The organism is Paenibacillus radicis (ex Gao et al. 2016), assembly GCF_014641555.1.
Lineage (GTDB): Bacteria > Bacillota > Bacilli > Paenibacillales > Paenibacillaceae > Pristimantibacillus > Pristimantibacillus radicis.
Window position 1 is genome coordinate 59,484 of record NZ_BMHY01000007.1, and the last position, 98,276, is coordinate 157,759.

General features: G+C 50.3%; 98 protein-coding genes and 1 other annotated feature (1 of these 99 only partly in view). Of the genes, 77 read left to right on the forward strand and 21 right to left on the reverse strand.

Annotation, left to right across the window (positions count from 1 at the left end):
* On the reverse strand, window positions 1-138 hold the beginning of the coding sequence (locus tag IEX98_RS18070) for a glycosyl hydrolase family 28-related protein (protein WP_188890601.1). Its footprint begins 2,034 nt before the window's first position; only the first 138 of its 2,172 coding nucleotides appear in the window; its start codon is at window positions 136-138; its stop codon lies beyond the left edge, outside the window.
* Window positions 139-457: 319 nt separating this feature from the next.
* Between IEX98_RS18070 and IEX98_RS18075 the strand changes: the two genes are divergently transcribed.
* Genes IEX98_RS18075 through IEX98_RS18130 form a run of 12 tightly spaced genes read left to right on the forward strand, consistent with a single transcriptional unit; the run spans window position 458 to window position 12,845 of the window.
* Window positions 458-1,387 carry a glycosyltransferase family 2 protein gene (locus tag IEX98_RS18075; RefSeq protein WP_188890602.1) on the forward strand — a complete coding sequence of 310 codons (930 nt, stop codon included), beginning with the start codon at window positions 458-460 and terminating at the stop codon, window positions 1,385-1,387.
* Window positions 1,351-2,466 carry a glycosyltransferase family 4 protein gene (locus IEX98_RS18080; protein ID WP_188890603.1) on the forward strand — a complete coding sequence of 372 codons (1,116 nt, stop codon included), beginning with the start codon at window positions 1,351-1,353 and terminating at the stop codon, window positions 2,464-2,466. The genes IEX98_RS18075 and IEX98_RS18080 overlap by 37 nt, the downstream gene beginning before the upstream one ends.
* Window positions 2,463-3,584: a glycosyltransferase family 4 protein gene (locus IEX98_RS18085; RefSeq protein WP_188890604.1), complete on the forward strand. Its 1,122-nt coding sequence runs from the start codon at window positions 2,463-2,465 to the stop codon at window positions 3,582-3,584. Before IEX98_RS18080 ends, IEX98_RS18085 begins: the two co-directional genes overlap by 4 nt.
* Before the next feature lie 53 nt (window positions 3,585-3,637).
* Window positions 3,638-4,816: a glycosyltransferase family 4 protein gene (locus IEX98_RS18090; protein WP_188890605.1), complete on the forward strand. Its 1,179-nt coding sequence runs from the start codon at window positions 3,638-3,640 to the stop codon at window positions 4,814-4,816.
* A 25-nt stretch (window positions 4,817-4,841) separates the two neighbouring features.
* On the forward strand, window positions 4,842-5,708 hold the full coding sequence (locus IEX98_RS18095) for a glycosyltransferase family 2 protein (protein ID WP_188890606.1): 867 nt from the start codon (window positions 4,842-4,844) through the stop codon (window positions 5,706-5,708).
* 35 nt (window positions 5,709-5,743) lie between these two features.
* Complete coding sequence (locus IEX98_RS18100) at window positions 5,744-6,952, forward strand: glycosyltransferase family 4 protein (RefSeq protein ID WP_188890607.1); 1,209 nt, start codon at window positions 5,744-5,746, stop codon at window positions 6,950-6,952.
* Window positions 6,949-8,067: a glycosyltransferase gene (locus IEX98_RS18105; protein ID WP_188890608.1), complete on the forward strand. Its 1,119-nt coding sequence runs from the start codon at window positions 6,949-6,951 to the stop codon at window positions 8,065-8,067. Before IEX98_RS18100 ends, IEX98_RS18105 begins: the two co-directional genes overlap by 4 nt.
* A gap of 54 nt (window positions 8,068-8,121) precedes the next feature.
* On the forward strand, window positions 8,122-9,069 hold the full coding sequence (locus IEX98_RS18110) for an aldolase (protein WP_188890609.1): 948 nt from the start codon (window positions 8,122-8,124) through the stop codon (window positions 9,067-9,069).
* Complete coding sequence (locus tag IEX98_RS18115) at window positions 9,066-9,368, forward strand: lasso peptide biosynthesis PqqD family chaperone (RefSeq protein WP_188890610.1); 303 nt, start codon at window positions 9,066-9,068, stop codon at window positions 9,366-9,368. The genes IEX98_RS18110 and IEX98_RS18115 overlap by 4 nt, the downstream gene beginning before the upstream one ends.
* Window position 9,369: 1 nt before the next feature.
* A complete protein-coding gene (locus IEX98_RS18120) occupies window positions 9,370-9,840 on the forward strand; it encodes a lasso peptide biosynthesis B2 protein (protein ID WP_188890611.1) in 471 nt (156 codons plus the stop codon).
* Complete coding sequence (locus IEX98_RS18125; protein ID WP_188890612.1) at window positions 9,837-11,021, forward strand: nucleotidyltransferase domain-containing protein; 1,185 nt, start codon at window positions 9,837-9,839, stop codon at window positions 11,019-11,021. The genes IEX98_RS18120 and IEX98_RS18125 overlap by 4 nt, the downstream gene beginning before the upstream one ends.
* Window positions 11,022-11,045: 24 nt before the next feature.
* Entirely contained in the window at window positions 11,046-12,845 is a 1,800-nt protein-coding gene (locus tag IEX98_RS18130; RefSeq protein WP_188890793.1) for an ABC transporter ATP-binding protein, read from the forward strand.
* Between the two features lie 112 nt (window positions 12,846-12,957).
* Here the strand turns inward: IEX98_RS18130 and IEX98_RS18135 are convergent, their stop codons facing one another.
* Entirely contained in the window at window positions 12,958-13,089 is a 132-nt protein-coding gene (locus IEX98_RS18135) for a paeninodin family lasso peptide (RefSeq protein WP_188890613.1), read from the reverse strand.
* A 276-nt stretch (window positions 13,090-13,365) separates the two neighbouring features.
* Between IEX98_RS18135 and IEX98_RS18140 the strand changes: the two genes are divergently transcribed.
* Genes IEX98_RS18140 through IEX98_RS18185 form a run of 10 tightly spaced genes read left to right on the forward strand, consistent with a single transcriptional unit; the run spans window position 13,366 to window position 23,751 of the window.
* Window positions 13,366-14,499 (forward strand): hypothetical protein, encoded by a 1,134-nt coding sequence (locus IEX98_RS18140; protein WP_188890614.1) that lies wholly within the window; start codon window positions 13,366-13,368, stop codon window positions 14,497-14,499.
* Window positions 14,489-15,727 (forward strand): CpaF family protein, encoded by a 1,239-nt coding sequence (locus tag IEX98_RS18145; protein WP_229692263.1) that lies wholly within the window; start codon window positions 14,489-14,491, stop codon window positions 15,725-15,727. Before IEX98_RS18140 ends, IEX98_RS18145 begins: the two co-directional genes overlap by 11 nt.
* The gene (locus IEX98_RS18150; protein WP_188890615.1) at window positions 15,724-16,602 is read left to right on the forward strand and encodes a type II secretion system F family protein; all 879 of its coding nucleotides are present in this window, start codon (window positions 15,724-15,726) and stop codon (window positions 16,600-16,602) included. Before IEX98_RS18145 ends, IEX98_RS18150 begins: the two co-directional genes overlap by 4 nt.
* Window positions 16,603-16,615: 13 nt before the next feature.
* Window positions 16,616-17,479 (forward strand): type II secretion system F family protein, encoded by an 864-nt coding sequence (locus IEX98_RS18155; protein ID WP_188890616.1) that lies wholly within the window; start codon window positions 16,616-16,618, stop codon window positions 17,477-17,479.
* 45 nt (window positions 17,480-17,524) lie between these two features.
* Window positions 17,525-17,719, forward strand: coding sequence for a Flp1 family type IVb pilin (locus IEX98_RS18160; protein WP_308421806.1), 195 nt, complete (start codon window positions 17,525-17,527; stop codon window positions 17,717-17,719).
* The gene (locus IEX98_RS18165; protein ID WP_188890617.1) at window positions 17,691-18,410 is read left to right on the forward strand and encodes a TadE/TadG family type IV pilus assembly protein; all 720 of its coding nucleotides are present in this window, start codon (window positions 17,691-17,693) and stop codon (window positions 18,408-18,410) included. The genes IEX98_RS18160 and IEX98_RS18165 overlap by 29 nt, the downstream gene beginning before the upstream one ends.
* A 24-nt stretch (window positions 18,411-18,434) precedes the next feature.
* Entirely contained in the window at window positions 18,435-20,684 is a 2,250-nt protein-coding gene (locus IEX98_RS18170) for a TadE/TadG family type IV pilus assembly protein (protein ID WP_188890618.1), read from the forward strand.
* A complete protein-coding gene (locus IEX98_RS18175; RefSeq protein ID WP_188890619.1) occupies window positions 20,650-21,615 on the forward strand; it encodes a TadE/TadG family type IV pilus assembly protein in 966 nt (321 codons plus the stop codon). Before IEX98_RS18170 ends, IEX98_RS18175 begins: the two co-directional genes overlap by 35 nt.
* Window positions 21,616-21,618: 3 nt before the next feature.
* On the forward strand, window positions 21,619-22,134 hold the full coding sequence (locus IEX98_RS18180) for an A24 family peptidase (RefSeq protein WP_188890620.1): 516 nt from the start codon (window positions 21,619-21,621) through the stop codon (window positions 22,132-22,134).
* Between the two features lie 12 nt (window positions 22,135-22,146).
* Window positions 22,147-23,751: a DUF6382 domain-containing protein gene (locus IEX98_RS18185; RefSeq protein ID WP_188890621.1), complete on the forward strand. Its 1,605-nt coding sequence runs from the start codon at window positions 22,147-22,149 to the stop codon at window positions 23,749-23,751.
* 112 nt (window positions 23,752-23,863) lie between these two features.
* Here IEX98_RS18185 and IEX98_RS18190 read toward each other — a convergent pair whose 3' ends face one another.
* The 4 genes from IEX98_RS18190 to IEX98_RS18205 all read right to left on the reverse strand — a co-directional run bounded on the left by IEX98_RS18190 (window position 23,864) and on the right by IEX98_RS18205 (window position 27,164).
* Complete coding sequence (locus tag IEX98_RS18190) at window positions 23,864-24,448, reverse strand: hypothetical protein (RefSeq protein ID WP_188890622.1); 585 nt, start codon at window positions 24,446-24,448, stop codon at window positions 23,864-23,866.
* 756 nt (window positions 24,449-25,204) lie between these two features.
* Window positions 25,205-26,107: a TIGR01777 family oxidoreductase gene (locus IEX98_RS18195; protein WP_188890623.1), complete on the reverse strand. Its 903-nt coding sequence runs from the start codon at window positions 26,105-26,107 to the stop codon at window positions 25,205-25,207.
* 21 nt (window positions 26,108-26,128) lie between these two features.
* Window positions 26,129-26,650, reverse strand: a complete 522-nt coding sequence (locus IEX98_RS18200) for a hypothetical protein (RefSeq protein ID WP_188890624.1) — start codon at window positions 26,648-26,650, stop codon at window positions 26,129-26,131.
* Between the two features lie 76 nt (window positions 26,651-26,726).
* Entirely contained in the window at window positions 26,727-27,164 is a 438-nt protein-coding gene (locus IEX98_RS18205; protein WP_188890625.1) for a DUF2621 domain-containing protein, read from the reverse strand.
* 99 nt (window positions 27,165-27,263) lie between these two features.
* Between IEX98_RS18205 and IEX98_RS18210 the strand changes: the two genes are divergently transcribed.
* The 8 genes from IEX98_RS18210 to IEX98_RS18245 all read left to right on the forward strand — a co-directional run bounded on the left by IEX98_RS18210 (window position 27,264) and on the right by IEX98_RS18245 (window position 35,583).
* Entirely contained in the window at window positions 27,264-28,394 is a 1,131-nt protein-coding gene (locus IEX98_RS18210; protein WP_188890626.1) for a deoxyribonuclease IV, read from the forward strand.
* 136 nt (window positions 28,395-28,530) lie between these two features.
* Window positions 28,531-29,418, forward strand: coding sequence for a formyltetrahydrofolate deformylase (purU, locus tag IEX98_RS18215; protein WP_188890627.1), 888 nt, complete (start codon window positions 28,531-28,533; stop codon window positions 29,416-29,418).
* A gap of 162 nt (window positions 29,419-29,580) precedes the next feature.
* Window positions 29,581-31,599, forward strand: a complete 2,019-nt coding sequence (gene tkt, locus IEX98_RS18220) for a transketolase (RefSeq protein WP_188890628.1) — start codon at window positions 29,581-29,583, stop codon at window positions 31,597-31,599.
* A gap of 14 nt (window positions 31,600-31,613) precedes the next feature.
* A complete protein-coding gene (gene ppnP, locus IEX98_RS18225; RefSeq protein WP_042164308.1) occupies window positions 31,614-31,931 on the forward strand; it encodes a pyrimidine/purine nucleoside phosphorylase in 318 nt (105 codons plus the stop codon).
* Window positions 31,932-32,558: 627 nt separating this feature from the next.
* The gene (locus tag IEX98_RS18230) at window positions 32,559-33,119 is read left to right on the forward strand and encodes a class I SAM-dependent methyltransferase (RefSeq protein WP_188890629.1); all 561 of its coding nucleotides are present in this window, start codon (window positions 32,559-32,561) and stop codon (window positions 33,117-33,119) included.
* Between the two features lie 56 nt (window positions 33,120-33,175).
* Entirely contained in the window at window positions 33,176-33,859 is a 684-nt protein-coding gene (locus IEX98_RS18235) for a response regulator transcription factor (RefSeq protein ID WP_188890630.1), read from the forward strand.
* Complete coding sequence (locus IEX98_RS18240; RefSeq protein WP_188890631.1) at window positions 33,852-34,943, forward strand: HAMP domain-containing sensor histidine kinase; 1,092 nt, start codon at window positions 33,852-33,854, stop codon at window positions 34,941-34,943. The genes IEX98_RS18235 and IEX98_RS18240 overlap by 8 nt, the downstream gene beginning before the upstream one ends.
* A 118-nt stretch (window positions 34,944-35,061) precedes the next feature.
* Window positions 35,062-35,583 carry a DUF420 domain-containing protein gene (locus IEX98_RS18245; RefSeq protein WP_188890632.1) on the forward strand — a complete coding sequence of 174 codons (522 nt, stop codon included), beginning with the start codon at window positions 35,062-35,064 and terminating at the stop codon, window positions 35,581-35,583.
* A gap of 103 nt (window positions 35,584-35,686) precedes the next feature.
* On the opposite strand, the gene IEX98_RS18250 is transcribed toward IEX98_RS18245, so the two are convergent.
* Complete coding sequence (locus IEX98_RS18250; RefSeq protein ID WP_188890633.1) at window positions 35,687-36,586, reverse strand: NAD(P)-dependent oxidoreductase; 900 nt, start codon at window positions 36,584-36,586, stop codon at window positions 35,687-35,689.
* A 218-nt stretch (window positions 36,587-36,804) separates the two neighbouring features.
* Between IEX98_RS18250 and IEX98_RS18255 the strand changes: the two genes are divergently transcribed.
* From IEX98_RS18255 to IEX98_RS18290, 8 genes are all read left to right on the forward strand, one after another.
* Window positions 36,805-38,154 (forward strand): glucose-6-phosphate isomerase, encoded by a 1,350-nt coding sequence (locus IEX98_RS18255; protein ID WP_188890634.1) that lies wholly within the window; start codon window positions 36,805-36,807, stop codon window positions 38,152-38,154.
* A 27-nt stretch (window positions 38,155-38,181) separates the two neighbouring features.
* Window positions 38,182-38,814, forward strand: coding sequence for a YigZ family protein (locus IEX98_RS18260; RefSeq protein WP_188890635.1), 633 nt, complete (start codon window positions 38,182-38,184; stop codon window positions 38,812-38,814).
* A gap of 255 nt (window positions 38,815-39,069) precedes the next feature.
* Window positions 39,070-39,876 (forward strand): sulfate ABC transporter permease subunit CysT, encoded by an 807-nt coding sequence (cysT, locus tag IEX98_RS18265; RefSeq protein ID WP_188890796.1) that lies wholly within the window; start codon window positions 39,070-39,072, stop codon window positions 39,874-39,876.
* Window positions 39,877-39,878: 2 nt separating this feature from the next.
* A complete protein-coding gene (locus IEX98_RS18270) occupies window positions 39,879-40,676 on the forward strand; it encodes a sulfate ABC transporter permease subunit (RefSeq protein ID WP_188890797.1) in 798 nt (265 codons plus the stop codon).
* Window positions 40,677-40,678: 2 nt separating this feature from the next.
* Window positions 40,679-41,746: a sulfate/molybdate ABC transporter ATP-binding protein gene (locus IEX98_RS18275; RefSeq protein WP_188890636.1), complete on the forward strand. Its 1,068-nt coding sequence runs from the start codon at window positions 40,679-40,681 to the stop codon at window positions 41,744-41,746.
* Window positions 41,747-41,769: 23 nt separating this feature from the next.
* Window positions 41,770-42,837 carry a sulfate ABC transporter substrate-binding protein gene (locus IEX98_RS18280; protein ID WP_188890637.1) on the forward strand — a complete coding sequence of 356 codons (1,068 nt, stop codon included), beginning with the start codon at window positions 41,770-41,772 and terminating at the stop codon, window positions 42,835-42,837.
* Window positions 42,838-42,950: 113 nt separating this feature from the next.
* The gene (locus IEX98_RS18285; protein WP_188890638.1) at window positions 42,951-43,508 is read left to right on the forward strand and encodes an RNA polymerase sigma factor; all 558 of its coding nucleotides are present in this window, start codon (window positions 42,951-42,953) and stop codon (window positions 43,506-43,508) included.
* A complete protein-coding gene (locus IEX98_RS18290) occupies window positions 43,505-44,239 on the forward strand; it encodes a hypothetical protein (protein WP_188890639.1) in 735 nt (244 codons plus the stop codon). The genes IEX98_RS18285 and IEX98_RS18290 overlap by 4 nt, the downstream gene beginning before the upstream one ends.
* Before the next feature lie 59 nt (window positions 44,240-44,298).
* Here IEX98_RS18290 and IEX98_RS18295 read toward each other — a convergent pair whose 3' ends face one another.
* Window positions 44,299-45,099 carry a Cof-type HAD-IIB family hydrolase gene (locus IEX98_RS18295; protein WP_188890640.1) on the reverse strand — a complete coding sequence of 267 codons (801 nt, stop codon included), beginning with the start codon at window positions 45,097-45,099 and terminating at the stop codon, window positions 44,299-44,301.
* A 202-nt stretch (window positions 45,100-45,301) separates the two neighbouring features.
* Here IEX98_RS18295 and IEX98_RS18300 point away from each other — a divergent pair, with 202 nt between their 5' ends.
* The 6 genes from IEX98_RS18300 (at window position 45,302) to IEX98_RS18325 (ending at window position 49,697) form a co-directional block, all read left to right on the forward strand.
* Window positions 45,302-46,717 carry a S41 family peptidase gene (locus IEX98_RS18300; RefSeq protein WP_188890641.1) on the forward strand — a complete coding sequence of 472 codons (1,416 nt, stop codon included), beginning with the start codon at window positions 45,302-45,304 and terminating at the stop codon, window positions 46,715-46,717.
* A 99-nt stretch (window positions 46,718-46,816) separates the two neighbouring features.
* Window positions 46,817-47,041 carry a DUF1450 domain-containing protein gene (locus IEX98_RS18305; protein WP_188890642.1) on the forward strand — a complete coding sequence of 75 codons (225 nt, stop codon included), beginning with the start codon at window positions 46,817-46,819 and terminating at the stop codon, window positions 47,039-47,041.
* 83 nt (window positions 47,042-47,124) lie between these two features.
* Complete coding sequence (locus IEX98_RS18310) at window positions 47,125-47,628, forward strand: ferritin (RefSeq protein ID WP_188890643.1); 504 nt, start codon at window positions 47,125-47,127, stop codon at window positions 47,626-47,628.
* A 213-nt stretch (window positions 47,629-47,841) separates the two neighbouring features.
* Entirely contained in the window at window positions 47,842-48,243 is a 402-nt protein-coding gene (locus IEX98_RS18315; RefSeq protein WP_188890644.1) for a hypothetical protein, read from the forward strand.
* Between the two features lie 41 nt (window positions 48,244-48,284).
* Window positions 48,285-48,698 (forward strand): MerR family transcriptional regulator, encoded by a 414-nt coding sequence (locus IEX98_RS18320; protein WP_188890645.1) that lies wholly within the window; start codon window positions 48,285-48,287, stop codon window positions 48,696-48,698.
* 66 nt (window positions 48,699-48,764) lie between these two features.
* Complete coding sequence (locus IEX98_RS18325; RefSeq protein ID WP_188890646.1) at window positions 48,765-49,697, forward strand: alpha/beta hydrolase; 933 nt, start codon at window positions 48,765-48,767, stop codon at window positions 49,695-49,697.
* 31 nt (window positions 49,698-49,728) lie between these two features.
* Here IEX98_RS18325 and IEX98_RS18330 read toward each other — a convergent pair whose 3' ends face one another.
* A complete protein-coding gene (locus tag IEX98_RS18330) occupies window positions 49,729-51,810 on the reverse strand; it encodes an ATP-dependent helicase (protein WP_188890647.1) in 2,082 nt (693 codons plus the stop codon).
* Window positions 51,811-51,917: 107 nt separating this feature from the next.
* On the opposite strand from IEX98_RS18330, the gene IEX98_RS18335 reads away from it, so the two are divergent.
* Both IEX98_RS18335 and IEX98_RS18340 read left to right on the forward strand, forming a co-directional pair.
* Complete coding sequence (locus IEX98_RS18335) at window positions 51,918-52,481, forward strand: GNAT family N-acetyltransferase (RefSeq protein WP_188890648.1); 564 nt, start codon at window positions 51,918-51,920, stop codon at window positions 52,479-52,481.
* 22 nt (window positions 52,482-52,503) lie between these two features.
* Entirely contained in the window at window positions 52,504-53,769 is a 1,266-nt protein-coding gene (locus IEX98_RS18340) for an MFS transporter (protein WP_188890649.1), read from the forward strand.
* Here the strand turns inward: IEX98_RS18340 and IEX98_RS18345 are convergent, their stop codons facing one another.
* Window positions 53,770-54,519: a DUF3888 domain-containing protein gene (locus IEX98_RS18345; RefSeq protein ID WP_188890650.1), complete on the reverse strand. Its 750-nt coding sequence runs from the start codon at window positions 54,517-54,519 to the stop codon at window positions 53,770-53,772.
* A gap of 135 nt (window positions 54,520-54,654) precedes the next feature.
* Here IEX98_RS18345 and IEX98_RS18350 point away from each other — a divergent pair, with 135 nt between their 5' ends.
* Both IEX98_RS18350 and IEX98_RS18355 read left to right on the forward strand, forming a co-directional pair.
* On the forward strand, window positions 54,655-55,194 hold the full coding sequence (locus tag IEX98_RS18350; protein ID WP_188890651.1) for a GNAT family N-acetyltransferase: 540 nt from the start codon (window positions 54,655-54,657) through the stop codon (window positions 55,192-55,194).
* 27 nt (window positions 55,195-55,221) lie between these two features.
* On the forward strand, window positions 55,222-55,683 hold the full coding sequence (locus IEX98_RS18355; RefSeq protein ID WP_188890652.1) for an SRPBCC family protein: 462 nt from the start codon (window positions 55,222-55,224) through the stop codon (window positions 55,681-55,683).
* Window positions 55,684-55,693: 10 nt separating this feature from the next.
* On the opposite strand, the gene IEX98_RS29560 is transcribed toward IEX98_RS18355, so the two are convergent.
* Window positions 55,694-56,053 carry a cysteine-rich CWC family protein gene (locus IEX98_RS29560; RefSeq protein WP_374705361.1) on the reverse strand — a complete coding sequence of 120 codons (360 nt, stop codon included), beginning with the start codon at window positions 56,051-56,053 and terminating at the stop codon, window positions 55,694-55,696.
* Here IEX98_RS29560 and fur point away from each other — a divergent pair.
* Window positions 56,022-56,516: a ferric iron uptake transcriptional regulator gene (fur, locus tag IEX98_RS18365; protein WP_188890654.1), complete on the forward strand. Its 495-nt coding sequence runs from the start codon at window positions 56,022-56,024 to the stop codon at window positions 56,514-56,516. The genes IEX98_RS29560 and fur overlap by 32 nt on opposite strands.
* A gap of 57 nt (window positions 56,517-56,573) precedes the next feature.
* Here fur and IEX98_RS18370 read toward each other — a convergent pair whose 3' ends face one another.
* Window positions 56,574-56,906, reverse strand: coding sequence for a DUF1904 family protein (locus IEX98_RS18370; protein WP_188890655.1), 333 nt, complete (start codon window positions 56,904-56,906; stop codon window positions 56,574-56,576).
* A 1,021-nt stretch (window positions 56,907-57,927) separates the two neighbouring features.
* Here IEX98_RS18370 and IEX98_RS18375 point away from each other — a divergent pair.
* From IEX98_RS18375 to IEX98_RS18435, 13 genes are all read left to right on the forward strand, one after another.
* Window positions 57,928-58,803, forward strand: coding sequence for an AraC family transcriptional regulator (locus tag IEX98_RS18375; protein ID WP_188890656.1), 876 nt, complete (start codon window positions 57,928-57,930; stop codon window positions 58,801-58,803).
* 154 nt (window positions 58,804-58,957) lie between these two features.
* Entirely contained in the window at window positions 58,958-59,911 is a 954-nt protein-coding gene (locus tag IEX98_RS18380; RefSeq protein ID WP_188890657.1) for an ABC transporter permease, read from the forward strand.
* Window positions 59,912-59,932: 21 nt separating this feature from the next.
* Entirely contained in the window at window positions 59,933-60,826 is an 894-nt protein-coding gene (locus tag IEX98_RS18385; protein ID WP_188890658.1) for a carbohydrate ABC transporter permease, read from the forward strand.
* Window positions 60,827-60,879: 53 nt separating this feature from the next.
* Complete coding sequence (locus IEX98_RS18390; RefSeq protein WP_188890659.1) at window positions 60,880-62,541, forward strand: extracellular solute-binding protein; 1,662 nt, start codon at window positions 60,880-60,882, stop codon at window positions 62,539-62,541.
* Between the two features lie 128 nt (window positions 62,542-62,669).
* The gene (locus tag IEX98_RS18395; protein WP_188890660.1) at window positions 62,670-63,665 is read left to right on the forward strand and encodes an N-acetylglucosamine kinase; all 996 of its coding nucleotides are present in this window, start codon (window positions 62,670-62,672) and stop codon (window positions 63,663-63,665) included.
* Window positions 63,650-64,954, forward strand: a complete 1,305-nt coding sequence (locus IEX98_RS18400; protein WP_188890661.1) for a 6-phospho-beta-glucosidase — start codon at window positions 63,650-63,652, stop codon at window positions 64,952-64,954. Before IEX98_RS18395 ends, IEX98_RS18400 begins: the two co-directional genes overlap by 16 nt.
* Window positions 64,955-65,265: 311 nt before the next feature.
* On the forward strand, window positions 65,266-66,621 hold the full coding sequence (locus tag IEX98_RS18405) for an LLM class flavin-dependent oxidoreductase (RefSeq protein ID WP_188890662.1): 1,356 nt from the start codon (window positions 65,266-65,268) through the stop codon (window positions 66,619-66,621).
* A 15-nt stretch (window positions 66,622-66,636) separates the two neighbouring features.
* Window positions 66,637-68,286 (forward strand): ABC transporter substrate-binding protein, encoded by a 1,650-nt coding sequence (locus IEX98_RS18410; RefSeq protein WP_188890663.1) that lies wholly within the window; start codon window positions 66,637-66,639, stop codon window positions 68,284-68,286.
* Window positions 68,287-68,301: 15 nt separating this feature from the next.
* The gene (locus tag IEX98_RS18415; protein ID WP_188890664.1) at window positions 68,302-69,228 is read left to right on the forward strand and encodes an ABC transporter permease; all 927 of its coding nucleotides are present in this window, start codon (window positions 68,302-68,304) and stop codon (window positions 69,226-69,228) included.
* Window positions 69,229-69,246: 18 nt separating this feature from the next.
* Window positions 69,247-70,143, forward strand: a complete 897-nt coding sequence (locus IEX98_RS18420; protein ID WP_188890665.1) for an ABC transporter permease — start codon at window positions 69,247-69,249, stop codon at window positions 70,141-70,143.
* Window positions 70,144-70,236: 93 nt separating this feature from the next.
* Window positions 70,237-72,348: an ABC transporter ATP-binding protein gene (locus IEX98_RS29445; protein WP_308421807.1), complete on the forward strand. Its 2,112-nt coding sequence runs from the start codon at window positions 70,237-70,239 to the stop codon at window positions 72,346-72,348.
* A gap of 127 nt (window positions 72,349-72,475) precedes the next feature.
* Window positions 72,476-75,028: a septation ring formation regulator EzrA gene (locus IEX98_RS18430; protein WP_188890667.1), complete on the forward strand. Its 2,553-nt coding sequence runs from the start codon at window positions 72,476-72,478 to the stop codon at window positions 75,026-75,028.
* A gap of 26 nt (window positions 75,029-75,054) precedes the next feature.
* A complete protein-coding gene (locus tag IEX98_RS18435) occupies window positions 75,055-75,402 on the forward strand; it encodes a hypothetical protein (protein ID WP_188890668.1) in 348 nt (115 codons plus the stop codon).
* An 85-nt stretch (window positions 75,403-75,487) separates the two neighbouring features.
* Here IEX98_RS18435 and IEX98_RS18440 read toward each other — a convergent pair whose 3' ends face one another.
* On the reverse strand, window positions 75,488-75,787 hold the full coding sequence (locus IEX98_RS18440; RefSeq protein ID WP_188890669.1) for a DUF6509 family protein: 300 nt from the start codon (window positions 75,785-75,787) through the stop codon (window positions 75,488-75,490).
* Between the two features lie 38 nt (window positions 75,788-75,825).
* A complete protein-coding gene (locus IEX98_RS18445; RefSeq protein WP_188890670.1) occupies window positions 75,826-76,743 on the reverse strand; it encodes an RluA family pseudouridine synthase in 918 nt (305 codons plus the stop codon).
* Between the two features lie 218 nt (window positions 76,744-76,961).
* On the opposite strand from IEX98_RS18445, the gene IEX98_RS18450 reads away from it, so the two are divergent.
* Window positions 76,962-78,521 (forward strand): stalk domain-containing protein, encoded by a 1,560-nt coding sequence (locus IEX98_RS18450; RefSeq protein WP_188890671.1) that lies wholly within the window; start codon window positions 76,962-76,964, stop codon window positions 78,519-78,521.
* Between the two features lie 153 nt (window positions 78,522-78,674).
* On the forward strand, window positions 78,675-80,498 hold the full coding sequence (locus IEX98_RS18455; RefSeq protein ID WP_188890672.1) for a B12-binding domain-containing radical SAM protein: 1,824 nt from the start codon (window positions 78,675-78,677) through the stop codon (window positions 80,496-80,498).
* 1,161 nt (window positions 80,499-81,659) lie between these two features.
* Here IEX98_RS18455 and IEX98_RS18460 read toward each other — a convergent pair.
* The 3 genes from IEX98_RS18460 to IEX98_RS18470 form a co-directional block, all read right to left on the reverse strand.
* Window positions 81,660-82,640, reverse strand: a complete 981-nt coding sequence (locus IEX98_RS18460; RefSeq protein ID WP_188890673.1) for a type I phosphomannose isomerase catalytic subunit — start codon at window positions 82,638-82,640, stop codon at window positions 81,660-81,662.
* A 64-nt stretch (window positions 82,641-82,704) separates the two neighbouring features.
* Window positions 82,705-83,289 carry a class I SAM-dependent methyltransferase gene (locus IEX98_RS18465; protein WP_188890674.1) on the reverse strand — a complete coding sequence of 195 codons (585 nt, stop codon included), beginning with the start codon at window positions 83,287-83,289 and terminating at the stop codon, window positions 82,705-82,707.
* Between the two features lies 1 nt (window position 83,290).
* A complete protein-coding gene (locus tag IEX98_RS18470) occupies window positions 83,291-84,250 on the reverse strand; it encodes a TIGR01212 family radical SAM protein (RefSeq protein WP_188890675.1) in 960 nt (319 codons plus the stop codon).
* 271 nt (window positions 84,251-84,521) lie between these two features.
* Between IEX98_RS18470 and IEX98_RS18475 the strand changes: the two genes are divergently transcribed.
* Together IEX98_RS18475 and trmB are read left to right on the forward strand one after the other, a co-directional pair.
* Entirely contained in the window at window positions 84,522-84,728 is a 207-nt protein-coding gene (locus IEX98_RS18475; protein ID WP_188890676.1) for a hypothetical protein, read from the forward strand.
* Between the two features lie 128 nt (window positions 84,729-84,856).
* Window positions 84,857-85,645, forward strand: coding sequence for a tRNA (guanosine(46)-N7)-methyltransferase TrmB (trmB, locus tag IEX98_RS18480; RefSeq protein WP_188890677.1), 789 nt, complete (start codon window positions 84,857-84,859; stop codon window positions 85,643-85,645).
* Between the two features lie 36 nt (window positions 85,646-85,681).
* Here trmB and IEX98_RS18485 read toward each other — a convergent pair whose 3' ends face one another.
* Window positions 85,682-86,242 carry a phosphatase PAP2 family protein gene (locus tag IEX98_RS18485; protein WP_188890678.1) on the reverse strand — a complete coding sequence of 187 codons (561 nt, stop codon included), beginning with the start codon at window positions 86,240-86,242 and terminating at the stop codon, window positions 85,682-85,684.
* A 163-nt stretch (window positions 86,243-86,405) separates the two neighbouring features.
* Window positions 86,406-86,789 (reverse strand): hypothetical protein, encoded by a 384-nt coding sequence (locus IEX98_RS18490; RefSeq protein WP_188890679.1) that lies wholly within the window; start codon window positions 86,787-86,789, stop codon window positions 86,406-86,408.
* 31 nt (window positions 86,790-86,820) lie between these two features.
* Between IEX98_RS18490 and IEX98_RS18495 the strand changes: the two genes are divergently transcribed.
* The 4 genes from IEX98_RS18495 to rplT all read left to right on the forward strand — a co-directional run bounded on the left by IEX98_RS18495 (window position 86,821) and on the right by rplT (window position 89,462).
* Entirely contained in the window at window positions 86,821-88,059 is a 1,239-nt protein-coding gene (locus tag IEX98_RS18495) for a glycosyltransferase family 2 protein (protein WP_188890680.1), read from the forward strand.
* 67 nt (window positions 88,060-88,126) lie between these two features.
* Window positions 88,127-88,270, forward strand: a sequence feature (ribosomal protein L20 leader region).
* Window positions 88,271-88,331: 61 nt separating this feature from the next.
* Window positions 88,332-88,829, forward strand: coding sequence for a translation initiation factor IF-3 (gene infC, locus IEX98_RS18500; protein ID WP_188890798.1), 498 nt, complete (start codon window positions 88,332-88,334; stop codon window positions 88,827-88,829).
* 20 nt (window positions 88,830-88,849) lie between these two features.
* Window positions 88,850-89,050 carry a 50S ribosomal protein L35 gene (rpmI, locus tag IEX98_RS18505; protein WP_015842912.1) on the forward strand — a complete coding sequence of 67 codons (201 nt, stop codon included), beginning with the start codon at window positions 88,850-88,852 and terminating at the stop codon, window positions 89,048-89,050.
* A 52-nt stretch (window positions 89,051-89,102) separates the two neighbouring features.
* Window positions 89,103-89,462 (forward strand): 50S ribosomal protein L20, encoded by a 360-nt coding sequence (gene rplT, locus IEX98_RS18510; protein ID WP_188890681.1) that lies wholly within the window; start codon window positions 89,103-89,105, stop codon window positions 89,460-89,462.
* A gap of 576 nt (window positions 89,463-90,038) precedes the next feature.
* Here rplT and IEX98_RS18515 read toward each other — a convergent pair.
* Window positions 90,039-90,704, reverse strand: a complete 666-nt coding sequence (locus tag IEX98_RS18515; RefSeq protein WP_188890682.1) for a hypothetical protein — start codon at window positions 90,702-90,704, stop codon at window positions 90,039-90,041.
* A 286-nt stretch (window positions 90,705-90,990) separates the two neighbouring features.
* Between IEX98_RS18515 and IEX98_RS18520 the strand changes: the two genes are divergently transcribed.
* Window positions 90,991-91,452 carry a hypothetical protein gene (locus tag IEX98_RS18520; protein ID WP_188890683.1) on the forward strand — a complete coding sequence of 154 codons (462 nt, stop codon included), beginning with the start codon at window positions 90,991-90,993 and terminating at the stop codon, window positions 91,450-91,452.
* Window positions 91,453-91,461: 9 nt separating this feature from the next.
* Here IEX98_RS18520 and IEX98_RS18525 read toward each other — a convergent pair whose 3' ends face one another.
* On the reverse strand, window positions 91,462-91,938 hold the full coding sequence (locus tag IEX98_RS18525) for a GNAT family N-acetyltransferase (protein WP_188890684.1): 477 nt from the start codon (window positions 91,936-91,938) through the stop codon (window positions 91,462-91,464).
* Window positions 91,939-92,484: 546 nt separating this feature from the next.
* Between IEX98_RS18525 and ilvB the strand changes: the two genes are divergently transcribed.
* The 6 genes from ilvB to IEX98_RS18555 form a co-directional block, all read left to right on the forward strand.
* Window positions 92,485-94,227, forward strand: coding sequence for a biosynthetic-type acetolactate synthase large subunit (gene ilvB / locus IEX98_RS18530; protein ID WP_188890685.1), 1,743 nt, complete (start codon window positions 92,485-92,487; stop codon window positions 94,225-94,227).
* A complete protein-coding gene (ilvN, locus tag IEX98_RS18535; RefSeq protein ID WP_188890686.1) occupies window positions 94,227-94,709 on the forward strand; it encodes an acetolactate synthase small subunit in 483 nt (160 codons plus the stop codon). The genes ilvB and ilvN overlap by 1 nt, the downstream gene beginning before the upstream one ends.
* 140 nt (window positions 94,710-94,849) lie before the next feature.
* Window positions 94,850-95,842 (forward strand): ketol-acid reductoisomerase, encoded by a 993-nt coding sequence (ilvC, locus tag IEX98_RS18540; protein ID WP_042164161.1) that lies wholly within the window; start codon window positions 94,850-94,852, stop codon window positions 95,840-95,842.
* Between the two features lie 262 nt (window positions 95,843-96,104).
* Window positions 96,105-96,506 carry a secondary thiamine-phosphate synthase enzyme YjbQ gene (locus tag IEX98_RS18545; RefSeq protein ID WP_188890687.1) on the forward strand — a complete coding sequence of 134 codons (402 nt, stop codon included), beginning with the start codon at window positions 96,105-96,107 and terminating at the stop codon, window positions 96,504-96,506.
* 140 nt (window positions 96,507-96,646) lie between these two features.
* The gene (gene leuB, locus IEX98_RS18550; protein WP_188890688.1) at window positions 96,647-97,729 is read left to right on the forward strand and encodes a 3-isopropylmalate dehydrogenase; all 1,083 of its coding nucleotides are present in this window, start codon (window positions 96,647-96,649) and stop codon (window positions 97,727-97,729) included.
* A gap of 127 nt (window positions 97,730-97,856) precedes the next feature.
* Window positions 97,857-98,276: peroxiredoxin (locus IEX98_RS18555; protein ID WP_229692251.1), on the forward strand; the 420-nt coding region annotated here is incomplete at its 3' end.

The following is a 98,276-nucleotide window of genomic DNA, read 5'->3' on the forward strand; positions in this document are numbered from 1 at the left end:
GTAAACCCCTTTTGGGATGAAAATGATATCTGAACCTGCGCCCATTGCCGCCACGATTGCTGCCGAGCTGTCTTTGCTTCCGGTCGGATCTGCGCCTTTCTGGACGATATTGTTGCCAAAATCATCAATTCCCGCCATCTGAAAATCACCGCCTCCATTCATTCGTTATGTAACCGCAACCTGGCGCAGAAACAATAGCATATAAGATGAGGTGTGTGGGTGATCTCGTTGGACTACATACTAGGATAGTATATGAGATTCACATGTTGATAGGGACGGCGTTTGCCGTCAATAGAAGGCCCAATTCAATAGACCCTAGTATATATCATTTGTGAAAATTAGGCTGACGCTATTGACATGATACTTTTTGTATCTTAGAGTAAGGGTATAAATGATACGAAATGTAACTATTGATTGAAGATGAGCCGATCAATTATATGCAAGGGAATGATGGTGAATGCGGATAAGTGTAATAATCCCCTCATACAACCGGTTGCAAAGCTTGAAGCTCTGTCTGGAAGGGCTCAGGAGGCAAAGCAGACTAGCGGATGAAATCATTGTAGTTGCTAGGGCAACAGACGCTGAGACTATACATTTTGCAGCGCAGCATAAGGATCCGGCGGTTCGTGCCACTATCGTTGAGGCTGGAGGTGGAATAGCGGCGTTGAACACGGGTCTCGAGCAGGCATCAGGAGACATTATCGTCCTAACGGACGATGATACCGTTGCTTATCCGGATTGGTTAGAGAAAATCGCTCTGCATTATCAAGCTAACGAACGGCTTGGCGGTCTCGGAGGAAAAGACTGGGTTTATCACTCGGGTCAGCTGGAAACGGGCAGAAAAAACCGGGTAGGCCAATTGCTATGGTTTGGCCGAATGATCGGCAACCATCACATCGGATACGGAGAAGCGAGGCAAGCAGATATCTTAAAGGGAGCCAATATGAGTTTTAGGAAAAAGGCGATAGAGGGCCTCCTATTCGATAAAAATTTAAAAGGCAGCGGGGCGCAGGTGCACATGGAGGTCGCTTTTTGTTTGGCAGTCAAAAAAAAGGGCTGGGAAATTATTTATGATCCTAACGTTTGCGTCAATCATTTCCCTGCCGAACGGTTTGATGAAGATAAGCGCAATACGTTTCATGAGGCGGCTTTTTTCAATATAGCCCATAACGAAACCTACGCTATTCTGCGAAGCTTGGGCGCAGTGAAACGATCCGTCTACCTGTTCTGGGCGCTTCTGATCGGCAGCAAGGCATCTCCCGGAATTATTCAATGGATCAGACTCATGCCCATAGATAAATCGGCAGCTTTGAAAAAGCTGTTCATATCACTTAAAGGAAGAGTTGAAGGATGGAGAACATGGAAACTGTATCGAAATTCGAATTGAGACCGCTGCGGATTGCCGTTATCGCACTAGAGTTTATTTCTTCCCGCCATAGAACCGGCGGTGTGAGCCATTATAATCATCGGCTATGCACGAAGCTGGCCGATATGGGCTATGACGTGACCGCAATCACGCTGAATGGCTATCCGGAGGAATTGAATTATAAGGTATCACCTTTATTTGAAGACACGGAAGTGAAAAATCGGTTTGCCCGTTATTACTTAGCGCCGTTCAAAGGCCGAGACGTAGACTTCGGCGCTTACGATCTTGTCATTTCCAGCGGTGATGATTGGGCGATGCGGCGCTCAGGGAAAACCTGGGTCCGCATCATGCACGGCAGTGCCTATCGAGAGGTTCAGCATAACAAAAAATGGCTGAGGAAGTTAAATCTCTCGGTGCTTTATTTACTGGAGCTGCTCTCTTGGAGACAATCAACCGTCACGTTATTCAACTCGCAAGATACACAGACTTTATACCGTTCCCGCCCGCAGGATAAAGTGCTGCATCTGCCAGTCGATCACCAGTTGTTTTATCCCGGAGATAAGGCGGCAGATCCTACTATTTTATTTGTAGGGGCGCTCGACAGCCGGAAGAGGGGCCGTCTGTTAAGAGATTTATTCGTTTCCGTAATTAAGCCGAAGATTCCAAACGCTCAGCTATGGATGGTGTGCTATCCTGACGAGCCGCATGACGGCGTAACCTATTATCAAAGCCTGAGCAACGAGCAATTGGCTGAGCTTTTCCGGCAAGCCCATATTTATTGCATGCCTTCGACTTACGAAGGCTTTGGCCTGCCTTACTTGGAGGCGCTCGCCAGCGGGACTTTGGTTGTCAGTACGCCTAATCCCGGAGCGGTTGAAATTCTAAATGGCGGGGAATATGGCATTCTGGCATCAGATGACCAGCTGGCTTCCGCTTTAATCGAAGGGTTATCGAACCGAGAGGGTTATCAGGAAATGTTGGATAAAGGATTAGAGTGGGCCAAGTCGCATTCCTGGGAGCAGGTGGCCGTTGAATATCTTTCCTACTGCCCCGATTGGAAAGGCGCCTCCACGTTGGAAACGGCAGGTGCAATGTCATGAATATTCTTCTCTCCATTCACCACGAAATGAACAAAAACGCGGGCGCGCCCGGCGTAACCTTTCAACTATACAAGCAATATCAGAGGCTGGGGCATAACGCAGTGATGTTCTCCTTTGATGATCTGCCCTCTTATATCCCGGGAAAGTGGAAGGCCGTTCTGTTTCCATATTACCTTTATCTCAGAATTAAGCAGCTCGCCAAAAAAGGGGAACTGGATGTGGTTGATGCCTCTAGCGGTGATGCATGGGTGTGGTCGCTGCTAAGAAGCAGAAAACGATCACCTGCACTGGTGTCCAGAAGTCATGGTCTCGAGCATACGATGCACGAAAATATGCTGGAGGAGCAGCGCAGAGGAAACCTCAAATTGTCATGGAAGTATCCGCTCTATCACGGAGGTCTTCGGCTTCAGGAAGTCGCGATCTCCTTTCGAAGAGCGGACGGAGCGTTGTTTCTGAACCATCGAGATTTTGAATATGCAGTCAGCCGGCTGAGGGTGCGAAGTCCGCTTGCCCGGGTCGTGAGAAATGGCCTGCCGGATGAATTTCTGCATTTGCCGATTGATTTTAATCTAGGCCCGGAGATTCGGATCGCCCAAATCGGCAGTTATATTCCGAGGAAAGGCATTCACTACACGGCTCAAGCGCTAGACGGGATATTACGGCAATTTCCCCACGTTAAAATATCTTTTATCGGCACAGGATGCTCGCGGGAAACCGTTCTTCAGGATTATGACGAGCAGCTTCACGATCAAATTGATGTCGTCCCAGCATATAGCCACGAAGAGCTTCCTAAGCTGCTTGTGAATCATCATATCAAATTATTTCCGACCCTCTCAGAGGGGTTCCCGCTTTCCCTCTTGGAAGCGATGGCTTGCGGACTGGCCCCAATCTCCTCCTTCACAACAGGCTCCTTCTTAATTGATGGACGAGATGCCTTGATTATTCCTTTCCGGGATGCTGCGGCCATTCAGAAGAAATTGAGCCAGCTTATCGAAGATACCGACTTCCTGCAATCCATAAGGAAAAAAGCTTATGAAACGGCGCAACAGCATGAATGGAACCGTATCGCCGGAGAGGCGATTTCTTTTTATGAGCAATTGAAAGAGAGCAAGCTGTAAGGACATTTCATTTGTGATCACCCTATATCGATCAGAAAGAGAGAGAAGCGACAATGAAGCTGCTATCGACAGGATTGGGCTGGAATGATCTGCAGCCGGGCGGGCTGAACCGGTACTTTGCCGATTATACGGCCGCCATGAAGGATTATGGGCATGCAGAGCTGGGATTTGTCGTGACGGAGAGCGGAGACCAGCTGTTGACGGAGCTGAATATCGTAGAGGCAGCTTCTGCACAAACACCGCTAATCACCCGAATGAGATCGCTGAGACAGAAGACCCGTCAATCGGTAGAAGTGTTTCAGCCAGAGGTGTTTAATCCGCACTTCGCGCCCTATGCGGCAATGGTGTCCAGAGCTGTCTTGCCGCAGCATGTGCCGATCGTCACCCATTTTCACGGACCTTGGGCATTGGAATCGAAGGTGGAAGAGCATCACCGTTCCCCTCTGATGAGAGAGTCTCGTTATTGGCTGAAGAAGCAAGTTGAACTCATGACTTACCGCCGCTCAGACAGCTTTATTGTCCTTAGCGAATATTTCCGGGATATCCTGACCGAACAATACGGAATGGAAGACAAACAGATACATATTATTCCGGGCGCGGTGGAGCATGAGAAATTCAAGCCGCATCCGGACCGGGAAGGACTAAGAAGAAAGCTTGGCGTACAGCCTGAGCAAAAGCTCTTGTTCTGTGCCCGGAGAATCGTTCGCCGAATGGGTATTGACCGATTAATCGAGTCGATGACTGCGATTGTGGAGCAGCATCCCGATGTTCGTCTGTTCATTGCGGGAGACGGGGCGATGCGGGAGGAATACAGCCGGCTCGTGGAAAGACTTCAGCTTTCCGATCACATCAAGCTGCTGGGAAGGGTGTCAAACGAGGTTCTGGTGGAATGGTATCAGGCAGCCGACTTTAGCATCGTGCCTACGATAACGTTGGAGGGATTTGGGCTTGTCACCGTAGAATCGCTGTCCTGCGGCACTCCGGTGCTCGGTACGCCTTTTGGCGGAACAAGAGAGATTCTAAGCAAGCTGTCGACGGACCTATTGTTCGAGGATGGATCGTCGGAGGCGATGAGCAAGACGATAACAGCGGCTTTGGAACAAAGACTGAGCTTGCCTTCCCGTGAACAATGCAGGGAGCATGTCTTGCAGCATTACACATGGGATAGAGTGGCAGATGCCGTTACTCAAGTGTTCGAAGTTGAGCTGGAGAAAAGGAAGCGATTCCGTTAGTTAGCCAATGGGAGGTAGCTAGGCCATGAGTATTCAACTCAGTATTTGCATTTGCACGAGAAATCGTCCCGAGGATTTGGAGAAGGCGCTGCTCTCGATCGAACAGTCCACCATACCCGCATTTGAAGTCATCGTATCTGATGACAGTACCGATCTTCGTACAAAGGATATGGTTGCGTCTAGCTTTCCGCAAACGGTGTTTATCGAAGGTCCGAGAAAGGGACTTGGCCCGAACCGCAATCATGTGCTGCAGCGCGCAACCGGAACGCATCTTTTGTTTATGGATGATGACATGGAGCTGGGGACGGAATGCATCGCGCGGCTAGACAGAAGGCTGGAACAGGTGGAAGCGTCCCGCAGAGATAAGGTGATTCTGACCGGTATCGAATATGGCCGAAGCAACGATAAAGTGTATCCGAAGGATCAATCGTTTCTAGGGTTTCAGACCAAGCTGTACGACCGGTCGGAGGGGCTGAATACGCTAGTAATGGGGAGCGCGATTTTCCCTTGTGAATTGTTTCAAACGGTTCGCTTTGATGAGCAATTGGTGTACGGGTATGACGAGGTCGATTTTTCGACGCGAGCTGTAAATAGCGGCTATGAAATTATATTGTGCGAGCAGGCCTTTATTAAGCATAACAGTTCTCCGGTCAATCGTGATTATTATAAACCGGTCATTGAAGCTTCCAGGTTTTACGTGACTTTCAAACGATATACGTACACCGAGAAGCTTCCCGTTAAAGGCTGGATGTTCTTATCGCTGGCTTGCTGTCACTTGCTGCTGAGCGACTTGAAGCATAAAGGGCTGCCGGGGCTTAAGGATGCGAGAAGAACGATGGGAACCTCTTTGACCTATATTCGGAATTACCGGCAAACCGAAGCCGGGCATTAATTCATTGTGCACAAGGAAGAAAGGACGCGATACCGATGAGAATCGCTCTATATAATCATACGAGCGAAGTGAGCGGCGCAGAAATTAATTTGCTGTTAACCGCAGCTTACATGCCGCAAACTTCATTTGTACTGTATGCGCCGGAAGGCGAGCTGCTGGAGCGGGCTCGAAGCCAGGGGATGGAGACAGTTGCGCTGCCGGGCTATAGTGCGAGACTGTCGATGAATCCGATTCGCTTGGTCAAAGGAGCGGCCGGTATGGCGCTTGCAGGCTGGCGATTTGCCTCTATGGTTAATAAAGCGCGGCCGGACGTGATTCATGCCAACTCGGTACGTGCCGGCATTATGGCGTCGATGTTTCGCTGGTACCACCGGATTCCGCTTGCTTGGCATCTTCACGACATGCCGCCGAAAGGAATCATTGGCGGGCTAATCCGCTTGCTGGCGGCTGGTACGACACAGGCATTAATTGCGATCTCGCAGCCTGTGCTGGAGGGGATGAAGACCAGAGCGCTGGAGAATCGCATCCATCTTGTTCATAATGGCGCGGTACTGAAAGAGCAGGATGAGCTTGCAAGAAGGTACAGCAAGAAGGAGCTCCGAGGCGAGCTTCAGACGCCAATGGAAAGCGGGGTACTTGTCATTGTCGGGCAAATCACGCCGTGGAAGCGGCAGGAGGATGCGATTCAAGCGCTCCATGCTCTGCTTCTGGACAATCGCGATCTCTATTTATGGATCGTGGGAGAACCGAAATTCCGTTCAGAGAATGAGGTTTATTTCGAACGGTTGAAGCTGCTTGTCTCTATTCTGCATATGGAAGACCGTGTACGATTTACCGGTTTTCGCGAGGATATCGACGAGATTTGCAATGCTGCCGATATGCTGCTGCTATGCTCGGAGAATGAGCCCTTTGGGCGGGTCATTATCGAAGCGATGGCGAAGGGGACGCCAGTCGTTGCGACAGACGGCGGCGGCGTATCGGATATTATTGAGCCTGGCATAAGCGGTTTGCTATATCCGGCAACGGATACGAAAGCTCTCGCCGCCAGTATTGGAAGCGTGTTGGACGATCGCAAGCTGCGGACTACGCTAAGCGTTAACGGCCGCAAGCGGATCGAAGCTTTCTTTTCCATTGAAGGGGCAGCCGAAAAGCTGGAGCATGTGTACGAAGACATCGCTCGAACAGGCCAGAGAACAGGTGTAAATGTGAAGCCGGTTGAACGAGCGAGGGGGATTGCCAAATGAATAGTCCCAGAGTAGCCATTGTTCATGATTATTTGAATCAAATGGGCGGAGCGGAGCGGGTAGTGGGTGTGCTGCACAAAATGTTTCCCGAGGCGCCGATCTACACGACGATCGTTGATCAGGATAAGCTGCTTCCGGAGCTGCGATCGGCATCAATCATTACGACATGGATGCAGAGGATTCCGCGGATAACGAGCAGCTTCAAGCTCTATTTCTGGCTTTATCCGCTTGCAGTCCGATCGATAAATGTTAGAAATTACGACATTATCGTCAGCTCCAGCAGCGCCTACGCCAAAGGGGTGCGCAAGTCGAGGGATAGCGTGCACGTCTGCTATTGCCATGCGCCGATGCGATTCGCCTGGGATTTCGACAGTTATATGGATCATACCCGGATGCCGAAGCCTTTGAAGGCGATAGCAAAAGCTTTTACGATGCCGCTGCGTGCATGGGACAAGGCGAATTCCAAGCGGGTGGACAGAGTGATCGCTAATTCCAACGTCGTTAAAGACCGGATTAAGCAGTATTACGGACTAGACGCAGCTGTCGTCTATCCTCCAGTCGATATAAGCCGCTTCTCCATTGCAACCGGGCAGCCGGATGATTACTTTCTTATCGTCTCCCGCCTAGCCTCCTACAAGCGTCTTGATATTGCAGTGGAGGCTTGCACGCGGTTGAATAAGAAATTGCTCGTCATCGGAGATGGGGATGACCGGGAGCGGCTGGAGCAATTAGCAGGGCCAACTGTTTCCTTCCTGGGCCGAATAGACGATAAAGAGGTCGTTTCCCATATGCAGCGATGCAAAGCGCTGTTGTTTCCCGGTCTGGAGGATTTCGGCATTACTCCGCTGGAAGCCAATGCTTGCGGCCGGCCGGTTATTGCATATCGCGGAGGCGGTGCGCTGGATACGATTGTGCCGGAACTTAACGGGATCTACTTCGATACGCAGACGACGGAGTCATTTGCCGAGGCACTGGAAAGCTTCGACAAGCATGTATGGAATGCGGATGCGATACGCGAACATGCGGAAAAATTCAATGAGCGCCTATTTACAGAGAAATTGCTCCATTTTGTAGATTTTACAATAAAAGAGCGAAAAAAAGATACAATTCGTTAATTTTTTATGCTATAATTGCTACAATTAGTATCATTTAAGGGGGCGATTGCTCAGATGATGGATGGTCGTACAGGTATAGATAAGCGGCACTATCTGGCATTTGGACTGCGAATTGCTAGTGATTTTGAACTGCCGGAACTGCTGAGCGTTAATGAACCGGATTTTGAACCGGATTTTATCGTGGAATGGGCGGATTTAACCGCTCTTCGCAATGAACTGGATCCGGATCGTCCCTTTGCGGTTAAGGGGAACGAGATGGTGCTCGGCTTGGATAAAGCGGCGACCTACCGGATAACGGGCGGCAGCCGTATTCAGATGATGCCGGCGGAAGGGGCCGATCCGCGGGATTATCGGATTTATTTGCTGGGCCTCGGTTTCGCGTTTGCATTGTTTCAGAGAGGAGCCATTCCGCTGCATGGCAGTGCCGTCGTTATCGAAGGAAGGGCTTACGCTTTCGTTGGGGAATGCGGTGCTGGCAAATCGACCTTGGCAGCAGCTTTTTTACGTCAGGGCTATAAGCTGCTAAGCGATGATATCGTTCCGGTTACGCTTGGAGCAGGGGAGAACGGCCCGGTCGCGCATCCGGGATTTCCGCAGCAGAAGCTGTGGCAGGAAAGCCTCGATTTTTTTCAAATGAATGCTGCGCATTTTAATCCCATCGGGGATGACTACGAGAAGTATGCCATACCGGTTGCAGATCAGTTTCACCAGGAGTCAATGCCTCTGGCTGCGCTATTCGAATTAGAGGCGGCAGAAGACAGCGAGACTGTCGAATTGAAGCCGCTATCCAAGCTGGAACGCATGCAGTTGCTCTATATGCACACTTATAGCGGTGCGTTGCTGACGAAGCTGGATTTAAGACCCTGGCATTTCCAGATGTCTTCGACTATCGCATCACAGGTAGACTGCTACCGGTTGAAACGTCCGAAACACGGCTTTACAGCAGATTTGCTCGTGAATGAAATTTTAAATGTGGCGATGAAAGGAGAGCTGGTGCAATGACAACACCATCCGGTGTTTTTGCAGGTCAGACCGTAATACGAGCGGAGGGCTTTCTGGTCAGCGATATGGGCGGCGATAAAGTCATGATGAGTGTCTCGACCGGGAAATATTACAATTTAGGCCAGACGGGCGGGCGGATATGGGAGCTTCTGTCAGAGCCTTCTACGTTAGAAGGGCTGGTCGATGAATTGTGCACGGAGTATGAAATCGACCGTGAGGCTTGCGAGCGTCAAGTGACCGCCTTTCTGGCTCAATTGACAGAGCAAGGGCTCATTCAGATCCGGTCTGACGAAGCTTAGCATGGCGGGCAGGGTCAACAAATGGCTGGCGTCCGATCGCCGGACGAAGCTGCTGCTGCTGGAAGCCTACTGGTATTTGGGCTGGGCCCGGATCGTGAAAGCGATGCCGTTCTCGAAAGTAGCTCCCTCCCTTGGCGTAGCGATGGAAGAGACGGCTTACGTCTCCTCCCCCGATCATGAGGAGGCTGCTCGAATGATCTCATGGACGCTGCGCGTTATGAGCAGATATACGCTATGGGAGAGCAAGTGCATGGTAATGGCGATTGCCGGTATGAAAATGCTGGAGAAACGGGGCATTGAAAGTACGCTTTACCTGGGGACAAAAAAGGATGACAGCGGCAAAATGACCGCGCATGCGTGGCTCAGGGCGGGCGCCTTTTATGCAACGGGGGCGGAGATTATGAATGAATATACAGTTGTAGCCATGTTCGCCAACGATGCGACTGTGTTCAAAGGGGAGAGATTGGGATGAGCAGCCCGAATGCGCTCGACAAGCGTTCCTTTTCGAAGGAATTTAATATGCTGCTGTTACTGTTGCAGAGCGACAGAACCGTTACCTTTGAAGAGGCGTGGGAGCAGTCGCAGCAAATAGACTGGAATGAGTTTTTATTCTATGTCGGCTATCATCACGTCAATCCGGTTGTATATCCTCTGCTCAAGCGGCTGAATGACGAGCGGCAATTTGTTCCTCCGGCCATTATGCAGAAGATGAGTCATCGTTTTATGAAAAATACATATGAAATGCTTCATCTGCGCGGAGAAATGGAGCGTGTCGTACAGCTTCTGGAAGGAAAGGGCATACGTTCGCTAATGCTGAAGGGCCCGACGCTGGCCGCTCTTCTTTATGGCGATATATCGGGACGAACGTCCAAGGATCTCGACATTCTTGTATCGAAGGCGGACATGAAGCTTACGGAAAAGCTGCTGATGGAGGAGGGCTACCGTCTCAGCGAGGATACGCCGCTGCTGCTTAATAATACGGAGCGCAAAACCCATCATCTCTCTTATTTTCATTATGAGAAAGGGATTGAAATCGAGCTGCATTGGCGGCTGAATCCCGATACGGTGAAGGAGCCGGATTTCGAGGCATTATGGGCCAGGAGGCAAGTAAGCACTCTGCACCCTTCGGTTCATTCGCTGGGCAATGAGGATTTGTTTCTTTACCTCGTGCTTCATGGAACGAGACATGGCTGGTCCTGCTTGCGCTGGCTGCTCGATATCGATCGTATCGTCGCCAAACCGCTGGAACGGGATACAATACAGCAACTGCTGCAGACCTATCGCGGCCGCGACCTGATCGGCCTTGCGTTCGTGCTTGCTCAAGGTTTGCTTGGGACGAAGCTGCCGGATGCTCTAGCGTCATTGTCTGCCTCTAACAAGGGGGAGAAGCTTGCTCCCTATGTGCTGATCTTTATGCGGGAGAGGGCGATCCTGCATCCCAAACCGGAGAAGCGGGACATTGCGATTTATTACAACCGCTATATGCTGGCTACGATGCCGTTCAGTCAGAAGGGGCTTTACTTGCTAAATAAGATTTATCCAAGCTCCTGGGATGCAGAGGTTCTGCCGCTTCCCAAAGCGCTCCATTTTCTCTATTTTCCGCTCCGCCCGTTTCTGTGGATATGGAGGCAAGTGAAGCGGCAGTCCATTTAAGGAGGCTTTTCCAACGTGAAGGCAATGCGCATCCTATTGAAAAAGCTGTACGCTGTAGCCGGCAGCAAGGTGCTGCTGCATCTGACGCTTATGCTGCTGGTCAGCTGTCTGGAAGGCATCGGCATTTTTTTGATCATTCCACTGCTTAGCATTATTGGTGCTTTCGATATGAATGTCGATGCGGTGCCGTTCGTCGGTTCGGCAATGAAGGCTTTGGAAGAATTGAAGATCCCGTTGAATTTGCCGATCGTGCTGGCGGCTTACATTTTGCTCGTCGGAGGACAGGCGCTGCTGCAGCGAAATCAGACGGTTCTTTCTGAAAAAATATCGCAGAAATATGTGAAAAGCTTGCGGGTCGAGACACATCGCTCCCTCCTGAGGGCGAAATGGGAGTTTTTTCTGAAACGGAGAAAATCCGATTTCAACCAGATGCTGTCTACGGAATTGAACCGGGTAAGCCGGGGCATCGATTTGTTTCTGATGTTAATTTCCTCTGTGGCGTTCACGGTCATTCAGATCGGCTTCGCCATGTGGCTCTCGTTCCAGCTGACGGCCATCATCATCGCAAGCGGCCTCGTGCTCTCGCTTGTATCCCGCAGATTTATTCGCAAGTCGGCACAATACGGGCAAGAGTCCTCCCGGCTGTTTAAAAGCTATTTCGCTGGCTTGAACGACCATTTCGGCGGAATGAAGGATATTAAGAGCAATCAGCTCGAAAGCTCCCATATTTCATGGTTTCAGACACTGGCGGGAAAGATCGAAACCAACTATTTGCGCGCTTATCGGCTGTATGCGAATTCGCAGCTGCTCTACCGGGTTTCCTCTGTGCTGCTGATCGCCGTATTCGTCTATTTCTCCATAACGTTTCTTCATGTGGCTGCGGAACAGCTGCTGCTCATCGTCCTGATCTTCACGAGGCTGTGGCCGAGGTTTATCTCGATTCAGTCCAGCCTGGAACGTCTGGTGTCGGAAATGTCTGCCTTTGAGTCGCTGACTACCTTGCAGCAGGAAAGCGACGAGGCACGGGAAGCCGATGAATCGCTGGATGACGAGGCGATCGCTCCACTTCGGGTGGAGGGAAGCATTGCATGCAGCGGGATCCACTATTGCTATGACGGCTCAGAAGGAGCGGAAGAATCGGAAGTTCACTACGCTCTGAAAAACATTAATATTAGCATTCCTGCCAATCAGATGACGGCGATCGTCGGCAAATCGGGTGCGGGGAAAAGCACACTGGTCGATTTGTTGATGGGGCTGATCAAACCGATTTCCGGTAAAGTGCTGGTTGACGGAAAAGAACTGACAGATGAGCGTTTGTACGGACTCAGGCAGTCTATCGGTTATGTGGCGCAGGATCCCTTTCTGTTTCATGGCAGCTTGCGCGATAATTTGAAGCTGGTTGTCCCGGAGGCAACGGACGAGCAGATGTGGGAGGCCTTGTCTTTCTCGGCGTCCGAGCAATTTGTCCGAAATTTGCCGCAGGGGCTGGATACGATTGTGGGAGACCGCGGAGTGAAGCTTTCCGGCGGAGAGCGGCAGCGCATTGTGCTGGCGAGGGCGATACTGCGTAAACCTTCCATTCTGGTGCTGGATGAGGCAACGAGTGCGCTGGATAATGAGAACGAATTGCGGATCAAAGAGGCGCTTGAGCGGCTTAAAGGGAAGATGACCATTATCGTCATTGCTCACCGGTTGTCGACGATTCGTAATGCTAACCAGGTTATCGTGCTGGAAGACGGGGAAATCGTTCAGCAGGGCGGGTATGCACAGCTCTCTTCTGAACCGCGGGGCGTGTTCCAAAGGCTTTTGGCGAACCAGTCTTAAGAGCAGGGCATTGCAGGCTTGTAGCCTCCAATGCTTTTTTTTTATTTACGAGACAAAAAATAAACCCTGGTTCCTCTCTGAGGAGGAATAGGGTTTACTTTTACGCTTTTTATTACCAAGGCCAAGGCCACCAGCCGCCGCTTTTCGGTGGCCAATGTAAAGTTTGAGTTTCAGCATCACCCTCGTCGAATGTCATTTTCACATCCAACGTTTCCAGTTCAGGAGCTTCCCATTGCTTTTTCATTCCGGTCACCTCCTTTCAATTGGATCTGGCAACTCATATGTATGAGCTACGTTACGTTTCTAAGTATAGCATATGTGATACGATTTGTATCTATTTTTTCTAATTTTTTTCAGATTTTTAGAAGGAAATTGATGGTTGACGAATCGATTGGACCTATGGTAAATTTTAGTCAATCTATAACGGCAAATACGGAAGCACCGTAAAGGGCCGCAGGTAACTGCGCCTTTTACGGTGCTTTTTTGCGTTTGTCCGATGCATTCAGGAGGAGGTTAAGGATTGAAGCTGCAATTGGCAATCGCCGTCAAGGAACAGGAATATGCGAGACGGCTGGCGGATTACATCCGCGACAGCCCGTTCGGAGGGAAGTGGCAGCTAACGGCTTTTACTCATCCGGAAGCTTTTGTTCATTTCTTGAAAGGGGGGTACCCTGTTGATTTTATAGCCGCACAACCTTCGATGCTGAAGACTGCGGAATCCTTTCTTCCCAATGTGCCTACGGCTGTGCTGGTAGGAGGAGATGGCGGAAGCGCTGAATTTCCGGAGCTGCGGCAATTTCAGCCGCTGCCCGAGCTTCTGCACCGGATTGCCGCGCTTTACGCTGATTCCGGCGGCATGTCTAGGCAGAAGGCGGAGGAAGGTGCATCCGTCCTGGCGGTATATTCAGCCTCTGGAGGTGTCGGTAAGACGACTTTATGCTTGCAGTTGATGAATGCAGCGGGGGCAGCAGGCTACCGCGCCTTTTATTTAAACCTGGAGCGCTGGAATGCCATGGAGGCTTGGTTAGGCAAAGAGGCAGGCTCCTCCGAGGGCGAAGGATTGTCGCAGCTGCTTTACTTGCTGAAAGCCCAGCCGGAGAAGGTCAACGGCTGGCTGCTCCAGCATCGCAAGCGGCATTCTGCGCTCAAGGGTGACTACTTGCCGGCCTTCTCCAATGCCGATGACCGCATGACGCTTCAGGCAGCGGATGCCGAGGCAATCGTTAAGGCCGTCGCCGCTTCCGGTCAATACGACCTGATCGTCATTGATATGGATGAAGCGCTTGATGAGCTCCATGTTGCACTCTATGAACGAAGCGATCAGATTGTTTGGCTGCTGACCGATGATCCTTCCGTCAAACGGAAGAGTGAACTGGCATGCCGGTATGGCTCGCAGCGTTGGGGCAGCCGGTTTCAAGCGGTTGAACGGCGCTTTCAATTTGTTGTGAATCGCCGTTCCGGAGGGAGCGGTGAGCGGCTGCCGCAACGAGATTGGAGTGAGGCCAGACCGATCGCTGCAGCTTTGCCGGAATGCGAAGCGGGCAGCATCCAGCCGCAGTCTGTCATAGCTGCCCCTCAGTATAAAGCAGCGGTAGAGCGGTTATTCCGGCAACTGATGAAGGAAGGAGGGGGAGACAGGCTTGCTGACGGATGAGATCGTCCTTGCGCTGAGAGAACAGATTCGTGCTCAAATCGATTTTGGAGGGGCGGTTTCCGACGATAGGCTGATGGAACTGGTAGAGCGCAATGTATTCCGCTGGTGCGAGGAGCACCCGCTCACCGTTTCAGAGAAAGTAAAGCTCGTCCGCCGGCTCTATCATTCCTTCCGTGGACTTGATATTTTGCAGCCGCTGATGGACGACCCGACCGTAACGGAAATTATGATCAACCATCATGCAGAAATCTTTATTGAAAGGAGCGGGCATGTCTCTCTGCTTCCTGCTGCCTTCGAGAGCCGGGAGCGGCTGGAGGATCTTATACAAGCCGTTGTGTCGAGCGTCAACCGTGTCGTCAATGAATCTTCGCCGATTGTTGATGCGAGGCTGAAGGATGGCTCCCGTGTCCACGTCGTGCTGCCGCCGGTAGCGCTGCGCGGACCTTCAATGACGATAAGGAAGTTTCCGGAGCGTCCGTTAACGATGGAGTCGTTCGTTGCCGCCGGCTCTATATCCGCCGAAGCGGCCCGGTTGCTGCAACTGCTGACGCAAGCGCAATATAACCTGTTTATTAGCGGCGGTACGGGGACGGGCAAGACGACATTCTTGAATGCATTATCGCAGTTTATAGCCAAGGATGAGCGCATTGTGACGATAGAGGATTCGGCCGAGCTGCAGATCCGCAGCGTTCCCAATCTTGTATCACTGGAGACGCGGAATGCGAATACCGAGGGCAAAGGAGCGATTACGGTCCGAGAGCTCATTCGCGCTTCACTGCGGATGCGTCCGAACCGGATCATTGTCGGCGAGGTTCGGGGCGGAGAGACGCTTGATATGCTGCAGGCGATGAACACTGGGCATAGCGGATCGATGTCCACTGGCCATGCTAACGGAGCCCGCGATATGATGGCACGTCTGGAGACGATGGCGCTCTCGGCGGCCGATATGCCGGTGCAGGTCATTCGTCAGCAAATCGCATCGGCGCTGGACATTGTCATTCATCTGTCCCGGTTCCGAGACCGCTCCAGGCGTGTGACGGAAATTAGCGAAGTTGTTGGCGTCGAGAAAGGGGAGATCAGCGTCGTTCCGCTCTATGTATTCCATGAGGAAGGCGAGGAGGACGGCAAGGTAATCGGCAGCTTGAAGCGTACCGAGCACATACTGCGGCACCGCGACAAGCTGCGGATGGCGGGCTTGGCGGATCGCTTGGAAGGGGAGGGACAATGAGTCGTACGGTCAGGACAGGAGTACAAGCTGCGAAGCTTCAGAATAGAAAGAAAGGTCAGTCGGCGAGAGTAAGAGCGGGACTTGCGTGGATGGGATATACGGATGCTTCCGGCGCAACTGGCGGGGCAGCTTTATTACAAGATTATAACGAGTACAGACTAACGATCCGTCAATTCATTATCTCTGCTGCAGCAGGCTGGTGCATCGTTTTTGCAGCTATCTATTTGATTTATCATTCCATTGTTGTATCGATTGTGCTTGGTTGTATCGGCTGCTGCGCTCCCAGGCTGTATAAGGCATCTTTGCTTCGGCGGAGGAAGGAGAGGCTGAAGCTTCAATTCAAAGAAGCATTGTATTCGTTGACATCATCGCTTGCAGCGGGAAGGTCTGTTGAGAATGCATTTGTCGCTACGATTGACGATCTGAAGCTTTTATATCCTGACCCTCGCACAGAGCTGTTGCGCGAATTTATGATCGTCAAGCACCGGCTCGACCATTCGGAGCCGCTGGAGCATGCTTTGCGCCAATTCGCGGAGCGGGCGTATATTGACGATATTACGCAATTTGCTGAAGTATTCGCCGTTTGCAAACGGTCTGGCGGCGATCTGGTGGAGGTGATGAAACGAACGTCGCAGACGATTGGAGAGAAGCTTGAGGTGCAGCAGGAAATTGCCGTCATGGTCGCGCAGAAACGGTTTGAGGCTCGGATTATGATGGCTGTTCCCTTTGCGTTTTTAGGTTTTCTTAGCGCGGCAGCTCCGGACTACATGGCGCCGCTCTACGGAGGTGCCGGATATGTACTATTAACGGCCGGCATGGCGGTATTGGGTTTATGCTTCTGGTTCATTCAAAAAATAATGAACATTCGAGTATGAGGAGGGATGAGAAATGGCGGCAGTCCCGCTGATTCTTATGGCGGCATGGCTTGTCCTGCTTGGAAGACCAACCTTAGGAAGGCTCATCCGGCTTGGAAAAAATCGGCGAGCGGCAGGCAACGCTAAAGATTGGCTGCTAATCGATCCCTTTGCTAGCGTGCTTGAGAGAAGCGGCATCTATGAGCAGATCCAACTCCCGCTTAGCAGCTATCACGCAAAGCAAGTTGTGCTTCGAGGTCTAGACTGGCCGTTCGAACAGACGAAGCGGCTGCTGGCAGCCGCTGCTGCATATGGTTATGCAGCCATTGCCGCTTGTTCGCTTCTCGCTTGGCTGGCGGAAGAAATGACTTTAATGGCGATGGGGCTCATTATCGGCGTCGTACTATTTCTCCGCCCGATGCTGGAAGCGGGAAGATTGATCGAGCGGCGCAAACAGGCTGTTATTCTGGAGCTGCCGGAGCTGCTAAGCAAGCTTATGCTGCTCGTCGGAGCAGGCGAACCCGTGATGCAGGCTTTGATTCGCTGTCAAGAAGGCAAAGAAGCCCAAGAACATCCCTTGTACAAGGAATGGGGCAAAGTTGTTCATTCGCTAAGCAATGGGGAATCATTCACCGTTGCTGCCGAGAGGTTTAATCGGAGCTGCTCGGTACAGGAGGTATCTGTTTTCACAACGGTATTGCTGCTCAATTACCGGAAAGGCGGCGAGCATTTCGTGCTCGCGCTGCGAGAGCTTTCTTATTCGCTTTGGGAAAAACGCAAAGCGGTGGCTCGTTCACGAGGTGAAGAAGCTTCCTCCAAGCTGGTGTTTCCGCTGGTTGGCATTTTGCTCGTATTAATGGTTTTCGTTGCGGCGCCAGCCATGTTGATGATGGGTTAGAAGATAGGATTGCTATTAAATGATAAGCAGAGAGGAAGATTTAAGATGAAGATGATGAAAAAAGCAGCGGGGGCCATGCGTTCATTTTGGCGCTCGGAAAGCGGTCTGGGCACGCTTGAAATTATTCTTATTATCGCTGTCGTTATCATTATTGCATTGCTCTTTAAAGACTGGATTATTGATTTAATAGAGAATCTTATGGGGAAAGCCGATGAGCAAGCTGATCAAATCTTCAACTAGATCCGTGTGGCTCCGCCAACTGTGCTGTGAGCGGGGAAGCTTTACGCTGGAATCCGCCATCGTATTTCCTGTATTGCTGGTGATGGTATTAATTTTCATTCTGTTTGCCGTCTATCTTTATCAGCAGACCATGGTCTATTATACGGCGTCGGTTACGGCAGAGAGGACAGCCTACAGCTGGGACAATAGCAACCGAAATACCCGCAGCGGCATAGTAGAGGGTGACGCCTATGACGGGCTGTATTGGAGGGTTGCCGAGGATCAGGCGCTGCAATCATTATTTGGGCTTTCTACAGGAACGGCCCCTGATGAAGTAACGCTGCAACTGCCATCAACGGGAGAACGGGAGAGCATGAAATTGGCGGCCCGGAAGCTGGCGGGAGGCTCTTCTTGGCTCGGGGAAGGAAAACTGGCGCGGTTTCAAGGGTCAATTGCTTACGAGCGAGGATTATTGAAGCGAGAGGTGAAAGTGAGTCTCAAGCAGCCGATCTCGCTTGTTCCCTTGGAAAAGATGCTGGGCCGTACGGAGCCGAGAGCTGTCGCAAATGCCAGCATCGTCGATCCGGTTGAGTTTATCCGAACGGTCGATTTGGTACGTTACTACACAGAAAAGTTTAGCTCAGTTTGGGGAGGAAATGAGAAAGCCGGTGCTGCCAAGACATTGGGCAAATACAGCGGGCAAGCGAATTAATCAGGCGGTAGGGGAGGAGCTGCAGTGCGGTTTACTACAAAGGCTAGAAGCTTATTCTATCGGACGGATGGCGCAGTAACGGTGCTGTCGGCGATGATGATGTCCTCACTGCTGTTATTTTCAGGCGTGCTTATTGATTATGCGAGAATGGCTGCGCTGCATAAGGCAGCCGAGGATGCGGCGAGGGCAGGAACGCGCTCCGTTCTTTCCGCATACGACGGGGAACTGTATGGAAGGTATGGCCTGTTTGGCCGCGGAGGCACCGAAGGCGATTCGATTTATGAACTTGTCGCAACAGCCAATCTGGAACGAAAAGCTAAAGCTTCAGATCCGGCCATGCGTCTCGTTCAACCAGAGCTTGTGTCGGCGCATGCCAATGCTTCCGAATATCTTGGCACTCACCGCATATTTAAGAGGCAGCTCATGGAAGAGATGAAATATAAGGCGCCTGTCGACTTCACACTGGAGCTGGCCGCAAAGTTTGCCCCAATGGCAGGTCCTCTCAAGGAGGCGTCGATCACGGTCGATTTGCTGGAGAGGCTAAGAAAGCTCTATGAGCAGCGTGAAGCACTGCTGCAAAAGGTGCTTGATTGGCAGAGGAAAGCCGCACACAGTATTGAAGAAAGCGACTTGGCAAAGCTGCTTCCCGAGGAAGGCTCGCGATCAATAGGAGCGAACACTTCGCAACAGCTTGCGGCAGAGCATGCTCAGTATGCCGAATGGGTGAGAATCGATGAGGCATTGGCCGAAGCGGGCAAAGCGCGTAAATTCACGAGGGAGATAGAAGATTATGTGAGACGGGCAAGGGAACTGGTCAAGCAGCTTGACCAAATTCGCTTGAAAGCAGGAAGCGAACATGACGCGCTTTCGGCCAAGGGTACAGAACTGCTGGAGCAAGCCAGAACGGTTAACGAGCAAATGAAGCAAGTGGCCGAAGAGGTTGAACGGCGGGCCAAGGATGACGGATACGACCGCGTTGCGGGACAAGACATTCCCGGGGCCGATGCGAGCCATGACTCTACGATGACAGAGAATGAGCTGAAGGACGTACAGGAGTCTGCAGGTGACTTGGTGCTGCCGGAGGATTTTTTCGCCGAATATCGATTAGAGCTGGATGGCCATGCTGCGGCCTATGAAAGGCTGGATGACTTGATCGAAAGCTTTAATGCTTCTTTGTCAGAAGCGATACATTCTCCTGAATTAGACAGCTCCAGCAGCCAGCTGATGACCGGTGTCAACAAGCTTATTGCCGGTTATGGCCGTTACAGCAGTGAGTATATGGGGAGCAGCTCCATCGTGGAGCAGCGCCAGCGAAGGTCGAATGATGATCTGAAGCAAAAGAAAAAGGAGCAGGAGAAGAAAGCGGATTCGCTCTGGCGGCAGGCTCGCGCGATGCTGGAGGGGATGAAGTCGCTGCCGGAGGAGGACGAGAACAAGACACAATTTCAAGAGGTAAAGCGGCGGTACGAAGCTAATCTGCTGTTTAACCAACAGGAAGCTGGAGCAGAAGAGGCTGGAGGTGCAACGGGCGGGAAGGTGGCAAACGATGCGCATGAGCAAGCAGAGTCTTCCGTTTCTTTAATGGGCAGCTTGTTTGGCGGAATGGCCGATACGCTGGAGAAAACGAGAGATTCTGTCTATGCAGGTGAATATGTCCTTTCAAGATTTTCCGCTTTCCAGCCGCAGCACTTGAAGTCAATGATTACGGACGGAGATACGGAGTCGCTAAAACAATCACTCGCTTTGCAAAATCAGGAAGCGGAATACATTTTATACGGTTTTTATCAGCCTGCGGCAAACGTAGCAGCGGCTTACGGTGAGCTTTTTGGAGCGCGGATGGCCATTCGAACGATGGAAGGGCTTGTACAATGCAGATCGGTTGGTCATCCTCTGCTTATTCTCACCTGCTCATTAATTTACGGCTTGGAAAAAACGATGGAGGACTTCGTTGATTTTTCCAATCGAGGAGCAGCGCCCTTATCGAAGTATGCCAAAGTTGATATTTCGTATACCGATTACTTGAGGCTATTCATGCTTATGCATGGCGGAGCGGACCGGCCTTCGAGGCTTGCACGAATGATTGCCGTTATCGAGCAAAATCGCGGAATTACGCTCTCGTATGTGCCAACAGCTGTAACTGGTGAGGTACAGGCAGCGGCAGAGCTTTGGTTTTTGCCGGGTGCGTACAAGATGATTGGCGGTTTTGGATTTCTGCAGGGAAAGGTTGTCGACGGCCGATATGAAACGACGCAGACGGTGGGCTGGTCTTATTAGCTTGAAAGGCAGGGAAGGCGAGCGCGGCAGTATCGTTGTGGAAGCGGCGCTTGTGATGCCCATATTATTAATTATGCTGCTTGTCTTTATCGTGCTTGTCCGGCTAAATGCAACGCAAATGGCGCTTCAGTCTGCAGCATCGCAGACGGTAAGGCAAATGGCGGCTCATATTTATCCTGTAGATTTGGCCTATCAGCAAGTGGAGCATAAGCTGCCGGAGTTTACTCCAGCGAATGCGCCCTTGTCGGACTGGGGGCAAATCGCTGTCAAAGCAGCAGAGTGGCTTCCCGATCCTGCCGGTGCGGCTGCTGCGGCTGTGTTCCAGGGCGATTGGCAGCCTTTAGTTGATATGGCAGCGACCGAATTAGGACGGTCAGCTATAGAGCCAATGCTGCAGCATTATGCAGACGAAGCTGTTATCAATAAGGAGCGCATCAAGCTCTCGCGCCTCGGTTTGCCGGATTTGAAGCATAAGCAGGAGCCTTACTTAACGATCGAAGCTGAGTATGATTTTCCGATGAGCATCCCCTTTACTGGAAAGAAGATACGACTTCGCGAGCAAGCTTCGGAGCGGGTGTGGATAGAAGATGCAGTGCCTGCCTTTGATGGGGGAGATCATGGCGAAGCTGACATTATACCAGTGCAGATCATCTCGATTGAGCCAACACCGCTTCGACCCGGATTGAAGGCTACAGTTGTTGCGCTCACTAAACCCGGGACCAGCGTATCGCTCGAAGTCCAATATAAAAGCGGGAAAAGCACAGCGAAGCATCTCGGGGATGCGACAGCTGACGCTAACGGCTATGTGCAATGGACTTGGCATGTTTCAGGTAATACAACCCCAGGCATATGGGAGCTGACGGCAACCTCGGCCTCGGGTGAGAAAGTATCCAGACATTTCAGCGTAGAAAAGAAACCGAAGGGGGGATAATGCTTGCCCATTCCGATAACAATTCCGTTTGCTGCTGCAGCCGTCCTGCTGGCTGCGGCGCTTTATACCGATGTTCGTTCCATGCTGATACCAAATCGGCTGACATTGTCTTTTTTTGCAGCGGCTATCGTTTACCGTTTGATTGACGGTGGCTGGAACGGATTGCTGCAAGGTGCTTTGGGTGCCGCAGCAGGGTTTGTGCCGTTGCTGCTCTTGTACGCTGCCAAAGGAATCGGGGCCGGCGATGTTAAGCTGTTCGGAGCTTTAGGCGCATGGATCGGAGTGCCGGCTGTGCTCTATGCACTTATGTACGCCATTTTGTACGCTGGCGCTATTGGACTAATCTTTATACTGCTGCAACGGCCTATGGCCAAAAGAATGATCGCCGCCGGGCTATCGTTTTTGCTGCAGGGAGGAAAAATTCGCCGGGGGCAGTGGGCAGCATGGGCTGAAGGCGGGCGCAGCTTCCCGTTTATGCTTGCGGCAGTGCCGGGTGCCATTACGGCATTTTTGAATTAAGGGGGAAAACGAATGGGTGCATTTAAAATCGATTTCTCCATGAACCGGGGACATGAAATGATCATTGAACGGGAGCCTGCTATTCGCCGGGAGGAACTGGATGAGATTGAGGTTCAAATGCTGATGAACAGCAAAATTCCAGGTATGCTGCCAATGAACTGGTCGGATATGGATGGCATGATTACCTTTCGCTACAATTTGGCGGGCCGGAAAATGCTTTCCCACCGCCTGCAAATGCAGCGTTTGTCTATGGAACAATTTTATACGCTTTTGCTTGCGGTTGTTGAAGCGCTTGGAGAATGCAGCCACTATATGCTTCGGCCTGAAGGCTGTATGCTCGGAGATCAATACCTATTCATTGGAGAGCAATTGAATGATATTGGTATTGCCTATTTGCCGATTCAGGAGCCTTCGGCTGCAGACTTGCTTTTGAATGGCGGTTCATCGGGGCATGGGGATCTATTGGCTCTCATCGTTCGTTGGACTTCCTTTGTCGGGCAGCTCGACGGGGAAGGACTGCAGCGCCTGCTCCAACATTTCAACGATAAGCGCTGGCCACTTGCCGAGCTTCGTGCTGAGCTGCTGGAATTGTTAAGCGGGCCGGATCGCCTTGCACAAGCTTCTCCGGTTAAGGAAAAAGTGAATAGAACATCTATAGGAAGCTTACGGGAAAGAAACGAGGATAGCGAGTATACCGATTGGCGTGCAAGGAGCGAAGACGTATGGAATAAACATATTCAACTTGAGATGGAGCCCTCAGGGAGCTTAAATGATGCTGGCGGAGGGGATAGTTCTATAAATGGAAGAGGCTTCCCAGCGGCGTTCAACGAGGAAATAATAGATGATACGGATGAAGCTGCCCATACTAGTTCGATCAAAAAACAATGGGTTTTCTCTGCTGTTGTTCTCGTAGCGGTCGCCTTTGTCTGGCGGTTCTTATACCTGCCTGCTCAATCGAAAAACAGCTTATACATTAGCCTTGGATTATCTTTAATAGGAGCGGCTATTGTTGTGATGATATGGCTTAGAAGCCCAGCTCTATCTATGCTGTCTGAAGACGGCGGGGATGATGATTTTATTCCCGAATCCGGTCCGCTGGCCCATTCCTGGCCCAAGATTGCTGCTTCCGAACCGGCCGTTCCTCGGGATGTGAGAAAACAGCTTCATTCTTCTCCCCCGAGAATAGCGGAGCCACACAACGAAGCCAGGATTGCGGAAACAGCAGTTGATTCTCAGCCAATGAGATCTAAAGCCGACGCGACCGTATTGTTGGATCATCCCCATGTACAGCAGGAAGGAGGGCTCAGACTTTACCGGGAGTGGGAAGGAAAGAGAGAATGGCTCGACTGGAACGGAGAGCGATTTACTGTTGGCAGAACCGGTGAGCAAGTGGATTACGAGGATGGAGCCGCCGGCATTTCCCGGCTACACCTGGAAATTGAGTGCAAGAACGGAGTCTATCAAGTAAAGGATCTTGGTTCGCGCAACGGAAGTCTATTAAACGGCCAGTCGATGATCGCCTATAAGGTCTATCCGCTAGATTCGGGAGACGGTGTTCAGTTGGCAGGGGCAAATGGTCCAAAATATGAACTAGTACCTTTTAACGGAATTGAATAAGATGCTGTATACAGTAGGAAATTAGAGATTATTTCATTAAAAAAGTGGGAAAACATTTCGATTTACAGACTACAATAAGAAGACGCTATGACCTAGCGTCTTCTTATTGTCTTCAGTGAGTATTATTTTTTAAGTAGCTCTCTAATTCATCAGATGGCGTGGCAGAGACCTTGTAGTAGTCTTCAATCCTTTTATTATCACTATCATAGGAGATTTTAATGTACATTGTTTTATATATATGGATTGAAGTTTGGTCAATCTTACTCGGATCAAGTATGAATGCTCTTGCTAGGCTAGCACCTTGGACTTTACCGCTAGGAAGAATATTCAATTTTTCATCATTATGAGTATTGGTTTGAAATACATTACTTGTATTTAATTTTTGTAACATGCTTGGTTCTAAATAAAATGACATAATAACATTATTCATAGGTATTTTAGGTTCTTGTATAAAAGTTTCATACTCAATTCGATCAGCATCTTCATCATTGAGAAGTTTAATACTATTAGTTAGTTTATAGTTTGATGGGTCTACTTTGTTGAAATTATTTTTGTTAATAGCTTCAATGAGATCCTTCTCTTCGGACGTATATGTAACCTCATTTGCTAAAGAATTCGAGTTCGATTTATTGTTTTGACAGCCTAATTGTAAAGTTATCAATAAAAGAATTATTGAATATAGGAAAGTTTTTCTCATGATGCACCTCATCTTAGAAAAGAGACCTGTGAATAAACTCCCAGGTCTCTTTGGAATTTTTAAACCTAGTCCATCCAGTCTTCGTCGGAATATCTCTTGTTTTGTAAGTAGTTAAGATATGCTTGGTTAGTAATAAAAGCATGATCATTGTAATGTGGAGCAGATTCAACTTTTACAGCAGAATAGCCAGTAGCAGGTACGAAGTCTTTAGTTGCTTGACGAGTATTTTTGTTTTTATCCGTATAATAGCCATAATAGTGCTTGTAAGAATTGCGATTTGTACTTTCAAATAACACATTCCATGTATTGTTGTAGTATACCAAACCTTGCTTGGTTGGGAAGTTATATGAAATCATCGTCTTTGCTTTTGCTGTCTTTTGAATGTCAATATCCCCATGACAGTTGTATGTTGTTATTTGAAGTTCACCAAACTCAACAAATCTCCTTTATCGTAAAAATTAAACAACAACAAATTAATGATAATATAATTATGTGGGTTATTAACCGAAAATGTATTTTGTAATTACCGCAATGGAAATTTCATCATATATTTAACAAAAAAATGCAATCAAATAAGTGCTTTGTAATATTTTTTCTTATGGAGAAGTCCGTTGATGATATTTAATTAATTTTTGCAAGGGCCAATGGTACTGATTAAGGCTTGAAGCATAACAGGGGCAATAGGAGGGGAAGAAGGTTAAAAAATGGGATAGACCCGGTTGAAGGGCCTATCCCATTAATAGTTAATAGATGATGCTAGGAACCTGCCAATTCCTTCATCGCGCTGTCGACATCCGGGTAACGGAATTGAAAGCCCAGTTCCAGCGCCTTGCGCGGGATGGCGCGTTGACCGTCTAGCAGCAGCGAGGACATTTCCCCAAGCACAGTCTTCATGAGGAAAGCAGGGACAGGAAACCAATGCGGCTTGTGGAAAGCTTTCCCGAGTGCCCGGCCGAAATCTTCATTGGTTACCGGCTCAGGCGCAGAACCGTTGACAGGCCCTTGTACCCCGCGATTGTCCAGGCAAAAAAGAATAAGCCGGATCATATCCTCCAGGTGAATCCACGAGAGCCACTGCTTTCCGCTTCCGATCGGTCCGCCGCCATATAACTTATAAGGTAGCGCCATAAGCGGGAAGGCCCCGCCTTTTTTGTTCAAGACAACCCCGACGCGGAGCTTGACGAGCCGTTCAACTTCGATGGCATTGGCTGCTTTTTCCCATTGCCTAACGACGCCGGACAAGAAGTCGGTCGTATTCATCGGACTCGACTCATCGAAGGTTTCGCTTAAAGAGCTGCCGTATGCAGAAATGCCGGAGGCGTTGACCACGACCTCCGGCTTCTGTTTAAGTTCTTGAACGATGCGTGCGACGCGGGCGGTTGCATGAAGTCTGGATTCTAGCACGCGTTGTTTGGCGGCTGCTGTCCAACGCTGATTGATCGATTCTCCCGCCAGATTGACTATGGCCTGAACACCCTCCAGCTTGGAGGGCTGCTCAGCTAGTTCGGTCCATGTCGTATAGTACAAACCTTTGGCTGTCTGAGCTCCTGGAGTTTTCGCGGTTCTGGAAATAATCCATACCTCATCCTGCCGTTCAAGCAGCGCTTTTACAAGCGCTGTGCCGACGAATCCCGTTCCCCCTGTAATCGCAACCCGCATCCGCCACTCATCCTTTATCGACTAAAGTTTCTCCAGCTTGTTTAAGTAAAGCAAAGTCACGCCATCGATATTCTTTTCGGTATATTCAATTTTAATTTTATCATCGGGTTTGAGCTTGTTCAATGTGTCGGTAAAGGTATCGGTAATCTGCAGAACGAGTGGGTCTCCGTCCACAGTGACCTCGATGCTAGTCGTATCGATTTGTCCGCCGTATACGCCTTCTTTGGCAAGTGCAGCCGAATTATCGGGGCTATTGCTGCCTTTATCTGTGTTTGCCGGAGTATCCGGGGAACCCGTCTCGGTATCCGTTACGCCATTGCTTCCATTGTTGCTGCCGTTTTCTGCGTTTCCGTCGTTTTCGGAATCGGGCGTTGGCGAAGCATCGCTAGGCTGTTCAGTTGCTTGGTTCTGATTCGACTCATTGTTCTGGTTCGGCTTTTCCGTATTGCCTGATGCGCAAGCTGAGGCTGTCAGCATGATAGCCAGAAGAACGGCGCTTGTTGCAACTACGCCTTTCTTTTTCTTTCTCTTTGTTGTATTCATAACAACCACCTCCTGTCCTTATTAACGAAAAGGAATGCTTTAGGTTACATTTTTTCGTCAATTCTAGACCATAGACCTATTTATTTAAAAGATGACTGTAGGGTGCGTAGTCGATCCCTCTGCGTTCGAGAAAGCTAACCAAGCTGCGGTAGTCGCGTTTTGGCGTAGCGCGTATGTAGCCTTCAATACAATGGTCGCGAGTGACCTCATTGGCGCCGTAATCAATGGCGACTTGGCCGATTTTGGCTGCTATGGAATGTTTGGCAATATCGCGAAAGGCGGTGGGCACAGGAGACACCAGCTCATCGAGAAAATGCTTCGACTCCTCCGTCCACATGCTGCGGCTTCGTTCCACCCAATAATTTTGCCAATCGAGCTTGGATTTGCCATCGCGCTGCGGGAGCACCTTCAGAAATTTACGGAACATGAAAAATCCGCCGATGGCCATGGCTCCAACCATGACAACCGCCCAAAAAATGATGAAAAACATAAACCAATCTGGAGCTGATTTCATCTTATCCCTTCACCTCAGCATGAATTATACCGTATTCCTAGATTTATTTCGACATTCCTTGTAAAATAAGGTTTGATCAACCGAAAGGGGCGTTTATTAATGTTGAAAATCGGTTCCCATGTTTCTTTTTCGGACAAAGGCCTTTTGACTGCAACTGAGGAAGCTGTAACATATGGTTCGAGCACCTTCATGATTTATACCGGGGCACCGCAAAACACCCGGAGAAAACCGATCGAATCTTTATATATTGAAGAAGGCAAATTGGCAATGGACAAGGCCGGCATTGGCGAGATCGTCGTACATGCTCCCTACATTGTCAATCTCGGGTCCTATAAGGATTCTACATTTGATCTAGCCGTTCAATTTCTGCAAGAGGAAATCCGTCGTACCGACGCGATTGGCGTTCGCAATATCGTGCTTCATCCTGGCGCATATACGGACAAGGATGCGGAATACGGCATTGCCCGAATTGCTGAGGGCTTGAATCTTGTATTGGAAGGAACGAAGGAAACAAAGGTCAATATTGCGCTTGAGACGATGGCCGGCAAAGGTACGGAAATCGGCCGCAGCTTCGAGGAGCTGGCACAAATTATTGATAAGGTCGGTTTGAATGATCGCCTTACAGTATGTATGGACACTTGCCATATGCATGATGCAGGCTATGACCTCATTGGCGACTTGGACGGCACGCTGGAGCAGTTCGACCGGATCGTTGGTCTCAATCGCGTCGCGATCGTGCATGTCAACGACAGTAAAAATCCGCGCGGTGCCGGCAAGGACCGTCATGCTCCTGTAGGCGCTGGCTGGCTGGGCTACGACGCGATTCGTTCCATCGTTCATCACGATGGACTGGCTGGCCGTCCATTTATATTGGAAACGCCATGGATCGGCAAGACGGATAAAACGCAGCGTCCGATGTATGAAGCAGAGATTGCTTTGCTTCGCGGCGATGCTGCGGAACGCTTCGGCGAATCGTTCTTCGACCATGTCGAGCGTCTGCATCATTTCTTCGGCAAGCAAGAAGTTGATCATCGCGAGTTCGTACTTGGCACTTGGGATGTATTGAAAAACGACGCGAAAGCGAAAAAAGCCGACCCGCGCGAGCCGATGGAGCGCTTGTACGATCTTGTAGCAGAAAGCGATGCACTGCCTGGCGATCTCTCCGAGGAGCAAATCAACCAGCGCATTACAGCTTGGTTTGCTGGCAAGCAACTGCTGGTTAACGCATAGATTTTACGAGCACGCCTTTGCTTCGCCTGCCCTCATGGAGGCGAAGCAAAGCGCGTTTATTAGGATAAAGCTTATAAATTCACTTATTTAAATAAAGACTAAACAAATTAGATGTCAAGGAAGGAAGTTACTGTACATGTCTTCAAGCCAAGCCCAAGCCTCCGCTCCAAACAGCGGACGCGCCCGTATGCTCATCTCTTGTCCGGATCGGCCGGGTATCGTAGCAGCCGTTTCGCATTTTTTGTATGAGCACGGCGCCAACATCGTTTCATCCGATCAATATACGATGGATCCTGTTGGCGGAATGTTCTTTATCCGATTTGAATTCGATTTAACCGACCTCGACAAAGAGCTTCCTGTGCTCGTCGAGGATTTCGCGCGCGTAGCCGACCGTTTCGAAATGAAATGGCACACGTTCCGCGCCAGCCGCAAGAAGCGTCTTGCGATCTTCGTCTCCAAAGAGGACCACTGTCTGATGGAGCTGCTGTGGCAGTGGAAATCGGGCGATCTCAATGCCGACATCTCCATGGTGATCAGCAACCATCTGGATATGAAGGAAATGGTCGAATCCTTCGGCATTCCTTATCATCATGTTCCAGTTACGGCCGATACGAAAGCGGAAGCCGAGCGCAAACAGATGGAGCTTGTAGCCGACAAGGCGGATCTTATCGTACTTGCCCGCTATATGCAGATCATTTCGCCGAAGTTTATCGAGGTGTTTCCTAACCGCATCATTAATATCCATCATTCGTTCTTGCCAGCTTTCGTCGGCGGCAAGCCATATGCACAAGCTTACAACCGCGGCGTGAAAATTATCGGTGCAACCGCTCACTATGTAACGGAAGAGCTTGACGGCGGACCGATCATTGAGCAGGACGTGCAGCGTGTCACGCACCGCGACGATGTAGAGGAACTGAAGCGCATTGGCCGGACGATTGAACGCGTCGTGTTGGCTCGTGCCGTGAAGTGGCACACCGAAGACCGGATCATCGTACATCAGAACAAAACCGTGGTGTTCAACTAGAATCGTTCGGGTTTAAGCCCTTTCATTCGTGAATTTAGGATGGCAAACGCCAGATCGGAATGGTACAATATTCAAAGCCATTGCGCTACAACTCGCGCTATATAAACAAATAGAGAGAATGCAACATCGCTTTAACCAATGGATCTTTAGGAGGAAATAAGAATGACAGTTACTCAAAAATCGATTGACCAGCTTTCGATTGACACGATCCGTACGCTTGCTATCGACGCAATCGACAAAGCGAATTCCGGACATCCGGGCATGCCAATGGGCGCTGCTCCGATGGGCTACCAGCTTTTTGCTAAAAACATGGTGCACAATCCGTCCAACCCGACTTGGATCAACCGCGACCGTTTCGTATTGTCGGCTGGTCACGGTTCGATGCTGTTGTACAGCTTGCTGCATCTGTCCGGATACGATCTTCCGATCGAAGAACTGAAAAATTTCCGCCAATGGGGCTCCCTGACACCGGGTCACCCGGAAGTTGGACATACAGCTGGCGTTGATGCGACTACGGGTCCGCTTGGACAAGGCGTTGCGATGGCAGTAGGTATGGCTATGGCAGAAGCGCATCTTGGCGCTACTTATAACAAAGAAGGCTTTAACGTAGTCGATCACTATACGTATTCGATCTGCGGCGACGGCGACTTGATGGAAGGTATTTCTCACGAGGCTGCTTCCCTTGCAGGCCACTTGCAGCTGGGCAAACTCGTTGTCCTGTATGATTCCAACGATATTTCCCTTGATGGCGAGCTGAGCTTGTCCTACTCCGAGACGGTACAGAAGCGTTTTGAAGGCTACGGCTGGCAAGTGCTTCGCGTACAAGACGGCAACGATTTGGGCGCATTGTCCAAAGCGGTTGCAGAAGCGCAAGCGGAGACAGGCAAACCGACGCTGATCGAAGTGAAAACAGTCATCGGCTACGGCAGCCCGAACAAGCAAGGCAAAGGCGGACATGGCGGTACGCACGGTTCCCCGCTTGGCGCTGACGAAACGAAGCTGACGAAGCAATTCTACGGCTGGTCGGAAGATCATTCCTTCTATGTACCAGACGAAGTTCGCGCTCATTTTGCCGAAGTGAAGCAAAACGGCGAGAAAGCAAACGCACAATGGGACGAGTTGTTTGCAGCGTACAAACAAGCAAACCCAGAGCTTGCGAAGCAGTTCGAACTGGCGATTTCCGGTGAATTGCCAGAAGGCTGGGATGCTGACCTTCCTGCTTACACAACGGAAGACAAGCCGGTATCGACTCGCGTTGCATCGGGCAATGCGTTGAACGGACTTGTGAAAAACGTTCCTCAGCTCGCTGGCGGCTCCGCTGACCTTGAGAGCTCGACGATGACCCACTTGAAAGGCCTTGCGCAATTCAAACCGGGCAGCTATGAAGGCCGCAACATTTACTTCGGCGTTCGTGAATTCGGCATGGCGGCAGCAATGAACGGTATCAGCCTTCATGGCGGTATGAAAGTGTTCGGCGGTACGTTCTTCGTATTTACCGACTACCTGCGTCCGGCTATTCGTCTGGCTTCCATTATGAAGCAACCAGTTGTATATGTACTGACTCATGACAGTATCGCTGTCGGTGAAGACGGCCCTACACACGAGCCGATCGAGCAACTGGCTTCGATCCGTATTATTCCGGGTCTGACTGTTATCCGTCCTGCTGACGGCAACGAAACATCGGCTGCATGGGCTTATGCGGTTGAGAACAAGGAAAATCCGGTGGCGCTCGTCTTGACGCGTCAAAACCTGCCGATCCTTGAAGGCGCAGTATCGAATGCCCGTGAAGGCATCCGCCGCGGTGCGTACGTCGTATCTGACGCAGCAAACGGCAAACCGCAAGCGCAAATTATCGCTACAGGTTCCGAAGTTCAACTGGCTGTTGCCGCTCAAAAAGCGCTGGCTGAAGAAGGTATCGCGGTTCGCGTAATCAGCATGCCAAGCTGGGATCTGTTTAACAAGCAAGACAAGGCGTACAAAGACTCCGTTCTGCTGCCGGAAGTTAAAGCACGCGTAGCGGTTGAGATGGCTCATCCATTTGGCTGGGAGCGTTATGTAGGCGACCAAGGTGCAATTATCGGTATCGAAGGTTTCGGCGCTTCGGCCCCTGGCGACCGCGTCATCAAGGAATACGGCTTCACCGTTGAAAACGTAGTAGCAAAAGTAAAAGCTGTACTGTAGAGGAGCCAACCGACATGTCGCAATTTGAAAATGTAACGATCGTCAAAGAAGCTAACGTTTACTTTGACGGAAAAGTAACAAGCCGCGCTGTACTGTTCGCGGACGGAACGAAAAAGACGCTGGGCATTATGCTTCCAGGCGACTATGAGTTCGGAACGGACTGCGTCGAAATTATGGAAATTCTCGCAGGCGATTTGAAAGTGCTGCTGCCAGGCGAAACCGAGTGGCTGCACATTCAAGGCAAAGGTGAATTTACCGTGCCGGCGAATACGAAGTTCAAGCTGCAAGTAGCGGCTGTGTCTGACTACTGCTGCTCCTACATCTACGAATAATACCGCTTTGCTGAAAAGCTGCTCCGCCTGTTGGCGGAGCAGCTTTTTTGATGTTTTTAGGTAAAGGGAAGCAACCATGTTTAGCGGTTTCTTGTAATTGTTGAGTTAGCTTCTGGCAGGCAGCTTAAGGCGATACTTTGATTGTAATAGGTTCGATTTTCCGATAGACAGCAGTCTATCAGGAATCAAAATGTAAAAGTGCAGGTTGTAAGCTGTTTTATCGGCGATTTATCGCCTCAAAATGTAAAAGTGCAGGCTGATCGGCCCAAAAAGCACCGATAGGGCAAAAATGAAGCATTTTAAATGTACATTTACATTTTGATAGCGGTTTTGAGGCGCTTTGAGGTGAATCAACATGTATATTTGCATTTTGATCCCCGAAGCAAGAGGGGACTAGCATATTGGCTCAGCCATGAGCAGACGTTGGGTTTAGATAAGAGGTTCGACAGCGGCACTACGGACATTTGGGGTATCAGTCATTTATTAATACTCTCTCTTTCAGTACTCGGAGTCTTCCTAATTCAATACCAGGCATTCTTCATAAAAACTTTAGTTTTTTCTCCACTTCATCTGAAGTTTTCCTCTGTAAGATGAAAACATTCGATGCAAGTGAAGGAGAGTGGCAGGATGAAGACGATGCAAGAGAGGTTTTTGTTTTTGCAAAAATTTTCGCGGCAGCCCCGGATGATTGGCAGCATTACACCCAGCTCGCGTTTTTTGGCAAATACAATACTTGGCTCGATACATTGGGAGCATATAGAAGCGGTAGCGGAGCTGGGCGCAGGTACTGGTGCGATAACGAAACGGCTGAGCCAGTATGCCGGGGAGAAAACGAAGGTGCTGCTGTTTGAACAAGAACCGGAGCTTTTCCACAAGTTAAAAACAAACTACCCCTCTTATGACTGTCATCCGGATGCCCGCTATTTAACCCAAACGCTCCAGCAATCCGGTATCGACGGGCTGGATTGCGTCATATCCGGCTTGCCTTTTTATAACTTTCCGCAATTGATGCGCGACCAGCTTATGAAGCAGATTCATAGCGCGCTAAAGCCGGGAGGCATGTTCGTTGCCTTCCAATATTCGCTGCAAATGCGCAAGCAGTTCAGCAGCAGCTTTGAGGTTGAACGAGTCGCCTTTATGCCGCTCAATATTCCGCCGGCTTTCATTTATATTTGCAGGAAAAGGTAGAGCCCTTAACATCATCTGATGATTTATGGTAATTTGGAGGGAGGAGGGATAATCAAATGGCTCAGCATATTGTCATTGCCGACGACGATTTGGAAATTCGGGATGTGCTTCGTATTTATTTGCAGAACGAAGGCTACCGCGTAACAGAGGCAGAGGACGGCCTGCAAGCGCTGGAGATCGTCTGGGCGGAGCCGGTTGACCTTCTGATACTTGATGTCATGATGCCGCGTATGGACGGCATTAGAGCTTGCATGGCGGTGCGGGAGTCATCGGATATCCCGATTATTATGCTCTCGGCCAAAGGCGAGCCGATTGATAAAATTGCCGGATTGACTACTGGCGCGGATGATTATGTGGCGAAGCCCTTTAATCCGCTGGAATTGGTCGCCAGAGTGAAGGCGCAGCTTAGAAGGAAAAACTCGGGAAGCCGAGCCTTGAATGACAATGTAATCGAAATCGGAGAGCTTGTCATCGACCGCTCGCGGCATACCGTGCGGCTGAGAGGAAGGGAAATCGCTTTTACGCCAATTGAGTTTTCGATACTGGAGCTGATGGCCAGCCACCCGGGCATCGTCTTCAGCGCTGAGAAGCTGTATAAGAGCATCTGGAACGAAGAGAAATTCATTAGTGACAATACCATTATGGTGCATATCCGCAATATCCGCTCCAAGATCGAGGATCACCCGCGCGAGCCGAGATATATCAAGACGGTGTGGGGAGTGGGATATAAAATTGAGTAAAAACTCCCTCTTTGCATGGCGTCGGAGCATTCGGGTCCGTATTATCGGGTGGCTCCTGCTCAGCTTCATATTGGCAAATTTCTTAACGACGGTTATTGAGTACTATGTTCCCTATTTCAAATCCGATACTCCGGTCGCGAATGTGCTGTCGTTTTGGATGTTTATTATTTGTTTTTTGTTCTTTTTCTTTCTGCTGACTCGAAGCGTCATCAGGTATTTGAGACGAATAGCGGACGGCCTGATGTCGATTGCAGGAGGCAGTCTGGGGCACCGCGTTCCGGACGGTCGTAAGGACGAGCTGGGCGATGTATCGCGGAATATTAACTACATGGCAGAGCAGTTAGAACTGACAATGGCGAAGGAACGGGAAGCGGAACGGTCGAAAATGGAGCTGATTACGAACGTATCCCATGACCTCCGCACGCCGTTGACGAGTCTCATCGGCTATTTGAATTTGCTGAAGCAGGATGAAATCCAGCAGGCAGATGAACAGCGCCGGTACATCGACAACGCCTATCATAAATCCGAGCAATTAAAAAGACTGATCGACGAATTGTTCGAGTATACGAGACTGACCGGAGGCAGCGTCGAGCTTTCCTTAGAAACGATCGATTTGCATAAACTGATGGAGCAGATCGTGACGGAAATTGAGCCTCTGGCTCAGGAACAATCGCTAACCGTACGCAGATTGCAGCCTTACCGCGCTTTGCCGGCCGAGATCGATCCCGATTTATTCGTTAGAGCCGTCGATAATCTATTGATGAATGCGCTCAAGTTTGCATCGAAGCCGGGAGAGGTTGCGGTTGGGGTTTGGGACCATGAGGACGGAATTGAGATTAAGATCATGAACGAAGGAGCTCCGCTCCCGGAAGCAGAGGAAGACGGGGAGCAGCTGTTCCATCGTTTCTATAAAGGCGACCATGCCAGAAGAAGTACGGCGGCTAGCCGTATTCCGAACGGTGCGGGCCTGGGGCTGTCCATCTCGCGCAATATTATAGAGCTGCATGGAGGAAAGCTTTTTCTCCAGTACGAGGCGGGCGTTTATACCTTTACAATTCAATTGCCAGGGCGCAGGGACCGTTAGTCACAATTCCGCAAACGAATCGTCATAGATTCGTGACATCGAGCGGCCGAACCGAATTGTTTTGCCCCGCCAAATCAGATAAGGTAAGGGTAATACATTGGTTATAAAGGAGAGTTCGATGAAGGAGCGCAACTATACGCCGTTAATCGCCGTGCTGTCGGTGGTTCTTGTGCTGGTCATTACCGTATTGTTTTTTCTGCCCGCTTATGACGGGGAGCTTCATTTTGATGTGACGCTTCTGCCGCTGCTTAATGCCGTATTCAACAGCTTCACTTTTATTACGCTTCTAGTCGCTTTGATTGCGATTATGAAAAAGAACGTCAAAATGCATAAACGTTTTATTGCGGCAGCCTTTACGTCTACGACGCTGTTTCTTATTTCTTACGTGACGTACCATTACTTGACGGAGTCGACGAAATATGGCGGCGACGGCGTGCTGAAGGGGATTTATTTCTTCGTTCTGATCACGCATATCTTGCTGGCAATTGTCATCGTGCCGCTCGCACTCCTGTCGGTTGCACGTGGTCTGAACATGCAGATCGAGAAGCACCGCAAGATTGCGCGCTGGACGATGCCGATTTGGCTGTATGTCAGCTTTACTGGCGTTGTCGTCTACTTAATGATTTCCCCTTATTATTAAAATCCTGCGATAAACCAGCTTATAGTCAAAAAGAAGAGGCTGTCCCAAAAGTCACCGGTCGTGACTTTAGGACAGCCTCTTTATTTCTGCGCACAGGTCGCGCTTAAGCCTCGCCGCCGCCAAACTTGCGGCCGATCCATTGCTCATAAGCTTTGGCCACAACGCTCATATCGAACTCGCCGAGTCCCATCGCTTCACCGATTTGGAGCTGGCTTTTGGCTGCTTCCAATATCGGAGTTGGCACCTTCAAGCCATCCGACAGGACAGACGACAAGCGCAAGTCCTTCAGCATAAGCGCCAGTGAGAATTGAACATCGTAGTTGCCAGTAAGCAGCTTTTCGCCTTTAAGCTCAGCCGTTCTGCTGGCAGCACCGCCTGATTGAACCAGTTCGAGGAATGCCTTTCCGTCGATGCCGCCGCTAGCCGCGATTGCCATGCCTTCAACCAAGCCGAGCATGTTGATACCGACGATCGTGTTATGTGCGAGCTTGGCTGTGGAGCCGCTGCTGTTTCCGCCCATATGTATAATTTTACGGCCCATCGCAAGCAGCGCGTCTTCCACCAATGCCAGTACTTCTGCATCGCCGCCAACCATAAACGTCAGTGTGCCGCCATCCGCAGCAGGTTTGCTGCCCGTGACAGGAGCATCGAGGAACTTCGCTTGACGCTCTTCAGCGGAAGCGGTCAGCTCAAGCGCCAGCGCAGGGGAGATCGTGCTGCTGTCAATCAGCGTCGTACCCGGCTGCAAAGCGGAGAAAATACCGTTTTGGCCAAAATAAACTTCACGGATCGCATCGTCGTTGCTGATCATCGTAATGACCGTATCGTTTCCGGTTACCGCCTCTGCAGGGGTAGCGGCTTCTTTCGCGCCAAGCGCAAGCAGCTCGCCGGCTTTGCCCGGTGTCCGGTTGTATACCGTTACCTCGAATCCTTTGCGAAGCAAGTTTGCAGCCATTCCATAGCCCATGACGCCCAGGCCGATAAAACCGATTTTTTTGCTCATCTCTGCCATCCTCCAAATGTGTAATGTGCTTTCCGCACCGCGCGCGCTAGGAGTTGCGCGCGGTTCGGAATTAGCCATTCAAATCTTCTATATCCATTATAATATTTCTTCATGCATATTTCATGGTCGATAAACTTGTTTTTGACGGGTAAATCCGATATTCTAAATGCTAAGCCAAGATGCTTGTGAAAAACATTATCAGGGAGGCCTCCTTACTTATGAGTAAAACAGTTAAATTCGATTATAGCAAGGCGCTCACGTTCCTTGGGCAAAACGAAATCGACAACCTGACGGAACAAGTACGCCTCGCTCACGATCAATTACATAATGGAACGGGCACCGGCTCCGACTACCTCGGTTGGATCGACCTGCCGCAAAACTACGATAAAGAAGAATTCGCCCGCATTCAGCAAGCTGCGGCAAAAATCCAATCCGACTCCGAAGTGCTGATCGTAATCGGCATCGGCGGTTCGTACCTCGGCGCACGCGCCGCGATCGAAATGCTGTCCAATTCGTTCTACAACCTGCAGACGAAGGAACAGCGCAAAACGCCTCAAGTGCTTTTTGCCGGCAACAACATCAGCTCCACTTACGTTACGCATTTGCTGCAGCTGATCGAAGGCCGCGAATGGTCGATCAACGTCATTTCCAAATCGGGTACAACGACGGAACCGGCAATTGCATTCCGTATCTTCCGCGAAGCGCTGGAGCGCCAATACGGCAAAGAAGAAGCGCGCAAACGGATCTATGCGACGACCGACCAATCCAAAGGCGCGCTCAAAAAGCTTGCTACAGAAGAAGGCTACGAGTCCTTCATCATTCCGGATGACGTTGGCGGCCGCTACTCCGTACTGACGCCTGTAGGCTTGCTTCCAATTGCGGTAGCGGGTATCGACATCACTGCAATGATGCAAGGCGCTGCAGAAGCGGCGAAAGAATACAGCAATCCAAACCTCGCAGAGAACGAGGCTTACCAATACGCGGCTGCCCGCAACGCGCTGTACCGCAAAGGCAAAACGACGGAGATTCTCGTTAACTACGAACCGAACCTCCATTTCGTATCCGAGTGGTGGAAGCAGCTCTTCGGCGAAAGCGAAGGCAAAGACTACAAAGGCATTTACCCGGCATCCGTCGATTTCTCGACTGATCTGCACTCCATGGGTCAATTTATTCAAGAGGGCAACCGGAACATTTTCGAGACAGTTATCCAAGTGAATGAAGTGGCGGACCATATTTCGATCGGTCATGACCCTGCGGATCTGGACGGATTGAATTTCCTGACAGGCAAAACGATGGATTTCGTCAACAAAAAAGCGTTCGAGGGTACGTTGCTCGCGCATACAGACGGTCAAGTGCCAAACTTCATCGTCAACATTGCTGACTTCTCGCCGTACACATTCGGCTATCTCGTCTACTTCTTCGAAAAAGCCTGCGGCATCAGCGGCTACTTGCTTGGCGTTAATCCATTCGACCAGCCGGGCGTAGAAGCTTACAAACGCAACATGTTTGCTCTGCTTGGCAAACCAGGCTACGAGAAAGAGAAAGCGGAGCTTGAAGCGCGCCTGTAGGCGCCGTTTCAAGCGGGACTGCTGAATATGCTGGAGCGTTATTCGACGATTCGGGGAGAAGGCAATGCCGAGGTCGTCATTAAAAAATCCAGATTTATCGGCCACGCCAAGCCGGTCGAGACGGAGGAGGAAGCGGTCGCCTTTATTGAGGAGATCAAGCGTCTTCACCGGCAGGCGACGCATAACTGCTCCGCTTATCTAATCGGTGAACGCGACCAGCACCAGAAGGCGTCGGATGACGGAGAGCCGAGCGGTACGGCGGGCAAGCCCATTCTTGAGGTTATCAAGAATAAGGGGTTGAAAAATGTCGCCGTCGTCGTTACCCGCTATTTCGGCGGCATCATGCTTGGTGCTGGCGGCTTAGTTCGTGCTTATACGGACGGAGCGGTCGCTGGTATCGAAGCAGCCGACGAGATTGTGAGGGTGCTGCACCGGGAAGTTTTCGTCGACGTTGATTATACGTGGTACGGCAAGCTTGAGAATGAGCTGCACGGACGCGGAACGCGCGTGGGCGGAACGGAGTTTACCGACCGGGTCATCGTCAAATGTTTGCCTGAGGAGCCGGAGGCGGGAGCCTTTATTGCGTGGATGACCGATCTGACACAAGGCCAGGCGGAAATTACGCAAGGCGAGAGCGTCTACTATATTGAAGGTGAATAAGGAATGAAGGAAGCCCCGCAGGAGGTTCGAGCAATCGAATCTCTTGCGGGGCTTTTTGCGATGTCTACGGATGAGCCTATTTCCAGCAATCGGCAACCGCCTGACAGAAAAAATGTTAATTTAGGATTGACTAGACCAGTTATTGTCTGCTAAATTTAGAATACCAAGTGTATTAATAGGAATTGTAATGAATGGTTTTAGGCATCATCCTACGGCACGAGCCGATGGTCTGGAGGTTAAGGCATAGTGAATGTCATGTTTCGCGGCAAGCTGTGGAGCTTCGGGTTTCGCAGCACGGTCATGCTCTATTTTGTCATCCTTATCGTTCTGCCTATTCTAGGAATCTACTCGCAATCATTATCACTCGGATGGCACCCGCTTTGGGAAAGCATATCCGACCCCCTCGCTTGGAAAGCAGTGCTTCTAACGGTGAAGCTGGCGGTTATTGCAACCGTCATCAATGTGCTCATTGGTACGCTGATTAGTTGGGTACTCATCCGCTACCGTTTTCCCGGCAGACATCTATTGAACAGCTTGGTAGACTTGCCCTTCGCGCTTCCGACCGCTGTAACGGGATTAATGATCCTGCTGCTGCTTGGTCCAGGCAGCCTTGTAGGGGGATTTGCCGCAAAGCTGGGCTTCGAAATTGTATTCCATGAGCCGGCCATCGTCATTGCTATGGTATTCGTCACATTTCCCTTCGTTATTCGGGCGGTACAGCCGCTGCTGGAGGAGCTCGACAAGTCGGAGGAGGAAGCGGCCTATACGATGGGGGCTACTCGTGCCCGCACTTTTTTCAGCATTATTTTCCCATCGATGCTCCCTGGCATATTAAGCGGGGGGATGCTGGCGTTTTCCCGCGGACTGGCGGAATTCGGGGCAGTCGTTCTCGTTGCCGGCAACATTCCGGGCAAGACGCTCATCGCATCGGTTTATATTTTTGGAGAGATTGAAAGCGATAATCCGCAAGGGGCGGCCGCAGTATCTGTGCTGCTGCTGACGCTATCGTTTCTCATCTTGTGGACGGTCAACCTGATTCAATCAAGGAGGCCGGGCCAGTGACGATACGCAGGTTATGGATAACCGCCGTTTATTTGATTTTTACCATACTTTTAATAATTCCGCTGATTGAAATCGTTAGAGGGTCTTGGGCAGACGGCTGGGGCGGTTTCACCCAAGCGCTTATGCGTCCCCAATCGCTTCATGCTCTTGGTATGACCGGTATTATCGTGATCGTGGTGACGCTGATTAATACGATGTTTGGCGTCATGCTGGCGCTCTATCTTGTTCGGGCGCAATGGATTGGTCCAAGGATCAAGAGGCTGCTCAACAGTCTCGTTGATCTTCCGTTTGCCGTATCGCCTGTAATCGGCGGCTTGATGATCGTGCTGCTGCTCGGTCCAAGTACCGTCATTGGCGCCTTGTTCGAGGATGCCGGCTTTAAGGTCGTATACGCCTTGCCTGGCATGATTCTCGCAACCTTGTTCGTTACTTTCCCGATCATGGTACGCGAGGTGCTGCCGGTGCTGCAGGAGATCGGTGCACAGCAGGAGGAAGCAGCGTCGACGCTTGGCGCTTATTCCTGGTACACGTTCTGGAAAGTGACTTGGCCGTCTATCCGCTGGGGTGTCATCTACGGTGTCGTATTGACGGTAGCCCGTTCGCTTGGCGAATTCGGCGCTGTACTGGTCGTTTCCGGCAACATCATGAATAAAACGCAAACAGCTACGACGCTCGTCTATCAAGATGTGGAAAATTTCAATGTGGTTGCCGCCAATGGCGTAGCGCTCGTTCTGGCCGTATTCTCGGTAGGCTTGCTGCTGCTCATGGAGTGGGCCAAAAAACGAAAGGAAGTGCATTAGCCATGCATATCGAAGTCCGCAACCTCAACAAAAGCTTCGGTGATTTCAACGCCGTGCAAAATGTCAGCTTTGAAATCGAGAAAGGCCATCTGATCGGCTTGCTCGGCCCAAGCGGCGGCGGCAAAACGTCGATACTGCGAATGCTGGCGGGCCTTGAGTCACCTACGTCCGGCGATATTTTGTTCCATGGCAAGCGCGTCAACGATCTGCCTCCGCAGGAGCGGGGCATCGGGTTTGTGTTTCAGAACTATGCTTTGTTCAAGCATATGACGGTGTTTGACAATATTGCTTTTGGTTTGAAGGTCAAGAAGCAGTCCAAGGAACAGATTCGTCAGCGTGTTACGGAACTGGTCGAGCTGACGGGACTGAAGGGCTTCGAGCATCGCTATGTGCATCAGCTATCCGGCGGACAACGTCAACGCGTTGCCTTTGCCCGCGCACTTGCGCCAGAGCCGCAGCTGCTGCTGCTCGACGAGCCGTTTGCCGCTATTGACGCGAAGATCCGTACCGAGCTGCGTACCTGGCTCAAGGAGATGATCGAACGCGTCGGTATTACGTCGATCTTCGTCACGCATGACCAGGACGAGGCCATTGAAGTCGCGGATGAGATTATGATCATCGGCAAAGGAAAGCTGGAGCAAAAAGGAACGCCGTGGGAAATATACAAAAACCCGCAGACGCCATTCGTCGCCAGCTTCATCGGCGAGTCGACCGTCGTAGAAGACTTGTCCGTGCTCAAAGGCTTTGAATCGGCGGCTGCGGATCATCCGGGCACCAAAGCACTTATTCGTCCCGAATATATCGAAATTGGCAGACCGGGTGAAATTAAGCTCGCTTCAGCTACGCTGGATGCGAACGTGAAGGATGTTCATTTCCGCGGCAGCGAATGGCTCGTTGAACTGCTGGTCGGCAATGTAAAGCTGATTACGTATCGCTCGCTGGAGAAGGAAGTGCTTCGTCCCGGCGATTTCGTAAATGTACTCGTTCACCGCGCTTATTTATTTAATGATAACGATAGCTGGATTGCAGAAAACAGCCTGAAGACCGATCCGATGCCTGTCCACATTTAATCGAAAACTAAAGAGGTACTCTAATGATAAATAATCGAGGAACAAGCAGGCGCATGCTCGCTCTGCTGCTTGCCGGGGCACTGCTGCTGACATTGGCGGCGGGCTGCGGCAGCAGCAAAGAGCAGAATGATGCCGCATCTTCCGCTCCAGACGGTGATTTGACGCTTGTAATCGGTGCCTATTCGGTCGTGAAGGATGCTTTCGAGGAGCTTCTGCCGCAATTCCAGGCGCAATGGCTGCAGCAGACGGGACAGAAAATCGTGTTCCAGCAATCGTACGAAGCATCCGGCACACAAGCCCGGGCAATTGCCGGGGGCTTTGAGGCTGACGTCGCAGTCCTTGCGATGGAAGGTGATATCGATAAAGTTGTGGACGCCGGATTTATAACGTATGACTGGAAAGCTCAACCCCATGCTGGGATGATTACGAGATCGATCGTCGTTCTCGGCACGCGCGCAGGCAATCCGCTTGGCATTACCGGATGGGATGATCTGACCAAGGATGGCGTAAAGGTGCTGTATCCCAACCCGAAAACCTCGGGAGGGGCACAGTGGGATATTAATGCGATGTATGGCGCCGGGCTTAAAAAGTCAGAGGAAGAGACAGGCAAGCCCGATCCGGCTTATGCGAAAAACTATTTGAAGTCGATCCATGCGAACGTAGAATCTCTCGACAAGAGCGGCCGAGCCTCGATGGCGGCGTTTGAATACGGCGTGGGCGATGTCATCGTTACCTACGAGAACGAACTGTTGTCCCGCATTAAGCAAGGCGTGAAATATGATATCGTCATTCCTCGGGATACGATATTGATTGAGAATCCTGCTGCGGTGGTCGACAAAAACGTTGATAAGCATGGTACGCGCAAAGCGGCAGAGGCGTTCGTCGCGTTCCTGCAAAGCGAGCAAGCACAGCGTGTTCTGGCCGATTACGGATTCCGACCGGTGGAAGAGAAGGCTGCGGCGGACACGAAGGGACGATATGTCGAACCTGAAGGCATGTTCGATATCAGCTATCTTGGCGGATGGAAGGAAGTCCGCAAGACGCTTTATTCCAAGCGCGGCGTCTGGTATCAGGTGCTGGCGGGCATATAAGCAAGATTGAAAAAGCTAACAAAGCCCCTCTAAGAGGCTTTGTTAGCTTTTTTATTTTCAGAAGAATGGAACTTTCCGGCTAGTCAGTTGTCTGTTTAATAGGAGGTGAGGAAATGAAAACAGCTGAAACAGCCAAGGCTGCTCAGGAGAATTATCTTGCGACACTTGTAAGCGCAGGGCCGATGGAGATCGAGCTGATTGTCGCTAAATATTGGACTGATATTTGGAATTATGCTTTCGTATTAACGAAAAAGCATGATTTGGCAGATGATGTGGCACAAGATACTTTCGTTCAAGCCCTTCTTGGGCTGGACAAGTTTCGGGGGCAAGCATCTGTAAAAACATGGCTGTTGAAAATATGTCATAACGTGGCGATGAACCAGTTGAAATCTGCGTTTTTTCGAAAAATATTTCCTGTTGCCTCTGTTAGGCATTCCGGACAATCGGCATCGGCCGAAAGTGTATTTTTCGCAAAAACAAAGCTGGATGCAGTCTGGGAGAATATGCTCGAACTGCCGTTAAAGCATCGGGAGGTTATTATTCTAGAGATCAAGTACGAGTTGTCGATTGCAGACATCGCTGATTTCCTCGGCATTGCGGAAGGAACTGTGAAATCACGGCTGCACCGGGCCAAGGCTCAAATGAGAAAGAAGTGGAAGGAGGAAGAATGATGCCGGGAACCAACTTTGAAGACTCACTGCGGAGGGAGCCTTATACGGAACCGCGAAGAGTTACGGTCCAACAAGTTGAGCAGATAAAAGAAAGAGTGGCTCAAGGTGAAAGAAAAAAGAATCATTTCAAATGGCTGATTCCTGTTTTGCTTAGCTTAACTGTCTTAATTGGGGTATCCTGGTTCAACTTGCCGTTCATGCAATCACCGAAGGCGGCAGAAAGTAAAGCGATTACGATGCCATCAGAAGAGCGGACCCTAAGAATCATTAATAAATTTGATCCTGATAAAACTCGCTCCATTATTCATCAAGAGTTGTTGGATAACCGGCAGATATTAGTGCTCACTAAGGTTATCAAATCAGACGAAAAAACGACGGTATGGGAAGCCGGGGTTCTAAATGAGGAGGAGGGCAGTCTGAAATGGTTGAAGAAGGGGGAGGTCACAACACCTTTCATTTCCAGAGAACAGTATGAGAAGCTCACAGAGAAAGGAGTAACCGACACGTTAACCCATGCTTTTGTTCCGTTAACGAATGCTAACGGCCGAACTCTCGTCATAGGCACGTCCATCGATCCTCATACAAATTCGATTGACATCACCGATTCTAATAACAACGTATATAAGGCTAGAAAAATACAAGCCAGCTTATTGTGGTATACGTTCCTCCCAGAAAAACAACAATCTCAATACCGATATGAACCGTCGGAAGAGGTTGTCACTGGAAAATAAAAAGGCAGGCATAGGATCTCAATCTGAGATACTCTGCCTGCCTTTTCGCTTATAGCAATCTATTCGGCTTGCAGCACGAATTTGTCGATCACATGCTTCACGCCGTCCTCATTGTTGCTGAAGGTCACGTAATTGGCAAGCTCCTTAAGTGCGGGAACGGCATTGCCCATGGCTACGCCAAGTCCCGCGGCTTCGATCATCTCGCGGTCGTTCCAGGCATCGCCAATGGCAATCGTCTGCTCGATCGAGCAGCCTAAATGCTCGGCCATAAACCGGAGGGCATGTCCCTTCGTTCCTTCTTTATGTGTGAATTCCAGGTAATGTGCCTTCGACTTTGTCATATGCACCTTATCGCTGATCAGCGGCTTTAATTCCTCCGCGATTTGATCCAAATAAGCGGGCTCGTCGATCATGAGCAGCTTCGTATTTGGCTTGTCCAGCAGCGCTTCAACATCGTCGGCAACGACGTAAGGGATTTTGGACAATGCCGAGTAAGCGCGAGCACGGTCATTGTCTTCGGCGACATACAGCACATCATCGACATAAAACTGCAGATGCAATCCTTTTTCCTTGGCAAAAGCATACAGCAGTCTCGTGATTTCCGTTGGAACGCTCCGTTCATACAGCACTTGTCCGTCCAGCAGCGTCTTAACAAGCGATCCTTGATACGTGATAATTGGGACGTTCAGCTGAATCTGGTCGGCAATTTTGCGGGCGGAAGCATACATCCGGCCTGTAGCAAGCGTAACGGTTACGCCTTGGGCAATGGCTTGCTCAAGTGCGGCTCTTGTTCCTTCCGTCACGATCAGGTCATCATTCAATAGGGTGTCGTCTACATCAATAGCAATTAATTTATACATAAGCGCAGTCTAGCTCCTCTCTCTATAACTAGCCTGATTGTAGCGAAAAATAGGACGGCCTACAAGCCACTGGCTATTATAGGGTATAATGAATGCATTGGAATGCAAGCGCACGGATAAGACGATGGCCGCGGCTATTTGCTTCGTCGCCCTCAGGTGAGCTACATTTAGAAGGACATACAAGAACCGGGAGTGACGGAAAGTGAAATATTTTACGAATGAAGTGATGAAACAAAGAGCGATCGCGATTGCGGTGTTAGGCGCGGTCGTATTTGCGGCGGTCGGATTCGGGATCGGATGGCTGTGGATGGGCTATAAGTATCCGATGCTTCGCGAACCCTCTTTCCGCAATTTTGCCGTTTCCTACGAGACGATCATGGACGATTATTTGAACGGTGCCAAGGCGGAGGATCTCATTAATGGAGCTTCCCAAGGAATGGTGGCCTCGCTGGAGGACCCTTACTCCAGATATTTGATTAAGGAGCAAGGCAATGCCTATACACAGGGCTATGAGGGCGAGTTTTCAGGTGTTGGCATAACGGTCCGGGAAGAGGACGGATTGTTTGTTGTTGGTGCCTTGACGAAGGGCGCACCTGCGGAGCGGGGCGGCATTAAGCTGCAGGACGCGATCGTTGCAGTGAACGACGAGAAGATGGCCGGCAAAAAATACGAGCAATTGATCGGGCTGATGAGGGGCGAAGAAGGTACGGAAGTGAAGCTTACCCTTCAGCGCGGCAATCAGCTGCAGCCCATTGAGGTGAAGCTGATCCGGGAAGCGATTCCGGTTCACACGGTCACTTCGGAAATGCTGGAGGGCGGGGTAGGCCACATTACGATCAGCCGGTTCGCCCAGAAGACGGGCGATGAATTCGAGACGGAGGTTGCCAAGCTGCAAAAGCAAGGCATGAACAAGCTGCTGCTCGATATGCGCTCCAACCCTGGAGGCCTGCTGCAATCGACTCTTCAAATCGCCGATATCCTCGTACCGAAAGGAAAAACGGTGCTGCAGGTCGTCTATAAAAACGATAAGCGGGTCATTACGTACAAATCCAAGCAGGAGAAGCCTTGGAATATTCCGATTGCAGTGCTTGTCAACGGCCAATCCGCAAGCGCCAGTGAGGTGCTGACGGCCGCGCTGAAGGAGTCTGCAGGAGCCACGGTAATCGGGGAGAAAACGTACGGCAAAGGCGTCGTGCAGGCGTTTCAGCAGTTTAAAGACGGCTCGGTGCTCAGCTTGACGGAAGCGCAATGGAAAACGCCTGGCGGTACATGGATTCATAAAGCCGGAGTAACACCGGATGTCGTCGTTGCACTCCCGAGCTATGCATCGCTTCGTCCGCTTCCAATCGGAGGCGACATGAAGAAGGGAAGCTATGGCGAAGATGTGAAGACGCTTCAGACGATGCTGAATGTGCTGGGTTACGCAGATACGGGCCAGCCAGGTCTGTTTGATGCACAGACGGAGCAGGCGCTGCGCCGCTTCCAGAACGATCAGAAGCTGACGGCAAGCGGCGCATTTAATGATAAGACCGCTTATCGATTGCTTGAAGAGCTGAACAAAAAGCTGGAGCAGGAAGACACGCAGTTGAAAAAAGGACTGGATGTGTTGAAAAAATAAAGCGGTCATCTTGTCCCCCGCTATTGACAACGGGAATGATAATTAATATCATTTGAGTAATACACCGTTGAGTTTGCATGCGGTTGCGGGGTGACTGGGATGAAGAAGATCAAGTATTGCTCGCGCAATATGAAGAATAACGGGACAAAGCCTGTCTATAAGGCGATGAAGTCGAAATATCCCGAGATTGAGATGAAGAAAAAGGATTGTCTCGGCAACTGCAGGACATGCAAGCACGAGTGTTTCGTGATGATCAAATCGGAGACGGTGAAAGCCGATTCCGCCGATAAGCTATATAAACAACTGAAAAGAATGATCGGATAAATTAACAGGAGGGATGGCATTTGCCGTCCCTTTTTTTTGTGGTAGAATATAGATAATTCTTGAAAAGATGAGGTGCATAAGCGATGAATGACAAATTAGCAGAAGCTCTAAATGATCAAATGAATTTCGAATTCTATTCGGCGCATGTGTATCTTGCAATGGCAGCCTACTGTTCGGCCGAAAGCCTTGAGGGCTTCGCCAACTTCTTTATTATTCAGGCTGAAGAAGAACGTTTTCACGCGATGAAAATATATAAGTTTCTGAATGACCGTAATCGTCGGGCTACACTGACGGGACTGGGCGATCCGAAAAACGAGTACGCTTCGATGCTGGATGCGTTCGAGCACGGTTACGCGCATGAACAGCAAAACACGAAACGGTTCTACGATCTCGCCGATCTGGCATTGAATGATCGTGAGCACGCTACGATGTACTTCCTGAAATGGTTCATCGACGAGCAGGTAGAGGAAGAATCCTTGTTCGACAGCATCATTCAGAAGCTGAAACGGATTGATAAGGACAGCAATGCTTTCTATATGCTGGACGCAGAGTTTGCACAGCGCACATTCGTAGCACCGGCAGAATAACTAGACAACGAAGAGAAGGGACAGGCTGCAGAGGGCCGGTCCCTTTTTTTTATGCGGAGAGGGGGATTTGAAATTGTTCTATAGTATTCAAAAGTTTGTAGGTTTGCTTTCCTGGCCGTCGGTGTCATCTGTTTGTTTGCAGCCAGTCCATGGGTCGGGGGAGTTCTCTTATTCGGCGGTTTTGTTCTAATATCGCTAGGAGAATTGATTTTATTGTTGAAAGCGATGTATGACCGGCAGTTAGGACTGCCTCCCAGCAAAGAGCAGCTTCAACGAATCATTCATGCTACTCCCCAATTAGCGGTAACTTCTAGCTCCCTTACGATTTCTCCAGTCGATGGATCAGAGTATCCAGTAATCGAGTTAGATGGCGAGAAATATGTGCGGGGAAGAGCTTTTGTGCGGTATATGTCGCAGTTTGGAAACCGGTATTCTTTTGAATTTCCCAATACCGATAAGCTTGAGCTGCGCTGTTCAGTGGATTACAGTAAGGGCGTTCCGTTATTCGGTTATGAGGAGCAGGTGTTTATCAAGCTGTCGGTGCTGCCGATTACCTACCGTTTTGAAGCAGAGAGATTGATTGTAGAAGCTTTGGAGCCGGCTCCGCAGCAATAATGGTCTCATCACTTATTCTTAATAAATTCCATGAGGAAGGAATGGCGGCTATTACAGGTTTATTGCGAGGGCAAGTGGCCAAGCTGGCGAACGTACATGCGGAAACCTTAAGGTATTACGAGGAGCTGGGATTAATTGCTCCGCCGCTGCGTTCCGACTCTGGCTATCGTCTCTACACCGAAGAAGTGCTTGAGCAGTTAGTCCTCATCCAAAATGCTAAATCCTGCGGTTTCACGTTGAAAGAGATTCAGAAGGCGTTAGTGAAATCGAAAGAAAACTTAATCGATATTCATGATTTTCTCAAAGTAATTGATGAGAAGACGAATAAAATCCGCAAGGAAATTGCCCAAAGGGAACAAACGGCAGACATGCTGGAGCAGTTGAGGCAAGATTTGCAGGCCGCAGATAAACATCCCGGAACGCAAGCAACGCTTCGAGCGCTAAACATGGAGTAGCAGATGGACTTGACTTTGTACCCCGCTACAGGCTTTAAACTAGCCTTATTCCCTGTAGGAGGTACAATGATGAACAAGACGAGTAAGGAACAGCTTGCCGCAATTAAACAGTACTTGAAGCAAAACAACCGGTTTGAAAATAAAACCGTAAGTGAGATCAGGCAGCAAATGGCGGCGTCCGCAGCTCAGATTCCCCATCCTGACCATGTTACCATCCGTAAGGAAAAAATCGGGGAGCTGATAGCCGAGTGGATCATCCCTGAAAACCTTTCTTCGAATGAGGAGAAGCAGGCCATTATTTATTATCATGGAGGAGGATTTATCGCGGGCACTTGCGAAGCTTATCGCGATCTAGGTGCGAGAATTGCAACAGCAGGCGGCATTAAAGTGCTGATCGTGGAGTACCGGCTGGCTCCGGAGCATCTCTACCCGGCTGCTAATGAGGACTGCCTGAGTACGTACCGCAGGCTCATCGAGGACGGATATAAGCCATCAAACCTTATATTAGGCGGCGATTCTGTCGGAGCAAGTCTTGCACTCATGACACTCCTGTCATTGCGGGACAATAGCGAAGAGATGCCGGCAGGAGCTTTTTTATTGTCGCCTCACAGCGACCTTGTCCATTTGGATGGGGAGTCGTATCGTACGAGGGCTGAGCTTGATCCCACAGGGAGTCTGGAGGCAAACACTGCCCTATTGGATGCCTATTTAGGCGGCCATTCTCATAAACCAATTCCTCTGCTTTCGCCATTAAGAATGGATCTGTCAGGGCTGCCTCCTTTATTGATTCAGGCAGGGAATGATGAGGTGCTGCTAAGTGATGCGATAAGGCTGGCTGATCGGGCAAGAGCGGTGGATGTTACGGTAGAGCTGGAGATATGGGAGGATATGTGGAGTGTGTTTCAGCTTCTCGCTTATATGCTCCCGGAGGCTCAACAAGCTATTCATAACATTGGCCGGTTCGTGCGAACGGTGTTCCAGAGAACCGGCCAAGCTTAATCATTATAAAGTAGTAATCTTGGTATGAGTGCTATTCATAAGCGGACAATAAGAACGGTGAAACGGCAGCCGGCTTGCCGCGATAATAGGCGGGGGAGCTGATATACAGCTCTTCCTGCGCCCGGGTAACGGCAACGTATGCAAGACGCCTTTCTTCCTCCAGCGCGGCCTCCGCCTTGTTGTCGCCTGCTTGCAGGACGCTGCGGTCGCTGTTCTTGTCGGCAGACAATGCTGAGCTGTGGGGCAAAATGCCCTCCGAGACGCCGCATACGAAGACGACCGGAAATTCGAGACCCTTCGACTTGTGGATCGTCATAAAGTTGACAGCATCGGCGTTGCGCGGGTCAAGCTTTAACAGCTTCATTTCCTCATGCTTGGCTGCAATCTCATCGATAAAAGCGAGAAAAGGCTCAATGCGCTCGAATCGTTTGGCCGCCGCTTCCAGCTCATCGAGCATTTCCTTCAGCGATTCCTTGTGTTCTGTTAGCGCGGCTTGACCTTTATTCGCTTCCAGGTACTGATCATAGAAGCTTGTCCGCAGAAGTTTAATAGCCGCTTCAGGCCGCATCGCCGCCAGCGAACGAATCAGCTTAATCCGCTCTTTGATTTTCTCTTTATGAAATTCCTTAATCATCGGAAAACGGGTCAAATGAATGAGCGGCCATTTTTTCGCCTGTTTTTTCTCTTCGTTCCAGATAAAGGCCATCGCCTGATCCGGCTTCACGTACATCGTCGCCAGCATAGCTTCCATGGCATCAAAATTACGCCGTTCGATAGAAAGGCGCAGGTGAGCGATGACGGGACGAACGATGCCCTGCTCATAAAAGGAATCTCCGCCGCCATAGTCGATAAACGGCACTTGGCGGATGACAAGCTGATCGAACACGGCGCGGCTGCTGCTCGCTGTCCGGAACAGAACCGCTATATCGCCGTAACTGCAATTGCCTTTGGCCTGCTTGGCGATAATGGTGTTCACGATCAGCTCCGCTTCATCGTCGGAGTTGCCCGGACGCGCAAAGACCGGCGGCGCGCCATGCGGTTTGGCGGTTTGCAGCGTCTTGCTTCGCCGCTGTTTGTTGTGACGAATAATCGCGTTTCCGAGACCAACGATTCCAGAGCCGGAGCGGTAGTTGACGTCGAGGACGACGCTGCGGGCACCGGGAAACTGCTGCTCAAAGTTCAGTATATAATCGTTGCGAGCGCCGTTGAATGAATAGATGGTCTGATCGTCATCACCAACAACCATTAAGTTGCGACTGGGCTCGACGAGCAATTTAATGAGTGCGTACTGCACTTTATTCGTATCTTGAAACTCGTCGATCATAACGTAACGGAAGCGGTTTTGGAGCGATTGAAGCAGCCGTTCTTCCCGAAGCAGCAGCTTGTACGCTTCCAGCAGCATATCGTCGTAATCGATGAGATGCGCTTCGCTTTTCCAAGCTTCATAGCTCAGAAACAACTGCTTAAGCTGCCGCTGCTCCTCGTCGCCTTCCGGGAGATCCTGCGCTTCGATCATTTCAAGCTTGTATGCGGATAACATAGCAATCAAGGTTTCAGCCTGGTACGTCTCATGCAAATTCCGCTCGCGCAGCAGCTTTTTGAAAAACAGCTGTTTGCGTCCGGTCTCTCCGAGAATAGCTTGTTTATATCCGCTGCGCCGAAGCAGCAGCAGGCAAAAAGCATGGAAGGTCCGCGCTTCAATAGCTGATGCCGCATGATCGCCGATATTTGGCAGCTTGGCAATACGCTCGCGCATTTCTTCCGCGGCTTTCTTGGAGAAGGTCATCATCAGCAGCCGGTGGGGTTGTACGCTGCGAACGGATAGCAAATAGCCAGCGCGGCATACAAGCACTGAAGTTTTGCCAGATCCGGCTCCGGCAATCGTCAGAAGCGGCCCGTCGTGATGACGGACGGCAGCAATTTGCCGTGCATTGAGCTGAATGCCATGCGCCTCCAACGAACGGAAATAGGATGCATCGCTTTCTGTTGGGGCGACCAGCTCTGTGCTGGTGTCGGCCGATGCCCTTACGGCAGCAGGGAAGTTTTTATTCACAATGCCTATTGGACGTTTAAAATAAGTATAATTGTTTGTCCCTTTTTGATTCGTTGTCATATTGTTAATCACCTGTGCTTGATTATAGCATGATAGACAAGTGTGTATCGCGGTAAAATAGAACAAAACATCATTGGTTTTTAGCAGAAGAAGGAGGCAGTGTACAAATGATACAAGAAGCAACGAAGGAAGATGGCCCTGAGGTGATGCCGTTGATGCATTCAGCGATCGGCTCAATCGCTTGCTCGCTTGCGGGCGTTGACGGGGAAGAGGAAGCAATGGACATCTTAGCCGCCTTTTACGAAAAGGAAGGCAACCGGATCAGCTACCGGAACGTTATCGTGGATAAACGCGATGGCAAAGTAGCAGGTATTCTAATCAGTTACGGAGGTGACGATGCCGAAGCGCTTGATCGGCCATTTATCGAGAGAATCGAACAGGAAACCGGGCGGACAGGCTATGCGATTACGCAAGAGACCAGACCGGGGGAGTATTATTTGGACACTATTGCTGTGCATGAGAGTTATCAGGGGCTTGGCATTGCGAAAGCACTAATGGCTGCTTTTGAGCTCAAGGCGGCAAAGGGAGGCTATGACCGTGCCACGCTTATCGTTGAGGAATACAATGACCGGGCTTATGCATTGTATGTAAAGATGGGCTATACGGAGGACGGTGAGCTGGAAGTAAGCGGCCACCGGTACAAACGGATGGTAAAACAAGTTTCACTATAGAAACGGGAAGAGAGTGAAGTCGATGGCAGAGGTTGGGTTAGGCCGCAAAATCGCGTATAGCTCGGGTAATTTATCCGTCAATTTAATCGCGCAAGCATTTGCAACGTACATCGTGTTCTACTACGTAGACGTATTGGGCGTTAGACCTTATCTGATCACAACGGCTATGGTCATTCACGGTATCGTGAATGCGCTACTTAATCCCTTATTTGGTTATTTATCCGACCGGACGAAATCACGCTGGGGAAGAAGAGTGCCGTATATGCTGTTCGGGATGGTGCCGCTGGCGGCGCTGTTTACCGCAATGTGGTTTCCGGTTGGAACGGGTGCGGCGCTTTTCTGGTATTTCCTTATCGTCATTCTGGCCTATGATATTTTGTTTGTCATGGTCGTGCTCAATTATTCGGCCCTGTTCCCAGAGCTGTTCGTTACGATCAAGGAGCGGGCGGCCGTATCCTCTTGGCGTCAAATGCTGGGAATTATCGGCATGATTGTCGGCGTCGCATTGCCCCCGCTTATTTACGGAAAGCTGGGATGGGGCGTGATGGGCGTTATTTTCGGCGCTATCGCACTGCTATTCTTCATTGTCATGCTAGCGGGCAGTAAAGAGAAAGGGAACGCGTCGGAGGCGACGATTGGCTTCTGGAGTGCACTTCGCTACACATTTTCCAACAAAGCATTTGTCTATTATGTAATTGGAAGCTTGCTTGTGCAATTTACCTTTGCGCTGCTGCCGGCAACGATCCCGTTTTTCGCCAAATACGTTCTAGGCGCAGAGGATAACGGCAGTACGATTTTGCTTGGCTCTATTTTTCTGGTTGCCATCCCTTGCGTCTATATATGGGGGAGACTCGTTCAACGGTGGGGGCCGCGCCAAACCATTATTATGGCTGTCATTTGTTATATGGTTGCACTTATTCCTTTTCTCTTCGTCACGACGCTTGCGGCTGCGGCCGTCACGGCTGGTTTAGTCGGCATCGGGCTTGCTGGACTGATGGTGCTGCTCGAAATTATGCTCTCCGAGGTCATCGACGAGGATGAGAAGCGGACCCGCGAACGGCGGGAAGGGATGTATTTTGGGATGAACGGATTTATCGTCCGTTGGGGTGTTTCACTGCAAGCGCTTACGACAGGGATTGTATTGGAAGCTTCGCATTATGTAAAGGACGCTGTGCACCAGACCGATGCTGCGATCTTGGGCTTCCGCTCGATGCTTAGCCTGATCCCGATCGCAGCACTGCTGCTGGCCGTTCTGTTTTTCACCCTGTACCCGATCCGGAAGAAATAGCTACTCCATATACCACAGAAGCTCTTTCGCCATCGGCTGTCCAGGTTTTTGTTCGGCTGAACCGCATAGCCAGCCTTTTAGCCGATCCTTTCGCAGCTTGATTGCAATATTGGTTCCGTCCGTCTGTTTAAGCAACATATAGCCGAGACGTTTCGTTTCATTAAGAAGCACAGCAGGTGACAAGGTGTTTTTATAACCGGAATCATATTGCGGCAGGTACTGGTTCATAACACGCTCACTACAGGAAACCAGCGGACGAAGCTGGCGGTTCGTTTCGGCTTGGTACTGAAGCTCGGGCCATTTATAAGGCTGAGATGTTCGGTCATCGTTATTGAGCTGGAAGGCATTCAAGAGCTCATTTATTAGCGTACTCCGAAACCGTTCAACCTTATGCTCCCACTCGTCTCCTTTGTGCAGATAGCGGATGAGCTCAGGGGTTGCCTGTTTATGTACGGGTACGGGATCGATCCGGAATGTAATCAGATCGAAGCCGAAAGGCGGCATTTGCACACGCTGGAATGTTGAAAGCTCGACGGTAACGATTGCAGGGCTGGGGCGGCTAACCCGAATGACGCTGTAGCCCTTCCGCTGGCCGTAATAGTCTGAGACGGCTTGCCTAATGGATGGTCCAAGCAACTGCTGTAAAGCTTGGTGTTCGTCAGGCGCGAGCGGCGCGTGGGCTGGAGTAGCGCTATGCTGCGACAGCAGCCAGACAAACAAGATGAAGATAACGGTCATATAAAGTTTCATCGCGGAAGACTCCTTGTTCGCATTACATTCACTGTCCGTAGCGTTCCCGCAGCAGGATTGGTCCATGCTTTCTCTTCAAAAAAAACTGCATATAGCCGATGTATTTACTATTCGCACAACAAGGAGAAGTGGAAGATGAATTTGTTTCCTTCCGTATGGAGAACATTTGCCTATAAAATAGCGGATCTTGAGCCGCATGAAATCGACGCCGTGCAGCAGATTTATAATTCATGTACAGCGATTAGCGAATGGGATGGGAGAACCTATAATCCCCTATATGTTCGAGAGTCGTATGAGGCCGGCATTCTGCCAGAAGGCGGCGTCAAAGAGCAGTTCAAAATTCAGACGATCCGCAATGAATCGATGAATGAAATCATCGGTTTTTTGAGTTTATATCACGGGTATCCGCGGGACAGCTCGATTTATCTTGCATTTATGGGCATCGCGGGTGACCATCAGAAGCAAGGCTACGGCAAGCAAGTCGTTAAGCAGCTGCTGATCGAGGCTAGAAGATTAGGCTATTCGGAGGTTCGGGTCAATGTATCCTTGAAAAACTGGCCGGCGCTTCGCTTCTGGACGCATTCCGGTTTCAACCATATTAGCGGTATTTTTGGCGACAAAAAAATTTCGGACGAGCATTTTGCAGATGTTGAGCTGGTCAACGAGCTGGCTTAAATGGAGCAGTAGGCAGGTGGAGGAAGAATGGCAACGACTGTAACGACACGAATTGAGATTGAGGCGCCGATTGCGTTATGTTTTGCCATGGCAAGCGATATTGGCGTCCATACAAGAACGGTTTGGAGACATACGAGGGAAAAGGCTGTAGCAGGTGTTACCGATGGGCCAATTAAGGGAGGAGAGACCGTTACCTTCGAAGCTACGCATTTTGGCATCAGGCAGCGGTTAACTTCCCTTATATCTGAATACGACTCGCCGAATAGGTTTGTAGATGAGACGTTAAAAGGCGCATTTAAAAGCCTCAGACATATCCATGAGTTTGAACAGATCGGTAATATCACGGTGATGACCGACACGCTTCATTTCGAAGCGCCTTTTGGTTTGCTCGGTCGGATCGTGGAGGTGCTTATATTGAAGCGTTACATGAGACGTTTCCTCGAGCACCGCAACAAGCAGCTCAAGAAGCTTATATTAGAGAAATTGTGAGAGCGGAAGGTTAACGGCTTGCTCCCGATTCCTTCTTGAATTCATCTAAGCAGCTTTTGCAAATACAGGCCGCATTTTTAAATTCATCCGGCACGGCATCAAGCAGCGCTTTCGGGAACGTTTCGCGAGCGCACCAACAGCTTCCGATCCCGGTTTCTGCGGATGAAATTGTGGCTTCCATCCCACAGCTATGATTTTTTCCGCATAGAGGGCATTTCATCGTGGGGTCTCCTTTTGTTAAATAAAATTGAAAACAAACGTTTACCTGATATCTTTTTTGGTCTATAATGATAACTAGATTATAATTATTATAATCAAGAAGGAAGCAGGTGATTGCTATGAATGTAAACTCAAAAATTAATATAAGCATAGAGCAAAAGCCCGAGCTTGAACAGATCAACCGGCAATTGAAGACGAAAGGCTTTAAGCTTACGGCGCAGCGCGAGGCGACGGTTAACATTCTTCTGGAGTATGAGAAGGATCATTTGAGCGCGGAAGAGGTTTATTTGCTTGTGAAGCAAAACTATCCGGATATCGGACTGGCGACGGTATACCGTACGCTGGAGCTGCTCTGCGAGCTTCATGTCGTGGAGAAGGTCAATTTTGGCGACGGCGTGGCCCGTTATGATTTGCGAGGCGAGGATCAGCCGCATCTTCATCATCATCTGATCTGTACGAAATGCGGCAATGTTGAGGAAATTAAAGAGGATTGGCTGCTGCCGCTGGAGAATCGGGTATTGGCGGAGTTTGGTTTTACCGTTAGCGATCACCGGTTGGACTTTCAGGGTGTATGCCGGGATTGCAACGCGAAATCGCAAATGCCAGCCGTGTAAAATAGGATGATAAAGCCCGGCCTGGATGGAATTCTTCCGTCCAGCCGGGCTTTTTTGTCAACTGCAGGGAACGCCGTTTATGTAGTAGCTGTCTTCTCTATACACCCGAAAGGCGATTTCGGAATCGGCAATACCGATCTCCTGCAGCCTTGCCGTAACGGCCTCCGCCACACGGTCTCTAACAGCCTGTCCCCGTTCAAACCAGCCAATTTCCACAAACGGATAGCTGGCATCGCTGCTGCTTCCGCCATACACGGATATGGTCTGCAGCACATCCATCGTAAAATTATCGGTTCCGCAGTCACAAATAGCGGCCAGATCGGCAGCGAGTGCCTCGCCTACGGTCAGCAGTTTGTCGGCGGGAACGCCTCTGAAAGTCAATTGCGGCATGCTGAATGCCCTCCTTTTCAATCCTGTGTAATCAAACCTTGACTCCCCTAGAATACTGTATTTGCGCCATTGGCGAAAGAGACGAAGGCAGGTTAGCGGTGCAAACCATACAGGGCAACCTCCCAATCATGCACGCATTGCCTTCCGCAGAGAGAAAATCTCCGCTACCCTCTCAAATGCCCCCGCCCATTCTAAAAGACAATCAAAATGCAAATGTACATTTAGATTAGCCTCAAAATGCCCAAAATAGCATTCAAAATGCAAAAGTACATTTGAAATCGCTCCATTTCGCCATATCGGCTCTTTTTTAGCCAATCAGCCTGCACATTTACATTTTGATGCGAGAAATCGCCGATATAGCGCAGTACAACCTGTATTTTTACATTTTGATTCGAAGCTGTCGGCAGTTTGCACACATGGGGAGAGCGGAGCGATTTGAGTTCATGATGACTTTTCGCAGGTTCTCTCCATCAACTTATCGCGTATGCGAATAGACAGATGGAATCAAGAACGGCAGCATGAACCAAAGCGCGCAGCGACCCCGTCTCTTGATTAGAAGCTGGCGGCAGTTTGCTCGCATGGGGAGAGCGGAGCGATTTGAGTTCATGATGACTTTTCGCAGGTTCTCTCCATCAACTTATCGCGTATGCGAATAGACAGATGGAATCAAGAACGGCAGCATGAACCAAAGCGCGCAGCGACCCTTTTATTTGGCTCGAAGATGGCGGCAGTTTGCTCGTATGGGGAGAGCGGAGCGATTTGAGTTCATGATGACTTTTCGCAGGTTCTATCCATCACCCTATCGCGAAGGCGAATAGATAGATGGAATCAAGAACGGCAGCATGAACCAAAGCGCGCAGCGACCCCGCTTTATGGCGGCAAATTGCGTGCAGTTCCGCTGCTTTAGCCCACCCCAAATTATTTTTTTGTAAAAAACAGCTTGTCTGATGAGAGTTTTTATGACAACATAATCATGCCATTATTCTGACTTATCAGAAAACGTCGAGAGGGGTCCCTAACAATGACTACGATCAGAGGCGGAGATATTCCGAGAGAAAAAGTAAGATTGGCAAAGCATTATCCCTTGTTTATCGGGGATACGATTGGCGTCGAAAGCTACTATCAGAAGCTTCATTGGCATGATGTGCTCGAAATTAATCTGATCAAATCCGGCACGGGTTATTACATCATTAACGGCCGTCAATTTGAATTTCAGCAGGGCGATATTTTGCTCATTAACTCCAATGATTTGCACTGCGCCTATGAAACGAAGGACCTCGTAATGCTCGTCATTTCCTTTGACCCTTCCTGGCTGATCAGCAGCTTGCGGCTTGATCCCGAAATATTAAGTCCGTACCGGGAAATGGGCGTTAACTTTACCAACCTGCTGGACCGCCAACATCCGCGTATTCATAAGCTGCGCTCGTTGCTGCTGGAGCTGCAAGAGGAGCATACGAACGGCCTGCGATCGCACACGACGATCGTTTATTCGCTGCTGCTCCGGTTTCTTGCTACCATTAACCGCGAGTTCCGAATCGAGGCTGCTGCAGGTGCGGCTAACCAGATCAGCGAGCGTCAGCTGGATAAAATGCGCTATGTCATTATCGAAATGGAACGCAATTTCGCCCACAATTGGACGCTTGCGGAGCTTGCTGCGCTCGTCTACCTCAGCCCTTCCCGCTTCAGTGATATTTTCAAACGCGCCGTCGGGATGCCCCCGCTTCTATACCTCATCCACATTCGTCTGGAGAGCGCAATCGGCATGCTCGAAAACAATCAAATGAAGATTACCGACATTGCTCTTGAATGCGGTTTCAGAACGTTATCCAATTTCAACCGGCTGTTCAAAAAGCATATTGGCGCCTCTCCGAAGGAGTCCAGACGTCTGCAAGGCTAATACCAGTAAGATTGTGTCAGTTTCTAACGGTTTAGGCGAAGAATGTCCCGGAAAGAGAAGCTACAATAAGGAGGTAAGAAGTTGCGAAGGACGTAACTTCTTCATGTGATAAAAGATGACGTAAAGTTGACTTTTCGCAAAAGAGGGGGATGCGATGCCGCAAATTCGATTGCACGCAGAAAAACAGACGTATAGAAGGCAAAGTCTTCTGATCCGAATCGTCAAGCAATGGGATATTCAGCTTATGGTCGTACCGGGATTGCTGCTTGTCTTGCTGTTCTGCTACGTTCCGATGTACGGCGTGCTGATGTCTTTCCAGGATTACAGTTTGTTTAAAGGGTTTATGAACAGTCCTTGGGTCGGGTTCAAGCATTTTGAAATGTTTTTCAATGCACCGGAGTTTTGGAATGTTATGCGCAACACGCTCGTGATCAGCTTGCTGAAGCTGGGGGTCGGCTTTCCGGCACCCATCCTGCTGGCGCTTATGCTTAACGAGGTGGGCAGCAGGCACTTCAAACGGCTTGTGCAAACGATCAGCTACTTGCCTCACTTCCTGTCTTGGGTCATAGTGTCGGGCTTTGTTATCTCCATGTTGTCCACGGACAACGGCAGCGTGAACATGCTGCTGCAAAGCCTGCATCTGATCAAGGATCCAATTAACTTTCTCGTGGAGCCCCGATATTTCTGGTCGATTCTCGTCACGACGGGGGTTTGGAAGGAAATCGGTTTCGCATCGATCGTTTACCTGGCGGCCATCGCGGGCATTAATCCGCATTTGTACGAGGCAGCTTCTATTGACGGTGCGAGCAGAATCCGGCAAATCTTTTCCATCACCGTGCCTTCGATCATGCCCGTTATCGTCGTCTTCTCGATACTGGCTATCGGCAACCTGCTGAACGCCGGCTTCGACGATATTTTGCTGCTTGCGGGCAATCCCGGCCTGCGGGAAGTAAGCGAGGTGCTTGATACTTATGTGTACCGGGTTGGGGTTCAAAATTCCAGGTACTCGTATGCGACAGCCGCCGGACTATTCAAAGCGTTGATCAGCGTTGCATTGCTGGCTGGCGCAAACTATGCGGCCCGCAAATCGGGCAACAGCTTATGGTAGCGGGAAGGAGCGTGCAAGGCGATGAGATTGTCGACCGGAGACCGGTTATTCATCGGAATTAACTACACGCTGCTGTTCGTATTGGGCTTTGCGGCTCTGTACCCGTTTTGGAACGCAGCGGTCATTTCATTCAATAACGGCAGCGACACGATGCTTGGCGGCATTACGTTCTGGCCTAGAGCTTTCACGCTCGAGAACTACGAGGTCGTCTTTAAGGACAAACGGCTGGTGGACGGCTTCATCATATCGGTGCTGCGTACGGTCTTGGGCACAGTCGTCTCCATTGCGGGAACGGCGCTTCTGGCTTACGGCATGACAAAAAGAAAGCTGATCGGCAGAAAAGTATATATGGTGCTCTGTATCATCACGATGTATTTTAGCGGCGGCTTAATTCCCAGCTATTTGCTCATTCAGAAGCTTGGTTTGATGAACTCCTTTTGGGTGATGGTCGTTCCCGGCATTATCAGTGTGTGGAATATGATTATTTTCCGGACGTTCTTCATCGGCATCCCGCAGGGGCTGGAGGAGTCGGCACAGATCGACGGTTCGTCCAACTGGGGCATCTTTTTCCGCATCATTTTGCCGCTGTCCGGTCCGGTTATCGCGACGCTTTCACTATTTACCGCGGTCTATCACTGGAATGACTGGTTTGCACCGAGCATTTACATTTCGAACGTCGATTTGCTGCCGATTCAGACGAAGCTTCAGCAGATACTGAACTCAAACATTATGCTGGAACAGATGCAGAATATGGACTCGGCTGCGCAAGGCAGATTGAATCAAATGAAAGCGGTTACGACCAAATCGCTGTCGATGGCTACGATGATGGTGGCAACTGTACCGATTTTGCTTGTATATCCATTTGTTCAGAAATATTTCGTCAAGGGCGTATTGATTGGGTCGCTTAAAGAGTAGCCGCAGGTTTAAGGCAAATGCCTTTAACCATAAAAAGCATGGGGGGATAATGCATGAAAAGGATGAATAAAGCATTTCTTTCAGCACTGTCAGTCACACTGGTCATCGTAGCCGCTTTAACAGGTTGTTCGAATGCGGACAACAACAGTAAGCCAGGAACAGATAAGGGTGGCAACGGGGGCAATACAGGCACGGAGCAAGCAGGCGGAGCCTATGAGCTCGGCAAGGAGCCGCTCGAGTTTTCGTTCTACGGCCATTATGACTGGTATACCATGCCAACTTGGGGCGAGGATCTGGCGACCAAATGGATTAAAGACAATAAAAAGGTGAACGTCGTGCCGATTAGCTCAGGCGGCGCTGCCAAAAACAAGCTGAGCACGATGATCGTGTCGCAGAAGCTGCCGGACGTCATCTGGATGGAACGCGGACCGGATGTGGAGAAGCTTCGTTCCGAAGGGATGCTCGTTGCTTTTGACGATTATTTGGATAAATATCCGAATTTGAAAAAATGGGCGGGCGATTCAACGATCGATATGCTCAGATCGCCGGACGGCAAGCTGTATCAGTTCCCGAACTGGTATACGACGCAGCCTAACGGCAACGCGGGTTATCTGGTAAACAAAAAGATTTATGAGGAGCTTGGATCGCCAAGCCTGGAAACGACCGATGACCTTTATGCTTACCTGAATCAAGTGAAAGCGAAATATCCGGATGTTGTTCCGCTTGAGCTGGGCCAGCTGGCTGCCGGAATGGACGTAATGGTATCGGCATTCGCCGAGAACCGTCCGTATACGTTCAATCAGATGATTGCTGTACCAAATGGCGACAAGCTTACTTCGCTGTTTGCAGATCCGGTGTACCGTGAGCTGCTGCAATTTACGAATAAATTATACCGGGAAAAGCTTATCTCGCAGGATACATTTACGCAAAAGCTGGAGCAGGTCGAGCAAAAAGTTGTTACAGGGAAAATCGCTGTCTATGCTGCTTCCAGTCCGACGGAGTTTGGATCGAAAGGCAATTCGCAGCTTAAATCGCAAGATCCGAATGCCGGTTATATTATGGTGTGGCCTGTACATAAGGCCGGCCTGGACAAAAACAAAATATTCCCTGGCGACTATAAGCAGCTGGGCTGGAACGTCAACGTCATTACGAAATCAGCTAAAAATCCGGAAGCGATCTTTGCTTTCCTCGACTGGTTCACAGGTCCAGAAGGGCAGCGCACCATTATGTGGGGTCCGGAAGGCTTGTACTGGGATGGGGTAGATGCAGAGGATGCGCCGCTGTTTACGGATAAATTCGTGAACGACCCGAAAGGCCGTGACGAGCTGATGAATTCCACCGTCAACTTCCAATGGAACGGCAACACGGTGTATGTCGACAACTCCAAGACGAAATTCGAAATGACGCTGCCGGAGGACAAGCGGAATTGGGAGACGTATTGGCAGTCTACGATTACTTGGAAAACCCAATTCAATACGACGGAATATGTCAATCTTGATCCAGCGGGCGATTCCGCGGAAGGCATTATCGCGCAAAACATTTTATCCATCTACGAGCAAACCAGAGCGAAGGCGGTCATGAACGCAAATTCGGAAGCAGAGGTTCTGTCTATCCTGGACAAAGCCGAGAACGATGCCCAGAAAGCGGGCTATGAAAAGCTCCTCGCATTCAAAACGGAAAAGTGGCAAGAGAATAAAGCGAAGCTTAACAAATAAAGCGCAGCAGACAGAAGCATAGATAAGGGCTAACGGGACCGGTCATCGCAACCCTGCAACTGCCGGAAGGGCGGCAGCCGGGAGCAGGCTGGTCCCTGTGTCTAGTAATTATATGGGAGAGATCATATTTGACTTACTACCTTGGTGTAGACGGCGGTGGAAGCAAGACAATTGCCGTCGTGACGGATGAAGCGGGACGCATTGTCGGGATGGGTAAAAGCGGGTGCGGCAATCATCAGTTGGGAGTGGCGCTTGCTGACCGCAGCATTAGGGAGGCGGTGCAGGAGGCATTGACGCAAGCAAAGCTCAAAGCCGAAGCTATCGATTTCGCCTTGTTTGGACTAGCAGGTGCTGACCGGGAGGAAGATTATCGTATTTTGCGGCCGATGGTTGCAGCGATGGGATTTGCCCGCCACGACGTCGTCTGTGATACGGTGATTGGCCTTCGTGCAGGAACGCGGCAGTCGAGCGGCGTTGTCGTCATTTGCGGAAGCGGTACGAATAGCTACGGCGTAAATACGCGGGGCGATGAATTGCAATGCGGCGGCTTTGGTTATCTATTTGGCGATTTTGGCGGGGGCGGCGAATTGGCCGTAGAAGTGTTCCGCACCGTTATCCGGGCATGGGAGGGCAGAGAACAGCCGACGGCTTTAACGGCTCTGACGCTTGAAGCTTTGGGTTATGAGGAAGTAGAGACGATGTTCTCCGCATATTTGGACGGAGGAAGCCGAAGCGTCCCGAATACGCTTGCGAAACTGCTCTTTGATGCGGCGGACCGCGATGAGGCAGCACGGCGAATTTTGCAGCGGCAGGGCGTTGAGCTGGGACTAACGGCAAGCACCGTCATCCGACGGTTGGGCATGGAGCAGGATGTGTTTGATCTGGTTATGGTGGGCAGCTTGCTTACGCGTGCTGACAGCCGCTTTATCGTTCCGTATATCGAGCAGATCGTGAAAGAGACGGCTCCGGGCTGCAGCCTGAAGGTGCTGGAGATGGAGCCGGCCGCCGGAGCGATTCTGCTGGCGATGGAGCGAAGCGGGAAGCAGATCGAAGCTGTTGTCTACGATCATTTAAAAGCCGACTTGGCAATCGAAGGGAGACAGACACAATGGGTACACGACTAAAGGTTGCCGTCATCGGAGGCGGTTCGTCTTATACACCGGAATTAATAGAAGGCTTTATTACGAATTATGAATCTTTTCCAGTAACGGAAATCGCTCTCGTCGATATAGATGCAGGCAGCCATAAGCTGTCTATTGTGGGGAGTCTGGCGCAGCGTATGGTGGAGAAATCCGGACTGCCGATTAAGGTAACGTTGACGATGGACCGGCGGGCGGCGTTGACCGGCGCTCATTTCGTATCGACCCAGATGCGGATTGGCTTGCTGGAAGCGCGCGGCTGGGATGAGACGATTCCGTTGAAGTACGGGATGATCGGGCAGGAGACGACTGGTGCGGGCGGCATGATGAAGGCGCTTCGCACGATACCGGTACTGCTGGACATCTGCAAGGATATGGAGGAGCTTTGCCCTGATGCGTGGCTGCTTAACTTCACCAACCCAGCAGGCATGGTAACGGAGGCTATTCATAAGCATTCCTCGATTAAATCAATCGGCCTATGCAATTCTCCGATCGCGGCGTACAAATGGCTCTCTGGTTTGTATGGGGTGCCTGTTGAACGCATTTCCTGTGAATTTGCGGGCCTCAACCATTTGCACTGGATTAGCCGCATTACAGTCGACGGTGAATCCAAGCTGGAAGAGCTGCTCGGGAGCCGCAGCGGCTACACTGCCGCTAATGTGCCGCAGTCCGCATGGAACGAGAGCTTAATTAAGTCACTCGGCGCGATTCCCTCTTATTACTTGAAATACTTCTATTTGCACCGCGAGATGCTGGAGGAGCAGCAAGCGCTGGCAGCTAAAGGCGAGTCACGGGCTGAAACGGTCAAGCGGCTGGAGGACGAGCTGTTCGAAATTTATAAAAATCCGGAGCTGGCCGAGAAGCCGAAGCAGTTGGAGCAGCGTGGTGGGGCTTACTATTCCGAGGCTGCGGTCAAGCTGATGAAATCGCTCTACAACGATACCGGCGATATTCAGACGTTGAATGTGAGCAACGGCGACATTCTCGACTTCCTGCCAGAAGATGCTTGCATTGAAGTGAATTGCATCGTGACGAAAGACGGCCCTATCCCGCAGCAGGTGGAGACGGTGCCGCCAGCCGTGAAAGGCCTTATTCATGCGGTGAAAACGTATGAGCAGTTAGCGATTGAAGCGGCCGTCACGGGCAGCCGGGATACGGCTCTGCTTGCCTTAACGAACCATCCGCTGATCGATTCGGTGAATGCAGCCGAGCGTATGCTGGATGAGATGCTGGAGCGGAATAAAGCTTACTTGCCGCAGTTTTTCCGTTCTTAAGACGATACAGAAGCCCCCGTTTACAGGGGCTTTTGTGTCGTTTGCAGGTTTGAATGTTCAACCAATTTTTAAAGGCTTTCTGTCAGGGATGTGCGGCGCCCCGGCAGAGAGCCTTTTTCTTTAGATGCCGCAGAAGGGACAACTGCTGCAAGCAGCATTCGTTATGAGCCAAGCACGAATCGATATTATTTATTTTTCAATAGAAAAGCTCTATTAGCCGAATGGCTGTCTGCAATGATAAACTCGTTTCAATATTAAAGTCGACAAAACCAATAGGAATTATAAAAATTACATTTTGGGAGGCATTCATCATGGCTAAACAACGTCAACTTAAGCTGGGCGCAGCACTTCACGGAGTAGGGGGCAACATTTCAGGCTGGAGACATCCTGATGCCATCACCGACGCTAGCGTCAATTTCGGACATTACACACGCCAAGCGCAAAAAGCGGAGGCAGGCAAATTCGATTTCGTATTCATCGCTGACGGTTTGCATATTAACGAGAAATCGATCCCGCATTTCCTGAATCGGTTTGAACCGATAACGGTGCTGTCTGCGCTTGCTGCCGTTACTTCGCGAATTGGCGTAGTCGGCACATTGTCTACTTCCTATAGCGAGCCATTCACGGTATCCAGACAGTTCAGCTCGCTGGATCATATAAGCGGAGGAAGAGCAGGCTGGAATGTCGTTACTTCTCCTCTGGCTGCAACGGCTAACAATTTCAGTAAAAAAGAGCATCCCGATCATCCAAAGCGGTACCGGATCGCGACGGAGTATTTGCAGGTGGCCCGAGGTCTGTGGGATTCATGGGAGGACGATGCGTTTACTCGCGATAAGGAATCCGGCGTGTTCTTTGATCCAGAGAAGCTGCACCGCTTAAATCATGAAGGCGAGTTTTTCTCGGTGCAAGGGCCTTTGAACATTGCCAGATCGAAGCAAGGACAGCCTGTCGTATTCCAGGCCGGTTCCTCGGAGGACGGCAAGACGCTGGCCGCTAAAGAAGCTGATGCCGTATTCACACACCACGAGACGATTGAGCAGGGCAAGCAATTTTATGAGGATGTAAAAACGAGAGCGGCATCGTTCGGCAAGTCTAGAGACGAAATCGTTATTTTGCCGGGAATTGGACCGATTGTCGGGGCGACGGAAGAAGAAGCCGAGCGCAAATACCTTCAATTGGCTGAGCTGGTGGATATCGAGCATGCACTGGCCTATCTCGGCCGCTACTACGAGCATCACGATTTCTCGCAATATCCGCTTGACGAGCCGTTTCCGGATTTGGGCGAGCTGGGGCAAAACAGCTTCCGCAGCACAACGGACCGGATTAAGCGCAACGCTGCAGAAAAGGGGCTTACGCTTCGCCAAGTGGCGCAGCAGGAAGCAACGCCGCGTCCGGCATTTATCGGGACACCGGAGAAGGTGGCTGATCTTATTCAGCAATGGTTCGAGGAAGGTGCTGCCGACGGTTTCATTATTGGAGAAGCGATTCCGAACGGATTAACTGAATTCGTTGAATCTGTCGTGCCGATCCTGCAGGAGCGCGGATTGTTCCGTACGGAATACGAGCATGACACACTCCGCGGCCACTTGGGAGTTCCAGTTCCGGTTAACCGTTATACCAAACAAAGAGAGACGCAAGAAACGATTGCGAACGGATCGCTTGCATAAGAGGGGGAAATGACAATGAAGACGGGTAGAAAATTAAGCTGGTGGAAATTCGGAGCCGTGACGCTCGCTGCAATTATTGCACTGACGGGGTGCAGCTCCGCTTCGAATAAAGAAGGAAACACCAGTCCCGCTAAAGCTGAGGAAACAAAAGCTCCTGTTCAAGGAGGCGAGTTGACCTATGCGCTGGCAACGTCGCCGGTATCGCTTGATCCGCATACGAATGGTCTGGCAGTCGGTGTCCGTATTATTAACAATCTGTATGACAATTTGGTTGTACAACTGCCTGACGGCTCGGTAAAACCTTGGCTGGCGAAAGAATGGACGATATCGGAGGACGGCCTAACGTATACGTTCAAGCTGCGCGACGACGTTAAATTCCATGACGGCACGCCGTTTAACGCGGAGGCAGTCAAATTCAACTTCGACCGGGTTATCGATCCGGCGACGAAGGTATCCAATGCGTTTGCGCTCATTCAGCCTTATCAATCCTCCAAAGTGATAGATGAATATACGGTTGAAGTGAAGCTGGCTTCCCCGTCGCAAGCGTTTCTGCGCAATATCTCCCAAGGCACGCTAGGCATCGTTTCGCCGACGGCTGCCAAACAGTACGGCGAGCAGTTCGCAACGCATCCGGTTGGCTCCGGTCCGTTCAAGTTTGTGAAGTGGGATGAAAACTCGGAGATCGTTATTGAGCGCAATCCCGATTACAAATGGGCGAATGAAACGGCAGTAAACCAAGGCGCTCCTTACTTGGATAAAATCAGCTTCAAAATCGTACCGGAAGAAGCAACTCGCATCGGCAGCGTACAAAGCGGCCAAGTGCTGGCAGCGGAAACCGTTCCGCCGCAAAATATCGTTTCCATTAAGAATGATTCAAAATTCCAGCTCCTGTCGACGAATACGGGCGGCTTGCCGTATACGCTGTTCATCAACCAAAGAAAGCAACCGTGGAATGAGCTCAAAGCGAGACAAGCGCTGCAGTCGGCTATTGACGTTACTTCCATCGTCAAGTCGCTCTATTTAGGAACTTATGATCAAGCATGGTCGCCGCTTGCGCCAGTTACGCTCGGTTATGATGCGTCGCTGGAGAATGGAGTTAAGAAGGATCTTGATAAAGCCAACGGGCTGCTGGATGAGCTCGGCTGGACGAAGGGCGCCGATGGCATTCGGGAGAAGGATGGCAAGAAGCTGACGCTGCATTATGTCGACGCTTCCCCGAATCGTGAAAAACGCAATGACATTGCAGCCATTATCCAGCAGCAGTTGAAGGAAATCGGGGTCGACGTTAAGGTCGACATTACGAAAGATTACGTCAACCAAATTTTCGTTAACGATGATTACGATATTTACGGCAACAGTCAAGTCAATGCCGATCCAAACTCGCTCTATCCGTTCTACCATACGGCTGCTCCAACAGGCCGCCCGACGCTGCATGGCTACTCCAATGCAGAGCTCGACAAGCTTCTTGAAGACGGGGCGGTAGAGAAGGACGAAGCGAAGCGGGTTGAAATTTACAAGCAGGTTCAGCATCATGTTATCGATAATGCCCTCATTATTCCGATCTACGTATTTCCATATACGATAGCTGCTTCTAACCGTGTTCAGCAAATCAAACTTGATGCGCTTGCCTATCCGCGCTTCAATGATACCTACTTGACGAAATAAGGGGGCTGCTGCAGCATGGGCAAATCCGTTTTTGTACGGATCTATACTTCCCTTCTTGTGCTGATTGGAGCGTTGATCGTCGTCTTCATCATTATGAACGTACTGCCCGGCGATCCTGCTCTCATGATGCTGGATCCCGCCGAGTCCACGCCCGAGATGATCGCCAACATGCGGCATCAGCTTGGCTTGGATCGTCCGTTTTACGTTCGTTTCGCTGAATACTTCGTTAATCTGCTGCATGGCGACTTCGGCAACTCAATGCTGAATTCGGATCCGGTATTGCCGAAAATCATCAAGCACTTTCCTGCGACGCTGGCACTAACGGCGATGAGCTCGGCAATCGCTGTTGTGATCGGAATTGTACTAGGCGTGCTGTCGGCCATTCACCGCAACAAGCCTATCGATTTGCTGGCCAGACTAATCGGATTGTTCGGCATTTCGATGCCGACCTTCTGGTCGGGCATATTGCTCATTCTAATCTTTTCCGTTCAGCTAGGGTGGCTGCCCGCGATGGGTTCAAGCGGATTCAAATCTTTAATTATGCCTTCACTTACGCTTGGCCTTGTTGGTGCGGGCTTTATCGTCCGAATGGTGCGAACGAGTATGCTGGATGTCATTAACGAGTCCTTTATCGTCACGCTTCGTTCCAAAGGGCTGTCCGAGCGGGCGATTATGTACCAGCACGCGCTCCGCAACGCCCTAATACCGGCGATTACGATGATTGGCATGATTGTTGGTGAAATGCTGGCCGGAACCGTCGTTATCGAGACGGTATTCTCGCGTCAGGGAATAGGCCGCATTATTGCGGATGCCATTATGGCAAAGGATTTGCCGGTGGTACAGGGTGTTGTGTTTTTCTCAGCGGTCGTGTATATCATCGTCAATCTGCTTGTCGATCTGTCCTATTCATTCATCGATCCTCGCGTAAGACGGGCGAGTTAGAAAGGGGCGTTTCCAATTATGAAAGAAGCAGCGGTATCAGGCGGCCTCTCGCTTGCAAGGAGAAGGCTGCTCCGACTTCCACGATTTAATAGAAGCAAACTTTCTGCCTCCGATTTATTCGTATACGGCGCGGCAATTGCGGTTGCGATTATTATTTTGTGCGCGATTGTACCGCAGTGGCTTGCACCTTATTCCCCTACGGCAATGCAGGCAGATCAAGTGCTTCTTCATCCAAGCTGGGCGCATCCGCTCGGCACGGACTATTTTGGCCGGGATGTGCTCAGCGTCGTCATATACGGCAGCCGTGATTCACTCATCATCGGTTTCGTCTCTGTATTGGTCGGCAGCATTACGGGCGGATTAATCGGTGCGTTGGCAGGTTATGCAGGCGGCATAATCGACACCGTGCTGATGCGGCTAGTTGATGTGCTGATGACGATTCCCGGCGTTCTGCTGGCGCTTGCCATTGCCGCGGCGCTGGGGCCAAGCCTGACGAATGTCGTGCTGGCTGTCGCAGCCGCTACGGTTCCCGGGTACGCCAGAGTGATGCGGGGGCAGATCATGAGCATGAAGGCGAGACCTTTCATTACGGCTTCACGATCGATCGGTGCAACCGGTCCGGTCATTTTCTGGCGGCATGTGCTGCCGAATTCGTTATCGCCTATGTTCGTCATGGCGGCAATCGGAATTGGCTCTTCGATTTTGACCGGAGCGGGACTAAGCTTTCTTGGGCTCGGCACGATTAAGGAAATTCCCGACTGGGGAGCGCTGCTCTCTCAAGGCAGAGGGTATTTGACCGTTGCCTGGTGGATTTGCACCTTTCCAGGACTGGCGATTACGCTATTCGTTTTGTCGGTGAACATTTTGGGCGACCGGGTGAGGGACCGGCTTGATCCGAAGCGCAGCCGGGGCTGATGACGGCACTAAGCATGTCGTACTCCATATACTGCACGAAGCATGCTGTATAAATCGTCGAGAGCTGCATCAACTAATGAAAGGAGGAACGATATGAGCCAGCTTTTGGCCATTGACCGGTTATCGGTCGATTTCACAACCGCTAAAGGAAGACTGAGGGCGATATCGGATGTGTCGCTTCATTTAGAGGCTGGCGAGACGGTCTGTCTGGTCGGGGAATCCGGCAGCGGCAAAACGATTACTTCAAAGTCCATCATGCGGTTAATCGATTATGAGAACGGCATTATCTCCGGCGGTTCAATCGTTCTGGACGGAGAAGAGCTGTCGACGATGCCGCAATCGGAGCTGCGGGCACTGCGCGGCAAAAAAATGGCGATGGTTTTTCAGGAGCCGATGGCAGCATTTGATCCTGTGTTTACTGTAGGCAGTCAAATTATAGAAGTCATCTTGCGGCATAAGCAGAGCAATAAGGCGGGAGCATGGGAGCATGCCGTACATTTGCTTCGGCGGGTTGGAATTCCTGAGCCTGAGGTTCGGATGAAGCAGTATCCCAATGAGCTCTCAGGAGGCATGCTTCAACGGGCAATGATCGCAATGGCACTTGCTTGCGGCCCTGAGCTGCTGATCGCCGACGAGCCGACAACTGCGCTTGATGTGACGATACAGGCGCAAATTCTGCATCTGTTACAGGAGCTGAAGCAAGAGTTCAACATGGCGATATTGCTCGTCACGCATGATATGGGGATCGCCGCCGAGATGGCGGATCGGGTCATCGTCATGTATGCGGGTCAGGTTGTTGAGCAGGCGACGGCTGTACAGCTTTTTGACCAGCCTCATCATCCCTATACGAGAGGGCTGCTTCAATCCATTACAACGATGGATAGCGACCGGAATGCCAGACTGTACGCCATTCAAGGTTCAATTCCGAACCTGTCCGAGCTGCCAAGCGGCTGCCGCTTTCATCCGCGTTGTCCTTATGCAACTGAACAATGTTTGAATGAAACGCCGCCGCTTGCCGAGGTGAATGGCCGTCTCTCCGCATGCTGGCATGCCGAGCGGCTGGTCCAATCCGAATCCTGGTATCCGGCTTTGGCAGAGAAGACGGCTGAGACGGGCGAGCGTGTTGTGTTGGACAAGAAAGATCATCTGGATGCGGAATCCATTACTGCGGATCGTCTCCAATTAGAGGTGAAGTCTAATACATCGGGCAGCAAGATCGATGAGTTGTCCGCCTCTGAATTGCTATTCAAGGTGGAAGGGTTGTCTAAGCACTATCCGATTCGCGGAGGGCTTCTTAACCGCTCTCAGTCCCGTATTCGTGCAGTTGATCAGGTCTCGTTCGCTATTCGTCAAGGCGAGACGTTTGGACTTGTTGGGGAATCCGGCAGCGGCAAATCTACGCTTGGCAGAGTGCTGCTTCAGCTGGAAGCGGCTACGGAAGGCAACGTCAGCTTCCGCGGTCAAAGCCTGACAGAGCTGTCCGGGGCAGATCTGCGGCGCGCAAGGCGTGATATGCAGATTGTGTTTCAGGACCCGCAAGGCTCGGTTAATCCCAGATGGTCAGTTGGCGAGATAATCGGCGAGCCGCTGCGCGTCCATGAAAAGGCGCTGAGCGGCAAAGAACGCAGAGCACGGGTGGAGGAGTTGCTGGAGCTTGTAGGGCTCAATCCTTCCTGGTATGATCGCTATCCGCATGAGTTTTCAGGCGGTCAGCGACAGCGCATTGGCATCGCCAGAGCGATTGCGCTTCGTCCCCAATTTATATTGGCAGATGAAGCAGTGTCAGCGCTGGATGTGTCGGTGCAGGCGCAAATCGTCAATCTAATGAAGGATTTGCAGCAGCGGTTGAATCTGACCTATCTGTTCATCGCGCATGGCCTCAATATTGTAAGACATATTTCCGATCGGATCGGCGTTATGTATTTGGGCAAGCTGGTGGAAATTGCGCCAAGTGAAGAACTGTTTCGAAATCCAGCCCATTACTATACGAAAGGACTTATATCCTCCATTCCTCAGCCTGATCCGGCACGCAAACGGGAATTCATCGCCATTCAAGGCGAGATTCCTTCGCCGGCTAATCCGCCAGGAGGCTGCCGGTTTCATACGCGGTGTCCGGCTGCAACTGACCGTTGCCGTAATGAGGAGCCTGCTTTGCGTGAGGTGGGGACAGATCATTTTGCCGCCTGCCATTACCCGATTGGATAAACAAAGAACCCGGCATTCGCATGCCGGGTTCTTTGTTATGCATTGCTACGTGCAACGAGGTGTCGTAAACTAACGTAAAAAGGTGTAAAAGGTCCATTCGTTGTAGGATGGGGAGGGAGGTTCGCTCTTGAAACGATTCATATTGTTGCTGCCGCTTGTGCTCTGGCTGGCAGTGGCCTTGCCTGCAGCGATGTTTGCCGCTGCTGTGCCGGATAAGCCGGAAGGACATATTCAGGATGCCGCAGCGATGTTCGACGATAACCGGTTGGATGAGCTGGAGCAAGCCGCCCAATCAGGTTTATATCAATTTTATGTATTGACCATCAACAGTCTGGATGGGGAGGATTCTGCAGCATTTGCCACCAAGGCTTATAAAACGTGGAAGCTTCAAACCGGAGATGTGCTGCTCGTTATTTCCAAGAATGAAAGACGGATCGAGATGAATTTCAACAATCCGGGCCTTCAGGCTGCGATCGATCAATTGCCTAACGATTATGACGGCAATGGCGACGGCACGGAGTCGAAGCTGACCGAACTTGTTAATTTGCACTTTATTCCTTCGGCAAGAAATGGTGATTTCGTCCAGGCATCATTGTCACTTATGGATGCTGTCAATTTGCTGGAGGCTCCGCCGGTCACCGAAACGCCCGATGAAGGTCAAACCGGAGCTGTAGGATCTGGATCTGAATCAGGATCAGGTGGCAGCGGGGCGTCCCAAGGAAATGGCGGAAATGTCGGCTCGGATCGGCCGAGCGTAACGAATCCATCTGTACATCAGCAGCCTGTGCTGGAAAGCTCGCGATCACAGCAAGGCTTGAATTTTCTTTGGGTGATAATCATATGCGCCTTGATTGGCGTACTGTGGGCCGCCGCAGTGTCCTTCTTCAAGCTGCGCAAGCTTGCGCGCCAGAAGGAAAGAACCGGCCGTCTAATGGTCGAGGTGGAGCATGCCAATGCCGACCTGAAGCCGTTTGTTGGCTTGACACAGGGGAAAACCGAGCAGCTCGTTGCCTCTATTGATCGAAGCTTGTCGGAGTTGATTGTGAGTCTTGATCAACTGCGGACAAAATCGGAGAGCGAGCGCATATTCCCGCTTCACTATCCGAAGCTGAATGCCGTGCACGACGCGCTGAAAGCAGCGCTGGACGACTCGGAATCGAAGCTTTCGGAGCTGCGTGGTGAAATCGGCCGTATTGTCGAGGCCGATGCCAATGTGCGCAAGACGACGGATGATCTGCATGAACGTCTGCCGGAGCTGCGCAAGCAGACAGACGAATGGCGGAATCGGTTGTCCTATCCCCTTCCATTAATTTATGCCGAACTGGACCGGTTGGGCATCAAGCTGGAAGAGGCGGATCGTCTCGAGGTATTTGATCCTATTGAGGCGGATCGGATTGCCACCGAGAGCTGGACGGACAGCGGAACGCTGCTTGGACATATCGGCTCTATTGAGCGGTATATGAGCAAGCACCGTGATTTTGCTGCCGTAACGGAAGAGCGAAGAGCTGAAATGGAACGGATAACCGATGAGAATGGAATCCGGAAAGCGATTATGCGACTGAATCCTTTTGCGCTGCTGGATCAAGCCCGCACTGTAATGGAGAAGCTGCATGAAAGGCTTCGCGAGGGGGCGATGGACCAGGTGATACAGCTTGGCGATGAAGCGGACCGGCTTCTGGCTGAGGCTGTCGGCATCGCGAACCGGCAAGCGGAGCTGAAAAAGCTGAACCGTAAAGATATCGACTATTTGGAGGAAAAGCAGCATCCCTTCAAACAAGATATTGCCGAGTTGGAGCAGCAGTTTGGCTATATTCGTGCGACCTATTCGCAGCATCATTGGCTTCAACTGCATGAGCGGTTTGAGCAGATGAAGACGGACGTTCAAGAGGCAGCCCGTCAGCTCCCCGAATTGAATCTCTTAACCGGAGATGGTGAGCAGCATTATGACCGTGCGCGCGAGCTGATCGACGGCTGGCTCGGCCGGTATCATGAATGCGACGATACGATTGCCGATTGCAGAGGAAGCTTCCGTGAGCTGGACGAACGGCAGCAACGCGCGAAACGGTCGGTCGACAGCCTATGGAGCCAGTTCGAAGGCATTCAATCGCTGGTTAGACGGGAGGCTCTGCCGCTGAATCAGGGCTGGCAGCAATCCTATACGGCGATTGAAGAAGCCTACCGTAAGCTGAGCAGCGTTTGGTCATTGCCGCCGCTCCATATGGATGAGATCGAAAGCGAGCTCCAGCAATTCGACAGCGATGTACATGCACTTCAGGGGCAAGTGAACCGGAAGCTGGAGGAGAAACGGGAAGCGGAGCGCCGCATGCGCGAAGCTCAGGCGATGTATGATACTGTTTACCGCAGAGCGGGCTCGAAAATCAACCGCCATTCCTACAGCAGCAACTTTACTTCATTGAGCGAGCATACGAAGCAAATGATTGCGGCAGGCATGTACGCTCAAGCGATCAATGAAATGGCAGGTCTAACCCGGATCGTCGATCAGATGCACCGGGATTATGAAGCCGTAGAAGCGGAAGAGCGCAGAGCGGAGATGATGAGGCAGCAGCAGCAGTCATCGTCATCGTCCAGCAACTCTTCTGGCGGAGGCTCATGGGATTCGGGCTCCAGCGGAGGCAGCTCCAATAATGGAGGCAACTCTTCTGGAGGCTCGAACTGGTAGCTCTACAATAAGGAGAGGTAAAGGTTATGTTTGAAATCACTATTGATTTATATCAGGATTGGAATGATACGGTAAAAGAAATTTTTCGGGGCTCGGGCTATCCGCTGCCGGAGGGAATGAGCGACAAGGAGATCGGTGTCGCCTACTTCATGCAGACCGCGCAAACGGAAGAGGAAGCGGAGAAGCTGCGCGAAGCCAATGAACAGCGAATTCTTGGCTTGCAGCAGACGATTCAGGAGAACTTCGAGCAAGTGATTTTGCCTGATATTCGCAATCGAACGGGATATACAGGCGACTCATTTTCGTTCAAGTGGGTTTACAACAACGGAGAGCATATTATTGAAGAGCAATCGGCGTACCGCATCCCTTTATAGTAACAAATGAAAAAAACGCCCGCATCCATATCCCATATAGGGAGTGGCTGCGGGCGTTTTGGTTGGGTTTAGTTTGGCAGAACTATTACTCAGCCTCTTTATAGTGCTCGGCGCAAAAAGCGGCGAGCTCTTCCAGTTCATCATCCTCAAGCTCAAAGTCGAGATGGCGTTCGGTTTCTTTTTCGATCAGGTCATGTTTAACGATGGAGCCGTTTCCGTCCTCTACCCCATAGACGACCCGCAAATATATACCTTTGGCGGAATATAGCTCGTCCTCCTCGTCCAAATCGAGATCGATCAGAAATTCATAGCGCCGTCCGGCTAAAATGCCAAACGGATCTTTTACAAATTCAACGCTGTAGCCTGTAATCGTTAAAAGTTCCATTATTATCGTTGTCCTCCATTATATTAATCTGTTTATTTCTACTTCTCGCCCTTAAATGGACTATAGAACAGCTTCGGTATGCCGGTGTCAAACCGCATCAGCTTGCCGGATGACGGATGCTCGAAAGAGAGGACGCGGGCGTGCAGCCCGAGCCGTGGAATCGGCTTTGCTTTGGAGCCGTATTTTTTGTCCCCGACGACCGGATGGCCGATATCCTGCATGTGTACGCGAATCTGATTTTTCCGTCCCGTCTCCAGATGAACTTCAAGCAGTGAAAACTGCCTTCCAGCCTGGAGCAGCTTGTAGTGGGTTACGGCAAGCTGTCCGTCATTCGGACGTTCACTGGAGTACATGCGCAGCGTGCTCGTTTCCTTCAGCCAGGATTTAATCGTTCCTTCGGTTTTTTTGACCGTGCCTTCAACTAGAGCGACATAGGAGCGCTCCTTGACGATTTCTTGCCAATTGGTCTGAAGCTTCTGTTGAGCAGCTTCACTTTTGGCAAACATCATGACGCCTGACGTATCCCGGTCAAGACGGTGCACGACAAAAATCCGGCTTTTCGGATCGTTGACCCTCACATGAGCGGTTAATTGACGATAGGCAGTCAAATCGGTCTCTTTGTCCGAGGCAATCGACAGCAGTCCGGAATCTTTATTGACGACGATAATATCGTCATCCTCATGCAAAATAACGAGTCCGGCCAGCGGAACTGTTTCCGTCAACCGTTCCTTGCGAATCGAGACGAGCTGTCCCGGCTTCAGCATGTAATTGTATTTCGTCTCGGCGCGTTCGCCGACAAATACTTGTCCGCGGGCGAGCAGTGATTTAATCGAGTTGCGGCCTTGATTGAGATGGGTAATGAGAAAAGAGAGCAGCTCCGCTTCCTCGCCAACCTGGTATTTCCGGTCAGGCAAGCTTGTTTTCGGTTTGGTGGAGCTGAACGGTTTCTTGGGCATTGCTGACAACCTCCTGCATGTTCCTTGCTGAAATCACTATATCATGATTGGGTTATCAATACTATTGGGATGCCGTAAAGCGGACCTCCGTTATCCCGAAGTTTGACTGCCAATCTATGAAAACCGTTTTCATAGACAAACAGCTCGCTGGAATGTTACGATAATAGAACTTGTGAATTCATTATGGGAATGTAGTAAAAAAATGGAGGATTACCGCTGTGAGAACACTACGATTGAAAATGCTGTTAAGCACTTGTATTACCGCGAGCCTGCTGCTCGCACCGCTGTCCGGCGGAGTTGCCAATGCTGCCGTTGCTCCTGTCTCAAGCGCGACCAAGCTTGCTGCTCCAGCAACGATAGCGAAGCCTATTTCGGTCTACGTCGACGATAAAAAGCTGACACTTACGACCGCTCCGTTTACGCAAGATGGCGTTACCCTCGTGCCTATGCGTCCGATCTTCGATGCGCTGGGCGCAACCGTATCCTGGGAAGCCAAAACAGAGACGATTATCGGCTCGAAATTCGGCGTAAGCATCTCGCTTAAGGTCGGCAAGAAAACGGCGATCGTCAATGGAAAATCGGTAAAGCTTGATGCTGCGCCAGTCGTTCGAAATGGCGTTACATATGTACCTGCACGTTTTATCGCGGAGTCGCTGGATGCGAATGTGAAATGGAACAGCAAGGAATCGTCGATTCGCATTACGACGAAGGAATATGAGAATTGGAAGCTGTACCAGCAGATTATGAAGGATGCCGAAGCAAGTCGTGTGAAGCTAACGACGGCACAACTGGTAGAGCAATACGATGACAGCATTGTAACGATTACGACCAACCGCGCATTAGGCAGCGGCATCGTCGTAGGGAAGTACTGGATTCTGACCAACTATCACGTTATGGAGGACGCTTCCTCCGCAACCGTTGTAACCGTAAACGGCGATGAACTGGAAGTGGCCGGCGTTGCCGCAGCCAATGAGAAAGCCGACTTGGCGATCATCCAGATGAAAGAGCCGCTGGATGCCACTCCGGTAAGCCTGGGTTATGACCTATTCTCCCGCAAAGGCGATAAAGTAATCGCAATCGGCAGCCCGCTGGGCTTGCAAAATACAGTGTCTGACGGATTGATCAGCAATTTCATCTACGAGAACGGCGTCCGTTATATTCAGACGAGTGCGCCAATTGACCACGGCAGCTCTGGCGGTGCCCTGTTCAATGAATACGGAGAACTGATCGGCATTACATCTGCCGGCATCACGTCGAATGCAGACCTGAACTTTGCAGTAGCCGTAAGTCATGCGACGCTAATGCTTGGCAGCCTGGGCAATAAACCGGCTGCCAATGTGAAGTTTCTGGACCCGACCCTCCCGGCTACCCTGGTAGGTGAATCGGAAGATACGATCCGCGCTCTGATGGACAAGCATTTCTCCGCTGTTCAGTTGGAAGATGGAACAGCTAAATTTACGGACTGGTCAGTAAAACGTGATTCCGAGGGCTGGCTCGTTATTTCGGCGAATATCGATCCTTCTTTCTATATGATGTACGGAAGCTCAATCGCAGCGGAGTTGCGTTCCTGGTCCATTAATATCGGCTCCGAGCTGAACCGGATGCTTCCGGGCGAGAAAATTCAGTTCCTGGTCAAGTTTGACCGGACTTACGGCTTCAAGCCGCGCGGCTATGCAGCGGATGAAGTGACGGATCTCGGCAGCGACAAGTGGCGCCTGGCGTTTACGGTAGTCGACATGCAATTGAAAAATACGCTGATCATTAAAGTTAGAGATTAATGCCATCATTTATTTTTTAGCATAGGTAAGATAGAGTGGATGAGGTTACCCCTCAGCATTGGTGCTGAAGGGGGCCTCTTCTTTTTTGCCCGGCTATTCGGTACAATAGTAGTGATTTTGGTTCAGTTAGATTGAAGTTAGAGAGGTAACGCTATGAAAGTCGTATTAAGCACCCTAAATGCCAAATATATTCACACATCCCTTGCCCTTCGTTGTTTGAAGGCGTATAGCGAGAAAGACTTCGATATTGATATTGCTGAATACACCATTAAAGATCCGGCGATGAACATCGTCTCCGATCTGTATTCCCGTAATCCCGATGTGGTAGGCTTCTCCTGCTATATCTGGAATATCGAAGAGACGATTACGGTTATCGGCATGCTGCGTAAAATCAATCCGAAGCTGAAAATCGTCCTTGGCGGACCGGAGGTCAGCTATGATACTGAGTTCTGGATGGAGCGGATTCCTGAAGTTGATTTCATCGTCGTTGGAGAAGGGGAAGAGACCTTCCACCATCTGCTTACCGAGCTTAGCGGCGCGTCCAAGTTCCATATGGTTTTTGGCTTGGCTTACCGGAAGCAGCGTGCAGACCGGGTCGAGATTCTTGTCAATCCGGGCCGTCCGAAGCTGGATCTGGCTACGCTGCCTTCACCTTACCGGTTTAAGGAGGATATTCCGACGCTGGCGAACCGCATCGTTTATTTTGAGACGAGCAGAGGTTGTCCGTTTAGCTGCCAGTTCTGTTTGTCGAGCATTGAGGTGGGCGTTCGTTATTTCGATATGGACCGCACGAAGGCAGATATTTTGTATCTGATCGATTCTGGCGCCAAACTGATTAAATTTGTCGACCGTACGTTCAACATTAAGCGGGATTACGCACTCGAAATGTTCCAGTTCCTTATTGAGAACCATCGCGGCTGCGTGTTTCAGTTTGAGATTACCGCGGACATTATGCGTCCCGAGGTGTTGGATTATTTGTCTGAGCATGCGCCGCCGGGCGTATTCCGGTTCGAGATTGGCGTGCAGTCGACGAATGACCCGACCAACCTTGCTGTACAGCGCCGTCAAAACTGGTCGAAGCTAGTGCGTACTGTAACGAAGGTGAAGGAGTCGGGTAAGATCGATCAGCATTTGGACTTGATCGCCGGATTGCCTTTGGAAAATTACGAGACGTTCAGCGGCACGTTCAACGATGTTTTTGCTCTGCGTCCGGAAGAATTACAGCTAGGCTTCCTGAAAATGCTCCGTGGCACCGGTCTTCGCCGCGACGCCGACAAATGGGGCTATATTTACATGGATCAATCGCCATATGAGATGCTGGGCAATGATCTGATGCCATTTGGCGACATCGTCCGCATTAAACGGGTAGAAGATGTGCTTGAGAAATATTGGAATGGGCATCGGATGGACCGTACACTTCTCTATTTGGTGGACAACGTATTTCCATCGGCGTTTGCTTTTTTCCAGACGTTTGGAGACTATTGGGAAACGCGCGGCTGGCAAAAGATCGGCCACCAGTTAGAGGACCTGTTCTCCCGTCTTTGGGCGTTCCTTAATGAGTACAAGGAGCATGACGCAGCTTCCGGCGGCGGCAAGCTGGATCTGGAAGTCGTGCTTGGCTTGATGAAATACGACTTCTTCCTGAACCATAATTACAAGCCGCGCAAAACGTGGTGGGAGTTCACGATGGACAAATCGGTATGGGGAAGCTGGATGCGTCTTCTGGTGGAGCGGCCTGAGGACGTCTCGGCTGAATTTGCACAGCACCGCTTGTCCGAGAGGGAATTGCAGAAGCATGCGGTCATCGAGACGCTGCCGTTCGATTTGGCTGCGTACCTGGAGACCGGCGAGATCCGCAAGGATAGCGCAACGCTGCTTGCTGTGCTGTATGCGCTGGACGGCAGCGGCGGCAATAAGCCGGTTCCGAAGCCTTACATGTTGAAAATAAGCGGCGCGGCGCAAATTGCCGGCGCTTAAATCATTAGCAGCTTCGCAGGGATTGCACCTGCGAAGCTATTTTTTTGTTCCCGCGACTAGGCAAAAAAGCTGTCGATTTTTACGGTAACTAGTTAGATGCTTAGGTGAAGGTCCGACTATTTCTCGGTCAGAGATTGTATGTTGAGTGTGCTAGCAGTTTCTTGCCCGTGTGCAGCGAATCCGATTCGTTTTTTAAGGAAGCAAGGTTCGCAGTAAAAGGGATTACTCGAACCTTGCTTGCGATTAGCGAATAGAATTTCGTTTTTCGCGAAGCTGTGTTCACGGATAGCGAAATTTGCTTCGCTATCGATTGGCTTGATGCTAGTATGGGCTGCAACAGCGAAGATAGGTTCGCAAAACAGCGAACCAGCTTCGCTCGGGCGCAGAGGTGATGATCAGGAAGGCTGCCGATTCCCTAACCACAGATTGGACGTTGGCATGAACTGCAACAGCGAAGATGGGTTCACAAATCACGGAACTAGCTTCGCTCTAGCGGCGTTATTACGACGGAAGGAAGCGAAAATTGATTCGTTAAACAACAGCGGACGTGTTCATGAGCTGTCTGCACCTTACTTCAGAAATCAAAATGTAAAAATACATGTTGGAGGACGAATTTTCGACGATTTACCGCCTCAAAATGCAAATGTGCAGGTTGAACGGCGTAAAAAGCTCTAAAAGGGTGGATTTGGAGGTTTTCAAATGTACTTTTACATTTTGATAGCGATTTTGGGCGGTTTGAGGCTCAACAAAATGTACATTTGCATTTTGTTCCTCACATGGCATGGGTAAAGCTGGCAGGTGGAGTTAATAGTGCTCTAGTTAGCCGTGTAGGTTGGAGTGACTAAGCGAAATAAAGTAAAGAAGACAAAAGACAAGAAAAGAATTGAAAAGAATTGCATGAAATAGCAGATCAGAGGAGAGAAGAAGAGCAGAAGAGCAGAAGAGAAGAGAAGAGAAGAGAAGAGAAGAGAAGAGAAGAGAAGAGAAGAGAAGAGAAGAGAAGAGAAGAGCAACACAGTTACTGAGCAGAGCTTCTCGACACCCTAGCGAGCGGTAAGTCGCCGCGCTCTTCTTGTCGCGCTGTCCATACAAGCTGCTGCTCCCTAGCATAAAATAAGAGCCCGATGCAGCTGCATCGGGCTCTTATTCCATTAATCCGTCTTAAGCAGGAACGACGCTGCGAAGCACCGTCATCGATCCGTCCAGCTCATAGCCGCCAAGGTTTGCAGGAAGCAGGAAGCATTCGCCTGCTTTCACGTCGAGGCTGCCATCCGCCCAGTTCAGCTTGCCGCTGCCTTCGGCAACGACAACGATAACGAAGCTTTCCGCCGATGTGGAGTAAGCCGCTTTGGAAGCGACGATGCCTTTTTCAACGATAAAGTATGGGGAAGATGCGATCGTCAGCCATTCGCCGTCGGCGATGCCTTCGGTTGTCATACGGCTTGCGCCCGAGCCCTCATAAGCGATAACGTTCAGCGAATCCTCGATGTGCAGCTCGCGCAGCTCACCGTCCAATCCGAGGCGGTTATAGTCGTACAAGCGGTAGGTCGTGTCCGAGTTTTGTTGGATTTCTGCTACTACAACACCTGCGCAAAGCGCGTGAACAGTACCTGCTGGGATGTAGAAGGCATCGCCCGCTTTAACCGAAACTTCTTGAAGAGTGTCGGTAATGCGGCCTTCTGAGATAGCAGCTTCCATGGCCGCGCGATCAACGCCGTCTTTCAGGCCGTAGATGATTTTTGCACCCGGCTTCGCATCGAGAATGTACCACATTTCGGTTTTGCCCAGCTCGCCGGCAGGCAGGCCTGCATAGTCATCTGTCGGGTGAACTTGAACCGAGAGATCGTCATTGCAGTCCAACAGCTTGATCAAGAGCGGGAAGCGGCCGTTTTTCTCGGAAAAGCCTTTTGTTCCGAAAAATTCACGTCCATAGGCTTCGCGGATTTCATCCAGTCCTTTGCCTGCAAGCTCGCCATTAACGACCTTCGTCGTTCCGTTCGGGTGATCGCCGATCATCCAGCCTTCGCCAATGGATCCTTCAGGAAGCGCCAGGCCGAACTGTTCCAGCGCGCGTCCGCCCCAGATGCGTTCTTTCATTTCCGGTTGAAATTGAAGCGGGTAAGGTTTTACTGCTGTAGTCATTAATCTCTCTCCCTGTTGTTTAATTTTTTTAATAGTTGTTTGAATGTGAGGATAAATCGAATGTCTAGCGTTGTCTTTTCTCGACAGCTACCAGATAAGGCGCCGTTTTGCGCTGCGGCTGCCGGTAGACAACAGCTGCAGCGATGGAGCCCGGCAGCTGCGTAGCCCAGGCTTCAACGGCTGCTGCTTCCAATTCCCCGCCAGGATGGCCAGGGTAGAGAACGCAGGTAACGATGCCTCCGGGACGGAGCAGCGATAACGCAGCGTCCAGAGCTGCAATAGTCGTCTCCGGCTGCGTAATGACAGATTCATCGCCGCCCGGTAAATAGCCGAGGTTGAACATGACGGCAGCGACTTTCTCGTGTGCGTCCTCATCTACCGCGGCGGCCATTTCGGCATGACTCTGAAGCAGCAGTCTAAGCCGGGGCAGACGGTCTTCTGTCGCAAGAGAGGCAAGCCGTTCCTGCGTCCGGTCCAGCGCTTCCTGCTGAATATCGAAAGCGTATACGGTTCCTCCCGATCCTACGAGCGAAGCCAGCGCTAGCGTGTCGACACCGCCTCCTGCGGTAGCGTCGATGACGGTATCGCCCAGGCCTGTCCGCTCGGCGATCCATTTATGAGCCATGCTCAGGACAGACAGGAAACCCATGCTAGTTGTTCCCCCACAGTTTGCCCTGCCAGGTATCGCGGCGCTTCAGCTCGTCGTCGATGGCATTAAGCACTTCCCATTTCTTCAAGCTCCAAGTCGGGCCAATCAGCAAATCGCGAGGTGCGTCGCCGGTCAGGCGATGAACGATCATCTCCGGCGGCAAAAACTCCAGCGAGTCGACAATGAGCTTCACATATTCGTCCTGCTCCAGAAAACGCAGCAGACCTGCTTCATACTGGCGAACCATCGGCGTCTTGCGCATGAGGTGGAGCAGGTGGATCTTAATTCCCTGTACGTCCATCTTCGCTACTGCGCGGCCAGTATCAAGCATCATTTCATGCGTTTCCTGCGGCAGGCCATAGATAATATGGGCACAGACACGGATGCCGCGCTCCCGAAGGCGGCGCACCGCATCGAGATAGCATTCGGTGTCATGCGCGCGATTGATAAGCGTCGATGTCGATTCGTGAATCGTCTGAAGACCCATTTCTACCCATAAGTATGTGCGTTCGTTCAACTCGGCCAAATAGTCGACGACATCATCGGGCAAGCAGTCGGGACGGGTAGCGATGGATAATCCAACGACGCCCGGCTGCTGCAAAATCTCTTCATAGTACTCGCGCAGCTCTTCAACCGGCGCGTAAGTATTGGTATAAGCCTGAAAGTAGCCGATGTACTTGGCATCCGGCCATTTCAGATGCTGGCGGTCACGGATCGTGTTGAACTGCGTGACCAGATCGTCACGCCGTCTGCCGGCGAAATCGCCGGACCCTCGTGCGCTGCAGAACGTGCAACCGCCTTTGGCGATCGTACCGTCGCGGTTGGGGCAAGTAAAGCCCGCGTCGAGCATTACTTTAAACACCTTGCCGCCGAACTGCTCGCGCATTTCGTAATTCCATGTATGAAATCGTTTATCGCCCCACAGTTGCGGCTGCTGAGGCGTCATTTGCAATGCGTTCATTTATTTCTCCTTCTTCCTTAAAGGCTGCCCCTCTATTTTATCGGATATCGTGCTGAAATGCCATGCCCGATTAGACCCGCTAACTTGGTTGAAATCAACTGGAAATTAAAACGTTTTCAAAATAAATTAGGCTTGCTATACCTTACATGATCTGTTATATTAAAAGTGTGAAAAGACAATAAAAAAACCTTACATGCCTTAATCGTAGCGATTGTCATAGAACGTCGATTAACTGGAAATGCTGTATAATAAATCGATGAGGTGATATGAAATGAGTCAAACGACAAAAATTCCGCATGGCGATGAGAAAGTTACGGTTGAGTTAACGGTGAAAGAGCTGATGGTGCTTAGCGGCGTCCGCTTTCCCAATAATCATCTTCTAGAAGTATCCGCACGCAAAAAATTAAATGAAGTGCTGGAGGAAACATTTGAGATTGAGCCGAGCAGCAGCCCGATTAATTATCAAATGCTTACTTAATTCCATATTCGCAAATCAGCCGCAGGAGCTCCTGCGGCTTTTCTATTTGCCGTGAACCCTTTACATGGGAGGCGGTCTTGGGGCAAAATAAGAATCAGTTTAATGGAGTCTAGGAGGACAAGATCAGTATGCGTCTAAGAGGAAGAAAAGGAATTCGCGAAAGTATAGAAGCACAGCCGGAGCTGGTTGTACTTGATGCCGCTCCGCATAAAGGCAAGTGGCGTGAGTTTTTCGGCAATGACAATCCGATCTACATCGAGCTGGGCATGGGCAAAGGCAGATTCATCAGCCATATGAGCGCCCGCAATCCGGAGATTAATTTTATCGGTGTCGATATGTATGACGAGTTGATTCGTCGCGCCAGTGAAAAGGCCCGCGCGGTATGGGAAGAAAAAGGGGAAGAAAATCCGCCTAATCTTGCGCTCCTTCGCGCTAATATCGAGAATATCGAGAACATGTTTGAGCCGGGAGAACTACAGCGGATTCATCTGAATTTCAGCGATCCATGGCCAAAAAGCAAACACGCCCGCCGCAGACTGACACATCCGCGTTTTCTCGCGAAATATGCGCAGCTGCTGAACGAGCGCGGTGAGATTCATTTTAAGACAGATTCGCAGTCTCTGTTCGAGTTTTCGCTGAACAGCTTTGCCGAAGTGGAAATGCAGCTTCGCAATATATCGCTTCACCTTCATAAGGAGGGACCGCGAGAGGATCTCGTGTTCACCGAGTATGAAATGAAGTTCATGGGCAAAGGCCAGCCGATCTACCGGCTAGAAGCCGTGATCGGCGAAACCGCGCTGGAGCAATACCGTTCCAGCAAGCGAGAGGCAGCGAGCCGTGAAGCGGCGGCTGCGGAAGCCGATGAAGCTGCCGAAGCCGCAGAACAAGCCGATCGGGAAGAAACCGAAACCGAGTAACAGCAATGACATTAAGCCGGAAACTCCAGCATGGAGCTAGACCGGAGTCACCCAGTTATATTCGACCGCGATGGCCGTCAGCGTGCCGATGAGCGCGCCGACGGCAACGTCGGAAGGATAATGCAGGCCCAGATACATCCTCGACCAGCCCACCGATACCCCGATAATGACCGCAACTGGAAGCGCAATAACGAACCAGGGACCGCTCGCCGCAACCAGCGGAATGAGCCAAGCAAAGATAGCGGTCGTATGACCGGAAGGAAAAGAGGAGTCCACTAGCGGCTTCCTGCCCGTATTCATTCCCTCCAGCGCCTGATAAGGGCGCAGCCTCTTAAATTTTCTTTTTACGATAAAAACAGGAAAATGACTGATAACAACTGCGGTAAAGCAATGCCAGCCCGTAGTGTTCCAAGGAGCCGGAGCGAGTAGCGCGAAGAGCAGCGAGCTCAAAACGGTGAACGAAGCACCGCCCATATGGGTTACTGTAGACAGCCATTTGCCCAGCCATCGATGCAACCTTCTGTGTACCCGCCTTTGATTCGCCCAGACGATGAACTCCTGTTCGCGGGTTCTCAGCCATTCTATCATTCGTCTCATCCGTATCCTCCTAATAAATCATCGAGGGCAAAGCTCGATTCGCACACATTATACCCGATATTACGACGAAAATGTTTAAAATATAATAAGTTGTTGATTTGAAATTTATATGAAGGCTTTACGTATTACAAAACGGCCCGATTGGTAAAGCTTATATGGAAGACTAGGCCTTCAGGGTCATCCGGTTCACGGTTTCGACACAATGCGCCGCCCGCACGGTTAGAAACTTTTTCGCAACTTTTCTCGTATGTAAGGTCGGAAGTGCTAAAAAATCAGCAAATGGATGAAAATAAGGGCGACGCGCCGCAAAAGGAGGTAATTGTGATATTGATGCGCCATGGAAGCGTTTTTCCGGTTGGAAAATGCATATTGGCGGCAAATTAAGGTTTTGACAAAGATGGTCATTGTGTGGAAAATCAGATAGGTCGCAGAACGCTTCCAAATAGATAAAGCGCTGTACACCAGACAAGAGAGAGAGTAATAAAGAGCCTGTCGGGGCCAAGCGGCATTGTTTTCGGGCATGTACGCCGGTGATCAGAACGGGCAATTAAAAAGGGGTCTCAAGGGGGCAGTACCGAATGTTTAATACGATAATGTTTGTGTTTCAAATCGGATTTGCTTTGTTAGGTCTGTATCAGCTGTTTTTAACGTTTTTTGGCTGGAGCAGGAAGAAAGAGGATTTATCCCATGCGCCGCAAAAGAAATTCGCACTGCTTATCGCGGCCCATAATGAAGAGCAGGTCGTTGGTGCATTAATCGAGAATTTGCTGAAAATGAAATACCCTCGTGAGCTGTACGATATTTTCGTCATTTGCGACAACTGCACGGACGGAACGGTCAAAGTCGTGAACAGCTATGATGGCGTCTACGCCTGCGAGCGCGTCAACACGAATCAGCGCGGCAAAGGCTACGCTGTGGAGTGGATGCTTAAAGAGCTTTGGAAAATGCCGAAAAACTATGATGGCGTTTGTATTTTTGACGCTGACAACCTGGTGGCAACCGACTTCCTGCAGTACATGAACAATGATCTGTGCAACGGAAACCGCGTCATTCAAGGTTACCTGGATACGAAAAACCCGAACGACTCGTGGGTTAGCTCCGCCAATGCGATCAACTACTGGTTCTGCAACCGGTTGTGGCAGCTGCCGCGTACAAACTTGAAGCTCGCTAACTTCTTGGGCGGCACGGGCATGTGCTTTGAAGCCAAGCTGCTGAAAGAAATGGGCTGGGGCGCAACGAGCCTTGTAGAGGATCTGGAGTTCACGGTTCGCTGTATTAAAAAGGGCATTTACCCGAAATTCAATTTTGAAGCGAAAGTGTTTGACGAAAAGCCAATCACGTTCCAAGCTTCCGCACGTCAGCGGCTGCGCTGGATGCAAGGCCACTTCGACGTCACCCGCAAATATATGCTGCCGCTGTTGTGGCAGGGCATTAAAGAAGGCAGCTGGACGAAAATCGATGCTGCGCTGTACGTATTCAATGCGTATAACTACCTAGCCGGCTTCTTTATCACAACGATCGTCTGGGGCGATATCTTCTTGTCCGGCGGCGACAATGTGACTTCGGTTTACAACATGCTGCCGATATGGCTGAGTATCCCGTACATGCTGTATATTTTCACTCAAATCCCGCTTTCGATGTACATGGCGAAAGTCGACTGGAAGCTGTACCTGCGAATTCCGACGTTCCTGTTGTTCACACTGTCGTGGTGGCCGATTACAGTTCATGCCTTTTTCACGCAAAACAACAAGAAGTGGAGCCATACGCAGCATACGCGCGTTATCCGGCTGGAAGAAGTGCAAAGCAAACAGCTGTAAAAGAGTTGACACCCGCATGGTGGCTATGATATATTAACTCGGTAGCAGTTTTGAAAAGATGAATAGTACGCACAAGAAGAAGCACCCGCTTCTCACCTTTCGGCAACGGCTGACTGGTTTGCGATAATCGATTGTTATCGAACATTTCGTATGAAATGATGAGAACGGTTATGGAATGCGGGTTCGCGTGAACCCGCATTTTTTTTATTTTCTTGTAACTATCCACAAGAATTCCACTTTGGAGGTGGCACGTTATTAGCAGAGAACATCAAATCAACGATGAGATCCGGGCTAGAGAAGTTCGTCTTGTAGGCGCAGAAGGTGAGCAAATCGGTATTAAATCGATTCGCGATGCAATGCAGATGGCCATTGATTTAAACCTGGATCTGGTGAACGTCGCTCCTACGGCTAAGCCGCCGGTATGTCGCATTATGGACTACGGCAAATTCCGTTACGAGCAGCAGAAGAAAGAGAAAGAAGCTCGCAAAAATCAAAAAATCGTCGACTTGAAGGAAGTTTGGTTCCGTGCGAACATTGATGAGCATGACTACCAAACAAAATTCCGTAACGTCGTGAAATTTTTGAACGAAGGCGACAAAGTCAAAGCTTCCGTTCGGTTCCGCGGGCGTGAAATCGCGCATGCGTCGATCGGCCAGAAGATTCTGGACCGTCTGGCGCAAGAGGTTGCCGAAATATGCAGCGTTGAACGTGCACCGAAGCTGGAAGGCCGGAGCATGATTATGATTTTGGCACCAAAAAGCAACACTTAATTAAAGGGAGGATAAACGACATGCCTAAGATGAAAACACACAGCAGTCTGAAAGACCGCTTCAAAATTACCGGTACTGGTAAAGTAAAACGCTATAAAGCGTACCGCAACCACTTGCTGTCCCACAAATCGGGACGTCAAAAACGTGTGCTTGCTGGCCAACCGCTTATGGCAGCTGGCGACGTTCGCCGCATTCAGCAAGGTCTCGCTAACCTTAAATAGTATTGTACGACCATTATAAAAAGCAAATTCAACTTACAGGAGGTTTCCACTCATGGCAAGAGTTAAAGGCGGTTTTGTCCGCACTCGTCGTCGGAAAAGAATTCTAAAGCTAGCTAAAGGTTATTTCGGTTCGAAACATCGTCTGTTTAAAACAGCGAAGGAGCAAGTAGGCAAATCCCTGCTGTATGCTTACCGTGACCGTCGTACGAAAAAACGCGACTTCCGCAGACTGTGGATCGTTCGTATCAACGCGGCTGCTCGCCTGAACGGCCTGTCGTACAACAAATTCATGTACGGCTTGAAACTGGCTGGCGTAGAAGTTAACCGCAAAATGCTTGCTGACCTGGCTGTTAACGACATCAACTCGTTCAACTCCCTTGCAGGCGTTGCAAAAGCGAAAATCAACGCTTAGTATCTGCTAAGCGATATTGAAGAGGTTGTCCCGTAATGGGACAACCTCTTCTTTTTTTGTTGTACTGGTCTGTGCTGTGCTGTAGCTTGGACATAGACATGTATGCTATTTAAGCGTAGGAACCTTGGTAAGTCGGCGTGTGCACTGATTCGTGAGCATTGGAGAGTGTGTAAGTGTTACATATAAGTCGTAATATCTTTTCTCCGTCTACTTAGATAATTTGCCTTTAAAAATAACTAACTCTGCCCTCTGTCCTTTACTGAGCCCAGATTCTCGTACTAACTACCCACCGCAAAAAGTTACCTTATTATGTCGCTTTTTTCCCTAATTAGAGACCGTTTATGGTGAAACGAAGCTGTAAGTTATAAAAGTAAACAGTGGAGGCAATTGAATTCGCAATAGAGAAAAAACTTCACTTATTTCCCGAAAAGCAAGCGGAAAGGGCCGATCACCATAAAATTCAAGAAAAAATATCATTATGCAGCGAAGAGAATTTCTTTAAGTAGCTTGAGCAGCCCAATTAATAACTTATAGGTTCAAAATTAACCCGCCATGCTCGCCATACAAGTAAATATATTACTCAACAAAGTTGTTTAGGTGGTAGTATGTAATCCGTTTAGCCTCGGGGGAGGGGCAGGTAAGTACGCCTTCTTCCAGCAGCTTGCGCAGCCAGTTGCTGGCTGTCCGCCTTGAGACTTGAAAAAGTCTTGTAACGTCATCTGGCCGGATTTTTCCCTCTCTGCGAATAGCGAACTGGGTGATGAGCTGCTTTTTGATTTCCCATAGCTGAAGGTTGTCGCCGCTTTGGGGGCCGTATGTCCGTGACCACCAGTAGCCGATAGCTTGCATAAGCGTCTGGCTGCAGCGCTCCGGCTGGTGCTCGACTTGCCAAGCGGAAAAGCGAAGCAGCAGCCAACCGGAAAGGATCAGATCGTTTTGACGTGACAGGTGATCATTAAATTCACCGTGGTTAATATCTCTCGCGTGTGTGGTAAACCCGTCCACCTCAATGAGTAAGCGAGTGCCGTTGCGGGTGTACACAAAATCAGCAAAACGCTGGCCTCCCTTATAATCGCGAAAAGGAAATTCCGCCGTTAATCCTTCGTAGCGGTAACTAAAAGCAGGGCCCCATACCTGCTCTAGGAACAGTAATTCCATTCTGCCCAGCTTGCTGCGAAGCTTACCGTTTTGCACAGCCTCTCGTTCAAAGGCTTCAATAAATCGGGTTAATTCGTAGTGCATATCTTCGCCTCCTCATTCATGATCAGAGAATAAAAAAACACCCCGGGCCTTTAGCGTCAAATACGCCAAGACCGGGGTGTGCTTCACTCCCTGAAATATGAAATAATTGTATGTTATTTCCAGTAAGAAAACAATATGTTCTTATCGGGTCCACTATGCAGTCACGAACTTTCCCGCCTCCCCCTCTATAAGTACATATCCATTTCTATCCCTATCGGACAAACAAACAAGCAAATAGATTTAAAGCGAATAAACTATAGAACAACGGGGAAAGGAGGGATTTGGCATGGGTAATGTCACTAAGGAACGGGCAAAGCAATTAGTCGGTAAAACGATCTATGCGATGCGCAAAGATGGTTCAGTCGTAAAAGGCAAACTCGTTCGGGTGCATAACAACAAGCTCGTCATTGCTCCGCTGAGGAAAAAAACCAAAGGCAAAACCGTTCAAACAAAGGGGTTTTTGCTCCCGCTTGTTCTTTTTGATCTGCTTGCAATCGGTACGCTTCCATTCTTTGGAGGCGGCTTCGGTGGCGGCTGTGGCTGTGGTGGCGGCGGCTGCGGCAACTGTGGCGGAGGCGGCTACGGCGGAGGCTACGGAGGCGGTTACGGTGGTGGCGGCTATGGTATAAAAGGCTACAACGGCAACGGCTACGGAGGCGGTTACGGCCAAGGCTATGGCGGCAGCTACGGAGGCGGTTATGGTCAAGGCTATGGCCAAGGTTACGGTCAAGGCTACAACGGCTACTAATTTAAGAAACTAGATTCCTTGCTGAGGCTGGGGCGAAGCAAGCGTCTTAACCATTTCGTAGCAGCGCAATTCAGGATCATATCGAACGGCTTGATAACCAAGTCTGGTGTAAAAGCGTTGTGCTTTTGCATTGATATCATCTACGAAAAGCTTTGCGTGTGTACAGTGATGGGTTGTGCCGTATGCTTCGCAGCTGGCCATCAGCTTTTTGCCCCATTCCCGATTGCGGTGATGGGGGTGGGTAACGAGCATATCGATGTAGAGAAGCGGCCCATACTGTTCAAAATGAACAAAGCCGTACGGCTTTGTGGTTTTTCCCGCAGCTGCAACGTAAGTAATGCCGGTCCGAAAACGGACGGGCAGCTCTCGTATAGCATGCGCATCAAGCGGATGAACGGAATGGGCAAGAGGCATTAATTCCGTGCGGATCAAGCTGAAAATTTCAGAATCATCGGTTCTGGAGTTTCGCATTCGTATTGTAGGCATCAACAAAACAATCCTTCCTGTTCAGGAATGAGATTGCCAAAAACGGCTATACTACCATATGTGCAAATAGGCGCTGGCGGAACGTGTCCGTAATTTTTTGGAATGTACGCTGGAATGTTCTTGACGTAAGAGAATTGACGGAATATAATGAAAGCAATCTTATTTTTTAATATGTCATCGGCAATGATGAGGACGAAGTATTAAGGGCCCTTTTGCTCAGAGAGTGGACGGATTTGCTGCAACCGTCGCCAGAATCCCTTTTTGCGAGCTCACCTCGGAGCTGTTTCCCTGAAAAGCAATTTGCGTATTAGGGGAAATCGCAAGGCACGCGTTACTGTGCCACAGGTATGGACGTTATGTGCGCGCACACGTTCTTACCTATTGAGGTTATACATCGAGAGATGTATAACGAATTTGGGTGGTACCACGGAAGTTCAACCTTTCGTCCCTCGAGTCTTCGATTTATGCGAAGCGAGAGGGGCGGAAGGTTTTTTTGTTTTCGTCGAACTAAAAAAGGTATGAAGTAAGCTAGGAGGAGGATGGCAGATGGTCACGCAAAGTGCAACACTGAAGTCAAAGCAAGAATTAATCGAAAAATTGCAGAAGCCTGAAGTAATTACAGGTTCTGAAATGTTACTCCGTAGTTTGGTGCTGGAAGGCGTCGAATGCGTGTTTGGCTATCCGGGCGGCGCAGTGTTGTACATTTACGACGCGATGCACGGATTCTCCGATTTCAATCATGTGCTTACCCGCCACGAGCAAGGAGCGATTCATGCAGCAGACGGCTACGCACGTGCTAGCGGTAAAGTTGGCGTATGTATCGCAACATCGGGCCCAGGGGCAACGAATCTTGTAACGGGTATCGCAACTGCATATATGGATTCTGTACCGCTCGTGGTCATTACAGGCAACGTTATCTCCAGCCTGATTGGCAGCGACGCTTTCCAAGAGGCGGACATTACAGGTATTACAATGCCGATTACTAAGCACAGCTACCTGGTTCGCGACGTAGAAGATTTGCCGCGTGTCATTCATGAGGCATTCCACATTGCGAATTCGGGCCGTAAAGGACCGGTATTGATCGACATTCCAAAGGACGTATCGGCGAACAAAGCTTTGTTCAAACCGGTAACAGAAGTGAGCATCCGCGGCTACAACCCTACGGTTTCGCCGAATAAGCTCCAAGTTGACAGACTGATTCAGGCAATTGAGCAAGCAGAACGCCCGCTGATTCTTGCAGGCGGCGGCGTTGTATACTCCGGTGCTCACGAGGAATTGCTCGAATTTGTAACGAAGACGGAAATTCCGATCACGACAACGCTTCTTGGTCTTGGCGGATTCCCAAGCGGCAACGATCTGTGGCTCGGCATGCCGGGCATGCACGGAACGTACACGGCTAATAAATCGATTCAAAGCGCAGACCTGCTGATTAACATCGGAGCTCGCTTCGATGACCGCGTTACTGGTAAACTTTCCGGCTTTGCGCCGCTGGCGAAAATCGTTCATATCGATATCGACCCGGCTGAAATCGGTAAAAACGTACCGACGGATATTCCAATCGTTGGCGATGTAAAAACGGTTCTGCAAATTGCGAACCAGCAAGCGAAACGCGCCGATAAAGCAGACGCTTGGCGTGCGAAGCTGCAAGCATCGAAGCTGGAATTCCCGTTCAGCTACAAAGATTCGGAAGAAGTGCTGAAGCCGCAATGGGTTGTGGAGATGATTCACGACACGACGAACGGCGATGCAATTGTAACGACGGACGTAGGCCAACATCAAATGTGGGCTGCGCAGTATTACAACTTCAACAAACCGCGCTCTTGGGTAACCTCCGGCGGCCTTGGCACGATGGGCTTCGGATTCCCTTCCGCGATTGGCGCTCAAATGGCTAATCCGGATCGGGTGGTTGTTTCGATCAACGGCGACGGCGGCATGCAAATGTGCGCGCAAGAGCTTGCGATTTGCGCGATCAACAACATTCCGGTTAAAGTTGCGATCATCAACAACCAAGTGCTCGGCATGGTTCGTCAATGGCAAGAGCTTATCTATGATAACCGTTACAGCCATATTGACCTCGCCGGCAGCCCGGATTTTGTTAAGCTTTCTGAAGCTTATGGCGTTCGCGGCTTCCGCGCAACAAACAAGGAAGACGCTCGCAAGGTATGGGAGGAAGCACTCCGCCATCCGGGCCCAGCGGTCGTAGAATTCGTCGTAAACAAAGAAGAAAACGTGTATCCGATGGTTGCCCAAGGAAGCACGATCGACGAAATGATCATGGGGGATGCGTAATGAAAAAGCATACAATTGCAGTAATCGTTAATGACCAGCCCGGCGTTCTGCAACGCGTATCCGGCTTGTTCGGCCGCCGCGGCTTCAATATTGAGAGCATTACAGTAGGAACAAGCGAAGAGCAAGGCCTCTCCCGCATGGTTATCGTCACTTCCGGCGATGACCATACGCTGGAGCAGGTAACCAAACAGCTCTACAAGCTGATTGATGTCATTAAAGTTATCGATCTCAGCTCCAACCCGATGGTTGCCCGCGAGCTTGCGCTTATTAAAGTAAGCGCAGAGCCTGCGTCTCGTCCGGAAATACTCGGCGTTGTCGAAACCTTCCGTGCGGCTGTCGTCGATATCGGCACTCATTCGCTTATTGTACAAGTTGTCGGCGATACCGAGAAAATCGATGCGATGGTCGAGCTCTTGAAGCCTTACGGTATTCGCGAGCTGTCCCGCACAGGCGTAACTGCACTGAATCGCGGCAGCAAGTAATAACGAAGACATCCAATTAAGACAGTCACTCAAATTAACAATCCCGCTTTGAGCGGGAGTTTAAGGGGAGAATCGAACTTACGTTTTCTCTACTTAAACACCCGTTCAAAAGGGTTAAATTAAAGGAGGCAATTATTAACATGGCAGTTACTATGTACTATGAAAAAGACTCAGACATCAGCGTTCTCCAAGGTAAAACAATTGCAGTTATCGGTTACGGAAGCCAAGGCCACGCGCAAGCACAAAACCTTCGCGACAGCGGCCTGAAAGTTGTTATCGGCCTTCGTCCAGGCAAATCCGCTGACGTTGCTAAAAAAGACGGCTTCGAGGTTCTGACTGTTGCTGAAGCGACTAAAGTTGCTGACGTAGTTCAAATCTTGCTGCCAGACGAAACTCAAGCAAAAGTATATGCGGAAGAAATCGAGCCAAACCTGAAAAAAGGCGCTTCGCTCATGTTCTCCCACGGCTTCAACGTTCACTACGGTCAAATCGTAGCTAACAAAGATACAGACGTATTCCTGGTTGCTCCTAAATCGCCAGGTCACATGGTTCGCCGTACTTACCAAGAAGGCTTTGGCGTTCCTGGCTTGATCGCGATTCACCAAGATGCTTCCGGCAAAGCTAAAGAAATCGGTCTTGCTTATGCAAAAGGTATCGGCTGTACGCGTGCAGGCGTTATCGAAACTTCTTTCAAAGAAGAAACAGAAACTGACTTGTTCGGTGAGCAAGCAGTACTGTGCGGCGGCGCTTCCGCGCTCGTTAAAGCAGGCTTCGAAACTTTGGTTGAAGCTGGCTACGCTCCAGAAATGGCTTACTTCGAGTGCTTGCACGAGCTGAAGCTGATCGTTGACCTGATGTATGAAGGCGGACTTGCAACAATGCGCGATTCCATCTCCAACACAGCTGAATACGGCGACTATGTAACAGGTCCTCGTATCGTTACTGAAGAAACGAAGAAAGAAATGAAACGCGTTCTGGAAGACATCCAATCCGGCCGTTTCGCTCGTGACTTCATCCTTGAAAACCAATCGAACCGTGCAATGCTGACGGCTACTCGCCGTAACGAAGCTGCTCACCCAATCGAGCAAACTGGTGCACAGCTGCGCGAACTGATGCACTGGATCAAGAAGTAATTAACGACTCCAGTTCATATTGGCAGTCTAGCTTAAAATAGGCTGCAAATGAACGATATTATCCCGGTTCGCCGGAGCAAGTCCGGATGCTTTGTCGTATCCGTTGGCTGCGCTCTGCGCGAGCCGGGATTATTCTGTTATGCGGTTGAAGATGCCGTAATGAAAAAAGCCCTATTGAGGGCTTTTTTCATTATGCAGGTTCGCATATTATATACATCCTATATTGCTATACTTCATCCGACTAGAAAGGAGGGAATCGGAAATGGTCATTAAAGAAACGTTGCGAACGTCCAAACGGGACGAGATGATCGATATTACGCGCCAGATAGCCGCCGTTGTTGCCCGTGAAGGGCTGTCGGACGGGCTTGCGGTCATCTATTGCCCGCACACGACAGCAGGCATTACGATTCAGGAGAACGCCGATCCGGACGTCAAGCATGACATTCTGATGCGGCTGGATGAAGTGTATCCGTGGGAGCATCCGAAATACCGCCATGCTGAAGGAAATACAGCTTCCCATTTAAAGGCGCTAACAACCGGGACAAGCCAGACCGTAGTGGTTAGCGGCGGACGTTTGCTGCTGGGAACGTGGCAGGGCATTTATTTTTGCGAGTTTGATGGGCCAAGAAGCCGTACTTTTCATGTTAAGCTGCTTCATGGATAGCGATGAAACGGTATGCTTATAAGGTTTGCCTATAAAGATGATAGATTTTATATCTTTGTTTAAATGGACGAAATGTGGTACAAATGATAATAGGTTGAGAATCGCTAATTGAGCATAAATAAGGGAGTGTACAGATTATTATGTCAGAAGTTAAAAAAATCGCGGTTATCGCAGGCGACGGCATTGGTCCCGAGGTAGTAGGCGAAGCGCTTAAAGTATTGAAAAAAACGGAAGAACTGTTCGGTTATCAATTCGAAACGGAAAACGGCTTGTTTGGCGGTATTGCTATCGACGAGAAAGGCACACCGCTGCCGCAAGAAACGCTTGATCTTTGCAAAGGCGCAGACGCAGTACTGCTTGGCGCTGTTGGCGGACCGAAATGGGACAACAACTCGAAAGAGCTTCGTCCAGAGACTGGCTTGCTGGGCATTCGCAAAGAGCTGGGCTTGTTCTCGAACATCCGTCCTGCAACGGTATTCGATTGCTTGAAAGAAGCATCGACGCTGAAACCGGAAGTGCTGGAAGGCACTGACCTTATCGTTGTTCGTGAGCTGACAGGCGGCATCTACTTCGGCGAGAAATTCCGCCGCGAAGGTGCAAACGGCGAAGAAGCCGTTGATACTTGTGTCTACAACGTACAAGAGGTTGAGCGCATCGTTCGCCAAGCATTCGATATCGCAATGACTCGCGGCAAACGTCTGGCTTCGGTCGACAAAGCGAACGTTCTGGAAACTTCCCGCCTGTGGCGCGAAGTCGTTAACCGGATTGCGCCTGAGTATCCGGAAGTTGAGCTGGAGCACGTACTCGTCGACAACTGCGCTATGCAATTGCTTCGCCGTCCTTCGAGCTTTGACGTTATCGTAACGGAAAATATGTTCGGCGACATCTTGAGTGACGAAGCGGCTATGCTGACAGGTTCGATCGGCATGTTGTCCTCTGCTTCGCTGGGCGAAGGCAGCTTCGGCCTGTATGAGCCGGTCCACGGTTCTGCTCCTGACATTGCGGGACAAGGCATCTCCAACCCAATTGCAACGATTCTCTCGGTTGCACTGATGTTCCGTCTTACATTCGGTTACCATGAGGCAGCTCAAGTTATTGAAGATGCGGTTAAAAATGTACTGGATGCCGGCCACCGTACTGGCGATATCGCAGTGGATAAGAGCAAAGCAATTGGTACGATCGAAATGGGCGACCTTATCGTTGCAGCAATGAAAAAAGCTTAATTATAATTATTATAAAAAAATAAAGACTTTAATATTGACTTTATTATCGTCTGATGATAATATTTATCAAGTGAGTCACCCATAAAGTGACGAAAAATATTATGGATAGGTCAAGGAGGAATTCAATATGGCAGAACGTTTGGTAGGCCGCCCGGCACCTGATTTTACGATGGATACAGCAACTGGTGACGGTAAAGATTTCGGAACGGCATCTCTTTCGGATTACAAAGGCAAATGGCTTGTTCTATTCTTCTACCCACTGGACTTTACATTCGTATGTCCGACAGAAATTACAGCTCTGAGCCTTGCTGCTGAAGAGTTCTCCAAGCTGAACACTGAAGTTCTTGGCGTCAGCGTAGATAGCAAACATAGCCACCGTGCATGGATTAACACGCCGGTTAACGATAATGGTCTTGGCCAGCTGAACTTCCCGCTTGCTGCAGACATCACGAAAAAAGTAGCATCCGACTACGGCGTGCTGATCGAAGAAGAAGGTATCGCGCTTCGCGGCCTGTACATCATCGATCCGCAAGGCGAAGTGAAATAT

Bases quoted from the DNA above. Each gene is read 5' to 3' on its own strand.
- IEX98_RS18120 (WP_188890611.1), top strand. From the start codon at position 9,370: ATGGCGGGCAGGGTCAACAAATGGCTGGCGTCCGATCGCCGGACGAAG.
- purU (WP_188890627.1), top strand. From the start codon at position 28,531: ATGTCTTCAAGCCAAGCCCAAGCCTCCGCTCCAAACAGCGGACGCGCC.
- IEX98_RS18350 (WP_188890651.1), top strand. From the start codon at position 54,655: ATGAATTTGTTTCCTTCCGTATGGAGAACATTTGCCTATAAAATAGCG.
- IEX98_RS18355 (WP_188890652.1), top strand. From the start codon at position 55,222: ATGGCAACGACTGTAACGACACGAATTGAGATTGAGGCGCCGATTGCG.
- IEX98_RS18475 (WP_188890676.1), top strand. From the start codon at position 84,522: ATGAGTCAAACGACAAAAATTCCGCATGGCGATGAGAAAGTTACGGTT.
- IEX98_RS18410 (WP_188890663.1), top strand. From the start codon at position 66,637: ATGAAGACGGGTAGAAAATTAAGCTGGTGGAAATTCGGAGCCGTGACG.
- IEX98_RS18405 (WP_188890662.1), top strand. From the start codon at position 65,266: ATGGCTAAACAACGTCAACTTAAGCTGGGCGCAGCACTTCACGGAGTA.
- IEX98_RS18075 (WP_188890602.1), top strand. From the start codon at position 458: ATGCGGATAAGTGTAATAATCCCCTCATACAACCGGTTGCAAAGCTTG.
- IEX98_RS18155 (WP_188890616.1), top strand. From the start codon at position 16,616: ATGGCGGCAGTCCCGCTGATTCTTATGGCGGCATGGCTTGTCCTGCTT.
- IEX98_RS18340 (WP_188890649.1), top strand. From the start codon at position 52,504: ATGGCAGAGGTTGGGTTAGGCCGCAAAATCGCGTATAGCTCGGGTAAT.
- IEX98_RS18135 (WP_188890613.1), bottom strand. From the start codon at position 13,089: ATGAAAAAGCAATGGGAAGCTCCTGAACTGGAAACGTTGGATGTGAAA.
- IEX98_RS18195 (WP_188890623.1), bottom strand. From the start codon at position 26,107: ATGCGGGTTGCGATTACAGGGGGAACGGGATTCGTCGGCACAGCGCTT.
- IEX98_RS18305 (WP_188890642.1), top strand. From the start codon at position 46,817: ATGAAGAAGATCAAGTATTGCTCGCGCAATATGAAGAATAACGGGACA.
- IEX98_RS18095 (WP_188890606.1), top strand. From the start codon at position 4,842: ATGAGTATTCAACTCAGTATTTGCATTTGCACGAGAAATCGTCCCGAG.
- IEX98_RS18255 (WP_188890634.1), top strand. From the start codon at position 36,805: ATGAGTAAAACAGTTAAATTCGATTATAGCAAGGCGCTCACGTTCCTT.
- IEX98_RS18380 (WP_188890657.1), top strand. From the start codon at position 58,958: ATGCCGCAAATTCGATTGCACGCAGAAAAACAGACGTATAGAAGGCAA.
- IEX98_RS18390 (WP_188890659.1), top strand. From the start codon at position 60,880: ATGAAAAGGATGAATAAAGCATTTCTTTCAGCACTGTCAGTCACACTG.
- IEX98_RS18335 (WP_188890648.1), top strand. From the start codon at position 51,918: ATGATACAAGAAGCAACGAAGGAAGATGGCCCTGAGGTGATGCCGTTG.
- tkt (WP_188890628.1), top strand. From the start codon at position 29,581: ATGACAGTTACTCAAAAATCGATTGACCAGCTTTCGATTGACACGATC.
- IEX98_RS18205 (WP_188890625.1), bottom strand. From the start codon at position 27,164: ATGAAATCAGCTCCAGATTGGTTTATGTTTTTCATCATTTTTTGGGCG.
- IEX98_RS29560 (WP_374705361.1), bottom strand. From the start codon at position 56,053: ATGCTTATATTAATTTTTGAGTTTACATTCATAGCAATCACCTGCTTC.
- leuB (WP_188890688.1), top strand. From the start codon at position 96,647: ATGTCAGAAGTTAAAAAAATCGCGGTTATCGCAGGCGACGGCATTGGT.
- IEX98_RS18545 (WP_188890687.1), top strand. From the start codon at position 96,105: ATGGTCATTAAAGAAACGTTGCGAACGTCCAAACGGGACGAGATGATC.
- IEX98_RS18090 (WP_188890605.1), top strand. From the start codon at position 3,638: ATGAAGCTGCTATCGACAGGATTGGGCTGGAATGATCTGCAGCCGGGC.
- IEX98_RS18485 (WP_188890678.1), bottom strand. From the start codon at position 86,242: ATGAGACGAATGATAGAATGGCTGAGAACCCGCGAACAGGAGTTCATC.
- IEX98_RS18085 (WP_188890604.1), top strand. From the start codon at position 2,463: ATGAATATTCTTCTCTCCATTCACCACGAAATGAACAAAAACGCGGGC.
- IEX98_RS18440 (WP_188890669.1), bottom strand. From the start codon at position 75,787: ATGGAACTTTTAACGATTACAGGCTACAGCGTTGAATTTGTAAAAGAT.
- IEX98_RS18230 (WP_188890629.1), top strand. From the start codon at position 32,559: ATGAAGACGATGCAAGAGAGGTTTTTGTTTTTGCAAAAATTTTCGCGG.
- IEX98_RS18515 (WP_188890682.1), bottom strand. From the start codon at position 90,704: ATGCACTACGAATTAACCCGATTTATTGAAGCCTTTGAACGAGAGGCT.
- IEX98_RS18275 (WP_188890636.1), top strand. From the start codon at position 40,679: ATGCATATCGAAGTCCGCAACCTCAACAAAAGCTTCGGTGATTTCAAC.
- IEX98_RS18520 (WP_188890683.1), top strand. From the start codon at position 90,991: ATGGGTAATGTCACTAAGGAACGGGCAAAGCAATTAGTCGGTAAAACG.
- IEX98_RS18280 (WP_188890637.1), top strand. From the start codon at position 41,770: ATGATAAATAATCGAGGAACAAGCAGGCGCATGCTCGCTCTGCTGCTT.
- IEX98_RS18285 (WP_188890638.1), top strand. From the start codon at position 42,951: ATGAAAACAGCTGAAACAGCCAAGGCTGCTCAGGAGAATTATCTTGCG.
- ilvN (WP_188890686.1), top strand. From the start codon at position 94,227: ATGAAAAAGCATACAATTGCAGTAATCGTTAATGACCAGCCCGGCGTT.
- IEX98_RS18130 (WP_188890793.1), top strand. From the start codon at position 11,046: ATGCGCATCCTATTGAAAAAGCTGTACGCTGTAGCCGGCAGCAAGGTG.
- rplT (WP_188890681.1), top strand. From the start codon at position 89,103: ATGGCAAGAGTTAAAGGCGGTTTTGTCCGCACTCGTCGTCGGAAAAGA.
- IEX98_RS18160 (WP_308421806.1), top strand. From the start codon at position 17,525: ATGAAGATGATGAAAAAAGCAGCGGGGGCCATGCGTTCATTTTGGCGC.
- IEX98_RS18200 (WP_188890624.1), bottom strand. From the start codon at position 26,650: ATGAATACAACAAAGAGAAAGAAAAAGAAAGGCGTAGTTGCAACAAGC.
- IEX98_RS18445 (WP_188890670.1), bottom strand. From the start codon at position 76,743: ATGCCCAAGAAACCGTTCAGCTCCACCAAACCGAAAACAAGCTTGCCT.
- IEX98_RS18420 (WP_188890665.1), top strand. From the start codon at position 69,247: ATGAAAGAAGCAGCGGTATCAGGCGGCCTCTCGCTTGCAAGGAGAAGG.
- ilvB (WP_188890685.1), top strand. From the start codon at position 92,485: ATGGTCACGCAAAGTGCAACACTGAAGTCAAAGCAAGAATTAATCGAA.
- IEX98_RS18190 (WP_188890622.1), bottom strand. From the start codon at position 24,448: ATGAGAAAAACTTTCCTATATTCAATAATTCTTTTATTGATAACTTTA.
- IEX98_RS18250 (WP_188890633.1), bottom strand. From the start codon at position 36,586: ATGAGCAAAAAAATCGGTTTTATCGGCCTGGGCGTCATGGGCTATGGA.
- IEX98_RS18260 (WP_188890635.1), top strand. From the start codon at position 38,182: ATGCTGGAGCGTTATTCGACGATTCGGGGAGAAGGCAATGCCGAGGTC.
- fur (WP_188890654.1), top strand. From the start codon at position 56,022: ATGAATGTAAACTCAAAAATTAATATAAGCATAGAGCAAAAGCCCGAG.
- IEX98_RS18100 (WP_188890607.1), top strand. From the start codon at position 5,744: ATGAGAATCGCTCTATATAATCATACGAGCGAAGTGAGCGGCGCAGAA.
- IEX98_RS18455 (WP_188890672.1), top strand. From the start codon at position 78,675: ATGAAAGTCGTATTAAGCACCCTAAATGCCAAATATATTCACACATCC.
- IEX98_RS18175 (WP_188890619.1), top strand. From the start codon at position 20,650: ATGAAACGACGCAGACGGTGGGCTGGTCTTATTAGCTTGAAAGGCAGG.
- IEX98_RS18330 (WP_188890647.1), bottom strand. From the start codon at position 51,810: ATGACAACGAATCAAAAAGGGACAAACAATTATACTTATTTTAAACGT.
- IEX98_RS18370 (WP_188890655.1), bottom strand. From the start codon at position 56,906: ATGCCGCAATTGACTTTCAGAGGCGTTCCCGCCGACAAACTGCTGACC.
- IEX98_RS18295 (WP_188890640.1), bottom strand. From the start codon at position 45,099: ATGTATAAATTAATTGCTATTGATGTAGACGACACCCTATTGAATGAT.
- IEX98_RS18290 (WP_188890639.1), top strand. From the start codon at position 43,505: ATGATGCCGGGAACCAACTTTGAAGACTCACTGCGGAGGGAGCCTTAT.
- IEX98_RS18495 (WP_188890680.1), top strand. From the start codon at position 86,821: ATGTTTAATACGATAATGTTTGTGTTTCAAATCGGATTTGCTTTGTTA.
- IEX98_RS18435 (WP_188890668.1), top strand. From the start codon at position 75,055: ATGTTTGAAATCACTATTGATTTATATCAGGATTGGAATGATACGGTA.
- IEX98_RS18110 (WP_188890609.1), top strand. From the start codon at position 8,122: ATGATGGATGGTCGTACAGGTATAGATAAGCGGCACTATCTGGCATTT.
- IEX98_RS18165 (WP_188890617.1), top strand. From the start codon at position 17,691: ATGAGCAAGCTGATCAAATCTTCAACTAGATCCGTGTGGCTCCGCCAA.
- IEX98_RS18185 (WP_188890621.1), top strand. From the start codon at position 22,147: ATGGGTGCATTTAAAATCGATTTCTCCATGAACCGGGGACATGAAATG.
- cysT (WP_188890796.1), top strand. From the start codon at position 39,070: ATGTTTCGCGGCAAGCTGTGGAGCTTCGGGTTTCGCAGCACGGTCATG.
- IEX98_RS18125 (WP_188890612.1), top strand. From the start codon at position 9,837: ATGAGCAGCCCGAATGCGCTCGACAAGCGTTCCTTTTCGAAGGAATTT.
- IEX98_RS18415 (WP_188890664.1), top strand. From the start codon at position 68,302: ATGGGCAAATCCGTTTTTGTACGGATCTATACTTCCCTTCTTGTGCTG.
- IEX98_RS18245 (WP_188890632.1), top strand. From the start codon at position 35,062: ATGAAGGAGCGCAACTATACGCCGTTAATCGCCGTGCTGTCGGTGGTT.
- IEX98_RS29445 (WP_308421807.1), top strand. From the start codon at position 70,237: ATGAGCCAGCTTTTGGCCATTGACCGGTTATCGGTCGATTTCACAACC.
- IEX98_RS18105 (WP_188890608.1), top strand. From the start codon at position 6,949: ATGAATAGTCCCAGAGTAGCCATTGTTCATGATTATTTGAATCAAATG.
- IEX98_RS18400 (WP_188890661.1), top strand. From the start codon at position 63,650: ATGGGTACACGACTAAAGGTTGCCGTCATCGGAGGCGGTTCGTCTTAT.
- ppnP (WP_042164308.1), top strand. From the start codon at position 31,614: ATGTCGCAATTTGAAAATGTAACGATCGTCAAAGAAGCTAACGTTTAC.
- rpmI (WP_015842912.1), top strand. From the start codon at position 88,850: ATGCCTAAGATGAAAACACACAGCAGTCTGAAAGACCGCTTCAAAATT.
- ilvC (WP_042164161.1), top strand. From the start codon at position 94,850: ATGGCAGTTACTATGTACTATGAAAAAGACTCAGACATCAGCGTTCTC.
- IEX98_RS18525 (WP_188890684.1), bottom strand. From the start codon at position 91,938: ATGCCTACAATACGAATGCGAAACTCCAGAACCGATGATTCTGAAATT.
- IEX98_RS18080 (WP_188890603.1), top strand. From the start codon at position 1,351: ATGGAGAACATGGAAACTGTATCGAAATTCGAATTGAGACCGCTGCGG.
- IEX98_RS18460 (WP_188890673.1), bottom strand. From the start codon at position 82,640: ATGACTACAGCAGTAAAACCTTACCCGCTTCAATTTCAACCGGAAATG.
- IEX98_RS18375 (WP_188890656.1), top strand. From the start codon at position 57,928: ATGACTACGATCAGAGGCGGAGATATTCCGAGAGAAAAAGTAAGATTG.
- IEX98_RS18150 (WP_188890615.1), top strand. From the start codon at position 15,724: ATGAGTCGTACGGTCAGGACAGGAGTACAAGCTGCGAAGCTTCAGAAT.
- IEX98_RS18345 (WP_188890650.1), bottom strand. From the start codon at position 54,519: ATGAAACTTTATATGACCGTTATCTTCATCTTGTTTGTCTGGCTGCTG.
- IEX98_RS18210 (WP_188890626.1), top strand. From the start codon at position 27,264: ATGTTGAAAATCGGTTCCCATGTTTCTTTTTCGGACAAAGGCCTTTTG.
- IEX98_RS18465 (WP_188890674.1), bottom strand. From the start codon at position 83,289: ATGGGTTTCCTGTCTGTCCTGAGCATGGCTCATAAATGGATCGCCGAG.
- IEX98_RS18235 (WP_188890630.1), top strand. From the start codon at position 33,176: ATGGCTCAGCATATTGTCATTGCCGACGACGATTTGGAAATTCGGGAT.
- trmB (WP_188890677.1), top strand. From the start codon at position 84,857: ATGCGTCTAAGAGGAAGAAAAGGAATTCGCGAAAGTATAGAAGCACAG.
- IEX98_RS18320 (WP_188890645.1), top strand. From the start codon at position 48,285: ATGGCGGCTATTACAGGTTTATTGCGAGGGCAAGTGGCCAAGCTGGCG.
- IEX98_RS18115 (WP_188890610.1), top strand. From the start codon at position 9,066: ATGACAACACCATCCGGTGTTTTTGCAGGTCAGACCGTAATACGAGCG.
- IEX98_RS18310 (WP_188890643.1), top strand. From the start codon at position 47,125: ATGAATGACAAATTAGCAGAAGCTCTAAATGATCAAATGAATTTCGAA.
- IEX98_RS18325 (WP_188890646.1), top strand. From the start codon at position 48,765: ATGATGAACAAGACGAGTAAGGAACAGCTTGCCGCAATTAAACAGTAC.
- IEX98_RS18385 (WP_188890658.1), top strand. From the start codon at position 59,933: ATGAGATTGTCGACCGGAGACCGGTTATTCATCGGAATTAACTACACG.
- IEX98_RS18470 (WP_188890675.1), bottom strand. From the start codon at position 84,250: ATGAACGCATTGCAAATGACGCCTCAGCAGCCGCAACTGTGGGGCGAT.